The sequence below is a fragment of the Nodosilinea sp. FACHB-131 genome, assembly GCF_014695395.1.
Lineage (GTDB): Bacteria > Cyanobacteriota > Cyanobacteriia > Phormidesmidales > Phormidesmidaceae > Nodosilinea.
In genome coordinates this window covers 1-115,343 of sequence record NZ_JACJOF010000005.1, presented here as the reverse complement: position 1 = coordinate 115,343, position 115,343 = coordinate 1, and the positions used below count along the sequence as shown (strand labels likewise).

General features: G+C 57.0%; 100 protein-coding genes and 1 riboswitch (1 of these 101 running past the window's edge). Of the genes, 45 read left to right on the top strand and 55 right to left on the bottom strand.

Annotated features, from left to right (window positions below):
- Together thiL and H6F75_RS02585 are read right to left on the bottom strand one after the other, a co-directional pair.
- On the bottom strand, positions 1 to 204 hold the beginning of the coding sequence (gene thiL, locus H6F75_RS02590; protein ID WP_190748937.1) for a thiamine-phosphate kinase. 807 nt of this gene lie to the left of the window's left edge; 204 of the gene's 1,011 nt are visible here — the first part of the coding sequence; its start codon is at positions 202 to 204; its stop codon lies off the left edge, out of view.
- Positions 205 to 314: 110 nt separating this feature from the next.
- Complete coding sequence (locus H6F75_RS02585; protein WP_242019611.1) at positions 315 to 1,523, bottom strand: peptidylprolyl isomerase; 1,209 nt, start codon at positions 1,521 to 1,523, stop codon at positions 315 to 317.
- Between the two features lie 163 nt (positions 1,524 to 1,686).
- Here H6F75_RS02585 and efp point away from each other — a divergent pair, with 163 nt between their 5' ends.
- The 4 genes from efp (at position 1,687) to H6F75_RS02565 (ending at position 4,229) form a co-directional block, all read left to right on the top strand.
- On the top strand, positions 1,687 to 2,244 hold the full coding sequence (gene efp / locus H6F75_RS02580) for an elongation factor P (RefSeq protein WP_190748933.1): 558 nt from the start codon (positions 1,687 to 1,689) through the stop codon (positions 2,242 to 2,244).
- A 92-nt stretch (positions 2,245 to 2,336) separates the two neighbouring features.
- Positions 2,337 to 2,825 carry an acetyl-CoA carboxylase biotin carboxyl carrier protein gene (gene accB / locus H6F75_RS02575; protein WP_190748931.1) on the top strand — a complete coding sequence of 163 codons (489 nt, stop codon included), beginning with the start codon at positions 2,337 to 2,339 and terminating at the stop codon, positions 2,823 to 2,825.
- Positions 2,826 to 2,856: 31 nt separating this feature from the next.
- Positions 2,857 to 3,582, top strand: coding sequence for an orotidine-5'-phosphate decarboxylase (gene pyrF, locus H6F75_RS02570; RefSeq protein ID WP_190748929.1), 726 nt, complete (start codon positions 2,857 to 2,859; stop codon positions 3,580 to 3,582).
- Positions 3,558 to 4,229, top strand: a complete 672-nt coding sequence (locus H6F75_RS02565; RefSeq protein WP_190748927.1) for a hypothetical protein — start codon at positions 3,558 to 3,560, stop codon at positions 4,227 to 4,229. The genes pyrF and H6F75_RS02565 overlap by 25 nt, the downstream gene beginning before the upstream one ends.
- Here the strand turns inward: H6F75_RS02565 and cofH are convergent.
- The 3 genes from cofH to H6F75_RS02550 all read right to left on the bottom strand — a co-directional run bounded on the left by cofH (position 4,127) and on the right by H6F75_RS02550 (position 7,598).
- Complete coding sequence (gene cofH / locus H6F75_RS02560; protein ID WP_190748925.1) at positions 4,127 to 5,338, bottom strand: 7,8-didemethyl-8-hydroxy-5-deazariboflavin synthase subunit CofH; 1,212 nt, start codon at positions 5,336 to 5,338, stop codon at positions 4,127 to 4,129. The two genes, H6F75_RS02565 and cofH, sit on opposite strands and share 103 nt — an antisense overlap.
- 146 nt (positions 5,339 to 5,484) lie before the next feature.
- Positions 5,485 to 6,543, bottom strand: coding sequence for an NAD(P)-dependent oxidoreductase (locus tag H6F75_RS02555; protein ID WP_190748923.1), 1,059 nt, complete (start codon positions 6,541 to 6,543; stop codon positions 5,485 to 5,487).
- A complete protein-coding gene (locus H6F75_RS02550; RefSeq protein WP_190748921.1) occupies positions 6,540 to 7,598 on the bottom strand; it encodes a Gfo/Idh/MocA family oxidoreductase in 1,059 nt (352 codons plus the stop codon). The genes H6F75_RS02555 and H6F75_RS02550 overlap by 4 nt, the downstream gene beginning before the upstream one ends.
- 385 nt (positions 7,599 to 7,983) lie before the next feature.
- Between H6F75_RS02550 and H6F75_RS02545 the strand changes: the two genes are divergently transcribed.
- The 5 genes from H6F75_RS02545 to H6F75_RS02525 all read left to right on the top strand — a co-directional run bounded on the left by H6F75_RS02545 (position 7,984) and on the right by H6F75_RS02525 (position 13,510).
- Positions 7,984 to 9,132, top strand: coding sequence for a polysaccharide biosynthesis/export family protein (locus H6F75_RS02545; RefSeq protein WP_242019610.1), 1,149 nt, complete (start codon positions 7,984 to 7,986; stop codon positions 9,130 to 9,132).
- 23 nt (positions 9,133 to 9,155) lie between these two features.
- Complete coding sequence (locus H6F75_RS02540) at positions 9,156 to 11,333, top strand: AAA family ATPase (RefSeq protein ID WP_190748919.1); 2,178 nt, start codon at positions 9,156 to 9,158, stop codon at positions 11,331 to 11,333.
- A gap of 76 nt (positions 11,334 to 11,409) precedes the next feature.
- On the top strand, positions 11,410 to 12,120 hold the full coding sequence (locus tag H6F75_RS02535; protein WP_190748916.1) for a pyridoxine 5'-phosphate synthase: 711 nt from the start codon (positions 11,410 to 11,412) through the stop codon (positions 12,118 to 12,120).
- Between the two features lie 166 nt (positions 12,121 to 12,286).
- Positions 12,287 to 12,619: an MgPME-cyclase complex family protein gene (locus tag H6F75_RS02530; RefSeq protein WP_190748914.1), complete on the top strand. Its 333-nt coding sequence runs from the start codon at positions 12,287 to 12,289 to the stop codon at positions 12,617 to 12,619.
- A 147-nt stretch (positions 12,620 to 12,766) separates the two neighbouring features.
- Positions 12,767 to 13,510, top strand: a complete 744-nt coding sequence (locus tag H6F75_RS02525; protein WP_190748906.1) for a hypothetical protein — start codon at positions 12,767 to 12,769, stop codon at positions 13,508 to 13,510.
- Between the two features lie 200 nt (positions 13,511 to 13,710).
- On the opposite strand, the gene H6F75_RS02520 is transcribed toward H6F75_RS02525, so the two are convergent.
- From H6F75_RS02520 to folD, 3 genes are read right to left on the bottom strand one after another with little or no spacing between them, the layout of a single operon-like run.
- On the bottom strand, positions 13,711 to 14,166 hold the full coding sequence (locus H6F75_RS02520; protein WP_190748905.1) for a divergent PAP2 family protein: 456 nt from the start codon (positions 14,164 to 14,166) through the stop codon (positions 13,711 to 13,713).
- Positions 14,167 to 14,180: 14 nt separating this feature from the next.
- Positions 14,181 to 15,110, bottom strand: coding sequence for a geranylgeranyl diphosphate synthase CrtE (gene crtE, locus H6F75_RS02515; protein WP_190748903.1), 930 nt, complete (start codon positions 15,108 to 15,110; stop codon positions 14,181 to 14,183).
- Between the two features lie 58 nt (positions 15,111 to 15,168).
- Positions 15,169 to 16,029: a bifunctional methylenetetrahydrofolate dehydrogenase/methenyltetrahydrofolate cyclohydrolase FolD gene (gene folD, locus H6F75_RS02510; protein ID WP_190748901.1), complete on the bottom strand. Its 861-nt coding sequence runs from the start codon at positions 16,027 to 16,029 to the stop codon at positions 15,169 to 15,171.
- Positions 16,030 to 16,181: 152 nt separating this feature from the next.
- On the opposite strand from folD, the gene H6F75_RS02505 reads away from it, so the two are divergent.
- From H6F75_RS02505 to nadB, 3 genes are all read left to right on the top strand, one after another.
- Positions 16,182 to 16,598 carry a hypothetical protein gene (locus tag H6F75_RS02505; protein WP_190748899.1) on the top strand — a complete coding sequence of 139 codons (417 nt, stop codon included), beginning with the start codon at positions 16,182 to 16,184 and terminating at the stop codon, positions 16,596 to 16,598.
- Positions 16,599 to 16,728: 130 nt separating this feature from the next.
- Positions 16,729 to 17,169, top strand: coding sequence for a photosystem II complex extrinsic protein PsbU (psbU, locus tag H6F75_RS02500; RefSeq protein WP_190748897.1), 441 nt, complete (start codon positions 16,729 to 16,731; stop codon positions 17,167 to 17,169).
- Positions 17,170 to 17,302: 133 nt separating this feature from the next.
- Positions 17,303 to 19,009 carry an L-aspartate oxidase gene (gene nadB / locus H6F75_RS02495; RefSeq protein ID WP_242019609.1) on the top strand — a complete coding sequence of 569 codons (1,707 nt, stop codon included), beginning with the start codon at positions 17,303 to 17,305 and terminating at the stop codon, positions 19,007 to 19,009.
- Positions 19,010 to 19,138: 129 nt separating this feature from the next.
- Here the strand turns inward: nadB and H6F75_RS02490 are convergent, their stop codons facing one another.
- From H6F75_RS02490 to H6F75_RS02435, 12 genes are all read right to left on the bottom strand, one after another.
- The gene (locus H6F75_RS02490) at positions 19,139 to 19,666 is read right to left on the bottom strand and encodes a metal-binding protein (RefSeq protein ID WP_190748895.1); all 528 of its coding nucleotides are present in this window, start codon (positions 19,664 to 19,666) and stop codon (positions 19,139 to 19,141) included.
- Positions 19,667 to 19,724: 58 nt separating this feature from the next.
- Positions 19,725 to 21,797 carry a response regulator gene (locus H6F75_RS02485; protein ID WP_190748893.1) on the bottom strand — a complete coding sequence of 691 codons (2,073 nt, stop codon included), beginning with the start codon at positions 21,795 to 21,797 and terminating at the stop codon, positions 19,725 to 19,727.
- Positions 21,798 to 21,799: 2 nt separating this feature from the next.
- On the bottom strand, positions 21,800 to 22,372 hold the full coding sequence (locus H6F75_RS02480; protein ID WP_190748891.1) for a chemotaxis protein CheB: 573 nt from the start codon (positions 22,370 to 22,372) through the stop codon (positions 21,800 to 21,802).
- The gene (locus tag H6F75_RS02475) at positions 22,372 to 23,187 is read right to left on the bottom strand and encodes a protein-glutamate O-methyltransferase CheR (RefSeq protein WP_190748889.1); all 816 of its coding nucleotides are present in this window, start codon (positions 23,185 to 23,187) and stop codon (positions 22,372 to 22,374) included. The genes H6F75_RS02480 and H6F75_RS02475 overlap by 1 nt, the downstream gene beginning before the upstream one ends.
- Before the next feature lie 161 nt (positions 23,188 to 23,348).
- Complete coding sequence (locus H6F75_RS02470; protein WP_190748887.1) at positions 23,349 to 27,008, bottom strand: response regulator; 3,660 nt, start codon at positions 27,006 to 27,008, stop codon at positions 23,349 to 23,351.
- Positions 27,009 to 27,294: 286 nt separating this feature from the next.
- Entirely contained in the window at positions 27,295 to 29,301 is a 2,007-nt protein-coding gene (tkt, locus tag H6F75_RS02465) for a transketolase (protein WP_190748885.1), read from the bottom strand.
- 237 nt (positions 29,302 to 29,538) lie between these two features.
- A complete protein-coding gene (fabF, locus tag H6F75_RS02460; RefSeq protein WP_190748883.1) occupies positions 29,539 to 30,792 on the bottom strand; it encodes a beta-ketoacyl-ACP synthase II in 1,254 nt (417 codons plus the stop codon).
- Positions 30,793 to 30,945: 153 nt separating this feature from the next.
- The gene (locus tag H6F75_RS02455; RefSeq protein ID WP_190748881.1) at positions 30,946 to 31,185 is read right to left on the bottom strand and encodes an acyl carrier protein; all 240 of its coding nucleotides are present in this window, start codon (positions 31,183 to 31,185) and stop codon (positions 30,946 to 30,948) included.
- A gap of 240 nt (positions 31,186 to 31,425) precedes the next feature.
- Entirely contained in the window at positions 31,426 to 32,022 is a 597-nt protein-coding gene (locus H6F75_RS02450) for a nucleoside triphosphate pyrophosphatase (RefSeq protein WP_190748879.1), read from the bottom strand.
- Positions 32,023 to 32,429: 407 nt separating this feature from the next.
- Positions 32,430 to 32,972, bottom strand: coding sequence for a photosystem II reaction center PsbP (psbP, locus tag H6F75_RS02445; RefSeq protein ID WP_190748877.1), 543 nt, complete (start codon positions 32,970 to 32,972; stop codon positions 32,430 to 32,432).
- A 58-nt stretch (positions 32,973 to 33,030) separates the two neighbouring features.
- Positions 33,031 to 33,804 carry a methyltransferase gene (locus tag H6F75_RS02440; protein ID WP_242019608.1) on the bottom strand — a complete coding sequence of 258 codons (774 nt, stop codon included), beginning with the start codon at positions 33,802 to 33,804 and terminating at the stop codon, positions 33,031 to 33,033.
- A 186-nt stretch (positions 33,805 to 33,990) separates the two neighbouring features.
- Positions 33,991 to 34,578: a DUF2854 domain-containing protein gene (locus tag H6F75_RS02435; RefSeq protein WP_190749070.1), complete on the bottom strand. Its 588-nt coding sequence runs from the start codon at positions 34,576 to 34,578 to the stop codon at positions 33,991 to 33,993.
- Positions 34,579 to 34,687: 109 nt separating this feature from the next.
- On the opposite strand from H6F75_RS02435, the gene H6F75_RS02430 reads away from it, so the two are divergent.
- From H6F75_RS02430 to purD, 7 genes are all read left to right on the top strand, one after another.
- Complete coding sequence (locus H6F75_RS02430; protein ID WP_190749084.1) at positions 34,688 to 35,044, top strand: hypothetical protein; 357 nt, start codon at positions 34,688 to 34,690, stop codon at positions 35,042 to 35,044.
- A 137-nt stretch (positions 35,045 to 35,181) separates the two neighbouring features.
- A complete protein-coding gene (locus H6F75_RS02425) occupies positions 35,182 to 35,499 on the top strand; it encodes a 2Fe-2S iron-sulfur cluster-binding protein (protein ID WP_190748875.1) in 318 nt (105 codons plus the stop codon).
- 153 nt (positions 35,500 to 35,652) lie between these two features.
- Positions 35,653 to 35,844, top strand: coding sequence for a hypothetical protein (locus tag H6F75_RS02420; protein WP_190749068.1), 192 nt, complete (start codon positions 35,653 to 35,655; stop codon positions 35,842 to 35,844).
- Complete coding sequence (locus tag H6F75_RS02415) at positions 35,841 to 36,995, top strand: DUF3326 domain-containing protein (protein ID WP_190748873.1); 1,155 nt, start codon at positions 35,841 to 35,843, stop codon at positions 36,993 to 36,995. Before H6F75_RS02420 ends, H6F75_RS02415 begins: the two co-directional genes overlap by 4 nt.
- A 136-nt stretch (positions 36,996 to 37,131) precedes the next feature.
- Entirely contained in the window at positions 37,132 to 37,563 is a 432-nt protein-coding gene (locus H6F75_RS02410) for a response regulator (RefSeq protein ID WP_190748871.1), read from the top strand.
- Entirely contained in the window at positions 37,550 to 38,887 is a 1,338-nt protein-coding gene (locus tag H6F75_RS02405) for an ATP-binding protein (protein WP_347710600.1), read from the top strand. The genes H6F75_RS02410 and H6F75_RS02405 overlap by 14 nt, the downstream gene beginning before the upstream one ends.
- A gap of 160 nt (positions 38,888 to 39,047) precedes the next feature.
- Entirely contained in the window at positions 39,048 to 40,331 is a 1,284-nt protein-coding gene (purD, locus tag H6F75_RS02400; RefSeq protein ID WP_190748869.1) for a phosphoribosylamine--glycine ligase, read from the top strand.
- Between the two features lie 198 nt (positions 40,332 to 40,529).
- Here purD and H6F75_RS02395 read toward each other — a convergent pair whose 3' ends face one another.
- The 4 genes from H6F75_RS02395 to H6F75_RS02380 all read right to left on the bottom strand — a co-directional run bounded on the left by H6F75_RS02395 (position 40,530) and on the right by H6F75_RS02380 (position 43,334).
- Complete coding sequence (locus tag H6F75_RS02395) at positions 40,530 to 41,387, bottom strand: DUF3598 family protein (RefSeq protein ID WP_190748867.1); 858 nt, start codon at positions 41,385 to 41,387, stop codon at positions 40,530 to 40,532.
- A 297-nt stretch (positions 41,388 to 41,684) separates the two neighbouring features.
- Positions 41,685 to 42,173, bottom strand: a complete 489-nt coding sequence (locus H6F75_RS02390; RefSeq protein ID WP_190748865.1) for a molybdenum cofactor biosynthesis protein B — start codon at positions 42,171 to 42,173, stop codon at positions 41,685 to 41,687.
- 14 nt (positions 42,174 to 42,187) lie between these two features.
- On the bottom strand, positions 42,188 to 42,523 hold the full coding sequence (psb28, locus tag H6F75_RS02385; protein WP_190748863.1) for a photosystem II reaction center protein Psb28: 336 nt from the start codon (positions 42,521 to 42,523) through the stop codon (positions 42,188 to 42,190).
- Between the two features lie 124 nt (positions 42,524 to 42,647).
- Positions 42,648 to 43,334, bottom strand: a complete 687-nt coding sequence (locus tag H6F75_RS02380) for a hypothetical protein (protein WP_190748861.1) — start codon at positions 43,332 to 43,334, stop codon at positions 42,648 to 42,650.
- A 133-nt stretch (positions 43,335 to 43,467) separates the two neighbouring features.
- Between H6F75_RS02380 and H6F75_RS02375 the strand changes: the two genes are divergently transcribed.
- Positions 43,468 to 44,895, top strand: coding sequence for an MFS transporter (locus H6F75_RS02375; RefSeq protein ID WP_242019604.1), 1,428 nt, complete (start codon positions 43,468 to 43,470; stop codon positions 44,893 to 44,895).
- A gap of 230 nt (positions 44,896 to 45,125) precedes the next feature.
- On the top strand, positions 45,126 to 45,743 hold the full coding sequence (locus tag H6F75_RS02370; protein ID WP_190748859.1) for a fasciclin domain-containing protein: 618 nt from the start codon (positions 45,126 to 45,128) through the stop codon (positions 45,741 to 45,743).
- Between the two features lie 125 nt (positions 45,744 to 45,868).
- Here the strand turns inward: H6F75_RS02370 and plsY are convergent, their stop codons facing one another.
- A complete protein-coding gene (gene plsY / locus H6F75_RS02365; RefSeq protein ID WP_190748857.1) occupies positions 45,869 to 46,519 on the bottom strand; it encodes a glycerol-3-phosphate 1-O-acyltransferase PlsY in 651 nt (216 codons plus the stop codon).
- A 186-nt stretch (positions 46,520 to 46,705) separates the two neighbouring features.
- The gene (locus tag H6F75_RS02360) at positions 46,706 to 47,008 is read right to left on the bottom strand and encodes a hypothetical protein (RefSeq protein WP_190748855.1); all 303 of its coding nucleotides are present in this window, start codon (positions 47,006 to 47,008) and stop codon (positions 46,706 to 46,708) included.
- A gap of 109 nt (positions 47,009 to 47,117) precedes the next feature.
- Between H6F75_RS02360 and H6F75_RS02355 the strand changes: the two genes are divergently transcribed.
- Both H6F75_RS02355 and H6F75_RS02350 read left to right on the top strand, forming a co-directional pair.
- Positions 47,118 to 47,504 carry a VOC family protein gene (locus H6F75_RS02355; RefSeq protein ID WP_190749061.1) on the top strand — a complete coding sequence of 129 codons (387 nt, stop codon included), beginning with the start codon at positions 47,118 to 47,120 and terminating at the stop codon, positions 47,502 to 47,504.
- Between the two features lie 233 nt (positions 47,505 to 47,737).
- Entirely contained in the window at positions 47,738 to 48,820 is a 1,083-nt protein-coding gene (locus tag H6F75_RS02350; protein ID WP_190748853.1) for a D-alanine--D-alanine ligase family protein, read from the top strand.
- A 241-nt stretch (positions 48,821 to 49,061) separates the two neighbouring features.
- Here the strand turns inward: H6F75_RS02350 and cbiB are convergent, their stop codons facing one another.
- Positions 49,062 to 50,063 carry an adenosylcobinamide-phosphate synthase CbiB gene (gene cbiB / locus H6F75_RS02345; protein WP_190748852.1) on the bottom strand — a complete coding sequence of 334 codons (1,002 nt, stop codon included), beginning with the start codon at positions 50,061 to 50,063 and terminating at the stop codon, positions 49,062 to 49,064.
- A complete protein-coding gene (locus H6F75_RS02340; protein WP_190748850.1) occupies positions 50,041 to 50,484 on the bottom strand; it encodes an Rrf2 family transcriptional regulator in 444 nt (147 codons plus the stop codon). The genes cbiB and H6F75_RS02340 overlap by 23 nt, the downstream gene beginning before the upstream one ends.
- 235 nt (positions 50,485 to 50,719) lie before the next feature.
- On the opposite strand from H6F75_RS02340, the gene H6F75_RS02335 reads away from it, so the two are divergent.
- The 10 genes from H6F75_RS02335 to H6F75_RS02290 all read left to right on the top strand — a co-directional run bounded on the left by H6F75_RS02335 (position 50,720) and on the right by H6F75_RS02290 (position 62,586).
- Positions 50,720 to 51,124, top strand: a complete 405-nt coding sequence (locus H6F75_RS02335; RefSeq protein ID WP_190748848.1) for an AbrB family transcriptional regulator — start codon at positions 50,720 to 50,722, stop codon at positions 51,122 to 51,124.
- A gap of 269 nt (positions 51,125 to 51,393) precedes the next feature.
- A complete protein-coding gene (locus H6F75_RS02330) occupies positions 51,394 to 52,863 on the top strand; it encodes a hypothetical protein (RefSeq protein WP_190748846.1) in 1,470 nt (489 codons plus the stop codon).
- A 55-nt stretch (positions 52,864 to 52,918) separates the two neighbouring features.
- On the top strand, positions 52,919 to 53,635 hold the full coding sequence (locus H6F75_RS02325; protein ID WP_190748844.1) for a C40 family peptidase: 717 nt from the start codon (positions 52,919 to 52,921) through the stop codon (positions 53,633 to 53,635).
- 33 nt (positions 53,636 to 53,668) lie between these two features.
- Positions 53,669 to 54,634 (top strand): UPF0104 family protein, encoded by a 966-nt coding sequence (locus tag H6F75_RS02320; RefSeq protein WP_199303714.1) that lies wholly within the window; start codon positions 53,669 to 53,671, stop codon positions 54,632 to 54,634.
- Between the two features lie 65 nt (positions 54,635 to 54,699).
- The gene (locus tag H6F75_RS02315; protein ID WP_190748842.1) at positions 54,700 to 55,731 is read left to right on the top strand and encodes a glycosyltransferase family 2 protein; all 1,032 of its coding nucleotides are present in this window, start codon (positions 54,700 to 54,702) and stop codon (positions 55,729 to 55,731) included.
- A gap of 53 nt (positions 55,732 to 55,784) precedes the next feature.
- Positions 55,785 to 55,938, top strand: a riboswitch (cyclic di-AMP (ydaO/yuaA leader).
- A gap of 105 nt (positions 55,939 to 56,043) precedes the next feature.
- Complete coding sequence (locus H6F75_RS02310) at positions 56,044 to 57,381, top strand: SLC13 family permease (RefSeq protein ID WP_190748840.1); 1,338 nt, start codon at positions 56,044 to 56,046, stop codon at positions 57,379 to 57,381.
- A 743-nt stretch (positions 57,382 to 58,124) separates the two neighbouring features.
- Entirely contained in the window at positions 58,125 to 59,003 is an 879-nt protein-coding gene (locus H6F75_RS02305; RefSeq protein WP_190748838.1) for a hypothetical protein, read from the top strand.
- 332 nt (positions 59,004 to 59,335) lie between these two features.
- A complete protein-coding gene (locus tag H6F75_RS02300) occupies positions 59,336 to 60,955 on the top strand; it encodes a 2-isopropylmalate synthase (protein ID WP_190748835.1) in 1,620 nt (539 codons plus the stop codon).
- Positions 60,956 to 61,407: 452 nt separating this feature from the next.
- The gene (locus H6F75_RS27670) at positions 61,408 to 62,133 is read left to right on the top strand and encodes a tetratricopeptide repeat protein (protein ID WP_199303713.1); all 726 of its coding nucleotides are present in this window, start codon (positions 61,408 to 61,410) and stop codon (positions 62,131 to 62,133) included.
- Positions 62,134 to 62,136: 3 nt separating this feature from the next.
- Positions 62,137 to 62,586 carry a hypothetical protein gene (locus tag H6F75_RS02290; protein ID WP_190748833.1) on the top strand — a complete coding sequence of 150 codons (450 nt, stop codon included), beginning with the start codon at positions 62,137 to 62,139 and terminating at the stop codon, positions 62,584 to 62,586.
- A 346-nt stretch (positions 62,587 to 62,932) separates the two neighbouring features.
- On the opposite strand, the gene H6F75_RS02285 is transcribed toward H6F75_RS02290, so the two are convergent.
- The 8 genes from H6F75_RS02285 to H6F75_RS28385 all read right to left on the bottom strand — a co-directional run bounded on the left by H6F75_RS02285 (position 62,933) and on the right by H6F75_RS28385 (position 71,223).
- Positions 62,933 to 63,703 (bottom strand): carbonic anhydrase, encoded by a 771-nt coding sequence (locus tag H6F75_RS02285; RefSeq protein WP_190748832.1) that lies wholly within the window; start codon positions 63,701 to 63,703, stop codon positions 62,933 to 62,935.
- Positions 63,704 to 64,172: 469 nt separating this feature from the next.
- Positions 64,173 to 66,185, bottom strand: a complete 2,013-nt coding sequence (locus H6F75_RS02280) for a response regulator (protein ID WP_190748830.1) — start codon at positions 66,183 to 66,185, stop codon at positions 64,173 to 64,175.
- A gap of 8 nt (positions 66,186 to 66,193) precedes the next feature.
- Complete coding sequence (locus H6F75_RS02275) at positions 66,194 to 68,323, bottom strand: ATP-binding protein (protein ID WP_190748829.1); 2,130 nt, start codon at positions 68,321 to 68,323, stop codon at positions 66,194 to 66,196.
- Entirely contained in the window at positions 68,320 to 69,327 is a 1,008-nt protein-coding gene (locus tag H6F75_RS02270) for an ATP-binding SpoIIE family protein phosphatase (protein ID WP_190748827.1), read from the bottom strand. The genes H6F75_RS02275 and H6F75_RS02270 overlap by 4 nt, the downstream gene beginning before the upstream one ends.
- Before the next feature lie 14 nt (positions 69,328 to 69,341).
- The gene (locus tag H6F75_RS02265; RefSeq protein WP_190748825.1) at positions 69,342 to 69,740 is read right to left on the bottom strand and encodes an anti-sigma regulatory factor; all 399 of its coding nucleotides are present in this window, start codon (positions 69,738 to 69,740) and stop codon (positions 69,342 to 69,344) included.
- A complete protein-coding gene (locus tag H6F75_RS02260) occupies positions 69,727 to 70,143 on the bottom strand; it encodes an STAS domain-containing protein (RefSeq protein ID WP_190748823.1) in 417 nt (138 codons plus the stop codon). Before H6F75_RS02260 ends, H6F75_RS02265 begins: the two co-directional genes overlap by 14 nt.
- 16 nt (positions 70,144 to 70,159) lie before the next feature.
- On the bottom strand, positions 70,160 to 71,011 hold the full coding sequence (locus H6F75_RS02255) for an STAS domain-containing protein (protein ID WP_190748821.1): 852 nt from the start codon (positions 71,009 to 71,011) through the stop codon (positions 70,160 to 70,162).
- 77 nt (positions 71,012 to 71,088) lie between these two features.
- Entirely contained in the window at positions 71,089 to 71,223 is a 135-nt protein-coding gene (locus tag H6F75_RS28385; RefSeq protein ID WP_277874219.1) for a hypothetical protein, read from the bottom strand.
- Positions 71,224 to 71,691: 468 nt separating this feature from the next.
- Here H6F75_RS28385 and H6F75_RS02250 point away from each other — a divergent pair, with 468 nt between their 5' ends.
- Positions 71,692 to 75,039 carry a non-ribosomal peptide synthetase gene (locus tag H6F75_RS02250; protein WP_190748819.1) on the top strand — a complete coding sequence of 1,116 codons (3,348 nt, stop codon included), beginning with the start codon at positions 71,692 to 71,694 and terminating at the stop codon, positions 75,037 to 75,039.
- A complete protein-coding gene (locus tag H6F75_RS02245) occupies positions 75,036 to 80,834 on the top strand; it encodes a non-ribosomal peptide synthetase (protein ID WP_190748817.1) in 5,799 nt (1,932 codons plus the stop codon). The genes H6F75_RS02250 and H6F75_RS02245 overlap by 4 nt, the downstream gene beginning before the upstream one ends.
- Positions 80,835 to 80,854: 20 nt before the next feature.
- Here H6F75_RS02245 and H6F75_RS02240 read toward each other — a convergent pair whose 3' ends face one another.
- Positions 80,855 to 81,175, bottom strand: coding sequence for a hypothetical protein (locus tag H6F75_RS02240; protein ID WP_190748815.1), 321 nt, complete (start codon positions 81,173 to 81,175; stop codon positions 80,855 to 80,857).
- 316 nt (positions 81,176 to 81,491) lie between these two features.
- On the opposite strand from H6F75_RS02240, the gene H6F75_RS02235 reads away from it, so the two are divergent.
- Entirely contained in the window at positions 81,492 to 82,067 is a 576-nt protein-coding gene (locus H6F75_RS02235) for a Uma2 family endonuclease (RefSeq protein WP_190748813.1), read from the top strand.
- 210 nt (positions 82,068 to 82,277) lie between these two features.
- Positions 82,278 to 85,919 carry a CAAX protease gene (locus tag H6F75_RS02230; RefSeq protein WP_190748812.1) on the top strand — a complete coding sequence of 1,214 codons (3,642 nt, stop codon included), beginning with the start codon at positions 82,278 to 82,280 and terminating at the stop codon, positions 85,917 to 85,919.
- Positions 85,920 to 85,955: 36 nt separating this feature from the next.
- Here H6F75_RS02230 and H6F75_RS02225 read toward each other — a convergent pair whose 3' ends face one another.
- Complete coding sequence (locus tag H6F75_RS02225; RefSeq protein WP_190748810.1) at positions 85,956 to 87,371, bottom strand: hypothetical protein; 1,416 nt, start codon at positions 87,369 to 87,371, stop codon at positions 85,956 to 85,958.
- Positions 87,372 to 87,482: 111 nt separating this feature from the next.
- The gene (locus H6F75_RS02220) at positions 87,483 to 88,340 is read right to left on the bottom strand and encodes a hypothetical protein (RefSeq protein ID WP_190748808.1); all 858 of its coding nucleotides are present in this window, start codon (positions 88,338 to 88,340) and stop codon (positions 87,483 to 87,485) included.
- 156 nt (positions 88,341 to 88,496) lie between these two features.
- Here H6F75_RS02220 and H6F75_RS02215 point away from each other — a divergent pair, with 156 nt between their 5' ends.
- Entirely contained in the window at positions 88,497 to 89,312 is an 816-nt protein-coding gene (locus H6F75_RS02215) for an FkbM family methyltransferase (RefSeq protein WP_190748806.1), read from the top strand.
- A 35-nt stretch (positions 89,313 to 89,347) separates the two neighbouring features.
- On the opposite strand, the gene H6F75_RS02210 is transcribed toward H6F75_RS02215, so the two are convergent.
- A complete protein-coding gene (locus H6F75_RS02210) occupies positions 89,348 to 90,001 on the bottom strand; it encodes a hypothetical protein (protein WP_190748804.1) in 654 nt (217 codons plus the stop codon).
- A gap of 256 nt (positions 90,002 to 90,257) precedes the next feature.
- On the opposite strand from H6F75_RS02210, the gene H6F75_RS02205 reads away from it, so the two are divergent.
- Both H6F75_RS02205 and H6F75_RS02200 read left to right on the top strand, forming a co-directional pair.
- Positions 90,258 to 90,668 (top strand): hypothetical protein, encoded by a 411-nt coding sequence (locus tag H6F75_RS02205; RefSeq protein WP_190748802.1) that lies wholly within the window; start codon positions 90,258 to 90,260, stop codon positions 90,666 to 90,668.
- Positions 90,669 to 90,672: 4 nt separating this feature from the next.
- A complete protein-coding gene (locus H6F75_RS02200; protein ID WP_190748799.1) occupies positions 90,673 to 91,929 on the top strand; it encodes an aldehyde dehydrogenase family protein in 1,257 nt (418 codons plus the stop codon).
- Positions 91,930 to 92,165: 236 nt separating this feature from the next.
- On the opposite strand, the gene H6F75_RS02195 is transcribed toward H6F75_RS02200, so the two are convergent.
- The 8 genes from H6F75_RS02195 to H6F75_RS02160 all read right to left on the bottom strand — a co-directional run bounded on the left by H6F75_RS02195 (position 92,166) and on the right by H6F75_RS02160 (position 100,310).
- Positions 92,166 to 93,221: a glycosyltransferase family 61 protein gene (locus tag H6F75_RS02195; protein WP_190748797.1), complete on the bottom strand. Its 1,056-nt coding sequence runs from the start codon at positions 93,219 to 93,221 to the stop codon at positions 92,166 to 92,168.
- A gap of 604 nt (positions 93,222 to 93,825) precedes the next feature.
- Positions 93,826 to 94,317, bottom strand: a complete 492-nt coding sequence (locus H6F75_RS02190; protein WP_190748795.1) for a hypothetical protein — start codon at positions 94,315 to 94,317, stop codon at positions 93,826 to 93,828.
- A gap of 128 nt (positions 94,318 to 94,445) precedes the next feature.
- Positions 94,446 to 95,228, bottom strand: coding sequence for a DevA family ABC transporter ATP-binding protein (locus H6F75_RS02185; protein ID WP_190748793.1), 783 nt, complete (start codon positions 95,226 to 95,228; stop codon positions 94,446 to 94,448).
- Positions 95,225 to 96,397, bottom strand: coding sequence for an ABC transporter permease DevC (devC, locus tag H6F75_RS02180; protein WP_190748791.1), 1,173 nt, complete (start codon positions 96,395 to 96,397; stop codon positions 95,225 to 95,227). The genes H6F75_RS02185 and devC (H6F75_RS02180) overlap by 4 nt, the downstream gene beginning before the upstream one ends.
- A 59-nt stretch (positions 96,398 to 96,456) precedes the next feature.
- The gene (locus H6F75_RS02175) at positions 96,457 to 96,642 is read right to left on the bottom strand and encodes a hypothetical protein (RefSeq protein ID WP_190748789.1); all 186 of its coding nucleotides are present in this window, start codon (positions 96,640 to 96,642) and stop codon (positions 96,457 to 96,459) included.
- Positions 96,643 to 96,782: 140 nt separating this feature from the next.
- Complete coding sequence (gene devC / locus H6F75_RS02170) at positions 96,783 to 97,946, bottom strand: ABC transporter permease DevC (RefSeq protein ID WP_190748787.1); 1,164 nt, start codon at positions 97,944 to 97,946, stop codon at positions 96,783 to 96,785.
- A 9-nt stretch (positions 97,947 to 97,955) separates the two neighbouring features.
- Positions 97,956 to 99,128 (bottom strand): efflux RND transporter periplasmic adaptor subunit, encoded by a 1,173-nt coding sequence (locus H6F75_RS02165; RefSeq protein ID WP_242019601.1) that lies wholly within the window; start codon positions 99,126 to 99,128, stop codon positions 97,956 to 97,958.
- Positions 99,129 to 99,284: 156 nt separating this feature from the next.
- Positions 99,285 to 100,310: a FecR domain-containing protein gene (locus H6F75_RS02160; RefSeq protein ID WP_190748785.1), complete on the bottom strand. Its 1,026-nt coding sequence runs from the start codon at positions 100,308 to 100,310 to the stop codon at positions 99,285 to 99,287.
- Between the two features lie 770 nt (positions 100,311 to 101,080).
- On the opposite strand from H6F75_RS02160, the gene H6F75_RS02155 reads away from it, so the two are divergent.
- A complete protein-coding gene (locus H6F75_RS02155; protein ID WP_190748783.1) occupies positions 101,081 to 101,980 on the top strand; it encodes a hypothetical protein in 900 nt (299 codons plus the stop codon).
- 256 nt (positions 101,981 to 102,236) lie between these two features.
- On the opposite strand, the gene H6F75_RS02150 is transcribed toward H6F75_RS02155, so the two are convergent.
- Complete coding sequence (locus tag H6F75_RS02150; RefSeq protein WP_190748781.1) at positions 102,237 to 102,812, bottom strand: glyoxalase-like domain protein; 576 nt, start codon at positions 102,810 to 102,812, stop codon at positions 102,237 to 102,239.
- Between the two features lie 287 nt (positions 102,813 to 103,099).
- Between H6F75_RS02150 and H6F75_RS02145 the strand changes: the two genes are divergently transcribed.
- Positions 103,100 to 103,876, top strand: a complete 777-nt coding sequence (locus tag H6F75_RS02145; protein ID WP_190748779.1) for a sigma-70 family RNA polymerase sigma factor — start codon at positions 103,100 to 103,102, stop codon at positions 103,874 to 103,876.
- Between the two features lie 34 nt (positions 103,877 to 103,910).
- A complete protein-coding gene (locus H6F75_RS02140; RefSeq protein ID WP_190748776.1) occupies positions 103,911 to 104,927 on the top strand; it encodes a tetratricopeptide repeat protein in 1,017 nt (338 codons plus the stop codon).
- A gap of 98 nt (positions 104,928 to 105,025) precedes the next feature.
- Here H6F75_RS02140 and cphA read toward each other — a convergent pair whose 3' ends face one another.
- The 6 genes from cphA to H6F75_RS02110 all read right to left on the bottom strand — a co-directional run bounded on the left by cphA (position 105,026) and on the right by H6F75_RS02110 (position 112,983).
- Entirely contained in the window at positions 105,026 to 107,716 is a 2,691-nt protein-coding gene (cphA, locus tag H6F75_RS02135; RefSeq protein WP_190748774.1) for a cyanophycin synthetase, read from the bottom strand.
- Between the two features lie 184 nt (positions 107,717 to 107,900).
- Positions 107,901 to 108,650 carry a DUF1995 family protein gene (locus H6F75_RS02130; protein ID WP_242019600.1) on the bottom strand — a complete coding sequence of 250 codons (750 nt, stop codon included), beginning with the start codon at positions 108,648 to 108,650 and terminating at the stop codon, positions 107,901 to 107,903.
- A 20-nt stretch (positions 108,651 to 108,670) separates the two neighbouring features.
- Positions 108,671 to 109,837 carry a cysteine desulfurase family protein gene (locus tag H6F75_RS02125; protein WP_190748772.1) on the bottom strand — a complete coding sequence of 389 codons (1,167 nt, stop codon included), beginning with the start codon at positions 109,835 to 109,837 and terminating at the stop codon, positions 108,671 to 108,673.
- A gap of 129 nt (positions 109,838 to 109,966) precedes the next feature.
- Positions 109,967 to 110,872, bottom strand: a complete 906-nt coding sequence (locus H6F75_RS02120) for a glycosyltransferase family A protein (RefSeq protein ID WP_190748770.1) — start codon at positions 110,870 to 110,872, stop codon at positions 109,967 to 109,969.
- 421 nt (positions 110,873 to 111,293) lie between these two features.
- Entirely contained in the window at positions 111,294 to 112,145 is an 852-nt protein-coding gene (locus H6F75_RS02115) for a glycosyltransferase family A protein (protein ID WP_190748768.1), read from the bottom strand.
- A 373-nt stretch (positions 112,146 to 112,518) separates the two neighbouring features.
- Positions 112,519 to 112,983: a DUF309 domain-containing protein gene (locus H6F75_RS02110; protein WP_190748766.1), complete on the bottom strand. Its 465-nt coding sequence runs from the start codon at positions 112,981 to 112,983 to the stop codon at positions 112,519 to 112,521.
- Between the two features lie 91 nt (positions 112,984 to 113,074).
- Between H6F75_RS02110 and glmM the strand changes: the two genes are divergently transcribed.
- Together glmM and H6F75_RS02100 are read left to right on the top strand one after the other, a co-directional pair.
- The gene (glmM, locus tag H6F75_RS02105; protein ID WP_190748764.1) at positions 113,075 to 114,547 is read left to right on the top strand and encodes a phosphoglucosamine mutase; all 1,473 of its coding nucleotides are present in this window, start codon (positions 113,075 to 113,077) and stop codon (positions 114,545 to 114,547) included.
- A 269-nt stretch (positions 114,548 to 114,816) separates the two neighbouring features.
- Positions 114,817 to 115,254: a hypothetical protein gene (locus H6F75_RS02100; protein WP_190748762.1), complete on the top strand. Its 438-nt coding sequence runs from the start codon at positions 114,817 to 114,819 to the stop codon at positions 115,252 to 115,254.
- Positions 115,255 to 115,343: the final 89 nt, after the last annotated feature.

Genomic DNA, 115,343 nt, shown 5'->3' with positions numbered 1-115,343 from the left:
CCAGCCTACGGCAGCGGCAGGGGTGGTGCGATCGCTAAAGTGCACCCCCTCCACCAGCACATCGGTAGTCACCACCAGATGCCGTCCCGCCGGCAGGGCCACCACGGCCCCGTCATCGCCAATCACGTCCCCCGGGCAGTAGCGAAACAGCCGCTTCAGCAGCCCCAACTCCCCCAATTCAGCAATGGTTTGCGGATTTTCCATGGTGAGCCCAGCCTATCGCCACAGGGATTAAAGTTGGGGTTTAAGGTTCTGGGCTCAAGGTCTAAGGCCAAACCCTAAACCCTAGACCCTAAACCTTGAACCACACCCCCCTAGGAAGGCTGTACTAGATTTTCAGCCCCAGACACCACCCGAATCGACTCAATGCGATCGCCCTGGGTCATCTGGTCGAGCGCCTCTTTGTTCTCCACCACGTAGCCAAATACCGAGTAGCGGCCGTCGAGCAGGTTGAGGCCCGCTGGGGTCATCTCCGGCTCGAACAAAAAGAAGAAAAACTGCGATGACGCGCCGTTGGGGTCAGTGTTGGGGCGGGCCATGCCCAAGGTGCCAAAGGCCGAGAAGGGCAGCACTGGCGCGTCTAAAAAGCGGCCCAGTTCCTCTAAGGTGTTGCCATAGACCGGCGCGTCATCCCCCTTCACCAAAATTTCTAGCGGGATCGCCCGGTAGGTCTTGGTTTTGGGGTCAACAAAGCCCTCCTCAGGGCCATCGGGATCGCCGGTTTGTAGCACGTAGTTGTCTTCGGCACGGGTAAACTCCATGCCGTCGTAAAAGCCTCGCTGCACCAGATCGACAAAATTGCCGCCGGTGACCGGAGCGCTGTAGCCGTCGATCACCGCCTGCATAGTGCCTTTGTTGGTGGTAATTTCTACCGTGGCACGCCCCTTGAGCTGGGGCAGATTGCTGTACTTCTCCGGCACCTCAAAGGGAAAGGCCTTCACCATCAGCTCTTCAATGCGGCTGACGTCGTCGAGCATGGCCGATCGCTTGTCCTGCACGGTAGAGCGATCGCGCTGCTCCACCGCCTCTTTGAGGGGCACTAGCTGAGCCTGAATATCGTCGAGGTAAGAAATGGCGGCCGCCCGCTTGCCGTCGGGCACTGCCGCCAGCATCGCTTCGCGGCCGCGCATCAACACCCGCTCCAGCTTGGTCAGGTCTTTGGCCATCGGCCCCCAGCGCTTGCTCCGCAGCCACTCCGACAGACCCTCTAGATTAGCCTGCACTGTGCGAATGTCGGCGTTGTCAATGGGTAGCGAGTAGCGCAGCAGGGCACGACCGTCGGTAATGGCATTGCCCGGTGGCAGGTAGGCCACTAGCGGCCCGGCGGGCAACGCCAGGGCCGGGGACAGGGAGCCCAGCCACACCCCTGCCGCTATCGCTAACCCCCATCCCAGCCGCACCAGGGTGGCCCAGCCCAAACTCTGCCGTTGATTCATCGCACGCATATCCTTGGCCATAACTCCTTGCTCCGCCCCAGGCGGCCGTTCACCATAGGCGCACTGCGCCCTTAACAATCTTGTCATACTCTGGCGGCCCCTAGGCTGTCACTCAAGCCCGCGATCCCCAGTTCAGGCGACAGCGGCAGCAACACTGAGTCTTTGCTGGTTAGGGTAAATCCTGCGGGAAATGGCCGCAGGGGGGTAAAATGAATTGCCAAACTTAACGACTGTCCCCGTAGCCAGCGCCATGATTTCCAGCAACGATTTTCGCACCGGTACCTCCATTGAGCTAGACGGCTCCGTCTGGCGCGTAGTCGAGTTTCTCCACGTCAAACCCGGCAAGGGGTCTGCCTTCGTGCGCACCAAGCTTAAGAATGTCAAAGGCGGTAACACCGTTGAAAAAACCTTTCGGGCTGGTGAAACTGTGCCCCAGGCGGTGATCGAAAAGAGAGACATGCAGCACACCTACCGCGATGGCGAAGACCTGGTGTTTATGGACATGGAAACCTACGAGGAAGTTCGCCTCACCACCAGCGAAATTGGCCCTCAGGTGAAGTATCTCAAGGAAGAGATGAGCGTCAGCGTCGTCAGCTGGAATGGTCAAATCTTGGAGGTTGAGCTGCCCAACTCCATCGTGCTTGAGGTTACCCAAACCGACCCCGGCGTGAAGGGCGACACCGCCACCGGGGGCACCAAGCCCGCTATTCTCGAAACCGGCGCTCAGGTGATGGTGCCGCTGTTTATTTCGATTGGCGAGCGCATTAAAGTAGATACCCGCACTGACGCCTACCTAGGTCGCGAGTAGGATTTTTACTGGCTCTTTGACTCCGGTGGCCCATGCCGCTGACTAAGCCTGGCCCATTACCCCCTTAATTAAGACCGTATGAGACTCACGCCGTGGAACTAAGCGTCACCGATCTAAGAGAGTTAGTTACCGCCTTAAGCCAGAGCGACATTGTGGAGCTCACCCTCAAGAGCGCAGACTTTGAGCTCACCCTGCGCAAGCCAGGGGCCATGGTGTCGGTGGCTGCACCGGCCCCTGTCGCTCCTCGGGTAGACGTGGCCCCTAGCCCCTCCCCGATAGCCGAGCCGGGGCCGGCCTTGCCCGCCGTCCCTCCTGTCGTTCCACCGGGCAAGGGCAGCGATCTGCTATCGATCAATTCCCCAATGGTGGGTACCTTCTACCGATCGCCTGCCCCAGAGGAACCAGCCTTTGTGGGGGTGGGCGATCGCATCAGCAGCGGGCAGACCGTTTGTATCATCGAAGCCATGAAGCTGATGAATGAGCTAGAGGCCGAGATCAGCGGCGAAATTGTCGAGATTTTGGTAGAAAATGCCCAGCCTGTGGAGTTTGGCCAAACCTTAATGCTGGTGCGCCCCGTCTAGCTTTTGCCCCCGTACATCTGGTCCCTTGCCCATGACCGTTGACCAGCGCATCATTGTGCCCCTAGACCTGCCCTCGGCCTCGGCCGCCCTGGCCCTGGTGGATGCCTTGCCCCAGGTAAGCTTTTGGAAGGTGGGTCTGGAGCTGTTTGTCAGCAGCGGGCCGGCCCTGATCGAGGAACTGAAGGCGCGGCAAAAGCGCATTTTTCTCGACCTCAAGTTTCACGATATTCCCAACACCATGGCCGGAGCCTGTGCAGCGGCGGGGCGCTATGGAGCCGACCTGCTGACCATCCATGCAGCGGCGGGCCAGGAGGCGATGGAGGCCGCTCAGCAAGCCGCGATCGCTGGAGCCGAGGCCGTTGGCCTAAAGCCGCCCCTGGTGCTGGCTGTTACCCTACTGACTAGCATTGATCCTCAAACCCTGGCCGTTGAGCTAAAAATTCCCCTTGACTCGAATAGCTACGCGCTGCAAATGGCTCTACTCGCTAGAGACAGTGGCCTGGGAGGCGTAGTCTGCTCGCCCCAGGAAGCCAGCCAGCTGCGGCGGTTTTTGCCTGCCGACTTTGCCCTGGTATGCCCTGGTGTGCGCCCCACCTGGGCCAGCAGCCAAGATCAGCGCCGCACGATGACCCCCGTGCAAGCCCTCAATGCTGGGGCCACCTACCTGGTGATTGGTCGCCCGATTACCGCTGACCCCGACCCTGCCACCGCCTTTGCGCGCATCTGCGAAGAATGTTCTACTGCGATCGCCCCCTAGTCCGCCAAGCGGCGCTGGCCGCGGGCACCGTACTGCTGCTGGCGCTGGGTGGAGACCTTCAAGCTCAAGAGCTGCCTGAGCCTGAGGCCAACTATCTCCGACCCGCCGCACCCTGCCCGAGCGACCCCCAGGTGCTCGCCACTCAGCTCTTGGCCGACCTGCCCAGTTACGCCAACCGAGTGTCTAGCCGCAACCTAGATCTATCCACCAATCCCATCCAACCCGTAACCACTATCTTGGTGGCCAGCGCCCCTGACTTCACCCCCCTAGACCTGTCCCAGCTACTTCCCGACGGGGCTGCCAGCGATCGCGAACCCGACGCAGACTTGCAGCAGGTGTTTTTTACCACCCTAGAGCGGCAGTACTGGCAAGGGCGGCCGACATCCTTGCAACATCACCACTGGTTATTTCTCGCCCCTACCCAGGACGGTTGGCACATGGCCCTGCTGTTTTCTAGCCTGGCTCCTTACCCAAGCAGTGGCTCCTTAGGCTCCAGCAGTCGCCCCCCCACCCCACCCCAGGAGAGCAGCGACGGCATAGTGGGTCAGGCGGTGAGGCTTTGGCTGCGCGACTGTCGGGCTGAGGCGGTGTTTCCAGCCGATGCTGAGGTCGATAGCGTTTCCCCAGGCCCGTCGACAACTCCGTAGAGGGTGTCGCGCTGACGGGCCGGGCGGCCTAGGCTAGCGATCGCCCCCCGCAGCTCCGCCACCGTCATACAAGTTCCCCCCTGGGCCCCGGCCATGGTGGTGATGTGCTCCTCCATCAGGGTGCCGCCGATGTCGTTGCAGCCCCAGGTTAGCGCTTCGGTTGCGCCACTCAGCCCCAGTTTCACCCAGCTGGGCTGATGGTTGACAATCCAGTTGCCCAGATAAATGCGCGCTACTGCCATCAGCAGCAGCGCATCAGCTAGCACCGGCTGGTCACGTCCCACCCGACGGCGCAGGGGCTTGGGGGCCTCCTGCCCCACAAACGGCAGCACGATAAATTCAGTGATCGCCGCAGAGTAGCCTGCCTCTTGGGATTGGCGCTGGAGTTGACGCAGCTTTTCCAGGTGGGTAATTTGCTGAGCAGGGGTTTCAATGTGGCTCGAGAGCATGGTGCTGGTGGTGGGCAAGCCGATCTCGTGGGCCAGCCCCACAATCTCCAGCCAGGTGGCGCTGTCAATTTTCTCGGGGCACAGCACCCGCCGCACGTCGTCGTCAAGCACCTCCGCCGCCGTACCCGGCAGCGAACCCACCCCGGCATCTTTGAGGGCCAGCAGCACCTCGCGATAGCTCATCCCGTCCTGCCGAGCGATGAACTGCACCTCCTGGGGCGAGAACGCATGCAGATGCAGAGCGGGGAATGACCCCTTAATGGTGTCCACCAGCTTCAGGTAGTAGTTCAGGGAGCGGCCGTTGATTTTGGCGTCGGGGTTCAACCCGCCCTGCATACAAATCTCCGTGGCTCCCAAGGCGATCGCCTCGGTGGCTTTTTCGACCATGGGGGCAACATCGAGCCAGTAGGCCCCTGCCTCTTCAGCATCGCGACGAAAGGCGCAGAAGCTACAGTGCTGTTCACAGATATTGGTGAAGTTGATGTTGCGGTTGACCACGTAGGTGACGGTCTCCCCCACCTGCTGCTGGCGCAGGGTATCTGCGGTGCGGCGAATGGCCTCTCGGGCCGCTGGATCTTGCTGCTGCAAGAGCGCTACGCCCTCAGTCGGGGAAATATCGCCCCCGGCTAGGGCCTTCGCGAGAATGTGCTCAATTTCCATAGCGCCAGCTATCCACCGTTACAACATCACTTTCTTATTGTGGCGACGGACTGAGTTTTCTAACCGATAAATTTGTTTTTCCATCAAAAAGACCGTGCCGCCAGTTCCAGCGGCACCGTCTTTTGAGTCCTAACGCTTACTACCCTCTAGCCCTGGGCTACAGGCTCTAGGGTAGGATTGGCGGGGGCTTTGGCCAGCATATCGCTCAGCAGGCATTGGTCGCTGACGCTGCGATCGAGGGCGGTCTCCAGGGTATAGCGAGGGGTCCAGTTTAGCGTTGTCTTAGCCTTGGCGTTGGTGTAACGAAAGGGCTTTAGTCGCGCATCCAGGCTAGCGGGAATCAGCAGACCTGGCAGGCGCGCCTTGCCCTGGAGCAATTGCTGGTTCACAAACCAGGCCAAACTGGAAACGCCGCGCATCATGCCCCAGGGCAGCGGAATGACCTGGGGTGGGTTCTCGGTACGCTTCACCAGGGCTTTAGTGAACTGGCGGCGGGTGGGCAAATTGTCGTCTACTACGTTGATCACTTCGCCAGCGGCGGCAGCGCTGCCCACCGACAGCACAATGGCTTCGGCACAGTTTTCGACATAGGTGACCGGAATTAGGGCATTGGGGCCAATCAAGAGCCATTTGGAGCCAAAGTCCGCCCCGTGGCAGGCGTTCCACAGCGCTTCGCGGCCGTAGATCATGCCGGGGCGAATCAAGATGACGGTAGCGTCATTGGTGTCGCCCCACTCGCGCATCATGTCTTCTTGAATCAGCTTGGTTTGGGCGTAGGCGTCGCGATACTCGGGTTCAGACTCGATGGGAAAGGCTTCGTCGATTACCCGATTGGCCGGGGGGGTGAAGTAGTCGTACACCGAGAAGGTGCTAGTGGCCACCAGCTTTTTCACAGCGGCGGTGGTCATGGCTCCCAGCAGGTTTTCGGTGGTGAGCACGGTGCCGGCAAAGCGATCGTAGAAATCGCCGCCCTTTACGGCCGCCATGTGAATGACGCAATCTACGTTGCTGAGGGCTTCGGCAATGCCACGGCCCTGACGCAGGTCAAGGCGCACCAGCTCCACTGCAGGGTGGTTAGCCCAGGCCAGACTCGAGGCATCGGTGGCGGGACGCACCACCGCCTTAACGGCGTAGCCCTGCCGCACCGCCTCAGCCACCACATACTTGCCTAAAAATCCCGACGCTCCAGTAACTAACAGCTTCATACCCGATTCTCCTCTGCAAGTAGGGTCTCAATCAGCCGATTGGTCTTATCCATATCTTCAAAGCTCACCGGCATGGGCTGATTTTGAAGAATGGCGGCATAGGTCTGGTCGAGCAGGCGGTGTAGGCCTTCGTAGGGGGTGCGCTGCATGACTTTGTTGCGGAAGTTTTTGACGCTAGAACCCATCAGGTCCCACCCGTTGACAAAGTGGTTGATCAGCGGTGACAGTTGCTCACCCCCGGCCCGAGGAATTACGGTGCGCAGGTAGGGCTGAAATAGGTCGGTTTCAGCATAGCCTCGGCTACCTCTGACAAAGAGAGTAAAGCACTCAGGCTTGGTGTAGCAGGTAAACCGCAGCCGGGCGTGCTGCTGGCCGTTGAGCAAAATGGCATCAAGGTCGTCGTACTTAAACAGATCGCCGCCGCCATGGTTGCTCCAGGCAGCGGCGACCCGGTCTACCTCGGGCATAAACCGCAGCAGCAGATAGGCCATGTGGGTAATCACGTCGTGCACAACCCCAGCCGGTAGCTTGTGTACGGGGTTGGGCAGGTTGCGATCGGCAAAGCGCCCGCCGGCTTCGCGGTAGCCTAGGGCCACACGTACCTCAACCTCCTGCACCTCGCCTAGAGTGCCGTCCTTGACCATGTCTTCAATGTTGAGAATGGCTTCGTTAAACCGGTAGTTGTGGTTTTCAATCAGGTGCAGGTTTTTCTCCTGAGCCAGCTGCCAGAGGGTTTTAAAGTCCTCATAGGTGGGCGTAATCGGCTTTTCGCAGATGACGTGGGCCTGGGCATTGAGACAGTCGGTTACCAGCTTTTGATGCGTATTCGGCGGGGTGAGAATGTGAACCACGTCGGGCTTGGTTTCGGCCAGCATGGCCTGGTAATCGGTGAAGGCTTGGCCAGCATGAAATGTCTCAGCGGCGTACTTAGCGGCGGCGGCAGATAAATCGCACACCCCAACTAACTCACTGTGGTCAGAACTATCTAAAAAACTTAAATGTTGCTTAGAAATAACGCCGGTACCAATGACCGCAGCCTTTAGAGATTTACCCATTGAAGATACCTGTAGCAAACCAGCTAAAACTAATCATAGAGATGTATCTAGGCTGAAAAATTCAGCTGTGCAGGGCTAAGTGTACCCATTCCTAACTGCTGTACAGACTATACGGCTGAACTCAGTAGAGGGAGAAAATCTAACTATATTGCTGAAAAATTTCAAACCTCTGGCTGCACTGTAAAGCTGCTACAAACCACTAAAACTAAAACTTGAGCTTTGTCGCTGTACCCCTAGAGGGATATTGACTGCGATCGCCGCCCCCACCGCCAGTCATCGGCGCCCCTGCTCCTGGCCAAGCCGCGCTCAACCCTGTCCCACCGACAGAAAAATGGGGCAAGATTGAGTATTCACAAACTGCGATCGCGTCCCCACGGTTAAAGCTATGGTTTTTTGTGGTTTAGCTAGATGCTGCAGATCTGGGGCTGCCGCCGGTCGGCTAGGACGGTGGGGCGGCCTGACGGGGCTATGGCTGGCGATCGCGATCGCCCCAGCCATAGCCCAGACACCACCAGCGGCCCTACCGGATGTCCTTCCGGGTGCTGGTCTAAGGCTAGAATTCGAGAACCCGGACATCGCCTTTGACGACTATCGACTGGGGCCTGGAGACGGTATTTTTGTCGGAGTGCAGCGGTTTCCCGACCTGAGTTTTCCGGCCACCCTGGATATTCAGGGCAACGTGGTAGTGCCCCTGGCCGGCACCCTCAATCTCACTGGGCTCACCCTAGAAGAGGCTCGCGAAACAATTTTCGACCGTTACAACCAGTACGTGGTCAATCCCGATGTGTCGGTGATTCTCACCACCCAGCGCCCGGTAGAAGTGACGGTGGTGGGCGAGGTACCTCGTCCAGGGTTTTACCCCTTGCAGGCGCCACAGCTATCGGTGGCGCTGCTGACAGCCGGGGGCTCTACCACCCTGGCGGATCTGCGTCTGGTGCAGGTGGATCGGCCCCTAGAGAGCGGCGATACACTCTCGCGCACCATAGATTTGTTCACCCCACTCCTCCAGGGTGAACCCATTCCCCAGGTGAGGCTACAGGACGGCGATGTGGTCACAGTGCCCCGCCTATCCCCCGAGGATGTAGAGAGCTACGATCGCGCCCTGGTGGCTAGTTCAACCCTGGCTCGGCCCGAAATTACTATCCGTATCCTTAACCGAGCGGCCGGGGCGCGGGGCGGAGAAGCTCGCTTTGGAGCGATTAATCTGCGTAACGGCAGCCGCTTTTTAGATGCCCTGGCCGTGGCAGGGGTCAACCCCGATGTGGCCGCCTATAACCGCATTGCGGTGCTGCGATTTAACCCCGAAACCGGCTCGGCCGACACGATCACGGTGAATGCGACGGCGGCGGTAAACGGCGACTTGAGCCAGAACATTCCCCTTCAGGAGAACGACATTCTGGTGGTTGACCGCAACCTGCTGGCGCGGGTCAGCTATGCTCTCAATACCTTTACTCAGCCCTTTCGCGATGTGTTGGGCTTTTTGCTCTTTTTTGACTCCCTGACCGATTCAGCAGACTCGTTATTTAGACCCTAGGGTTTTAGACCCTGAGAACGGCGATGGTTTCTCCTTTTATTAAGCGCTATCTGCTGGCCCTAGACCGCTACAAGTGGCCTAGCTTGGCAACCCTGCTGGGCATTTTAGGCATTTCAGCGGTGGTGGCCGTGCAGCCCCCGCCGCCCCCGCAATACCGGGCCGAGGGGGTGCTGGTGCAAAATGCGCCAGTCGTTGCCCTGACCACCACCGGTACCGAGGTGCAGCAGCGGGGTCAGGGCATTATTTCAGAGGAGTTTCTGCTGGCTGACGTGCTGCTGCAGCAGGTGTCCCAGGAGCTAGAGCGGCGAGGGATTTCAATGGATCCCGAAACCCTGCGATACCGCACTACGGTCAAGCTAGAGGGGGAAGAAAATGTGGTGCAGCGGGTCACAGTCACCTTTCGCGGGGCCGACGAAGAGCAGACTCAGCTCACCCTCAGCCTGCTGTTTGAGGCCATGGTGGAGCTGAGCCGAGTCACCAACCGGGCCAGAATCGGGGCCATTGTGACTGCATTGGATAAGCGTCTGCCGGCCGTAGAAGCTGATCTGCGAGCCGCCGAGCAGGCCCTCGAAGTCTACGATCGCACCGAAGGTCCGGCCATTCAAGCTGCCCTTGACGGCAGCCTGCTAGGGGCGATCTCGGGTGGGCAGCAGCAGCAGCGCCAGAACCAAATCACGTTGGCGGGGCTAGATTCCCAAATTCAAAGCCTCCAGCAGCAGCTGGGGCTGACGCCGGGGCAGGCCTTCACCGCCTCGGCCCTGAGCGCTGACCCGATTATTGCCCAGCTGCGATCGCAGATTTTAGAGAGCGAAACCCAGCTCAAGCTGCTGTCGGCCACCCTGCGCGGGTCGCACCCCACCATTCAAGACCTGCGCCAAAACCTAGCCGCCTACAATGCCTTGCTGGCCGAGCGCGCCCAGGAGGTGATTGGGGGGCAAGACCTAGCCGCCCTGCCCAGCGTTAGCGAAGTGCGCCAAAACAGCACCCTCGACCCGGCCCGCGCTGCCCTGGCCAACCAGCTGGTCACCCTCAGCGCCCAGCGGGCCGCCTTGGCCAGCCAGCAGCAGGTGCTCCGCCAGAGCGATGGCCAACTGCGTCAGCAGTACTCCAGCCTGCCCAACAAGCAGCTGGAGCGCAACCGCCTCGCCCAGCAGGTGGCCCTCAACCAAGCTCTCTACGACCAAATTCAGGCCAAACGCATTGATGCCCAGGCCGCCGAGGCCGAGACCGCCAGCAGCCTCACCGTCGCCCAACCGCCCACCACTACCCTTCAGGCCGACCCACCCACCAGCCCCGTTGTGGTTATGGCCGTCGGCGGCCTACTGGGAATTGTTGCCGCCGGGGCCGTGGTCTTTCTGCTCGATCTGCTCGACAGTACCGCCCGCACCCCCGAAGATCTCCAGAACATTTTGAGCGATCAGGATGTGCCGGTGTTGGGGCTAGTCCCAGCTCTAGCCGCTACGTCTTCCCAGGGCTGGCCGATTCTCTACCAGCCCCACACTCCCGACCTCGAGATTTATGAACGACTGCGCAGCAGCCTGCGGCGGGCGGGCAGCTTGTCTGAGGCTGGGACACCCCCGCGGGTGGTGCTAGTCGTCAGCAGCCGGTTGGGGGAAGGTAAAACCACCAGCGCCTTTAACCTGGGCATTGCCGCCGCTCGCGCCGGACGCCGGACCCTAATTATCGAAGCCGACCTGCGCCAGCCCTCCTGCGGTCACCGGCTAGGGGTCAAGCTCAACCCAGCCGCCATCTCTGCACCGCTGCACTACTACGCCGGGCGGCAGCAGGAGCCGATTCAGCTCGCGCCCTGGGTCGAAAACCTGTACCTGACCCCCAGCCCCGGCCCCCAGCCCCACCCGGCCGCCATCCTGGAGTCGAGCGAGATGGGGCAATTTTTAACCGATGCCCGCGCTCGGTTTGACCTGGTGCTGATTGACGCGCCGCCCCTGGGCAACAGCAACGACGCCCTGCTCCTAGGGGCTGCCAGCGATGGGCTACTGCTGGTGACCCGCCCCGGCTACACCGACAAAGCGGTGCTAGAGGCTCTATTAGAACAGCTGTTAGAAAACGAAGACCTGCCGCTGCTGGGTGCGATCGTCAATGCCGCCGATCGCACCGCCGCCTCTGCCACCCCTCCTCCGGTCGATAGTGCTGCCGTCACCCCCGGCCCCCAGCCCATGGTTCGCTCCATTGACTTTTAGCGGCGACTTTTAGCAGGGTAAGCCAATAGGGTAGGATCGTAGGCTGTAGCGTCTAGGAACGTTAAGGAGCGATCGCTTGCCTACCCTGGGAGTCAACATCGACCACATTGCCACGATTCGCCAGGCCCGCCGCACCGTTGAGCCCGACCCTGTGGCCGCAGCCGTGCTGGCCGAGCTAGCCGGGGCCGACGGCATCACCGTGCACCTGCGCGAAGACCGTCGCCACATGCAAGACCGCGACGTGCGCCTGCTGCGGCAGACGGTGCGCACCCATCTGAATTTGGAGATGGCCGCCACCGACGAAATGGTAGCGATCGCCCTCGATGTCAAACCCGACTACGTCACCCTGGTGCCCGAGCGGCGCGAGGAAGTCACCACTGAAGGCGGGCTAGATGTTGCCGGTCAAACCGATCGGATGAAATCCGTAGTCAACACCCTTCAGAGCGCCGGCATTCCGGTCAGCCTGTTTATCGACGCCGCCACCGACCAAATTGAGGCTTCAGCCCAGGTCCGTGCCCAGTTCATCGAGCTGCACACTGGCCCCTACGCCGAGGCCAAGGCCGAAGCCGACTGCCACCGCGAACTCGACATTCTGGCCCAGGGCACCGCCCATGCGATCGCCCTGGGCCTGCGGGTCAACGCCGGCCACGGCCTCACCTACTGGAACACCACCCCAGTCGCCCGCATCCCCGGCATGGAAGAGCTCAATATCGGCCACAGCATCGTCAGCCGAGCCGTGCTCGTCGGCCTAGAGCGCGCCGTCCGCGAGATGAAAGCGCTGATTTAGGGTGGGAAAAAGGATGGAGGAAAATTTTGAGTGTTGAGTTTTGAATTCTGAGTTTATGCCTTCACCGTCAACTCAAAACTCAACATTAAACACTTAAAACTCTCCCCTACCCATCCACCCCCTACCCGCCCACCCCTTACCCACCTACTCACAAAGGAGATTCCCCATGACCACCTACTACTACGCCGTTGCCAGCCAAAAGTTTTTGCTCGAAGAAGAACCCCTGGATGAAGTTCTCAAGGAGCGCCGCCGCTACTATCAAGAGCAAGAGCAGGAGGTGAATTTTTGGCTGGTTAAGTCCCCTGCTTTTCTCGAGGCTCCTGAGCTGGCCAGCATTAAAGCCCGCTGCCCCCAGCCCTCTGTAGCTCTAGTTTCCACCAGCAAGCAGTTTATTACCTGGGTCAAGCTGCGGTTTGACTACGTAGGCATCGGTGAGTTTGAGGCTCCCTCTGCTGCTATCCCCGAGCCCCTCGCCTCTTTAGATGCCGTAGCGTCCTAAGCTGAGGCAGGCGCGATTGCGATCAAAACCTAGAATCTCTGCCCGCGATCGCCGCTTTAGGCTAGAATCGCTGGCAGATTACGGCGGTAACAAAGAGCAATGGTAAAGGGTTTGAAACGGAGCAGCGCACAGGTATCGCTTAGTTGGATGACACTGCCCCGAGCGGGAAGCATTGCACTGGGGCTATTGCTGGCACCGCTAGCTGGGCTGTGGACTGCTGCCCAGGCTCAGTTTCCGCCCTGCCCGCCCCCGTCCGCCAACGAGTATCTGCTGCTGGTGCGCAGCAACACTGAGGCCGAGCGCACGCGGGTACAAAACCTGCTGCCCTCCAACAGCACCGTCCTAGTTTGCGATTACCTCAACGACACGGTTGTGCGGGCCGGGGGGTTTACCAACCTGGAAAACGCCAATGCCTGGGCTCAGTACATGACTGAGGTAGAGGGCTTCCAGGCCTTTGTGGCCCGTCCAGCCACCACCGCGGCCCAGCCTGCGCCCCCCACGGGTGGCACAACTCCGCCAGCGAACAGTGAGACTCCCCCCGCCAACAATACCCCGCCCAGCGGTGGCCCTCCTGCCCCGGCTACCCCCCCGGCGACAACGCAGTCAGCGCCCACCGCCTATGCCCCCCAGCCGTTGGGCACAGGCTTTGCGGTGCTAGTGGACTACCAGTACCAGCCTGAGTCGGCGATCGCCATTCAGCGTCAGGTGGGCCAGGCTGTGGGTCTAGCGGTGCATCGCCAGCGCTCCTACCTACTCATTGCCCACAGCCCAGATGTAGCCGGGGCCGCCTCTACCCTGTCCGTGCTCACCAGTCTCAACATCGCCGGTTTTATCGTCGATAGCCAGGAAGTAGTAATGCTGACCCCAGCGGTGGCTCTCACCGCTCCCTAGGGTTTCCTTTTCAAAACAGTTGAAAAGTAGCCAGTAGCTGCGACTTCGCTACGCTACCGGCTGCTTTTTTAAAAGTTACCTAGTAAAGCATCAGCTCATACAAAATCTATGTTGAGGACCTTGATTCAAAACAGGAATCTTGTAGGGGCATTGCACTGCAACGTCCCTACAAACCGGGTGCATCCAAATGGGATTCGGTATCAGTAGGCAGGCGCGGCCAGGCAGGAGATCATCGCCCCTAAAATTGACCCGGCAATCACCTGAAAAGGCGTGTGTCCCAGCAGTTCCTTCAGCCGATCTTCTCTAATTTCGGGCTTTTCTTGAAACAGCTCATCAATAATTTGGTTGAGCACCTTGGCCTGTTTGCCAGCCGCCTGGCGCACTCCCGCCGCGTCATACATGACGATCACCGAAAACACAGCGGTGGCAGCAAATATTGGGCTTGCCCAGCCTAGGGTTTGGCCAACGCCGCCCGCTAGGGCCGTGACCAAGGCCGAGTGGGCGCTGGGCATACCACCGGTTTCTACCATCACCCGCAGATTGAGCTTGCGGTGGCGCACTAGCTCAATGACAGCCTTGAGCCCCTGGGCTGTAAAGCAGGCAATTAACGCCACCACGAGCACATGGTTGTTGAAGATGTCGCTGAAACTGTCCATCGGCGCAGGCAAACCTAGTAGGTACGGGCAACAATATAATCGGCGATCGCCAGCAGCGGTCGGTTCAGCTCCCCAAACCCAGCCAAACTCTCCTTTGCCGCCTCAATCAGCTGGTTGGCCTGGCGACGCGATTCTTCAATCCCCCAAAGGCTGGGGTAGGTCACCTTCTGGGCAGTTATGTCTTTACCTACTGATTTGCCCAAGGTTTCAGACGTCGAGGTGATATCGAGAATATCGTCCACAATCTGAAAGGCTAAGCCGATGCGCTGAGCGTACTGGCGCAGGTTTTCAATCGCCTCTTCGTCAGCCCCTGCCAGTATCGCTCCGGAGGTTACCGAAATTTCAAGCAGAGCCGCCGTTTTGTGGTTGTGAATGTAGTTGAGGGTTTCTAGCGTCACATTGGGGTTGCCCTCGCTAGCCAAATCTACAACTTGACCGCCCACTAAACCTTCGCCTCCTACCGCTTTACCCAGTCCGGCAACTACCCGCAGCACGCGTTCAGGCGATGCTCCCTGGGTCTGGGTCGCCACATGTTCAAAGGCATAGGTCAGCAGCGCATCGCCCGCCAGAATCGCCACGTCGTCGCCGTAGACCTTGTGGTTGGTGAGGCGGCCCCGACGGTAGTCATCGTTGTCCATCGACGGCAGGTCGTCGTGGATTAGCGACATGGTGTGGATCATCTCTAGGGCACAGGCCGTAGGCATAGCCATTGCCACGCTGCCGCCCACGAGTTCACAGGTGGCCAGGCAAAGAATGGGGCGCAGACGCTTGCCTCCAGCCAGCAGCGAATAGCGCATGGACTCATAGAGGGTTTCGGGATAGCGCAGGGCCAGGGCCTGGTCGAGGGCGGCTTCTACCTGGGGGCGGCGCTCTCTCAGGTAGGCTTCGAGGTCAAAGGGGCCAGCAGCAGCGGGTCTAGAATCGAGGGAGTTGGTTGGCACCATGGCGGCAGGCAGGTTGAAAGGCGACAAAGATGAGTTTGAAACTGGATAGATCCCGCGTTTATAGGCGGTTACGGTAGCTGGTTACGGTGTTCTCAAGCAGCATGGCTACCGTCATTGGGCCTATGCCCCCCGGCACCGGAGTAATCGCCGCAGCCACCGGCTCCACCGAGGCAAAATCGACATCCCCCACCAGCCGAGCTGAGCCGTCAGGCTGCTCGACTCGGTTAATGCCCACGTCGATGACAACGCCGCCGGGCTTAACATCAGCCGCTGTAATCATACCGGGACGGCCTACCGCCGCCACTAGAATATCAGCTTGCCGCATCACCGCGGCTAAATCGGGGGTGCGCGAATGAGCCATAGTTACGGTAGCGTTGGCCTCTAGCAGCATCAGGGCCATGGGCTTGCCGACGAGAATGCTGCGCCCCACCACCACGGCCGTGGCCCCAGCGGGGTCAATTTTAGCGGCCTCTAGTAGCCGCATCACGCCGTAGGGAGTGCAGCTGCGCAGGCCGGGTTCGCTGCGCACCAGTCGGCCCAAGTTGATGGGGTGCAGCCCGTCGGCATCTTTATCGGGGTCGATGGTGTGGAGCAGAGCCACGGCATCGAGGTGGTCGGGCAGGGGCAGCTGCACCAAAATACCGTCTACGTTGGGGTCGGTATTGAGTTGCTGAATCAGGTCCGCTACCTCCTGCTGGGAGACGGTAGCGGGTAGGTGCTTGCCGTAGGAGGCAATGCCTACTCGACTACAGGCTCGCTCTTTGTTGCGCACGTAGGCGGCGCTGGCGGGATTATCGCCCACCATGATCACGGCTAGCCCAGGGGGACGGCGGCCTTGGGCAACGAAGGCCTGGACAGCGGCGGCCAGGTCGGTTTGAATTTGGGCCGCTAGGGCTTTGCCGTCGAGCAGTTGGGTCATGGCCGGGTGCGCTAACCTGTATCTCGGAATCGATCGCAGTTGGAACCCCAGGGCAAGCTTTGCCCAGGTTAAGGATTCGACGCTTTCTCAGTGTCTCAGATTTTGATCCTCTAAACGCCTGCGATCGCCGCTCAGCGCCCTAAAAAGCTTTTATGGACTATCTAAAGCGTCAGTTTACCTACTATGGAGTGGTTGGGTTGGCCCTAGTGGCGGTCACCAGCTGCGGGGCCAGTATCGATGCCACGATGGGCTATTCATTGCGCGATCGCCTCAGTACCTGGCCCGGCCTCGCCTGGCTTGACCCGGTTACTCCCATCGGTGAAGCGAGCCAGAGCCCCCGCGATACGGTTTATCTGGCCGGCACCGTAGGCCGCCATCTGCCCCTGGTGGGCCAGGGACTGTACGAGCTGGTGGATGACTCAGGCTCCATTTGGGTGCTGAGCGCCGCCGCGCCGCCGCCGGTGGATGAGCAAGTCACCCTGCGGGCCGCGATTCGGTATGAGCAAGTTTTGCTGCGCGGACAGGACATTGGCGAGTATTACGCTGAAGAGTTAGAGCGCCTGCCCTAGGCATCCCCGTGAGAATAACGGCAAACGGCTCCGATAGCTTTCTTCTCAGTATGTTAGGGGCCTGGGAAATGGTAGTCTCTTAGAAATGCTGTGTATAGACATTCACACTGGTAGGAGAGGATTAGGGTAAATGAAACAACTGGTTGGCCTACTCGTTGCGCTGGCAGTGCTGTTTGGCTGGGTGAGTAGCCCCGCTGTGGCGCAGCCCATCTCTGGGCCTGTCTTTGGGGCAGACCTTCTGAGCGCCCCCATTGTGGCCACGGCCTGGCTGGCAGAATCGCCGCAGAACGCGGTAGACGCCAAGCTCAAAACAGAATACGGGGCTAAGTTGGACCTCAACAACGCCAACGTACAGGGCTTTAGAAAGTTTCCTGGACTGTACCCCACCCTGGCGCGCAAGATTCTGCTCAATGCTCCTTACGAGAGCGTTGACGACGTGCTTGATCTGCCGGGCCTAAGCGAGCCACAGCTTGAGATTCTGCGCAAGAACCTGGATAACTTCACGGTTACTGTGCCTGACTCCGCTTTCGTAGAAGGTGGCGATCGCTTCAACAACGGCGTTTACAAGTAGACAGCGGGTCGTCCCTCTGTTTGGCTTAGCCGCCGCCCTTAGTAGCCCTGGTTGGTCAGGTTGGCCCAAGGTCAACGCTGGTTAGCCAGGGTTTTTAGCACTTTACTATTTGAATCATTCTTGGGAGTCGTCTTTGACCCAGCCTGATTTGTCGCCGCTTGCACCGCCCCCCAATCACCCCGACAACCACCACTTCGATGTGCTGGTGATTGGGGGCGGCGCCGCCGGGCTTTACTCGGCACTATCGATTCCGTCCCAATGGCGCATTGGGCTGGTAACCAAAGATACGCTGTCAATTTCCGCCAGTGATTGGGCCCAGGGGGGCATTGCCGCCGCCATCGGCGTTGACGATGCTGTCTCGCTTCACGTGGCCGACACCTTGGTGGCCGGAGCCGGGCTGTGCGATCCCCAGGCCGTAGAGCACTTGGCCAGTAAGGCTGCTCCCTGTATTCAGCGCCTGGTGGATCTAGGGGTCGCCTTCGATCGCACCGAGGGTCAGCTGGCCATGACCCTAGAGGCTGCCCACTCGCGCCGCCGCGTGCTCCACGCCGCCGATACTACCGGAAGGGCGATCGTGTCGATTTTGGCGGAGGCGGTGCTCCAGCGGCCCAACATTGAGGTGTTTGAAAGCGCCTTTGCCCTCGACCTGTGGATGGTTGAGGGCCGCTGCCAGGGGGCGCTGGTGGCCCACAATCAGCAGCTTCAGTGGCTGTCGGCCCAGGCCACGGTGCTGGCCACGGGCGGCGGCGGCCAGGTCTATGCCCAGACCACTAACCCCGCCGCCAGCACGGGCGATGGCGTGGCCATGGCTTGGCGGGCCGGAGCCCAGCTGCGCGATTTAGAATTTGTGCAGTTTCACCCCACATCCCTAGCGGAGCCGGGGGCACCGCCCTTTTTAATTAGCGAAGCGGTGCGGGGAGAGGGCGCGCATTTGGTTGATCGCCAGGGCTATCGCTTTGCCTTCGACTACCATCCCGATGGTGAGCTAGCCCCGCGCGATGTGGTCAGTCGAGCGATCTTTCATCACCTGCAGAAGACGGGAGACAGCCGCGTCTGGCTCGACATGCGGCCAATTCCGCCCGATCGCTTGCAGTATCGCTTTCCCAATATTTTGCAGGTGTGTCGCACCTGGGGCATCGACCCCCTCACCGACCCGGTGCCGGTTTCCCCCGCCGCTCACTACTGGATGGGCGGCATCACGACGGATCTCAGCAGTCAAACCACGATTCCGGGTCTCTATGCCGTAGGCGAAAACGCTAGCACCGGGGTGCATGGGGCCAACCGTCTGGCCAGCAACTCCCTGTTGGAATGCCTGGTCTACGGCGCTGAACTGGCCAATCTGCCCCTGCAAGCGGAAAGCAATTTTGATCTTAAAGAAGCCGCCTCAACGGTCTCAGCCCTGGACGAGGCCGCCCTGGGGCCCCAGCACACCGCCGAAGACGCCCTGGCAACGCTTCATCGCCAGCGCGAGCAGCTGACCCAGCTGATGTGGGATGCGGCCGCCATCAGCCGCGAGCAGGCGCGGCTAGAGGGAGCGATCGCCGCCCTGAGCCAGTGGCGCACCGAGTGGCAACAGCACCCGTGGCGGTCCCTACACCAGCTGGCGCCCGGCCACACTTACCCCCTGCCCGACACCCTCGACTGGCCGTTGGTGCGAGCCTGGGGCGAACTGGGCAACCTCTACGACATCGCCTGGCTGATTCTCAACAGCGCTGCCTTTCGCACCGAGAGCCGGGGTGGCCACTTTCATCAAGACTATCCCCAACCCAACCCCCAATGGCAGGTGCATACAGTAGTCGAAGGCGATCGCTGGCACACCTCTTCCCCTATAGAGCAATAGATGGGTAAGTGGAGGAGCCAGTTTTGAGTGCTTAGTTTTGAGTTTTGAATTTTTGGTGTAGGGAAAGCATTCAAAACTCAAAATTCAAACCTCAAAACCAGCTGAGTATTCTGCTTACCCACCGCTCCACTACCGCCGCTTCCGCTTCTTAGATCGCTTCCGCTTGCCCTTAGCCGCTGAGGATATCCAGTCGGCGACATAGTGGCTCAGGGCCCCGAGTTCTAATCCCACCACCAGGGCCAGCCACCAGGGCCAGTAGGTGATTAACCCCCAGCTCAGCCCGTCGAGCAGATCTCCCCAGGAAAGGGCGGTGCGCTGGGCGCTGTTGAGCAGATTGACGAGCAGCAGCCCGACGACGCTCAGCCATAGTGACAGGTAGAGCACCCGCACCACGGTGCCAATAATCGGCCCGTGGGACCAGTGCGATCGGTGGCGAATGCGGCTCCGGTAGGGGAGCCAGATCCACCGCAGCCAGCCCCAGCGTTTGTATTGCACCGAGTGAATATCAAGATCGGGGCCCAGCATCCAGCCACCCAGCAAAAACCCCAGACAGACCACTGCGGTCAGCTGGCCGCTGAGGGTGACGCGAAAGGCAGCCAACACCACCAGGGGTAAGGCCCAAAGAGTAATGCGATCGTGAGTGCGGCCTGAGGACATGGCACAGATGTACCAAGATTTAGCCCTTCTGGCAAGGGGTAAGGGCTCAGCCAATCGGCTAAGACGCCACTGCCCCAGTCACCTGAAGAATGGTTTGAATGAGCACTTCCGCCTCCACCGGCTTGGGCAGGTGCTGCTGAAATCCGGTGGCCAGGGCTTGGGCCTGGTCAGAAATGCGGGCATGGGCAGTAATGGCGATCGCCGGAATTTGAGCCTGGGGTGCGGGCAGCTGCGTTCTAATCTTTTGTATCAGGGTGTAGCCGTCCATATCGGGCATGCTGATATCGCACAGCAGCAGCGCCGGCTGGGTTGTACTCAATAGGTGAAAGCCCTCCTGCGCAGTGGCTGCCGCTGTGACAACCGCCCCCTGGGAAACTAGCAAAAAGGTCAAATAGTCGCGGGTGTCGGTGTCATCGTCGATGATCAAGATAGATATATTCGCCAGGGCATGGGGACCGGCCTCGGCAAGCTTGTTTTCTGGCGGCGTGGGGGGCGTGGGGGTAAACGGGGAGGGCACCAGCGGCAGGGCCACAGTAAAGGTGGTGCCTTGATTGACACCCGGGCTTTCGGCCCAGACGTAGCCCTGGTGCTGCTCTACCAAGTAGTAAACGATCGCCAGCCCGAGGCCCAGCCCTCCCTGGGCGCGGGTGGTGCTGCTGTCGGCTTGACGAAACCGATCAAAAATATGGGGCAAAAAGTCGACGTCAATACCCATGCCCGTATCACTAATACGCAACTGAGCATAGCCCGGCGCGTAGGCGACTGGGGGACTCGCCAGACCGTCAGGCAGGTCGGTCACCACCGAGAGCTGAACGTCTACTCGCCCCTGCTGGGGGGTAAATTTGATCGCGTTGATGAGCAAATTCCAAACTACCTGCTGCAACCGCAGGGCATCCCCCACAATCTCTAGTCGGGCCGTGTCTTGAACGTTGTCAACCAGGGCGATCGCCTTGGCCTCTGCCGCCGGCCTCACTGTCTCTAACGCCGACTGGGCAAGCGACGCCAGATCCAGCGGCTGGCAGTGGAGCTGCAGCTTGCCCCGCACGATTTGGGATACGTCGAGAATGTCTTCAATGAGCTGCTTTTGGGCAACGGCATTGCGCTCAATGGTGGCGATCGCGTACGCCGTCTTTTGCGGGTCTAAGTTGCGCGATTGCAGGAGGTGCGACCAGCCCAAAATTGAATTCAGCGGCGTCCGCAGTTCGTGGGATAGTACCGCAATAAACTCGTCCTTCATGCGGTTGGCCGTCTCCGCTTCTTGGCGGGCTGCCTGCTCGCGAATGACTTGGGCGTTGGCGGCCTCGGCCCGCTTGCGCTCGGTGATGTCTTCAACGGTGCCCACGTAACCGAGAAACTGCTTTTGCTCCGACACCAGACGGGCAGAGCGAACCGAAACCCAGCGGGAGTCAGCATCTTTCGCCTGAACTCGAAACTCCTGGGAATATTCCTGCCCGTTGGCCATGAAGGCGTGCCAGGTTGATTGGGCGATCGCCGAGTCGTCAGGGTGCACGGAGCTCAGCCAGCTCTGCTCAGGGACGGCCTCGGCTGAGCCACAGATAGATTGATAGCGGGGATTGGTGTAGAGGCAGCGACCTTCTGTATCGGTGACAAACACCCCCAGCGGCGAACAGGTGCTGAGCAAGCGAAACCGCTCTTCACTCATTTGTAGCTCGGTATTAATCATCTCTAATTGAGTGGCCTGCCGCTGCAAAATTTCTGTTTTTTGCCGCAAGGCTTCGGTCTTTCTAAATAGCTCAATAAAAATGGTTACCTTGGACAGCAAAATATTGGGCGAAATTGGCTTGATTAAATAATCTACGGCCCCCAGAGCATAGCCTTTAAACATAAACTGTTCGTTGCTGCTAAAGGCAGTCAGAAAAATGATCGGTGTATCGCGCGATCGCTGGCGCTGGCGAATCAGTGTGGCCACCTCAAACCCATCCATCAGAGGCATTTGCACATCCAGCAAAATCACCGCAAAGTCGTCTTGCAGTAGACAGCGCAGCGCCTCTTCTCCCGAGGTTGATTTGACTAAATTGGCTCCCAAATCGCCTAAAATAGCCTCTAGAGCCACCAGGTTTTCGGGCTGATCATCGACGAGGAGAATGTTGACGGTTGCCTCGGTTTGCATCACTAACCTCCTGTCGCCGCGCAGAGGTGAATTAGGCGGGGCGCAATCTGCGAGAGCGGCAATATAGCATCGACGGCGATCGCCGCAATCGCCGCCCGCGGCAGCACTGGGCTCTCTGCCGTGTCTGGGTCTTGCACAATCGCGACCCCGCCCCGCGCCTTCAGGGTGGATAACCCTTTCACTCCATCCTGGTTGGCTCCGGTCAAAATTACACCAATCACGCGTTCGTTATAGCTGTCAGCGGCCGACTCTAGCAGCACATCAATTGACGGGCGCGCATAGGAAACCGGCTCATCAATAGATAGAGAAAAATATCCGTATTCTACCAGCAAATGATAGTCGGCAGGGGCAAGATAAACATGCCCGGCCTGGATGCATTCTTTATCTTCAACTTCGTGCACTGGCAGCACCGTAAACTGTTGTAAAAAGTTACCCAACCCCTGATCAGACTCGCGGTGGCGATGTTGCACAACGGCCAGTGCCGCAGAAAAATCTTGGGGAAGGGCGCCAAGCAGAGTTTTTAGAGCCGACAATCCGCCGAGGGAAGTGCCGATTACAATCAGTTCGTAGGCCACTAATTGCGTCTCCTATACAGCTTTTCAGCTTTTGCCAAATCATCGTAGGCAGTTTCATACTTTGTAAACCGAATGGTTTCCTGCTTGCCCAAACCTAGAATGCCAAACTTACAAAGGCTGTTATAAAACAGTCCATGAACCTGGTTTTGCAGGGTTGGATTAAAGTAAATCAGCACATTGCGACAGATGATCACATTAAACTCGTTGAATGAGCCATCGGTCACCAAATTGTGCTCGCCAAATACCACCCGTTCCCGTAGGGCAGGCCGCAAAATAACGTTGTTGTATTTGGCTGTGTAGTATTCCGAAAAAGTGCGCTGCCCCCCGGCCTTTAAATACAGCTGGGTGTAGTCCTGCATTTGCTTGTAGGGATAGATGCCCTGCCGCGCAATTTGCAGAACTCGGTCATTGGCATCGGTGGCATATATGCGGCAGCGGTGGTAAAGTCCCTCCTCCTGCAGCAAAATGGCCATTGAGTAGACCTCCTGCCCAGTGGAGCAGCCCGCATGCCAGATACGAAGAAAGGGGTAGGTACGCAGTAGCGGCACCACCTGCTGTCGAAAGGCCACGTAGAAACTGGGGTCTCGAAACATGGCCGTGGTGTTGACTGTTAACCCCAACAGCAGCCGCTCGGCACAGGCGCGATCGGTCAGTACCTGAGCCTGCAACTCGGCTACGGTGGCGATTTGTTCGGTTCTGAGAAAGCTTTGAATCCGACGCTTGAGGGAGGCGGGAGCATAGTTGCGAAAATCGTAGCCATACCGATGATATAGCCCTTCAATGAGTAAGTGAACGTCCAGATCGTCTGGTTTCAAAATCGTCGCCAGCACCCCATAACCCGTTCAAAGCTACTGTCAAAAGTGTGCCAATCTCCAGGTTAAACTACTCTCCTAGACTGGCCTCGAGCTGGCCCCATTGTCGCCCAATTTCAATTTCAAACAGTATGTCAAAGGGGGGATCTTAACGGCGATCGCCGCTACTGGTACAGCCACAGGCGCAGCAGCGTCAACAGCTGCTCAGTATCGACGGGCTTAGTAATGTAGTCGGAGGCCCCGGCTTCGATGCACTTCTCGCGATCGCCCTGCATAGCCTTGGCGGTCAGGGCAATGATCGGCAGCGATCGAAACTGCTCCTGTTTGCGAATCAGCCGGGTGGTTTCGTACCCGTCTAGCTCTGGCATCATCACGTCCATCAGCACGAGGCCGACATCGGGGTTGGCGCGCAACGTCTCAATGCCTTCGCGCCCATTTTCGGCAAACACCACTACCATCTCGTACTGCTCCAGCAGGCTAGTAAGGGCAAAAATATTGCGCACATCATCGTCGATGATCAGCACTTTTTTGCCGGCCAGGGCTGGGTCACTGTGCTGCAATCGCTCTAGCATCTGCTGCTGGGGCGGCGGCAGATTGGCCTGTACCCGGTGCAGAAACAGGGCTGTTTCATCCAGCAGTCGCTCGGGCGATCGCACGTCTTTGACAATGATAGTTTCGGCCAGGCGGCGCAGTTGGGTCTCCTCTGCCTCGGTCAGGTCTTTGCCGGTGTAGACAATAATCGGCAGCCTTACCAGGGCCGGGTCTTGCTTGATCTGCTCTAGCAAGTCAAAGCCGTTCATATCAGGCAAGCCCAAGTCGAGCACGATGCAGTCGCAGGGTTGGGTGCACAGGGTCTCTAGGGCGGCGGCACCGGTGTGCACGGCGGTGCTGGTGACATCGCCACCGCCAATCAGCTCAATAATGCTCTGGGCCTGCACCGGGTCATCCTCAATCACCAGCAGGTAGCGTACCCGGCGCTCCACAAACTGTTTGATATCGATCAGGGTCTGGGTCAAAATTTCTGGCGCTACAGGCTTTTGAATGTGGGCGATCGCCCCCATCTGAAATTCCTGCTGCTGCTCGTCATTCACTGTCAGAATATGGACCGGAATGTGGCGAGTAGTGGGGTTGTGCTTGAGCTGTTCGAGCACCGTCAGGCCGTCCATATCGGGCAGGTGCAGGTCGAGGGTAATGGCGTTGGGCACAAACTGCTGGGCCAAAGCCAGGCCGGTCTGCCCCTGGAGTGCAATTAACACCTTAAATCCCTGCCCCCGCGCCATATCCAACAGAATGCGGGCAAAGTTTGGATCATCTTCAATCACCAGCAGCACTCGCTCGGCCGCGTCTTGCCCCCCTGGTGACAACCGTGAGCGATCATCTTCCAGGTGAGCTGGCAGTGGAGGCAGCAAGTCCCCGCTTGGGAAAGGGGCGGCGGCTGGGGTGAGCTCAGGGACAGCCGGGCGGCGGTCTTGGGGAGCTGGTTTTGCCCCCTCGCGCTGTGCCCTGATTTGCAGCACCTCCCCCTCGGTTGAGGGGGCAACGTAGCGCAGGGGCAGATACAGGGTGAAAGTGCTGCCCTGGTCAGGCTCACTTTGCAGCTCTAGGGTCCCCCCTAGCAGCTGAGCCAGCTGTAGGCTGATCGATAGCCCCAGCCCAGTACCGCCGTAGCGGCGGCTGGTGGTGCCATCGGCCTGCTGAAACGCCCCAAAAACGGTGTACTGCTTTTGGGGCGCAATGCCAATGCCGGTATCGGTAACCGCAAAGGCCACTCGCTCCTCGGCTACCGGAAAGATATCCACCGTGACCCGGCCTTGCTCTGTGAACTTGATGGCATTAGAGATCAGGTTTTTGAGCACCTGCTGTAGCCGCCGAGGGTCGGTGGCCAGGGTAGTGGGCAAGCCCTCATCCACGACAACCTCAAACCGCAGCCCCTTGCTGGCGGCGGTGGGCTGAAACGTGCGCTCTAGCTCAAACTGAATCGCCGTAAAGGCCAGCGATTCGATCACTACCTCCATGGTCCCCGACTCGATTTTGGCCATGTCGAGAATGTCGTTGATCAGCGAGAGCAAATCTGCACCGGCAGAGTGGATCGTGCGGCTATAGTCAACCTGCTTCTCGGTCAGGTTGCCGTCGCTGTTGTCGCTGAGCATTTTGGCCAAAATCAGCAGGCTGTTTAGGGGTGTCCGCAGCTCGTGGGACATGTTGGCCAAAAATTCTGACTTATAGCGCGACGACTGGGCCAGCTGGCCAGCCTGATCTTCTAGCTCCTGGCGGGCTAGCTCAATTTCTTGGTTTTTGCGCTCTACCTGCTGCTTCTGGGTTTCCAGCAGCTCTGCTTTCTCCTCCAGCTCCTCGTTGAGCTGCTGCAGCTCTTCGTTCGACTGCTGCAATTCTTCCTGCTGCTGCTGCATCTCCAGCTCTGACTCCTGTAGCGACTGGGTGCGCTCTTCGAGCAGCTGATTGCTCTGCAACAGCTCCTGCTGCTGCTGGCGCAGTTCTTCGGTCAGCACCTGCGATCGCTCCAGCAGTCTCTGGGTTTGCATGTAGGCGGCGATCGCGTTGATCATCACCCCGGTCAAGTCGCTGGCCTCATCTAAAAAGGCTAGCTGTAGGTTGTCAAAGCGGTGGAAAGACGCCAGTTCTAGCACCCCCTTCACCGCATTCTCAAACATCAGGGGCAGCACTACAATCGTCAGGGGCGGCGCCGAGCCCAGCCCAGAGCGAATCTGAATGTAGTCTTCGGGCACCTGAGTTAGCACAATGCGCCGCTTTTCTAAGGCGCACTGCCCCACCAACCCCTCCCCCAGATCAAACGCGTTCGACAGGTGCTTGCGCTCCTGGTAGGCATAGCTGCTCAACAGCTTGAGTCGAGGTGGTTGGCTGGTAGAGTCCAACAGGTACAGCACCCCCTGCTGTGCGTCTACCAGGGGCGCCACATAGGTCAACATCAGCTCTGCTACGGTTTCGAGACTGCGCTGACCCTGCAACTGCTGAGACAAATCGGCCAGGTTAGACTTCAGCCAGCGCTGCTCTTCGTTCGCGCGAATCGTCTCCCGCAGGTTGGTCACCATCTGACTGAAGGTGCGGGTCAGAAGGCCGGTTTCATCCTGAGAGTTGCTGTCCGGTAGAGAGACGGACAAATCGCCGTCAGCCAGCCGTTCTGCGGTATTAGAGAGTCTGCGCAGGGGTTCAGAGATGTTGCGCGATAGCCACCATCCCACCAGCGACAGCACAACAAACGAGATTGGAATGCCAAAGGCGATCGTGTAGAGCGTCTGCTGCGAAGAGATCTGGGCCTGACTGGCCCGCGCCTCAAGCATTTTCTCCTCTAGCTCAATCAGCTCCGCAATTTGGGCGCGGATCTGATCCATGAGCAGCTTGCCGCGATCGGTCAAAACATAGGCCTGCGCCGCCGCAAACCCCCCCGTATTTCGCAGTTCAATGCCCTCCGCTAGCCGGGCTAGCCGGGCGTCAATTAGCGGTTGAAGGTCAGCTAGGCGACTCTGAAGGAGCGGGTCGTTGTCGGTGAGCAGCACCAGGGACTCGTACTGGTCGTCAATCTCTGTCAGCGCACTATTGTAGGGTTCTAAATACTGCGGTTGGCCGGTAATCAGATAGCCTCGCTGGCCAGTTTCGGCGTTGATCAGCTCAGTTTTTAACCCGTTGAGATAGCCCAAGATTTGGTATGACTGCTTTTCCCGCTCGGCACTGCGAATCAGGCTGGTGGTGGTGCGGTAAGCAATGGCACCTAGCACAGCCAAGAGCGTTAGCCCCAGGGCAAACCCTGCCCCAATGCGTGTGCCAATTTTGAACCGATTTGCCATAGCGTGTCATCACCAAGCTAATGCATCATTGCAAGGAATTGCCGAAGGCGCTTTGTTGCTCGGGCCTTAGCCTAAGCAGTCCTAGGGTTCAATTCACCATCCACACTGTAATCTTTGCACCTCTTACCCTGGCATCCGCTCTTTAGAGACCGGTTTCCCCGAATCTGACGAGCAGCCCTCACCTCACCCAGCTAAGCCATCAATAGTTAAAGGCTCCAGGGCTTTTAGAAAAGCCTGGAGCCTTGATTTAGGCGATCGCCTCATTCCAGAGGTAATTCTAGAACCCTTAGCCCAGCAGTGCCTTGGCCCGGCTGACTACGTTCTCGACCGTGAAGCCAAACTTCTCCATCACTAGGTCGCCAGGGGCAGAGGCCCCAAAGCGATCGACGCCAATCACGTCACCTTCGGCACCCACGTAGCGGCACCAGCCCATGGTGATGCCCGCTTCTACTGCCAGGCGCTTGGTCACTGCCTTAGGCAGCACTGACTCCTGGTAGGCGGCATCTTGGATGTCAAACAGTTCCCAGGAAGGCATAGAAACTACGCGCACCTTGGTACCAGCGGCCCGCAGTTCCTGAGCAGCATTGACGCAGAGGCTAACTTCGCTGCCCGTGCCAATCAGGATTAGGTCGGGGGTGCCGTCACAGTCGTCGACGGTGTAGGCCCCTTTGGCTACGCCTTCGATCGAAGAACCAGGCAGGTTAGGCAGGTTTTGACGGCTAAAGGCCATCAGCGTGGGGGTCTTGCGATGCTCCACGGCGATCTTGTAGGCCCCAGAGGTTTCGGTGCCGTCGGCAGGGCGAATCACGATCAGGTTGGGAATGGCCCGCAGGGAGGCAATGGTTTCTACCGGCTGGTGGGTGGGACCATCTTCGCCCAGACCAATGGAGTCGTGGGTCATGACGTAGATCACCCCGGCCTGGGAGAGGGCCGACAGGCGAATCGCCGCCCGCATGTAGTCGGCAAACACCAGGAAGGTGGCGCAGTAGGGAATCAGACCCGAGTTGTGCAGGGCAATGCCGTTGCAGATCGCGCCCATGCCGTGCTCGCGCACGCCAAAGCGCAGGTTGCGGTTTTCGTAGGCCCCTTTCTGGAAGCTGCCGGAGATTTTTAGCTCGGTCAGGTTCGAGTGGGTGAGGTCAGCGGAACCACCGATCAACTCGGGGATAGCCGGAGCCAGAGCGTTGAGGGTAACCTCAGAGTTCTTGCGGGTCGCTAGGGCCTTATCTTCGGGGGTGTAGGTGGGCAGTGCGTCGGCCCAGCCCTCGGGTAGTTTGCCTGCTAGCATACGCTCGAACTCAGCCGCTTCGGCAGCGTACTTGGTGCGGTAAGTAGCGAGGGTTTCTTCCCACTCGGCCTGAAGGCTAGCTCCGCGATCGACAGCCTTGCGCATGTGGCTGAGGGCGTCTTCGGGAATTTCAAATTCACCGTAGCTCCAGCCCAGGTTTTCGCGGGTGAGCTTGATCTCGTCGCCGCCTAGAGCTGCACCGTGAACGCCAGCGGTGTTTTGCTTGTTGGGGGAACCGTAGCCAATGGTGGTGGTGACTTTGATCATCGAGGGGCGATCGCTAACGGATTTAGCCTCTTCGATCGCTTTGGCAATGGCATCTAAATCTGTATTACCATTCTCCACGTGCAGCACGTGCCAGCCGTAGGCCTCAAAGCGCTTGCCCACATCTTCGGTGAAGGAGATATCGGTGGAACCGTCGATGGAGATGTGGTTGTCGTCGTAGAGGGCGATCAGCTTGCCCAGACCCAGGTGCCCTGCCAGGGAGCAGGCTTCGCCGGAAACCCCTTCCATATTGCAGCCGTCGCCCAAGATCACATAGGTGTAGTGGTCCACCAGGGTGGCGTCGGGCTTGTTGAATTTGGCGGCCAGGTGAGCTTCAGCCATAGCTAAGCCCACGGCGTTGGCAATGCCCTGACCCAGAGGGCCAGTCGTGACTTCAATGCCGGGGGTTTCAAAGTTCTCGGGGTGGCCGGGGGTGCGAGCGCCCCACTGGCGGAACTGCTTGATGTCATCCAGCGTCACGCTGTCAAAACCGCTCAGGTAGAGCAAGGCATATTGCAGCATGCAGCCGTGGCCCGCCGACAACACGAAGCGATCGCGGTTAAACCACTGGGGGTTCTTGGGGTTGACCCGCATGAACTTGTCCCACAGCACAAAGGCCATGGGCGCTGCGCCCATGGGCAGACCGGGGTGGCCTGATTTGGCCTTTTCCACCGCATCAATCGCTAAAAAGCGAATGGAATTAATACAGAGTTCTTCCAGGGATTGGGTTGCAACAGCCATAGGTTCAACAGCTTAACGACGGTTTTTTTAGCAGCAGCACGCAGCACTAGGACTAGCCCAGGGGCTAACAAAGTTATCGGCCTAAATCGATCAAGACCCCACACACAGCCTTGCCCTTCAGCAGACCCCGCAACCAGACGATTGTCAATACCCTCTGGCTAGGCAAGGCACAAAGCTCAAGTGCCAAACGGCACATTTTTAGGTCATTATACCTATCAATTGATTCAACCTGTAGCTCTAGCTACGGTATTTCTTAAACACTAGGGTAACGTTGTGGCCTCCAAAACCAAAGGAGTTGGAAATCGCCACCTCAATCGGCATGGGGCGACTTTGGTTAGGAATATAGTCGAGGTCGCAGTCGGGGTCAGGGTCGTGGAGGTTGATGGTGGGAGGGGCAATGTCGTTGGCGATCGCCAGACAGGTGGCCACCGCCTCAATGCCTCCAGATCCTCCCAGCAGGTGCCCGGTCATTGACTTGGTCGAACTCACCGCCACCTTATAGGCCACATCCCCTAAGGCGGTTTTAATCGCCTGGGTTTCAGTGGGGTCATTGGCTTCCGTACTGGTGCCGTGGGCGTTGATATAGCTAATGTCGCCCGGCAAAATCTCCGCATCCTTGAGCGCCAGCTGAATGCAGCGGGCTGCCCCGGCCCCACCGGGCACTGGTGCCGTCATGTGGTAGGCGTCGCAGGTCATGCCGTAGCCGACAATCTCGCCGTAGATCGTCGCTCCCCGGCTCAGGGCATGCTCTAGTTCTTCGAGGATCAAAATGCCGCAGCCTTCGCCAATCACAAAGCCATCGCGGGTTTTGTCAAAGGGGCGGCTGGCGGTGGCGGGGTCATCGTTGCGGGTGGAGAGGGCGCGGGCCGAGGCAAAACCCGCAACGGACAGGGGCGTGACCGCCGCTTCGGTGCCACCGCAGATCATTGCCTGGGCATAGCCGTTTTGAATCAACCGAAAAGCGTCGCCGATGGCGTTAGACCCAGCAGCACAGGCGGTGACAGCACAGGTGCTTGGCCCCTTGGCCCCCGTATGGATAGCCGTTAACCCCGCCGCCATGTTGGCAATCATCATCGGAATCATGAAGGGGCTGCAACGGCTAGGGCCCCGGTCGAGATAGATCTCCTGCTGGTCTTCTAAGACCTTGAGGCCGCCGATGCCAGAACCAATACAGGTGCCAATTTGCTCGGCGTTGAGATCGGTAATGGTCAGTCCCGAGTGCTGGAGGGCGCGCTGACCAGCAATCACCGCAAACTGGGAGAAGCGATCCATGCGCCTGACTTCTTTTTTGTCAAGAAAGTCGCTTGGGTCGAACCCTTTGACTTCCGCAGCAATTTGCGACGCGTGCTGAGAAGGGTCGAAATGGGTAATACGAGCTGTGCCGCTACGCCCAGCCACTAGCCCAGCCCAGTACTCCTCCAGGCTATTGCCAATGGGGGTAATGGCATCCATGCCAGTCACCACAACGCGCTTTGAGTCAGAGTTTGCCATAGCCAAATTTCAGGTGAACCAGGTCGAAGTTAGGGGGGCCGGGCGGGCCAGCTATAAAACCGATGGCATGGGGGGCACCCCTCGGCTTCCCCCCACGTCTGCTAATACAGGCGTTAACCTAATCCCAAGCCAAGTCCTGGGATTGGAGACGGCCTAGGCAGCTTTTTCTTCGATGAAGTTAACGGCATCCTGCACCGTGGCAATATTCTCTGCCGCTTCGTCAGGAATTTCGATACCAAATTCTTCTTCCAGAGCCATAACTAGCTCTACGGTATCGAGAGAATCGGCGCCCAGGTCGTTGGCAAAGCTAGCTTCGGGCTTAACGTCACCCTCTTCAACCCCTAGCTGCTCGCTGACAATCTTTTTGACCTTTTCAAAAGTCTCTGCGCTCATGGTTCTCCAACGCCTCTTTGTACAGATTAATCGACAACAAAAAACCTTATCACCCTGCGACCCCATCGAGACGAATATCTGACGTCAAGTCCCAGCATAAGGTCGCTCAATTTTGGCCATCGTCCCTCGAGCAAAGTCGGAGGGAAAATGTTAATGTTACGGAATTTTTGACTTCGACGGCGCTTAGCCAGCTACAGTCGCCAATTTTGAGCATCCCTTCATGATATCGGAAAAAGAACCCTACCAGAAATCTGTCGCTCGATAGCCGAGTTCATCTAGCATAGAGCGCAGCAGAGGCAGGCTGAGGCCAATGACGTTGGTGTGACAACCCTCGATTTTTTCGATTAGCAGGCCCCCCTTGCCGTCGATGGAAAAAGCCCCAGCGCAAGCCAGAGGCTCCCCCGAATTGACGTAGGCCACGATCGTGGCGTCGTCAACCTGAGAAAAGTAAACGCGGGTGACGGCACTGCGCACCAGCGTTCTCCCCTGGGGGGCAATCAGGGCATGGCCCGTGTGAATCTCGCAGACCTGGCCCCGCATGGCTTGCCATCGGGCGATCGCATCCTCTTTATCCTTAGGCTTGCCGTAGATTTTGCCCCGAAAGGCCATTACCGAGTCGCATCCCAGCACTAGGGCACTGGGAAACTGAGGCGCAACCGATTCAGCCTTGCAGCGGGCCAGAGTGGCGACATAGCTAGGCGGGTCGGTGATGGCAACTTGATCTTCGTCGAAGTTGCTGGGGTACACAAAGGGCTGAATGCCTGCTCCTACCAGCAGCAGGCGACGACCCTTTGAGGCTGAAGCGAGAACAAACTGGGGTCGAGGGGAAGTAGGCATGGCTAAACACGGCGGCGATTGAAAGGGGTGATTCCGGTATGGAGACTTAGTAGATCGAAAACAATTTCTGAGGAGATCTTGCCCGCTCCCTAAATCCCTCTCCCAAGATGGGAGAGGGACTTTGAAAGGTTCTCCGGCTCCCGTCTTCCCCTTAGAAGAAGGGCTGGGGATGTAGCTTGCTTCCCGCGGGGTGGGCTAGCAGGGACTTTGCGAGCTACTGAGACTACGCAGGGACTTTCATGCTAAGCGCGTTTGCCGTCAAAATTCCTCCTCTTCACCTAATTGGGAGAGAGGAGAGCGCTACTTCTACGGTTAGGCCGGGGGAGAGATTGAGATTACGAGGGTACGGCCCGGTTGAAGCATCCCTAGGGAGCGATCGCCGACGCCCTACCAGCCGGTGGATAGGCCTAGGAGACCTTAAACGAGGCCACCGACTGCTTCATCAAGTCTCGAACCTTGTCCCAGCGGCCTTCATCAGTCGAGGCGTTGAAGGTGTAGAGCTTGCCTCGGCGCACAATGGCGCTGGCCAGGTTGTGGCGCGGCCCGGCAGGCAAATCGGCTAGGTACTCCAAGATGTAATAGGTTTTGTCATCCACTGTGTCGATGCGCTGGGCGCTGAGCAAATCGACCCTGCTATCATCCCCTGCTAGGGCGCTGAAGCTTTTGGAGAGTTTGTAGCCCACTTCGGTGGGTGTACCGAGGGCATCGAGGTCTTTGCCCTCGGGCACGTCGCTGATCACCACGCTGATGTTCTCAGTTTCGTGAATGATGTCGTGAAAGACGATGTCGGCAGCGCCGGGTACTTTGACCTCAACCCAGCCGCTGGGGTACATAAACTCGTAGCCCGAATATTGGTCGGCGTAGGCCTGAAGACCACCACCGCCACCCACACAGCCCTGGAGGGTGACAGCAAAAACAATCAAAAGCACTGTGGCCAGCCGCTTCAGCATGGGTCAATATCCTTGGATCTCAATTATCAATAATAATTAATTGTCTCACACGGGCTGCTTAAGCCGGCTTTTGAAAAAACAGCAGATGCTGCTCGGGTAGGCGATCGTCGGTCTTGACCCAGTTCAGGCCTACGGCGGCCATTTCGCGGCGTACCTGGGCCACGCTCATCTTGTGCAGCCGCTTGATCATGACCCTGGGGTTTTCGGCTTTATACTCGGCCAGGACGACCCGCCCGCCAGGCTTGAGGGCCGCCACAACGCCCTCCATCACTTCGCGGGGGTTGGCAAACTCGTGGTACGCGTCGACCATGAGCGCTAAGTCAACAGAGTTGGGCGGCAGATTAGGACTGTCGGGCTGTCCCAGCACCGGCTCCACATTCTTGATGCCCTTAGCCTCTAGCTCGGCCTGGAGCATAGCCAGCATTTCAGGCTGAATATCCACCGCCAGCACCTTCCCTTGCGGAACAAGGGGAGCAATGCGACGGGCAAAGTAGCCAGTGCCAGCGCCCACATCGGCAACGATATCGGTGGGGGAAAGGTCGAGGGCGGCGATCGCCGCCTGGGGCCGTTCTTGCAGTACTCGACTGGGGCGATCGAGCCAGCCAGCGCCCCGGTGACCCATGGTCTGCGCAATTTCTCGGCCTAGGTAAACCCGGCCAATGCCGTCGGCACTGGGGGTCACCGTTTGATACTCGGTGGTGACCTGGAGCGTCGTCGTGCCGCAGGCAGTTAGACCCCACAGCACAGCGACCAACACCAGGCGGCGTAGGGTGAACACCATTTGGCTGAGAAGCTTGCGCCCGGTGGACTGGGCTAGAGAAGCGCGACCCATCGTAAAACAGCTGCTGAGTAACAAAACCTATCCACCGATAAAAGACTGGTACTTGGCTGAGCTGATTGCAGCAGGCTTTAACAGCTTGGGGTTCAGGGTTTAGGGTGTTGGGTCTAAGCCGGTCGTGAACCCGAGACCTTGAACCCTGAACCCCCACTCACCTGTCACCTTTGGCTTAGCAGACCACTAGGCCTCTACCGGAGTGGGAGCAGGCTCTAGCAGGGTCACCAACGCCAAGTTCACCTGGTCTTCAGTGGGCTGGCTGAGTTCGGCGCGCACGTTAGGGCCAAAGAACGACTCAATTTTGGCTTTCTTTTCCACCCAGGTAGAAAAGGGCACCATAGACGAGTCAAACTCCAGCACTAGGGCATAGTTGCCGTCGATTTCAGTCTCGTGCAAGCCGCTGAGTTCAGGGCACTCTTGCCCCGAGGGGCTGAGCCCTAGCTTTTGCAAGGCGACATCGAGGTGGGCTTCCTGGCCATAGCGGTAGCGGGTCACGTCAAGACGCACCTGGTTTTGGGTGGAGGTGGCCTGCTCTTCGCGCAGTTTAAGCACCTCAGGCGAGGTGGGCTGGGTGTAGGACACCGGCTCTAGCTCAGCGGCCCGCAGCGCTAACCCACCCAGCAACACAGGAATGCCGTAGAAGAAACCAACCAGATTGAGGGTGGAATTGTCTTGAAAGTAGGCCACGAATCCGACAATAGTGAGCACCCCACCCACTGCCAGCAGCACCAAACTCAGGTTGATTCGCCCTAACTTAATTCGCCCCAGCATACGACCCTCGGTGGAAAGATTACTTCTGACTATCATGCCGTCTTGTGGGTGAGAAAGGTAGGGAGGGGGTTAGATGGGTAGGCAAGTGGGCGGGTGGATGTGTGGATGAGTGGATGAGTTGGGCACCTACCCGCCTACCCATCACCCGCCTACCCATCTACCCATCCACCCGCCTACCCATTCACCCGCCTACCCATTCACCCGCCTACCCATTCACCCGCCTACCCATCCCGCCACAAAGTTGTTTATGCTGTCGAAGGACACTCTAGGCCACACTCTCCAGGGGGACGCTATGGAATTGCAAATGATTCGCGATCGCATTGCCACCATTCGCTCTAAGCGAGAGGCGCTGATTCAACTGCTGGAGCAGCCTGATCTGGGCACCCTGCGCATTGATGTCAACCAGGCGATCGAGGAAATGGACGATCTGCTAGAAGAATTTGACCGCACTTTTCCGGTGGGATGATAGGTTGAAATTTGGATTGCGATCGGCCAAGGCCCAGTCCAGAGGTTGAGTTTTGCTGGTAGGAAAGCTCAAGTCTCTAACCTGAATTGGCGACGGTCCTCTAAACAATTGCTCACCTAAATTCTCGTCAACTCGCTATGGCCACTAGCTACTCCGTCGAAATTCACCACCAGGGCACTACTCAAACCATCACCGTTCCGGAAGACCAGACTATTTTGGCGGCGGCTCATGCGGTGGGGTTAGACCTACCGACCTCCTGTGGGGCGGGGGTATGTACGACCTGCGCCGCCCTGGTGCTGGAGGGCGAGGTCGATCAGAGTGAAGGCATGGGGGTGAGTACCGAGCTGCAGGCCGAGGGCTACGCGCTGCTATGCGTCGCTTACCCGCGATCGGACATCAAGCTAGAGACCGAGAAGGAAGATATCGTCTACCAAAAGCAGTTTGGCCAAGGCTAGACCGTAGGGTGGGCACTGCCCACCATCAAACAATTTTTGGCGGACAGGTATCTTGTTCTAATTAGGGTTGTCCAGCCTTCGCAATCCTCCGGCGGTGGGCACTGCCCACCCTACGCAGGAAAGAATTGCTCTTTTTGTGGGTAGACGATGGCGCTGGCCACTCACTTTATTACTTTGGAGATCGGTCTGGGCGATGCTCAAGACGATCTGGTGGAGGCGATCGAATTGGCCCTGGCTGAGCGGGGTGAACCCCTGCGCTGGGCGATTACCCAGGTAGATTCTGCCACCCAAATTGCCACGGTCGAAGCTGTGGTGACGACGCACGTCAATTTTGAGCTGCCATGAATGCCAATCTGAGTCGTCGTCCCTACACTGCGGTGCTGGTGGTGCCCACGGGCATTGGAGCAGCAGTGGGGGGCTATGCGGGGGATGCGCTGCCGGTGGCGCGGGCGATCGCCTCGGTGGTCGACACCCTAATTACTCATCCCAACGTGATGAACGGGGCGCAGCTCTACTGGCCGCTGCCCAACGCCTGCTATGTAGAGGGCTATGGATTAGACCAGTTTGCTGCTGGACGCTGGGGGTTGTGCCCGGTGCATCGCAACCGCATTGGCCTGGTGCTAGATGCGGCGATTGAGGATGACCTGCGCTGGCGACACCTGCAAGCGGCGGATGCGGCTCGGGCCACCCTGGGCTTAGATTTAACCGACTACGTTGTCACCGATGCGCCCCTGGGGGTAGAGCTGCGGACGGCGGCCTCGGGCGCAACTTGGGGCACGATTCAGCGGCCCGATAGCCTGTTGCGGGCGGCGGAGCGGGCGATCGCTGCCGGAGCCAATGCGATCGCGGTAGTAGCCCGTTTTCCCGAAGACACCGATACTGAGACCCTGCAAGACTACCGCCAGGGCCACGGCGTAGACCCATTGGCAGGGGCCGAAGCGGTGATCAGCCACCTGGTGGTGCGCACTCTGCAAGTGCCCTGCGCCCACGCCCCAGCCCTGAGCCCGCTGCCGCTAGACCCGTCGATTTCGCCAAAGTCCGCCGCTGAGGAGCTGGGCCACACGTTTTTGCCCTGTGTGCTGGCGGGGTTGAGCCGAGCGCCGGGTTTTGTCACTAGTCCAACGCTCGGCTACCTGGGGGGACAATCTAGCCCTACCCTCTGGGCCGATCAGGTCGATGCCATTGTGGTGCCCGCCAGCGCCTGCGGGGGCAGTGCGCTGCTGAGCCTGGGGCGACGATCGCTGGCGATCGCCGTCGAAGCCAACTCCACCGCCCTCGATGTTAGCCCCGAAGTTCTCGGCATACCAGCGGTGCGGGTGTCATCTTACCTAGAGGCGGTGGGGCTGCTGGCGGCCCATCGGGCGGGTGTGCATCCCCAGGCGCTGACGTCCCAAGTGCCGCAGATTCAGGCGCTGAGGTCTCCCCAGGTGGGTTCTTCCTTTGGGCAGATAGAAAACATCTCGCCAGTTCCTAGAATGGCGGCTGGAGGAGGCTAATTGAGCCAACCTCCTACTGTCAACTTATTGTGGAAGAGCAAGGCCGCAGATCACCCATGGTATCAACCCATTAGGGGCACGCCCTGGTGTAACCGCTGATGCGATCGAGCCTCTGCTAGTGTCGCAGGAGCATGTTATGACAAAGCGTACCGTCAACGTTCTACTCGTCGAAGACGATGAGGTGGATGTAATGAACGTTCAGCGGGCCTTTAAGCGCAACCGCATCGAGAATCCCTTGTATATCGCCAACAACGGACTGGCAGCGCTCGACATGTTGCGCGGTAGCGACTCCAATCCACCGTCGGTGCCGGAACATCGTCGTCTGGTGCTGCTCGACATCAACATGCCCAAGATGAATGGGCTAGAGTTCCTTCAAGAGCTTCGCCAGGATGAATCGCTGAAATCTACGCCAGTCGTCGTATTGACGACCTCTGATGCCGACCAAGATCGGCTTGAGGCCTATCGATTAAACGTAGCAGGCTATATTCTAAAGCCAGTCACCTTTGCTACCTTTGCAGATGTAGTGGCGGCCCTCAACCAGTACTGGGCGCTGTGTGAGATTCCATAATCAGACCCACTGGACGCCGCTGTGGGTAGCAGAAGCAGGTACTGAGCGGATGGGCGAAGCGCTAGAAATTCTGTTAGTGGATGACGATGCTGTCGATCGCATGGCCATCTGCCGCGCTCTAGCTCGCGCCGACTTACCAGTTGAAGTCACTGAGGTCACCAGTGCCGAGCAGGCGATCGCCAACCTCAAAAGCCGCACCTACGACTGTGTATTTCTGGACTACCGCCTGCCCGAGCAAGACGGCCTGTCGCTGATTCGTCAGTGGCGGGCCGAGGGCGTGAGTATTCCGCTGGTGGTGCTGACTGGTCAAGGCGACGAGCAAATTGCCGTCGACCTGATGAAAGCTGGCGCTAGCGACTACCTCGTCAAAACCCGCGTGTCGCCCGATCGCCTAGCGCTGCTGTTGCGCAACGCCCTGCGCATGTACGAAGCCGAGCGACGAGAGGCCAAAGTCATGGCCCAGCTTCAGCAGACCAACAAGCTGCTCACCCAGCAAAACGAAGAGCTAGAGCGTCAGCGTCGTTATATTGAAGACCAAAACCTGAAGCTGCTGGAGGCTTACCGGGTCAAGTCTGAGTTTTTGGCCACGATGTCCCACGAGCTGCGCACACCGCTGAACGCGATTTTGGGGTTTTCGCAGATTCTCGATAGCCAGTCGAAGGGGCCGCTGACCTCCCACCAGGCTGAGATGATCAGGCGTATTTTCACCAACGGCAAGAACCTGCTCAACCTAGTGAACGACATTCTTGACCTATCTAAGCTAGAGGCCCAGCGGCTAACGCTGAACCTGACCCAGGTCAATCTCCACAATCTGGTGCAGACTACGCTGCTAGATTTGCGATCGCTGGCCGACGGTAAAGCCCTCGCCCTGAAGAGCACCCTCCAGCTCAACAACCCAGTGGTGGTGAATGACGAACACCGGCTGCGCCAGGTGCTCACCAATTTGGTATCCAACGCCATCAAGTTTACCGATCGAGGCCAGGTGCACATCACCGTCACGGAGACAGCTTCTGATCAGATTTCGCTCACCGTGGCCGACACCGGCATTGGCATTGCCGAAGAGCAACTGCCCCACATTTTTGAGGCCTTTCGCCAGGTTGACCAAACCATTCGGCGTCAGCGCCCCGGCACCGGGCTGGGGTTGGCCATCGTTCAGTCGCTAGTCAGCATCATGGGTGGCACCATTGCCGTCAGCAGCCAGCAGGGACAGGGGACGACCTTTGTGGTGACGCTGCCTCGGCAAATTTCGCCGTCGCCAGAAACCTTTAGCTTAGATGCGGATCTAGCGGCTCAACCGCTGACCCTGAGCCTGAACACGGAGTAGGATAGGGCCAGGGCTGCAAAGGAGGGGTTTATAGAACGGGGGACCCCCAGCGGCCTCGATCTGGGGCATCTCAGCACTGTCTATCCACCCTGAGTAAAGCCGCCATCCATTTACGGTGGCAACGTGGGAAAATAAGATTCGCATTTTTGGGAAATTGCCTGTGAAAGCTCTTGTGGTCGGCAGCGGTGGCCGTGAACATACCCTGGCCTGGTCGTTGCTGCGATCGCCCAAAATCACCGAGGTGGTCTGCGTGCCGGGCAACGGCGGCACCGCTACCCTGCCCCACTGCCGCAACCTGGCCATGGCCCCCACCGACTTTGAGGGCATCGCTCGTTTTGCCCTGGTCAATAACCTAGAGCTGGTCGTGGTTGGCCCCGAGCAGCCCCTGGCCGAGGGAATTACCGACTATCTGCAAGAGCAGGGGCTCAAGGTGTTTGGCCCTTGTCAGGCGGGGGCGCAGATCGAGGCCAGCAAGGCCTGGGCCAAGGCGCTGATGGTTGAGGCGGGCATTCCCACCGCCAAAGCCGCTGTTTTTGAGGAAGCAGCGGTCGCCCTGGCCTATCTGGAGCAGCAGGGCGCTCCCATCGTGGTAAAGGCCGATGGGCTAGCGGCGGGCAAGGGCGTCACCGTGGCCCACACCCTAGACGAGGCCATTCAAGCCGTCAAAGATGCGTTTAGCGGCAAGTTTGGGTCTGCCGGCCATCAGGTAGTGATTGAAGAATTTATGACCGGTCAGGAGGCCTCGGTGCTGGCCATCACCGATGGGCAAACCATTCGCCCCCTGGTGCCCGCCCAAGACCACAAGGCCATTGGCGAGGGCGACACCGGCCCCAACACGGGCGGCATGGGAGCCTACGCCCCCACCCCCGTGGTGACCCCTGCCATTATGGAGCGGGTGCAAAAAGAGGTGCTAGAGCCAGCGATCGCCACCCTGCGCCGCCGCGGCATCGACTATCGCGGCATTCTCTACGCTGGGCTGATGATTACCCCCGAGGGTGAGCCCAAAGTGGTGGAGTTTAACTGCCGTCTGGGCGACCCTGAGACCCAGGCCGTGCTGCCCCTGCTCGAAACCCCGCTAGAGGAGGTGATGCTCGCCTGCATTGAAGGGCGGCTCGACAATCTAGCGTTGAAATGGAAGCCGGAAGCTGCTGCCTGCGTAGTGGTAGCTGCTGAGGGCTACCCCGACAAATATCCCAAGGGCATGGAAATCGTTGGCCTTGAAGACGCCGCTGCCACCGGAGCGCTAGTGTTCCATGCGGGCACTCGCCGCCGGGGCAACAGCATTATTGCCGATGGTGGGCGTGTGCTGGGGGTGACGGGTCTGGGCGAAACCTTTGAGGCAGCGATCGCCAATGCCTACGAGGCGATCGATAAAATTTGCTTTGAGGGCATGTATTACCGCCGCGACATCGGCTACCGGGTCAAGGGGCTTTCTTCAGACTAGAAGCCGGGTTTGGCCATAGCAAAAGAGCGAAAATAGAAGAGCGAAAACTAAAAAATCTCGCCAGGCTTCAGTGCATGCATTTTGGGCTGTCCTGACCCGAGCTTTGGCCGTTGTAGGGTTTCGCCTGAGCAGGGCCGTTTCCATGCATCTATGGATAGAAAGCTACCAGGATCACTCCCTGTCGGAGAAGACTGAAGACTATACTTTTTGCTCCGTTACCAGAGTCAGGCTTTCCCAAGTACCCTGGGCGTTGTAGGTGCGAATCAGTCGCTGCCGCAGGGTGGGGTTAATTAGCCAACCGGCCTCTAAAAACAGCGGTTGCCCTGACTGAATCTCGGTGGGAAAGGTAGTCGAAGCTCCCCCCGGCAACAGTAGGACGGTAACGGGCTGGCTGCCCTGCTCAAACCTCAGAGTCGAGCCCACTAGCTGACCCTGAGATTTGATGCTGGGGCTATTGCCAAAGGTGAGGGTTTGAGTAATGGCGCGTTGGTTGTAAACCGGTCGAAGACCATCGCCCTCCCGCTGAATATCTAGCCGAGTCGTCAGCGATCGCTGGGGCTGCCAGTCAGGAAACACCGTGGTGGCCTCCCCTACCCAAGTGCCGATCAGCTGCTCCACCGTGAGCGCGGGGCGCGGAGTTGGCTCTGTCCCGGCCAAGTGCTCACGGATCAGCGTTAGGCTGCCGAGGGTGGGCTGCCGAGGAAAAATCTGGGCCACGCGCAGGCGATCGCTGCCATGGATCAGCCCCAGTTCGGCCCCAAACTCACTCACTGGGCTGCGCTGAATCGACCCTTGAGAAAAGGCCCCGGTCTCGCAAAATAGCACTCCTCGCCCGAGGGAACTGTATTCCAGCACCGTTTCGCTGGGGGGCTGGCCGGGAGGGCGCTTGCGAATCTCCTGGCGCATCGTGTTGCCCTCGTTAAGCGGAATCAGCGCCACCTCCGAGGGGGTATCTTGCAAAATTTCCCCGGTCGGAGACATCTGGGTAAACGATCCGACCCAGGTGCCCTGGTTTTTGAGTAAACGCGCCCACTGAGTCGAGGTTGCCGAGGTCATAGTGCGGGAAGAGACGGCGTGAAGGGTTTAGTTCAGAGGTTCAGTAGATCGCAAAGTCCCTGCTAGCCCTCACCCCCAGCCCCTCTCCTCCCTGGGGGAGGGGAGCCGGAAAAACCTTGCAAAGTCATCGCCTAAGCTAGAAGAGGACTTTAGGGTGTAGCTTGCTTCCCGCAGGGCGGGCTAGATCTCATTAAAGTTAGTAATTTGGCAGGTTACAAGGTTCGAACTCGCCGACTTGCTAACCTTTTACCTGCTCATTGGAACTGATCGCCCATATCAAAAGCTGGTTGGGCAAATTTAGCTCTGCATCAAGCTAACCAGGTGCGGCAGCTCCGGCAAAATTAGCGCCTCTGCAGCCAGGGTCACCGCTTTGCTCGACCCCGGCAGCGAGAAAATGAGCGTGGATTGATAGACCCCGGCTACAGCGCGGGAGGCGATGGCGCGGGAGCCAATTTCTTGAAAGCTGAGCTGGCGAAAGATTTCCCCAAACCCCGGTAGGGTTTTCTCTAGCAGGGCGGCGATCGCATCGTAGGTGGTGTCGCGGGGGGCAATCCCCGTTCCTCCGGTGAGAATGATGCAGTCAACCTGTGACGCCAAGGTCTGGCACAGCGGGCGAATCTGCTGCGGCTCGTCGGGGACGATGCGGTAGTCGCTTACCTGGTGACCGGCCTCGGTCAGCAGGGTTTGCAGGAGTTGCCCGCTGCGATCGCTCTCGACGGTGCGGGTGTCGCTCACGGTAACGACCGCGCAGCGCACCGGTCTGCCTAACGCCGGGGGATGGGCCATGGCCGGGGTAGCACCTAGCTCTTGGTAAAGCCCAGCCCGTTTTGCTCAGCGTAGCGGTTCATAAACCGCATAAAGCGATCCCACTCGGCTTCGCTTTTCATGATGTAGGTGGCTTCAATGCCGGCGGGTTCGCCGTTGACAAACCGGCCATTGACCTCGCGGCTGACCAGCTCGCCCTCTTCGTCGACTAGGTACATCCCGGTGATCTCCACCCCTTCCTGCTGAGAAAGTGCCTGGGGATGGTCAAAGTAGAAAGTGGCCGTACCGTCGGAGCCATCCTTGGCGCGGGTGAGCCGCACGTCGGGAATTACTGGTTCTGCAACGCCACGGGCAAATTGAATCTCGGCCATGCCAAACGTCCTAATCTAAGATTGCCATTTATAAAAATTCATTCTCGCACGATACCGGAACCGGATCTGACGCGGGTCGCAACTCTACCGTCGCCCTGGGATTAGGCCGCTCCACCCAGTGTCTTTAAGGCGTGCTGCTGGGGGGCTCAGCCATGGGATCGGCGGTCAGCACTGTGAATGATTCGGCCAAGGCTACGGCTTCCTCGGGGCTGACATCTTCGCAGGCCTGGAGCGACTCAAATAGATCGCCAATGTAGGCTGCCCCCACCAACCGGTAAGCGCCAGAAGACCCCAGCATCCAGTCGGTGAACAGGTTGGAGTCAGGAAACTCGGCCCGCAGATTGGCATCAGTAAAGGGGCCGTAGTTGAGGCCATAGCCCTGGTCACCAAACAGCGGCGGCTGAATGGGAATGCGGCTTTCGGTGGCGGGGGAGTCGCCAATGCCCTCGGCGGCAAACTCGACGGCAAAGCACTGGCTGCCTTGGCCAGCGGCTGCTCCTGCGGAGGCATTGCTTTGGTAGACCACCAGATAACCGGGGCCGGAATCGCTGGAGTCAACCCGCATTTCCACGATCGCAAAGGACAGCGGCACCTGCCCCGGCACCACCACCTCAACCCCTAGACTGGTGAGTTGACTGGTTTGGGTCGGCGACATTTGAGCTAAAAAAGCGCCTTCGGGGGGCGGCGGGGGCCCTTCGGCGACGGGAGTAGTGAGGAGGGCCGAGGTCGCGGTCGGGGGTTGGCGATCGCAGGCACTCACCAGCCCCACGACCAGCAGCAGCGCTGTCGCAACCTTTGTCTGGGTTGTCATGGTGGCTCTATCACCCGCTAAACAAGGTCGCCGCTATCTTATCGCGTTGCCCGATCGCCGCAACTGCCTAAAAACTGCCATCCCAGTTAAACCTATGGCATGATGATCCCCTATTGACCTGGAGCCCTGTTCGTTGGCTAAGCTATCGCCCCTGCCTTTTTCGGTAAAAGTGTTCTACGGCATGGGCGAATTAGCGGCAGCGGTGCCCGCTAGCCTGTCGGCGTTCTTTGTGCTGTACTTCTTTACCACCGTGGCCGGGCTCAGCCCGGCTCTGGCAGGCTCAGTGCTGCTGTTTGGCCGCGTGTGGGATGCCATCAATGACCCAATTATTGGCTGGATGAGTGATTGCACCCGGTCGCCCCTAGGCCGCCGTTTTCCTTGGATGCTCGGCGGCGTGATTCCCCTAGCGATCTGCTCGGTGCTGCTGTGGGTAGTGCCGCCCTTCCCGACTCAAATGGGGGTGTTTACGTACTACATTGTGCTGTCCATCTTTGCCTTTGCGGCCTTCACGGCGGTGCAGCTGCCCTACACAGCCCTAGCGGCGGAGCTGACCGACGACTACGACGAACGCACCGACCTGATTGGCATGAAGTCGGCGTTTAGCATTGGGGCCAGCATTTTAGCCTTGGTGACGGCCCAGATCGTGTTTGCGCGGGTGGCCGACCCGGCCCGTCAGTACGCGCTGTTGGGGATGCTGTCGGCCAGCTTGGCCCTAGGCGTGATCGGCATCTGCGTGGCGGGCACCTACCGGCGCTACTGGCAGGTGCAGCGGGGCCGCCCCTCGCTGGCGGGCGATGTGGCTCCCCCAGCGCTGCTCAACCAGCTGCGCACCGTATTTCGCAACAGTGCGTTTCGCCAAGTTTTGGGTCTCTACCTCTGCGGCTGGATGAGCGTGCAGGTGACTGCCGCCATGCTGCCCTACTTTGTCGGCGCCTGGATGGGGTTGCCAGCGACTCACTTCGCCCAGATGGCCCTAGCGGTGCAGGGCACCGCGATCGCCATGCTCTGGGGTTGGGACTGGGTGGCCAAGCGCACGGGCAAGCGGACAGTATTTTTGACGGGGGCGCCCCTGGCGGCGATCGCCCTCGGTGGTCTGGCCACGGTACAGCCTGGCCAGGTGGTGTGGATGTATACCCTGGGGGTGATTGCGGGCATAGGGGTGGCTACCCTCTACATGGTGCCCTTTGCGATGCTGCCCGACGTGATTGACCTAGATGAACTCAACACCGGCCTGCGTCGGGAAGGGCTGTACTTCAGCGCCCTGGTATTTTTGCAAAAGCTGGGGTTGGCCCTAGCGTTGTTCATCTCTGGTCAGTTGTTGAGCTTGACCGGTTACGCGGCCAACACCGACACCCAGCCAGCCGCTGCCCTCAACGCTATTCGCCTGCTGATTGGCCCTCTACCGGCGCTGCTACTGATGGTGGGGCTGTGGTTTTGCTACCGCTACCCCATCAATCGCGATCGCCATCAGCAAATCTTATTGGCCCTACAGGAGCAGCGCCAGCAGCGATTTGATAACGAAGCCACCTCGGGTCCAGACGTCCCTACTACAGGGGCTTAAGCGCATTAATCAGCCGTGGGTCTAACTATTTTGTCGCCTGGCATCATCTCCCCTGGGGTAGATTGTTGACCGCCGTGGCCAGGGTTCGTTTCTATCTATTGGGAGAGGGATCGCTTCAGGAGCACCGTTAAGGTGTGTTAAGTGCTTTAAGGCGCTATTAAAGGCGCTGCCTTCGCCCTAATAATTCCGCACGAACGTGCATGCAGTTTTGAGTGTAAGGATTGTTTTAAATGACTATTATGCGTTCCTCTAAGACAAAGCGGTGGATGATTGGTCTCGCTAGCGTGGGTGCTGCGGCTATGCTAGCTGCCTGTGGTGCTCCTGATACCGCAGAAGAAACAGGTGAAGTTGGGCAAGCCCCCACCACTACTGAAGAGCCCACTACTGCGACTGATCCCACGGCTGAGAGCACTGCTGCCGAAGGCGACACTGTGGTTGACGTGGCCGCTAGCGATGAAGATTTCAGCATTCTCGCAGAAGCCATTGAGGCCGCTGACCTTACCGAAACTCTCAGTGCCTCTGGCCCTGTGACCGTGTTTGCTCCAACCAACGAAGCCTTTGAAGCTCTACCTGAAGGCACTCTAGACAAACTGCTGCTGCCCGAAAACCAAGATCTGCTGCGTCAGGTTTTGACCTACCACGTGCTGGAAGATGAAGTTCCCGCTTCTGAAGTCACCACAGGTGAAGTACCCACCGCCGCTGGCACTCCCGTTTCCATTCAGGTGGACGATGCCACGGGTGAAGTCATGGTCAACGAAGCCATGGTGGTTACCCCCGACATTCAGGCCAGCAACGGCATCATTCACGGCATTGACCAGGTGATTCTGCCCCCCGGTCTGACTCTCTAGAGTCGGCTAACTGGCCAGGTGCTGATGCTAGTGTCTGACCCAACCTTGTCAACTCTCTGACTCCCTAAACAATCCCTAGAAGCAACTTCTAACCGAGTTAGCTCCTAGGGATTTTATTTATTGGGCTAGCCACCTTGGTCGGAGGACTGCTGCCCTAGCCGCGGTTCGGTGCCAGCCAGGAGGCGATCGATATTGCTGCGGTGGCGCAGAATCACGTAGAACGCTCCCAGCGCTCCTAGCACTGCGTAGGGTAAGGGCTGGCCAGTGACGACCATGAGAATGCTGGCAGCGATCGCCGCCACTATCGAACTCAGCGACACAATGCGACTGAGGGCCAGAGAGAGACCAAAGGCGATCGCTGCCCCCAGGGCCACTGGCCAAGCCAGGCCGATTAACACTCCCAACCCCGACGCCACCGATTTGCCGCCGGTAAAGTTGATCCACACCGACTTGCTGTGGCCCACCAGGGCCATCAGCCCGGCCCCAACCGCCACCCACGGCTGCCAGAGGGCATCTAGGGTGGCCAGAGCCGCCACCTGGGGCCAGACCAGCGCCACCAGCAGCACCGCCAGCAACCCCTTGAGCAGGTCGATCAACAGCACGGCGATCGCCGCGCCTTTGCCCACGGTTCGCAGCACGTTGGTTGCCCCCGTGCCCCCCGAGCCATACTGCCGAATATCGATCCCTTTAACCGCCTTGGCCACCAGGTAGCCAGTGGGAATCGAGCCCAAGAGATAAGCCGCTACTATCAGCAGCACAATTGCTAGAACCGCCAACGCCCTATGTCCTTAAATACGTGGTGTAACCCAAAACGGTGTGACTCGACGCATCCACCCTCGCGGCTGCCCCAAGAGCCGTAGATGCCGTTCACCAATTCCAGTCTAGGAGGATCGGGGCGCTACATTGGGGACGGCAAGAAAAGTCTAAGGACCAGTCAGACCGATCGCAATGGGGCCGGGCACTTAAGGCACATCTGGTGCTTGGCCAGCAGGAGCACACAGGCGCTCGATCACCTGCTCAGCCGTAATCAATCGCTTCAGCACCACCTGCCCAATTGGTTCGCTGGTGACGCCCTCGGGCTTAACCTCGATCATCAGCACTGTCTCTTCGACTTGATAAAGCCACAGGGTTTCCCCCTGTTCTTGAATTGACAGATTAAGGCGCCGTATATGGGGCTTGCGCTGCCAACCCAGCTCGTTCCACAGGCCACCAAACTCCCACACCCGGCCTGTTACCCAACCATCCGAAAGAAAAAAGTATTTCACCGCTCACTCTGCCACACCGTATATCAATGGCATTATGCACCGTGACGACCCACTGGCCGCAGGCTTCACCCATTTAAACGCCAATGATAGTTAAATCGACTAGCCCATGATACAAATTGCAGCGCTCGACCACCTGGTGCTCACCGTGGCCGATATTTCCCGCACCCGTGAGTTTTATCAAGCTGTGCTGGGCATGGCAGCGGTGACTTTTGGCAACGATCGCCAAGCCCTTTACTACGGTCAACAAAAAATCAACCTCCACCAGGCTGGCGCGGCCTTTGCCCCCCACGCCCTAGCCCCTACGCCCGGCTCGGCAGATCTGTGCTTTCTTATCACCACTTCCCTGGACGCGGCCCTAGCCCACCTCCAGACCTGCGGGGTGCCTGTTGTCGCCGGGCCAGTGCAGCGTACCGGGGCTACAGGGATGCTGCTGTCGATTTATATTCGCGACCCCGACGGCAACCTAATAGAGCTGAGCGTGCTGGCAGATGCCTAGGCTTACCCAGATAGACTGGGTGGACAGCTCGTCCGACTGGCCCAAACTTTTTGGCAATTTTCCGGACGAAAGCTACCCCATTCGTATTAGAGAAAGGTAGATGCACCCTGATTGTTAAGCCCTGGGATACCTGGAGGGATCCTGGGGCTTTTTTTTGCCTGAAATTATGGGCAAGTTATGGAGCCTCGCTGCTGTGATACCCTATCCGCAATTGGCGCGATGGTGAGGTTCACATGGCAATAACGGTAGGGCTGGTGTTTGGCGGCTGCTCGGGGGAGCACGAGGTATCGATTCGCTCGGCCCAGGCGATCGCCCGCGCCCTGGCCAGCGGTAGCAACGCCCAGAAATACACCGTGCTGCCGGTTTACATTCGCAAAGACGGCGTTTGGCTGGCTGATTCTACCGCTGAGTCGGTCTTGACCGCTGGTGTACCGCCCCAGGAGACCGCCAATGCGCCAGCCGCCACTGCCCGCGATCGCCTGCCTCAGTTTGATCAGATGGACGAGATTGACATTTGGTTCCCGGTGCTGCATGGCCCCAACGGCGAAGACGGCACGGTGCAGGGCCTCTTGACCCTAATGCAGCAGCCCTACGTCGGTGCTGGGGTGCTGGGCTCAGCGGTGGGGATGGATAAAATTGCCATGAAAACGGCCTTTGCCCAGGCCGGGCTGCCCCAGGTGAAGTACCTGGCGGTGAGCCGGGCGGAGGTGTGGTCTAATCCCTGCGTGTTTCCGAAGCTGTGCGATCGCATCGAAACCGAGCTGGGCTACCCCTGCTTTGTCAAACCGGCCAACCTGGGCTCGTCAGTGGGCATTGCCAAGGCCACCAGCCGCAAGGAGCTAGAGGCCGCCCTCGACAATGCCGCCAGCTACGATCGCCGCATCATTGTCGAAACCGGGGTGGTTGCCCGCGAGGTCGAGTGCGCCGTGTTGGGCAACGACAATCCCAGAGCCTCGGTGCTGGGCGAAATTACCTTCCAAAGTGATTTCTACGACTACGAAACCAAATACACCAGCGGCCAGTCACAGCACACCATTCCAGCCCAGGTGCCCGACGATGTAGCCCGCCGCATTCAGGAGATGGCCATTACGGCGTTTCAGGCGGTGGATGCCGCTGGCATCTCGCGGGTCGATTTTTTCTACGTAGAGGCGACTGGGGAAGTCCTGATCAACGAGATCAATACCCTACCTGGATTCACCGCTACCAGCATGTACCCGATGATGTGGGAAGCCAGCGGCGTAAATTTTGCAGAACTGGTAGATACCCTAATTCAGTTAGGGTTTGAGCGCACCGGCACCGTAGCTCCGAAAGCATAGCCAATGAGTTCACTGTGTTCTATCAGCAGGTTGGCCTGCGATCGCTCCTGTCTGAAATGTAGCGGTCTCAGTTTCCCAGCCTGCTGCTGAAACTCCGCCTGTCGCCGCGATGCTCTCCGCAGACTGACCCATAGAGTCGGCACCACAAACAGCCTAGAGTCAGTTCCACAATGGCCGAGTAGCGCCAGGAAGACTCAGGCAAAACATCCTTCAAGGCAGCATTCAGCCGTAGGGTATCTCATTAGCCTTGGCCGAGCCTCCCTAGGCCTGCTATGACGGCTACGCCCAGGCCAGTCCACAGCAGGAAGGCGTGGCGGGTAAGGGCAAGGGCAGCAAGAATGCGATCGCCTGTAATCGGCACCACCGCATCCCCCAGTAGCGGCTTTTCTTTCACCTGCCCTCGATATACGTTCCGTCCACCCAGCTGCACCCCTAGGGCGGCGGCGTAGGCGCACTCGCTCCACCCCGCATTGGGGCTGGGGTCTGCTGGGGCATCGCGGCGGCATAGTGCCCAAACTTGCCGGGGCCGACCCGAGAGCAAAGCGATGGTGAACACCGTCAGGCGGCAGGGTAGCCAGGTCAAAGCGTCCTCAAAACGAGCGCTAAACCAGCCCAGATCGGTGTAGGGTGCTTCTCTGTAGCCGATCATTGAGTCCAGCGTGCTGGCCCCTTTGTAGGCCAAAGCCACGGGCACGCTGCCCAGCGGCAGCAAGGCTCCCACCAGAGCGTAAAACAGCGGCGCCATCACCCCATCCGTGGCGTTCTCGCTCACGGTTTCTAGCACCGCCCGCAATATTTCAGGCTCGTCCAGGCTCTCAGTATCGCGGCCCACGTAGAGGGCCAGACACTCCCGCGCCAGGGGGATATCGCCGGACTCCAGCGGGGCCAGCACATCTTCCGCCGCCCGCCGCAGGCTGCGCCCGGCAAAGCAGCTGGCCAAGATCACCACTTCGCAGCCCATGCCGACGATGGGGTGAACCATGCCGCCCAGGCGTACCGTGCCCCACCCGACAACGCCACTGCCGAGAATGACGCTCAGACCAAGCATGACGCCCAGCGATCGCTCCCCCCAGGGCGGCAGCTTTAGGCGAAAAATGCTCTGCGAGCCCCAGCTGATCACCTGGCCGATCGCCTGCACTGGATGGGGCCAGCCCCAGGGGTCGCCGACAATGCGATCGAGCGCCGCCGCCAGCACCACCACCGCGGCCCGATTAGCCCAGTTAAACCATAAAACTGACATCATCCCCCTGGGCCGCCTGCCAACTGCGGGCATCAAAATACAAATCTTCCAGGGAAATACTATAGAGGGCTTCCTTCAGCTTTTGAGACAGCCGGTTCCACACGGCAAAGGTAACCCAGTCTTCGGCTTGGTCGGCCTGGGGGCTGTGGCGAGGTAACGGATCAACCTGTTCGCCTACGGCTACTAATATCTGGCCCAAAAAAATTTGGTCAGCGGGTTTGGCCAATCGATAACCCCCCTGGGGGCCGCGCACCGATTCCACAATGCCTGCTCGCCGCAGTTCAATCAAGAGTTTTTCTAAATAAGGCGGCGGCAGCCCCTGCCGGGTTGCAATAGTCTGCACTGAGACCGGATGGCGGGAGGGATGCAGCGTCAGATCGAGCAGTGCTTTAACACTGTAATGTCCGCGAGTTGTTAGTTTCATCTGAGTTAAATCACCCGTCGGTTATCACTATTCTACGGTGTTCATGGAGGACGAAAATACGGTTTTTTTGTGCTCTAGTGCTACACAATTAGGGGAACAAAAAAAGAGAATGCAAAAAACTATTTCGCTGTAGTATCATTTTTCGTGTTGTCATTAAAGTAGAGCCAGGTAGAACAGTTTTGCTGTTTCTGCCCAAATTGTTTGGAGCAAACCGTTGTGAACGAGAATAAAGTTAATGGCTAAAGCAACTCAGATAGAACCACTGGTTGGCAAAGAACTACTGCAAAAGGTCAAAGATCTTGACGAACTCAGTAAAGAAGAGAAGGCTAAAGCCTGCGGCTATTACACATTGACCAAGGCGGGTAACCCCCGGGTCAACATGATGAAATTTCTCAACGCCTTGATTGAGGCGGAGGGCATTCAGCTTGACAGCGCCCAGAATGGCAACGGGCGCGGTGGCCGGAGCGCCAGTTTTCGCATTACGGTGCAGTCTAACGGCAACCTGCTAATTGGCTCGACTTACACTAAGCAAATGGGGCTTAGACCCGGCGACGAGTTTGAAATTACCTTAGGACGCAAGCACATTCGCCTCAAGCAGTTGGGAGAAAACGGTCTTTTTATCGACGACGAGGACGAATAGAAACACAGGTGGTCAGTACTCCCCTCGGCTTTCGAGCAATTGTGATCCGTTTTTAGGTCGCTTGAGTACAATGGGCGAACCAAGTCTACGATAGGTTGGTTCGCTCTTTTTTAGTGATCTCTAGCCACCGAACAGATTTACTATTTGCACTCCTTTGCAGAGTTTAAATAGCCTGGGCGGCTATTTTTTGCTGTAGAGCTCTAGGACTTGGGTAGCTCGCTAGCATCGGGTAATTGGGGTTCAAAGATGCAGAATTGTACGGTTAGTCTATGAACTTTCCTATAGTTTTAGACATTGCCCTAGGGCTAGTCTTTATCTTTTTTGTGCTGAGCCTGCTGGCCAGCGAGGCTCAAGAAATTATTGGCACACTTTTGCAGTGGCGGGCTGAGCACCTAAAGCAATCAATTGAGGTGCTGCTAGCGGGTAATGACCGAGATCGAGAAGCGTCGGCCCAGGCCTTAGCCGATGCCCTCTACGAAAGCCCTTGGATTCGCAGTTTGAACCAGGAGGCGAAGGGATCGATCGCGCGATCGTTTCGGCGCATTTCGCACTTGATTGGCCGCGTTTACCGCACTCTCACGGGCCAGCGCAATGTGTTTGGGGTGGGCAAAACCAGCGGTCCGTCATATATTCCGCCCGAGGCGTTTGCCAACAGTTTGCTGGAGCGCATGCAGCTCGGCAATCTGTGGCAGGTGCTAGCCAACGATCGCCTCCACGGTTTTGCCCGCGATCGCGTGCTCGGCCCTGTAACCAATATTCTCAGCGACCTTAAGGCCAGCACCGGCAACGAGTTTTTGCTCAACACCGAGCTACAGCAGCTGGAGCAGGGTATTCATACGATAATCGACGACTTTCGGGCGGGCATCGTCTCGCTGCCCGAAAGCCTCGATCGCGTCGTCAACCGCCTAGATGAGTTTGGGCTGATGGCGGCGGATATATTACCTGACGGCCATCCCCTCACCGAGACCTTTTTGCGCCGCCTGGAGTATATTAAGCGCGGGCTGGCCAGCACCCCCACCGAGCGGGCGGCGATGCTCAGCAAGCTGCGCCCCAACGTGGCCCAGCTCCTCGATATTTTTGACGATAACAGCCCCGCCTATAGTGAGCTGAAACGTCTGGCCCAGGGCGGCAACCTCGATGCTCAGGCGCTGATCGATCGATTAGCCCAAGCCCCCATCACCCCGGCTTTGCGCAGCAGTCTAGCGGCGATCGCCCGCAAAGTCGAAGTCACCGCCGACGCCGCCCGTGATGACGTAAAGCTGTTTGGCCTCGAACTCGAAAAGTGGTTTGATCGCGGCATGGAGCGGGCTACTGGGGTCTACAAGCGCAATGCCAAGGCAGTCGCGCTGCTGATTGGCATTGCCACTGCGGTCTCCATTAACGCCGACTCGTTTCACATTGCCACTCGCCTGGCCGTGGACCCCATTCTGCGCAACTCGATTACCCAAACCGCTGACCAGCTCGCAGCCGAGTCGACCGGCAATTTTAACCAAGATATTGAGCAGGTGCAGACCGCTGTCAACCAGGCTCTCGACGAAATTCCCTTCCCGTTGGGCTACAACGATGTGGTGATACAGCAGCAGCTTGCCGCTGAGCAGTCGTGGCCGGTTCCCTTTGTGCCGCGCCGTTTGCTGGGCTGGCTGGTCAGTGGGTTCGCCATTTCTATGGGGTCGACTTTCTGGTTTAGCGTGCTGAAGAAGGTGGTGAATGTGCGGAATACGGGGGATAAGGGGGAGTAGGTGAGGGAGATAGGAAGATGGGGAAGGTGAGGGAGACGGGGAAGTGGGGGTGACTATGGATTCGAGTACGGCATCTTCTGGCCAAAAAGCACTATTGGCATCCTTGGGGCAGGAATATGTTTGCACTCGGGCGCTTGACCTCTATAAAACTGACGAGTTGCAGGGGTTGGTGACTCAGGCGGCGGTGGGAAGGCATTTGCGGTTGGCAGAAAAATCCTCCCAGGCCCATGCGGTGATCCTTTGCGAAGACGACTATCCCGGCTGGATTAGTGCTGCCGATGGGGATGCGCTCAAGCCCGCTGAGCAGCTCTATCAGCCTGTTTCTCTCGATCGCAGCGCCATTGAGCCTCGTCTGCCGGGGGCGATCGCCTTTACTCAGCAGGCAATGGCAGTACCGAATACTTACCTCTGGGGCGGCACCGTTGGCCCCAACTACGACTGCTCAGGGCTGATGCAGGCGGCCTTTGCCTCGGTGGGCATTCGCCTGCCCCGCGACTCGTACCAGCAGGAGGCCTTTACCCAGCCCATCGGCTGGGATGAGCTGCTGCCGGGTGACCTAATCTTTTTTGGTACTCCAGAACGCACTAAGCATGTGGCCCTTTACCTAGGTGAGGGCAACTACATTCACAGCTCTGGGGTTGATCAGGGCCGCAACGGCATTGGTATTGACTCGTTAACTGATCTGTCGCATCCCGTGAGCGCGGCTTACCACCAGCAGCTGCGCCGAGCGGGGCGGGTGATGACCAGCTACTGCTCAGGCGACACGCTATAGTCCAAGCAGCGTTTGCCTGTTTGAGGGTTGCCCTTGTCGTTTTTGAATGCTGCTGGGCTAACACGACTGAAGCCCCTGGCTCGCTGGGTGGTTCTGGGTGCGGCGATCGCCTTCCTACTCCGCACCCTGGTGCGCCACTGGGCTGACATTAGCGCCCTGCGCATTGGTGCCCAGGGCTGGAGCCTGCTGCTAGTGGCCCTCGGCATAACGCTGCTGGCCCACATCTGGGCCGGCTGGGTGTGGAGCTGGGCTCTGCAAGCCCTGCAACAGCCCGTCGTCGGCAGCTGGAGCGCCCCCGTTTACCTGCAAACCAACCTGCTGAAATATTTGCCCGGCAACGTCTGGCACTTTTTTGGCCGAGTGCGTGCTCTGCGTAATATAGGGATTGACAACGGCTCCGCCCTCGTCGGCGTCGCCCTAGAACCCCTCCTCATGGCCGCCGCCGCCCTGGTCGTCGGTATCGCCATCCCCACCCCCTACTGGCCCTTTCAGCTCCTGGGCTTAGTCGTAGTGCTCGCCGCCATGGCTCCCCGCTGGCTCAACCCCCTAGTCGATCGCCTCAGCCGCTCCAAAACCGCCAATCAACCCACCGAAGATTCTCCCCCATCTCCCCCATCTTCCTCACCCCCCTTACCTTCACCCGCTCCCGGCCTCCGCCACTACCCCCTCAAACCCCTCCTCGGCCAGCTCGGCTACATCGGCCTGCGCGGCCTGGGCTTTTGCTTGGTGCTCAGCGCTGTAACCCCCTTGGCGACGGGCGATTGGTCCAGCACCATCAGCGCCTTTAGCCTGGCCTGGCTGGGGGGGCTAGTGGTGCCGGGCGCACCGGGCGGGCTAGGGGTGTTTGAGGCGATCGCCCTCAGTCTGCTCCAGGGGCAATTCTCTGCCGCCGTGGTGCTCAGCGCAGTAGTGCTGTATCGGGTGGTCAGTACCCTAGCCGAGGCTCTAGGAGCGGCATTGGCCACATTTGATCGGGGCCTTTCCAGTACACTCAAGTAAATTGCCTACGCCCAAAGGGCATAAATCACAGTCTTTGCTGGTTTTCCTGTTGTGCTGAAGCTGCCATGACTACCCATTCCCCCTCGGTTGCTGCACTGCCAGCCCTCATAGCCCCCATCGACATTTCGGTGGTGGTGCCGGTGTACAACGAGTACGAGAGCCTGCCCACCCTGATTAAAGCGATCGCCAAAGTGCTCGATGGCCTAGGCTACACCTACGAAATTTTGGGGGTAGACGATGGTTCCACCGACGGTTCGAGCGATCGCCTGCGCGAGCTGGCCCAGCAATATCCCCAACTGCGAGCCGTGATTTTGCGCCGTAACTACGGCCAAACTGCTGCCATGGCTGCCGGGTTTGACCATTCCCGTGGCCAAATCGTGATCACCATGGATGGCGATCTGCAAAACGACCCCGCCGACATTCCCCGCCTGCTCAATCGCCTCAACGAGGGCTACGACCTGGTCAGCGGCTGGCGCAAAAACCGCCAAGACAACACCCTCACCCGGCTGATTCCCTCCAAAATTGCTAACTGGATAATTGCCGGAGTCACAGGGGTTGAGCTGCACGACTATGGCTGCTCCCTCAAGGCCTACCGGGCTGAGGTGATTCGCGATCTCAACCTCTACGGTGAGCTGCATCGCTTTTTGCCCGCCCTAGCCTTTATCGAAGGGGCCCGCATTACCGAAATGCCCGTCACCCACCATGCCCGCCGTTTTGGCACCAGTAAATATGGCCTGGGTCGTACCCTGCGCGTGGTGATGGACATGCTCACCGTCTATTTTATGAAGAAGTTTCTCACCCGGCCCATGCATGTCTTCGGCAGCTTGGGACTGGCATCGATGGCGCTGGGCATTGCCCTGGGGGTTTATCTCACCCTGGTAAAAATTTTGGCCGATCAGGATATCGGCGATCGCCCCCTGCTGATCCTGGTCGTTGTGCTGTTGCTGGCGGGCATTCAGCTGTTTAGCTTTGGCCTGTTGGCCGAACTGCTCATGCGTACTTATCATGAATCGCAGCAGCGCCCTATCTACCGGGTGCGTGAGGTGGTGGGCCCAATACTAGCCCTTCCAGCCAGCCCCGGATCCAGTAGCCCCTGAACGTTTGCAGATTGTCGATTCTAGGCAAATGTGCTAAATTCGCAGTCAATTCAACGGTTACGCGGCCTAATTCAGCGCTCGTTAAGGGCAATCTGATGCGGAGGAACCAAATTTTGGGGCTTGTCTCAGGGCGAAACGCATCGCCAGAGAAGGGGATCTCTCACCCCTCGCCCGTCAGCTAACTCCGTCGGCCTTGGGAGAGAACATCTGGAAGCTTTTTTAACGCTCTCCGTAGTTCTCCTACGATAGTTAACTCCTCGGTGAAGCTTTCACCGCAGAGTTTTCGCTTAGCACCACAATAGGAGACAGGCTATGGAAACCTGGTCTGAGATCACCGCGTCAGTGGTGTTTTTTGGGGTCTTGGCCCTGATCGCCACCGAGCGTATGCACCTCACCGTTGCAGCCTTCTTGGGCGCAATGCTGCTGATATTTTTCCATGTGTTAACGCTCGACCAAGCCATCGGCTACATCGGCAACAGCCACGCTACCCTGGCGCTGTTCTTTGGGGTGATGGTGATGGTGCGCGCCTTTGAGCCCACCAAAATCTTTGAATACTTGGCTACCCAAATGGTGATCATGGCTCGGGGTGAAGGCAAGCGGCTGCTGCTGGGTATTGTGGCCATCACCACCCCGGTCTGCGCCATGCTACCCAACGCCACCACCGTCATGCTGCTGGCACCGCTGATTCCGCCCATGGCGGCAGAACTCAACATCAACTTTGTCCCTCTGCTGATTTTGATGGTGTTTGTGGCCAACAGCGCTGGCCTGCTGACCCTAGTAGGCGACCCAGCCACCTTTATTGTGGGCGACGCGATCAACATGAGCTTTCTGGAGTATCTCACCAAGCTCAGCCTAGGGGGCGTCGTGGCGATCGCCACTATCGTCGTCTTGTTGCCCATCCTCTTCCCCAACACCTGGAACAAAAAGCTGGCTGACCTCGACCATCTACCCCATCCGGTGGTTAACCATCCCCGCATGCTGGCCCTAGGCGGGCTGATTGTTGGGCTAGTGCTGGTGCTATTTGTGGTGGGCGAAAGCCTACCGGTGCCAATTTCTCCGGCGGCGATCGCCCTGCTGGGGGCCGCTCTCTGCCTGCTGCTTACCCACCACAGCGGCATCGACACCGTGCACAACATTCTGCGCGACGTTGACTGGAGCACGCTGATTTTCTTTATGAGCGTGTTTGTGCTGATCGGCGGCTTGCAAGAAACCGGGGTGATTAGCTCGGCCTCGGGTCTGCTGGGGGTGGTGATTGGCCAAAACATCGCTTTGGGTTCGATGCTGCTGCTGTTTATCACCGGCATTCTCTCCAGCCTGATTCCCAACATTCCCCTGGTGGTGGCGATGGTGCCCCTGCTGAAGGAATACTTAGTAAACGTGAATTTGGCGGGGCCAGACCTGCTATCGCCCGATTTCGCTGGGCAAATTCCGCCCGAAATCCTGCCCCTATTTGCGGCCATGATGTTTGGCGCTACCCTAGGCGGCAATGGCACCCTGGTCGGTGCATCGTCAAATATTGTGGCGGCGGGGATTGCTGAGCAGCACGGTAAGCCAATTTCGTTCCGACAGTTTTTGAACTACGGCCTGCCAATGATGGCTTTACAGTTAATGACCATCAGTGCATACGTGGGCATTCGATTCTTGCTGTAGGTGGCGGCTGAAATCATCCCGGCTCAGGGGCAATTCCACTCGATGGCTAGAGTCGGTTAGGGCGATCGCTTACAGGTCGCCAACTATAATGATGGCGGTTACTCCACTAGGTAACGCACCCTTATGTTTAAAGCTTAGGAATTATCAAAGGGCAGACTCTCACTGAGAGAGTTGTGTGCACTTAGATGAAAAGTCTTTTTTTATGTAGGTAATAAATAAAGATAGGGAAAACCGAGACAAACACACCAGCTAGCAATTATCAAAAGGCACTACCGAGGGGTAGATATAGTAATCAACAGATCGGTACAGAGAATAATAAGTGCTCTAAATCGCGATAGAGCCAGTGTTCTATCCTAAATTTTGCTAGCGGTAGTCGCGAGTGTCTTCAGTACAGCGGTCATTACTGTACATTCTTAAAGCGATCCCCACAGATTTTTTAACAATCAAGTAATTTTATTTCGGATTTTCAGCCTGAATATAGATTTGCAAAGTTCCGGGGATCATCTCCTCCCTTAGAACGACATCACTTTGTGAAATTATTCTTAGGTTGGATTGAGAGCTTGTGAAGCTTAGAGTTTGATCTCTCGCTTTCTCGATCTGGTTTTCTAGGTTTAAACCTTCTCAGCCTAGAGAAAAACCATCGGAAAGTTGAGGGGCGCAGATTTCTGGGTCACAAGCCAAGATTCTTCTGCCGTCAAAAAGCCATCGCGAATCTTGTACAAGATCCAACTTTGAGGTCCGTTATGAAAAGACTATCCATAGGAACGATTTCAGCCCTTTTTCTAGCAGGGGCAGTTGCGCCTGCTGTTTTGGCCGATAACCACGGGACTTTGCAGTCCCAAACCCCCAGCCAGAGCCAAACTCCTGGGCAAACACAAACCCCTCGCCAAGGGCAAACCCCCAGCCAGAGCCAAACTCCTGGGCAGACACAAACTCCTCGTCAAGGGCAAACTCCTGGGCAGATGCAAACTCCCGGGCAGATGCAAACCCCTCGTCAAGGGCAAACTCCTGGGCAGATGCAAACTCCAGGCCAGGCTCCTACCCAAGCTCCTGAGCGGGTACCTGGGCAAAGCCCGGGCTCGTATCCTAACGAAACTCCAGGTAACGAAATCCCCAGGCAGCCTGATAACTCTGGGCAGATGCAAACTCCTCGCCAAGGGCAAACTCCTGGGCAGACACAAACCCCTCGCCAGGGCCAAACTCCTGGACAGGCTCCCAACCAAGCGCCTGAGCGAGTACCTGGGCAAAATCCAGAGGCCTATCCCAACGAAACTCCGGGCAACCAAGTCCCTAGACAGTCTCCGAACTCTGGGCAGCGGACTCCTGGACAAACCTCTTCGCCCAGTGCTGAGTTTGACAGCATGGGCATGGGTGCCGCTCTCCCCAGTGACGCAGTTAGTCCGTTCCAGCTGGCCTACATGGCCGTTAGGGGTGAGCTAGATGAAGGCAGCAACGAAGGCTACTCGGTTTACAAGGCACGCCGCGGTACTGCCGAGGGTCGCAACATTGTTGAAGCTGCTATCAACCAGGGCTACATCAGCAGCAGCCTTATGGAAGACCAGGGCTATATCAATAGCGTCAACCAGGTTCTGAGAATGCAGTCTGAAAACTGGAGGGACTAACGCGTTCCAACGAGCAGGGCTTTAGAGCCATTTGCTACCCGTAGACCTTCCCTGTCTGGTTCGATCGCGATCGAGCCGGCAGGGAAGGCCTGTTTCTAGGGGCGATAGGAGTTAACTGGGCAGCAACTCTATCTGGAGGCAACAGCTGTGTCACCGATCGCTCAAAATGTTTAGGGCTAAGTCGTAGCGATTCCGACTTTGTGCCGGTAGAATAGTTAGAACCGATACATTTGCCTGATCTGCTCCAGAGTCGAGTCGCCTGCTGGTGACTGTCTTTTGGAAAAGGATCTACTGTCGATCTAGCACCTGCCGTCTATTCCGTGGGAGTCACCATGAGCAACCCGCCTAGCCCCAATCGCATTCTTATCTTCGACACCACCCTGCGAGACGGCGAGCAGTCTCCTGGGGCCACCCTCAATGTTGAAGAGAAGCTAGTGATTGCGAAGCAGCTGGCGCGGCTGGGAGTTGACATTATCGAGGCGGGGTTCCCCTTTGCCAGCCCTGGCGACTTTGAGGCGGTGCAGAAAATTGCCCGAGAAGTCGGCACCGAAAATGGCCCTACCATCTGTGGTCTGGCCCGCGCTACCAAGGGCGACATCGAGCGAGCTGGAGAGGCAATTAAGCCCGCTGTGAAGGGACGCATTCACACGTTTCTTGCCACCTCCGACATTCATATGCAGTACAAGCTGCGCAAGAGTCGCGAAGAGGTGCTGGCGATCGCCCCTGAGATGGTTGCCTACGCCAAGACCTTCACCGACGATATCGAGTTTTCGCCCGAAGATGCGGGCCGCTCTGACCCAGAATTTCTCTATCAGGTGCTGGAGGCGGCGATCGCGGCTGGAGCCACCACCGTCAACATCCCCGACACCGTGGGCTATCTGACGCCGAGCGAGTTTGGCGACCTGATTCGCGGCATCAAGGCCAATGTGCCGAATATTGACCAGGCCGTGATTTCCGTCCACGGCCACAACGACCTGGGCCTGGCAGTGGCCAACTTTTTGGAAGCCGTCAAGGCTGGGGCGCGCCAGCTCGAATGCACCATCAACGGCATTGGCGAGCGAGCGGGCAACGCCGCCCTCGAAGAACTGGTGATGGCCATGCACGTGCGCCGCGCCTTCTACAATCCCTTCCTGGGGCGTCCCGCCGAGTCGGAGGAACCTCTGACCAACATCGACACCCGCCAAATCTACAAAACCTCGCGCCTGGTGTCGAACTTGACTGGCATGTTTGTGCAGCCTAATAAGGCGATCGTGGGGGCCAACGCCTTTGCCCACGAATCCGGCATCCACCAAGACGGTGTGCTCAAAAACAAGCTCACCTACGAAATTATGGACGCCCAGTCCATTGGTCTAACCGATAACCAGATCGTGCTGGGCAAGCACTCAGGCCGCAACGCCTTTCGCACCCGTCTGCAAGAGCTGGGCTACGAATTGGACGACCAAGCTCTCAATCGCGCCTTTTTGCGGTTCAAAGAGCTGGCCGACAAGAAAAAAGAAATCACCGACTGGGATATCGAGTCGATCGTCAATGACGAAACTCAACAGGCTCCGGAGCACTTTCACCTCGATCTGGTGCAGGTTTCCTGTGGCGATAGCGCCAAGCCCACCGCTACCGTCACCATTCGCACCCCCGATGGGCAAGAGCTGATGGATGCGGCGATCGGCACCGGTCCGGTGGATGCGGTTTACAAAGCCATTAACCGGGTGGTGGATATTCCCAACCAGCTGATCGAGTTCTCGGTGCAGTCGGTCACTGAGGGCATTGATGCCTTGGGCGAAGTCACCATTCGGATTCGCTACGAAGACCGGGTATTCTCAGGCCACGCGGCAAATACCGACATTGTGGTGGCCTCGGCTCACGCCTATCTGCACGCTCTCAACCGGCTGCACACGGCGTTGCAGACCGGGCAAGCCATTCACCCCCAGCGAGAAACGGTGACGGCTGCGTTGTAACACTCACAGAGCAAATAGGGAGCTGATTCGCTGTGGGGAGAAGCATCCTAATGGCGTTTCAGCTTCTCACACCCAATTTTGAGGGGCCGGGCGAAGGTTATAACGTCTATGGCTAGGCTGCTCAAATACCCCTAGGTTATGCCTTGTGAGCATTAGGGCAGTGTGTCTAGATTTGATAACGACTTGGGTCAGTGGTTGCCAGAGTCTTTGCGTCTTACCCAGGTGATTTCGGCCAATCCTCTGCACCCAAATTGTTAGACGGCTGTAAGCTCGCCTCTCATCAACGAAACTCTTCCAAATCATGAGGTTTTTCTTTCTAAAAACCGCACTGGAGCTGATCCAAGGGAGTATGCCTATTTCTGTATAAAAAACAACTAACAAACGGTAATGACGAGTCCCAAATAATAAATGTAAGATCCAGCTTGAGAACCAATTTGGGATAGATGATAGTTATGCGAGTACCCATTGGCAAACTCATCGTCAGCCTTGGCGTTGTCCTGGCAGTTGGAGCGCCACCAGCCCAGGCGCAAGTTTCAGAACGTCAAGTTGCAGCATTGGTCGAGGCGCTTCGTCAAGCAGCCCCCCAAACGGGACGTGCCGATGACGGGCTCTATAGTGACTGGCAGATTATGCCAGGCAATATCCCCCGGTGGTCAAGGTCATGCATTGGTCGAGAGCTTTCACCGACTGAGTTTGAGGCTAGCCCAGACGTTGCCCGTTCGGTTGTGACCTGTGTGATGCGGGATGTACTGAAAGAGGAGTACGGCGCTAGCGGTAACGATGAAATGCTAGCGGTACGGCGATCCGCTGCCTGGTGGATGCGGGGCGACCCGTCTCAGTACAACAGTTCTGAAATTGCAGAGTACGTTCAGAAGGTCGTGACTGCCTATGAGGGGCAGCAAGGGACAGCGGCAGCGGCGACTGCGCCCGCGTCTCAATCTTCGCCACCTTCGGCACAACGACCGCCCCAGTCATCCGAGTTTGATCGCTATATGGCGGCAGGATATGCGGCCACAGAGCAACGCGATTATGAGACCGCGCTGCTCTATTTCCAGCGGGCATTAGACGAACGCCCGAATGATTCCTTTGCTCAGCAAGCCATCCAAAATGTTGAGCGCTATCGCACGCGCCCTTCTGAAGATGCCTCTGGTAGTCAATCTCAGCCCACTCCCCAGTAACCTATGAAAATCTTGCTTGTTGGTTTGGCCGCGATTATTTCTGCCGTCGGTGCGGCTGGTGCGCTGGCTCAATCTACTCCAGTAGACTGGGTTGAGGTGACGCGCAATGCTGTGGGCGATCGCTTCTTGGTAGAGCGTAACTCCATTCAATTTAGGGATGGAGCGGTTTGGTACTGGGAACATCGCGACTTCCCTGAACCGAACAACGCTTTTGTCGGGGTTGAACTGGAGCAACCAGTCCATAGTGCCATGCTGTATCGCTCTGCCGATTGTGCAGGCGGTGTTTCTCGGCTCAGGCAAATCATTGCTCGTGACAAGGATGGGCAAGAGATTCAGCGCATTAACTATGGGGATGCTGGTCAGTTGACACAACCTCAGGCAGGCAGTAGCGCAGCAGCCGTCTTGCGCTTTGTCTGTGACCAACCCCAGGCAGCACCACCTGCATCCTCATGATGGCGCTACAGTACAGCCCAAAACGAAAGAACTTCGACTTAATAAATCTTCAAGTTCTACATACACTTTGAGGTTGTGCGATCGCAGATTCCAACAAACCTACATCTCGGGTACCTAAGGTGCCCACAGTGATCACTCTCTTAGCGTTTCTGCGTCAGGTTTAATATCACGCCTGACCGATAAACTCTTTGCATAATCTCAACTCAGACCTATTCAGCTAACGTTCCGCTTAACCCGCCGCAGATAGCTTGAACGCTTTATAGATCAACCCTCAACGGTCGGGTTCAAACGGGTTGTTAGCTACAACCGCAATTTGCAGCAATAGTAATAGTTGCCTTTGTGCGTCCTAGTTGACTAAACTGATTTCGCCTGTATTTAGGTCATAGTAGGCACCCACAATTTTAAGTTTACCTTCTTGTAGGGCTGAAGCAATTACAGAAGAGTTTTGTAGTCGCTGTACTTGTAAGCTCACATTTGACTTGATTGCATTTGTAAGGCGATCGCCCGATTTTCCCTCTGAGGCTTGAACTGCTGGTCGAATTGCAAATACCAGTGATTCAATGACACCTGGTAATTCTCCCCCTTCCAGAGCCGCTGCCACGGCACCACATCGTTCGTGTCCCAAAACCATCAGTAGGGGGGTTCCCAAGACACCAACCGCATACTCTTCACTAGCAATATCTTCAGTAATAGCAATATTACCAGCAACACGAACGACAAAGAGATCGCCAATTCCCTGGTCAAAGACAATCTCTGGCACTACTCGTGAGTCTGCACAACTCAAAATAGCAGCAAAGGGTGCTTGTCCTGACGCAACTTCAGCTAGACGGGCAGCATCTTGATTAGGATTGAGCCGCCTTCTTTCAACAAATCGCTGGTTTCCTTCCATAAGTTGCGCTAGCGCCTGATCAGGAGTCAAAGGACCCTGGGAATCGGCACTTCTAAGATCGGCATCAGCGGATTGGGTTTGCTTAGTACGGGATGACCGATGTTCAACAGCTTGGGCTAATGCGCCCGTTCCTAACCAAGCTGTTAGCGAACCTGTGCCAACCAGCCCTGCACCAAATTGAAGAAGGTTTCTTCTCGAAAACCCTTGTTGATCCGAGGATTGTTTCATAGTTGTGTCTTGAACAACGAAAGCATTTTTAGAAAAGCTACAGATGGGTTAAAGCCCATTCCTAGATTGAATCTTCTATGTACAGGTGACACAAAAACTGCTGTTGAAGCAAATCTTTAAACTTAAGCGCTTGCTCTGATGAGACAGGTGGGCCAACTATGTATTAAACGCTAGGTGTTGTATAGATAAGCCCCTAGCTTGGGAGCTTTATCTATTACTTTTGATGTCTAACTCCCTAGTGGAGGAGTATTGTTTGTAAATTATGATGGATATTTATTCTGAATAGGTGCTTATTCGGTAACTTTTGATCTTGCAACCTATAAAAGTTTGCATCGGTAAGTAAAGTGCTGTTACACGGTGAGCGGAGAGCGATCGCATCAACAACCCCTTCAGTAGTCGGTATCCGTAGGTTGAGCTCTGAAGCCACCCTACCTTTCACCTATTCCGGCGACACAGCCACCAAGCAACATTAACCCTCTTTCTGCACTAGCGTCCAAATCGTTTTCAGCAGTGTTTCTGGCTCAATTGGTTTAGTAATGTGCTGCTGAAACCCGGCTGCTAATACTTTCTGCTGGTTGCTTTCTCCAGCATAGGCAGTAATGGCGATCGCCAAAATGTCTTTGCTCTGCTCGGGCGATCGCTCCCTAACATGGCGAATCAAGCCGTAACCATCCATGTCGGGCATGCCGATATCACTGATGAGTAAATCAAACTCTGCTTGCTGCAACTGATTTAAAGCTTCATGGGCCGACTCTACTTGAGTAACCTTGGCGCCCTGCTGCTCCAACAAAAAAGTAACCAGCTCCCGTGAATCCCTTTCGTCATCAGCAAAAAGCACCCGCAACCCATTGAAACGCAACTCTGAGCGCTCGTGAGCCGAAGGATGATCTGGATGCGATTTTGAGACGGCAATAACGGGAAGCCTCACGGTAAACGTTGAGCCCTGCCCTTCTCCTAAACTCGCAGCCTGAACGGTGCCGCCATGCAGTTCAACTAGGTGGCTGACGATCGCTAACCCCAACCCCAACCCCCCAAAATTTCGAGTCGTGGTGCTGTCAGCCTGCCGAAAGTAGTCAAAGACAAAGGGCAAAAAGCTAGCGGTAATGCCTTTGCCGGTGTCACTGACCGTAATTTGAGCATAGCTAACAGAGCGGTGTGGAGATACGTGCTCCTCGACTTCCTCAATTTGCTCTAGCCGCACCTGCACCCTGCCACCCTGGGGCGTAAATTTAACGGCATTGGAGATTAGATTCCAAATCACCTGCTGGAGGCGACCAGAATCTCCTAAAACTTGCCCAACATTGGGTTCAAAGATGGTTTCAATTTGAATGGATTTTGCTTCAGCCGCGAGCTGCACAGTTTCAAGCGCAGATTTAATTGTGAACGGTAGACTGACTGGAACTGTGTTTAAACTTAGCTTGCCCTGGAGGATACGAGAAACATCGAGCAAGTCTTCAATTAGCTGCGCTTGTAATCTAGCATTTCGCTCAATCGTTGCCAGCGCATACTGCGTTTTTGCGGCGTCTTGCTGTTTGGTCTGCAGTATTTTTGCCCAGCCAAGAATGGGGTTTAAGGGCGATCGCAGCTCATGGGATAACACGGCTAAAAATTCGTCTTTGATGCGATTTGCTTGCCGCAGTTGATCCGCTTGCTCACGGGTGGTTTCATACAGTGAATCTAGGCGCAGATTGCGCTCTTGCAGAGTAATTTCTGCCTGCTTGCGTTCATCCTCGATCTGCTTGCGGTTGGTGATATCGACCAAAATTAGAACGGCGCCAGTAAAGGTGCCAAATTCATTGAGCACCGGGTCCATTGTTTTGGCAAACCAGCGTTCTTGACTGCGCACTTCTAATAGTTGACGCTGATGTGTTTCTTTGGCGAGGTGGAAGCAAGTGCCGTCTCCCACCCCTAAGGTGGCATTCATTAACTCATGGTGGACATGTCCCAAAATATCTTCAGCCGGCTTGCCAAAAAGCCGCATCATGGCCTGGTTGCAGCGCAGGATTTCACCCTGCTGATTGAGTAGGCAGACACTATCATTAATGGCGTCAAAGGTGGTTTGCCACTCCCGGGCTGAGATCAGCGCTAGCTCCTCTGCCTGGCGAACTCGGAGGAGCGATCGCACCGTTGCTAGGAGTTCAATCGGTTCAACCGGCTGGGCCAGGTAACTGTCAGCGCCGCTGTCTAAGCCTTCTGCCTTATCCTGACTTTTGACAAAGCTGGCGGAGAGATGCAGTACCGGCACGAAGCGCGTCTGCGGGTCGGCTTTGATCTGCCGACAGACTTCGAAGCCGTTTAGATCCGGCAATCTGACGTCTAGAATGACCAGCACCGGTTGATGTAGAGCGAGCGCCTCTAACCCTGCGAGTCCCGTGGCCGCTTCTACAACGGCAAACCCTGCATTCTGCAAAATCCGCCTTACGATGTAACGGTTAGCTTCGTTATCATCGATGTGCAGGATGGTTTCGCGGGGCTCAAACATATGCGTCCTCAAGCATCTAAAACGAGTCCGGCTTTAGCGAGTGCTTCTCGAAGATGAGAGGCGGCTTCTGCTTGAGATGTTTTCTCCTTAGAGAGGATAGCGACACCTTGTTGAGCTAAACGAGTCCGGGTTGCCAAATCTAACTGAGTCGATGAGTGGATGATAACAGGGATGGACTGAGTAACGGGGTTATGCCGCAGCTGCTCAAGCGCATCAAGCCCGCTCAGCTCTGGCATTTCCAGGTCAAGCAGAATTGCTGCGGGTTGTTCACTCTCGGCCACGGCCAACCCTTCCCGTCCACTTGCCGCTTCTAAAAGCTGTAGCGGAATATTGGTCAACAACTGTTTAATCACATATCGATAAGCTGGGTCATCATCAATAAGTAGGAGTTTCTGAGCTTTACCCTGACCGACCACCCTATTGAGCTTGGTGAGCAAGGGCAACTGGTCTACAGGCTTAATCAAGAAGCCATCAGCTCCCAGGGCAATGGCCTGTTTTTCGTTATCCACGACCGTAATCACTAACACGGGAATATTGCGAGTGGCTTCATCGCTTTTCAGCTCGCGCAGGAATGTCCAGCCGTTTTGCCCTTCTAGCAAGATGTCTAGCACGATAGCCGCTGGCTGAAGCTGCTCTAAGGCCTGTCTGGCTTGCGCCAGGGTGCGGGTGGCGATCAGCTGATACCGAGACGCTTGCAGGTGTTTCTCGTAGATAAAGAGCGTTTCAATATGATCTTCGATCGCCAGGATGGGCAGGCGGGCTGGGTTGAGGGAGGTGATCGGTTGCAGCGAGTCTGGCAGTTCTGTCACTTTGGGGTAGACAATCGGAATGCAGACTGAAAAGGTAGACCCTTTGCCTACTTCACTTTGCACGGCAACCCGGCCCCCCATCAGCTCGGCTAGCTTGGCCGATATGGGCAAGCCCAGCCCCGTCCCTTTCACCTGCTTTTGCAGGTCAGACTCAATCTGCACAAAATCCTCAAAGATGCGCTCCTGGTCGTCGGGGGCAATGCCAATGCCGGTATCAGATACCGAGAGCTGAATCATCTGACCGACTTGCTCGGCGGTGACGCGCACCTCTCCCTGCTCCGTAAACTTGAGCGCGTTCGAAATGAAGTTTCTGAGGATTTGAGCAATTTTTCCCTCATCGCTATAGAGCGAGGGCAGGCCATCGGGTTCTGCAAACACCAGCGACACCGAGGAACCCTGCACTAGCAGCGGGCGCAGCATGCCCCGCAGAGTGGCAAACAGGTCACTCACCTCAAAGGAACTGGGATTCACCTCGGTTTTGCCCGCTTCCACCTTGGCTAAGTCCAGTAGATCGTTCACCAGCTCTGACAACCCATCGGCCGCTTTGTGAATGAACGTCACCTGCTTTTCTTGCTCTAAGGATAGCTCCCCATCCAGCCGAGTTAGCAGCATGCGAGATAGGGACAAAATCGAGTTGAGCGGCGTGCGAAACTCGTGGCTCATGTTGGAAAGAAAGCGAGTTTTTAGCTCGTTGGCCTGTTGTAGAGAGCTGGCTTTCTCGTCCAATTCGGCGTAGAGGGCAATGACGCCGCGGTTGGTGTCTTCTAGCTCGCGGTTGAGGTAGGTGAGATCTTCCTCTCGCTTGCGCAGTTCGGCCATGGCTCGCAGCAATTCCTGGTTTTGCCGCTGGATTTCGTCGTAGGGGTTTTGGGGCGATCGCCCGACAATCGCCTCCCGAATCTGCTGCAACTGTAGGTCGGTGAAGGTGGGCGATCGCTTGGGGAGGGCTTTGCCGAGGCTCACGGTAGTCCCCTGCCCGGTCGATTCGATCTCAAAGACATCCATCAGCCGGCGCGTGCCCACAATGCCTAGCCCCATGCCGGTAGAAGACTGATAGCGTCCGTCTAAAACATCGCTCAGATGCGGAATGCCCCCGCCCTGATCTTGCACCTGAACTAAAAAGGTCTGGGGGTTGTCCTCCAGGTCAAACTTCACCGTTCCACCCTGCGCGTATTGAAACGCATTGCGGGCCATTTCTGAGACAGCCGTTGCCAGCCGCGCCTGATCTTGCCCGTCAAACCCCAGTTGTTCTGCCAGCTCGCGGGTTCGCTGCCGCGCCTGCACTACATCCTGTTCGTAGTGAATTTCCAGGGTGAAAAGGGTTGTCATACTCCCGTTCCTTTTGCCACCAACATGGTTACATCATCGCGCTCACGATGAAAATCACGGTGTAACACACCGGCAATCAAGCTGGGATGTTTTTGACTCAGGCCGGGGTAGCGATCGAGGTTCCACTGCGTACTGATGCCGTCGGAGTGCATCATCAGCAGCCCGTTGAGGTACCAGGGGTAGGTAAACTCCTTAATCTTACGAACTTCATGCCCCACGGTACCGTTGTAAGACATCAGGTTGTGATGTTCGGTGGCGGAAGAAATGCTGGCCGCAATATTGCCAACGCCCGCAAAGCAAACGGTCTGCTGCTCGAAATTGATTTCAGCGATCGCCAGGGCAGCCCCTCGGGTACTCCGCAACGCCGCATGAGCCGCTTCGACAATGCGCTGCGGCGACTGATGATGGTGATCGTGAAATACCCGGATAGCGGCTGAAGCCGCACTGGCCGCCGCCGGACCATGGCCCAACCCATCGACGACTAAAAACAGGCCGCGACGATCATCCCCGTTCCGAGCCCAGGCATCCCCAGAAACCTCCTCTCCCCGCTTGGGTAGAGCGACCACACCGATTTCAATGAGCTTGGGTGGCGAATGAGGGGACGTTTTTGCCCAGAGGTGGGCGAGCAGCGCCGTTCCCTTGTTGGGCTGCGAGTAAATCTCAAAAAAGTCAGAGAGGCGGCGAATGGCACCCAGCCCGTTGCCCGCTGTTCCGGCGGTAGAAAAGCCATCTTGCAGGCATTCTTCCACATCCACCATGCCAGAACCTTGATCTAGCGCCAAAACTTCGATGCCGAGCAGGTCATCTTGGGCGATCGCCCGCAGCACAATCACGCCCCGACCGGCGTGCAAAATCAGGTTGTTGGCCACCTCCGTCACCAAGAGGCCAACCTTGCCCCGTTCAGTTTCTTCAAAGCCAAGCCGGGTGGCCAAGGCTAGAGAGGCGCGCCGTGCCTCCCCAGTTTGACTCTGCTCGGTGATGGCGATCGCCGTAGATTCATTCAATTGACGTCCTCAAATTACTTCCAGCGTACGATGATTATTCGCGTTCCCTCTCCCACCACAGACTCAATTTCAAACTCGTTGGCCAGGCGTTTTGCCCCCCCTAAACCCATGCCCAGCCCGCCGCCGGTGGTAAAGCCATCCCGCAGCGCCATGTCAATGTCGGCAATGCCGGGCCCCTGATCTTCAAAGGTGAGCCTAAGACCGCGACGCCCGCCTTCCTGAAGCGTTTCTAACTTAACAATTCCGCCGCCGCCATAGTCTAGGGTGTTGCGAGCTAGCTCGCTGGCCGCAGTGACAATCTTGGTTTGGTCAACTAAACCAAAGCCAACCTCGATAGCAAACTGGCGCACGGCTTGCCGCACCAAAACCACGTCCGCAGAAGATTGAATTTTCAGCTCCTCAATCTTCTGCATCGTCCTCTAGGTCCCACTCCGTCGCAATGGCTTGCGCCTGTGCGGATTCACTAATTGACGCTCGCAACAGCGCCATCCCCTTTTCCACATTCAGTGCGGTGCGAATGCCAGTGAGGGACAGCCCTAGCTCCACCAACGTAATGGCGACGGCAGGCTGCATTCCCACAACCACCGTTTCAGCATCCATGACCCGCGACATTTTGGCAATGTTGCCCAAGATTCTGCCAATAAAAGAATCGACGATTTCTAGCGCAGAAATATCAATCAAAACCCCGTTGGCATTGGTTTGACTAATACGATTTGTGAGGTCATCTTGTAGCGTCATTGCCAGGCGATCGTGCATGTCAACCTGAATGGTGACAAGCAAAAATTCGCCCATTTGAAGGATGGGAATCCGTTCCATCAGTCTCTCCTCTAGGCTACTTGCGGGCGATCGTAGTTCCCATTCGCTTTAATGCCATCAGAAAGGCATCAGCTAGGGTGGCTTTTGTCGTCACATCCGTTAAATCGATGCCGAGATACACGATTGTTTGAGCAATTTGAGGTCGAATGCCGCTGATGATGCAGTCGGCACCCATCAAGCGAGCGGCGGTAACCGTCTTCAGCAAATGTTGGGCGGTTAGCGTATCGACGGTGGGCACCCCGGTGATGTCAATAATGGCCACTTCTGAGCCGGTTTCAACAATCTTTTGCAACAGCGACTCCATCACCACCTGAGTCCGGGCACTGTCGAGGGTGCCAATGATTGGCAAGGCCAAAATGCCTTCCCAGAGTTTGACCACTGGCGTAGACAGTTCCATCATTTCTTCCTGCTGCCGCAGAATCACCTCTTCTCGCGACTTCTGGTAGGCTTCTACCACCATCAGCCCTAGGCGATCGAGCAGGTCGGTGGCTTGCCAAATCTCGTCGCCTAGCTCAGCCGGGTCGTGCAACTGCTGCCGCAGACGATCAAACAGCGGCCGCTTGAACGAAAAGATAAATGTAGCCGTTTCAGTGGGGGTAAAGCCCTTGTGGGAGCGCGATCGCGAAATGCTCGTCAGCATCTCCCGCACCTCTCGCCATTCGACTGCCTGAATATTGCTCAAGTTACCGGATTGAGCCGCGATGCGCAGCAACTTGAGAAATTCGCGGCACTCTTCCTTTAGCTCTGCTTCTTTAATTAACCCTTTGCGGGTGTTCGTAGCGCTTAGCTCTTGATTCCACTCCGACAGCAGTTCTGCCTCATGAGTCTTCAGTATCTCCGGTATCTTGCTGCTGCGAGTCACATCCATGAGGCAGTTTCCTTCATCCATCGAAACCAGTGTCAATTTTGTCCTAAACCTGCAATGGGGGGCGATTAGCCTGCCTTTCAACTGCCGATTTGAAACATCACCATCAGTGTATGACTATTCCAGCCCAGTGGTTTCTCAGACCAGGAATTGTGCACCCAGGCGATCGCCCCAGTACATCCGTTGTCTTGGCCTCGCAGCCGTGCCAGCACCATCCCCTGCAAAACAAAAGGTCAGGGGAGATTGGCGATCGCCCTCTGAGGGCTGGCAGACTCACTGACCCCATGGGTAAGTGTCAGGTAGTGATGTTTGATGCGAAACCCGTTGATAGCCCGCCTGCCGGACACAGCAGCTTTTGTAGCTCAACGACAAATTACTGTTGTTTTAATGCGGTGCGATCGTTAGCCATAAGTATCTCGTCCTCACCGCAACCATAGACTTTAACGAATGCACTTTGAAGATTGAGTTTAATAGCTTCCCTAGCCCTGCCTAAAATCGCTGCAATTTTAATGGAAAAGTTGAAACTATTTTGTTTGAATAGGTGAATTTAGCGTTGCAAAGCCCTTTATTAGTGAGCGCGCAACAAAAAAACACAGAGATTTTCGTCGAAATCTACCTTAAAGCATAATTCTTAATCCTTCTTTTTCCCTACAACAGAGTGGGGTTTAACTGTGCAGGTGTGAATGATTGTAGACGAACCGACTCAGGCGCCCATTGAGGCAGATGTTTTTGTCTTTCCTGCTTCGTTTGCTCAGCAGCGTTTGTGGTTTATTGACCAGCTACTTCCAGGAGATGCTCTCTATACGAGTCCTCTGGTGTTTCGGCTTAGCGGTCATTTACAGCGATCGCATCTTCAGCACAGCATGCAGGCGATCGTGCAGCGGCACGAAATTTTGCGAACTTCATTTGATGTCGTTGATGGTCAGTTAATGCAGATCATCGCCGATCAGGTAGATGTGTCACTGCCGCTAATAGATTTGCGATCGCATCCTGCCCCTGAGCGCGAATCCATAGCATTACACGACATTTGGCAAACTCTTCAACATCCGTTTCACCTCAATCAACAACCACTCTTTCGGGTGCAACTGTGGCAATTGCAGAACGACGAACATCTGATGCTAATTGCGCTGCATCACATTATTTTTGACGAATGGTCGAGTGGTGTATTGATTCGGGAATTGGGTGAAGGTTATGCCGCTTCAATCGAAAGAAAACCTGTCGGACTAGCCGAATTGCCAATTCAATATGCAGATTTTGCTTATTGGCAGCGGCAATGGTTGCAGGGCGAGGTGCTGAACACTCAGTTGAGCTATTGGAAACAGCAGTTAAAAGACATCCCAGTGCTGCAATTGCCGGGTGCATTGTCGCCTACATCAGGGCAGCCCTTATCCCAAGGGTCTCAGGGTGCAAGTCAACTGCTGGAACTGCCCCAGCGATTGTTGGAGGCATTAGAAAACCTGAGCCAGCAGGCAGAGGTGACGCTGTTTATGACCCTGCTGGCAGCATTTCAAACCCTGCTGCACCGCTATACCGGACAAACCGACCTGGCGATTGGCACTCCCATCGCCAATCGGCATCAGAGTGAATTAGAGGGGTTGATCGGCTTTTTTGTGAATAGCCTGGTTTTGCGGACTAATGTGGAGGGTGACCCGACGTTTTTGGAGTTGTTGGAGCGAGTACGAGAGGTTACCCTAGCTGCCTACGATCATCAGGATTTGCCGTTTGAAAAGCTAGTCGAGGAACTACAGCCCGTTCGCAACCTTGGCCAGAACCCCCTATTTCAAGTGGTGTTTGCCCTGCAAAACTCGCCCATGGCGCAACTAGAATTGCCGGGGTTAATTCTCAGCCCGGTAGATCTAGAAACCAAGACATCCCGCTTTGACCTAGAGTTTTACGTTTGGACCTGCGGGGATAATTTTAGAAATTTGTGGGGTAAGGGTTGGCAGCAACCAGATGGGTTACGAGGCATGGTGATTTACAACATCGAGTTGTTTGAGGCCAGCGCGATCGCATCGCTGCTCAAGCACTTTGAAACCCTGCTAGAGGGAATTGTGGCTAACCCAAATACGCCTCTTTCTGCCCTGCCGTTGCTTGCAACTGAAGACCAACAGGAGCTGCTCCAACGGTGGAGCAACAATCAATTCAGCAATTCTAATGAATGTATCCATCATCTGTTTGAAGCGCAGGTAAGAGAACGACCCGATGTGATCGCCATCCAATTTGGCAACCAACAATTCACGTATCAGCAGTTGAATCAGGGCAGCAACCAATTGGCACGATATTTGCAACGGTTGGGCATTGGTGCGGAAATGCCCGTCGGCATCTGCTTGGAACGGGGGATAGAAGCGATCGCCGCCATGTTGGCAATCCTCAAAGCGGGAGGAGCCTACGTACCTCTTGACCCGAGTTATCCGGCGGAACGATTGCGTTTTATGGTGGAGGATGCGGGCATTAGCGTCATTCTCTCTGAGGCAAACTGGGCCGACGAGTTACAGACAGCAACCACCAACGTGATTTGCTTGGAGCAAGCATGGGACGCGATCGCTCAGGAATCAGAGCAGAATTTATCCACTCCCTGTACCGCTGATCAACTAGCCTACGTAATCTATACCTCCGGCTCTACGGGGACTCCTAAAGGTGTCATGGTGCCCCATCGAGCGGTCAGTCGGTTGGTGTGCAATACCGATTATGTGCAGATCAGCTCTGGCGATCGCATGGCGCAGGTAGCTAACCTCGCCTTTGATGCCGCCACTTTTGAAGTGTGGGGTGCGTTGTTAAACGGCGCACACCTGATCGGCATTGATCGAGAAACCACGCTGTCTCCTTCTGATTTTGCTACTACGTTGCAGCAGCAGAATATTAGTATTTTGTTTCTCACCACTGCTTTACTGAATCAAACCGTCAGTCAAATTCCCAATGCTTTTCGATCGCTCAAGTATCTGCTGTTTGGCGGTGAAATGGTGAATGTTGATCAGGTGCGATCGCTGGTGCAACAAGGCAAACCCCAACATTTGCTCCATGTGTATGGCCCTACAGAAAATACAACCTTTTCTACCTGGTATGAGATTCAAGAAATCCCCAAAAATGCTGCAACAATTCCCATTGGCAGGGCGATCGCTAATACTCAGGTGTATCTGCTGGATGACCATTTAAACCCAGTTCCCGCAGGGGTAGTTGGTGAAATCTATTTGGGTGGAAACGGTTTAGCAAAAGGATATTTGAATCGTTCAGATTTGACGGCTGAAAAGTTTGTTCGCTCAAGGTTGGCAGATCTGGGTTCTGCATGGGAGAAGCACAAAAATTCAAAATTCAAAATTCAAAACTTATCCCTATATAAGACGGGCGATCGCGCTTTTTATCACCCCGACGGCAACTTAGAATTTTTAGGCCGCGTAGATAATCAGATCAAAATTCGTGGATTTCGAGTAGAGCTAGGTGAAATTGAACTGGCGATCGCACAACACCCAGCGGTGCAAACCGTGGTCGTCGTGGTGCGGGAGATCGACCAAGACCGACAGCTGGTTGCTTATTTTGTCTCCAGTGAAGCGGCAGCCCCAACTGAACGAGAACTGCGATCGCTGTTAAAAAAACGGCTCCCTGCCTACATGGTTCCTGCGGCGTTTGTTGTGCTAGATGCGCTTCCTTTGACGGCTAACGGCAAAGTAAACCAAAAAGCATTACCACCCCCAGCGCTGCATAGGGCAGAACCTAGTTTGACGGCTGCTCCTACAACGTCTGTAGAAGCAGCTTTAGTGGAGATTTGGGGGAAATTACTTGGGCAACAAGTGGGCATTGACGACAACTTTTTTGAACTGGGAGGGCACTCCCTCTTAGCAACTCAGCTCGTTTCACGGGTTCGCGATCGCTTACACATCGAGTTGCCCCTGCGTAGCATCTTTGAAACCCCCACCATTGCTGAACTAGCGCAGCAAATCAACACCTTAAAGGTAACGGTTCAACCCGACTTCACCGCATCAATAAGCGATCAGAGCGCAGCCAGTTCTCAACGACGTGAGGAAATAGACCTATGACCAACTGGGCGATCGCTGACTTTATTTCTCACCTCAACCACCTAGATATCAAGCTCTTTCTCGAACCCGATTCTACCGTTGCAAATCACCAAACCCGACTCCGCTGCAACGCCCCCGAAGGAACCCTCACCCCCACCCTCCGCCAAGAATTAGCCGACCGCAAAGCCGAACTCATCACCTACTTACAAACAAACTCAGATGACAGAAAACCGCAGTTAGAAAATAGTCTCCCATCCACCCTCCCACCCTCCCACCCATCCACCCCCTCCCCCCTCTCCTTTGCCCAACAGCGCCTCTGGTTCCTCTACCAGCTCGCCCCTCACAATCCCTTCTACAACGTACCTGCCGCCATTCGCCTCACGGGAACGCTCAACCGCTCTGCATTAGAGCGATCGCTTCAAGAAATTGTGCGTCGTCATGCTGCCCTGCGTACCCGATTTACAACCGTGGATGGGCAACCCGCTCAAGTTGTTGAACCTAACGCCAATGTTGAACTTGCTGTCGTGAATTTGCAGTCGGTTGCGATTAGTGAACGCGATCGCATTCAACAACAATTAGCGACCGCCGAAGCCCAACGCCCCTTTAACCTGTCGACCGACTCTCTGTTGCGTGTGACACTGCTAGACTTTGATGCAGCGGAATCCGTGTTGCTGCTGACAATGCATCACATTGTTGCCGATGGGTGGTCTTTAGGAATATTGATCAAAGAATTGGGATATTTCTATGCGGCATTTGTGGAGGAGCGATCGCCGGCTCTACCTCCCTTACCAATTCAATACGCTGACTTTGCTCGATGGCAACACAACTGGTTGCAGGGAGAGGTTTTAGAAAAACAATTGAGCTATTGGCGGCAACAATTGCAAGATTTTCCTGTGCTCAAATTGCCGAGCGATCGCCCCCGTCCTGCCGTTCAAACCTATCAAGGCGCGACCTACCCCATACATATTTCCCCTACCCTTTCCCAGGCATTAGAAACGTTCAGCCAGCAGTCTGGAGCGTCTCTGTTTATGACGCTGCTGGCAGCATTTCAAACCTTGCTTTACCGATACACAGGGCAGGAGGATATCACCATTGGATCTCCCATTGCCAACCGCCACCGCAGCGAGGTGGAGGGGTTAATTGGCTTTTTTGTGAACAGTTTGGTGATGCGATCGGATCTGTCGGGCAATCCCACCTTTCGGGAATTGCTGGAGCAGGTGCGCCAGGTTGCCCTAGAAGCCTATGAGCATCAAGATTTACCCTTTGAAAAATTGGTTGAAGAACTCGACCCCGATCGCGACCTCAGCCGCAATCCCTTGTTTCAGGTTGCCTTTGCCCTGCAAAATGCTCCCATGCAGCCCTTAGAGCTACCCGCACTGACGTTAGAGCCCGCCCCTCTAGAGTCTGCCAGCACCCGCTTTGATCTAGAGGTGCACCTGTGGGAACCTGCCCACGGATTGAAGAGTTTTTGGCGATCGCAAGACGGTTTGGGCGGCTTCATTTCCTACAGCACTGATTTATTTGATCGCGACAGAATTGCGCGTTTGGTTGGTCATCTTCAAACGCTTTTAGAAGGAATTATCGCGAATCCAGATACCCGACTGTCAGACCTGCCGTTGCTTACATCTGAAGAACGTCAGCAAATTCTGCATGACTGGAGCGAATGTTCCGATGATGGGAAGACCGACAGTGAAGCCGAAGTTTCTCATCAGGAGCAAACCAGCGTAGAAACCTGCCTAAATAAGGAGCCAGTCTGCTTCCATCACATTGTTGAAGCCTATGCAAAACAGGCTCCAAATGCGATCGCCCTTGTCACCGAGTCCCAAACTCTTACCTACCAAGAACTCGATCACCGTGCCGATCATCTAGCAGAATTTCTCAGACAAATAGGAGTTCAACCCAATTCATTGGTAGGGTTATGTGTCGATCGCTCTGCCGACATGGTAGTTGGCATTCTCGGCATTCTCAAAGCGGGAGGAGCTTATGTGCCGCTTGACCCGACCTATCCGAGCGATCGCCTCCAATTCATTCTCGATGACACTCAAGTTTCTATTCTGCTAACGCAGTCTTGGCTCGCCGAATCCTTACCCAAAACTTCAGCAACCATTGTTTGGTTAGACCAGCCGTTGTGCCCTCATTCCCCAACCCCTTCTCCCTTGTTGAGGGAAGGGGAGCAAGAGCAAGAGGAAAGTCTGAAGCTAGAAGAAACTCTCTCAGTTCGGCCCCCCCTCTTCCGTCACTGGGAGAGGGGGCTGGGGGGTGAGGGCGCTGCTGACCTCGCCTACGTCATCTATACCTCTGGCTCCACGGGTACCCCCAAGGGGGTTCTACTCTCTCATCGGGGCTTGTGTAACGTTGTACGGGCTCAACAACAGGTCTTTCAGCCCAACTGCACCAGTCGAGTTTTGCAATTTAGCTCTCTCAGTTTTGATGCGTCCATTTTCGAGATTGCCCTTGCCCTTGGCTCTGGCGGCACACTATATATTCCTCCTCAGTCTGCCCAACTGCCGGGTATGGTACTGATGCAATTTCTGCACGAGAATGCCATCACTCACGCCCTACTCACGCCAGCCGTACTCGCCGTTCTGCCCTTTGAGGAACTGCCTGACCTTCAGGTGTTAATCACCGGGGGAGAAGCCTGCTCCAGCCAGGTGATCGATCGCTGGGCTGTCAACCGCCGCTTCTTCAACGCCTATGGACCTACCGAAACTACTATCTGGGCAACCGTTGCTGAACTCCATCCCGGTGACAATCCCCTCACGATTGGTCGCCCAATTCTCAATACTCAGGTCTATATTTTAGATGCCAACTTAAATCCTGTTCCGGCAGGAATTCCAGGAGAGTTATACATCGGCGGGACCGGAGTAGCGCAGGGGTATCTCAATCGCCCGGAGTTGACGGTAGAACGGTTCATTGGCGCTGAGTCAGAAAGTATCTTTCCAGTACTCAATAAACAGCATTCAACCCTCTACAAAACCGGCGATCGCGTTCTCTACAACCGTGACGGCAGCATTCAATTTCTAGGTCGCGTGGACCACCAGATCAAGATTCGGGGTTTTCGAGTTGAGTTAGGTGAAATTGAAACGACTCTACAGCGCCATCCCGCCATCCAAGATGCCGTTGTTATGCCCTCCGTCGCATCGTCTTTAATTGCCTACTTCAGCCTGGATACTCAATACCTGCAAGAAACCAGCGTGCGATCGCTGCAATCTCAACACCTACAACAGTGGCAAACCCTCTACAACCAAACCTACCAATCTACAGAAAACCCTCAGCACCCAGAACCCAACACTGAGTACTTCAACATTACCGGATGGAACAGCAGCTATACCGGAGAGCCCATTCCCCTTGAGCAGATGCAGGAATGGGTGAGCGATCGCGTTCAGCAAATTCTCGCGTTGAAACCCAAACGCGTTTTAGAAATTGGCTGCGGTACAGGATTATTGCTCTTTCAAATTGCACCGCACTGTCAGCAATATGTAGGCACAGACTTTTCGGCGGTTTCCCTCGCATCAGTTCAAACTCAGCTAGATATCCTCAATTTCCCTCAGGTTGAGCTTTTACAGCGCACGGCAATCGACTTTGAGGGGATCGATCCAGGGTCGTTTGATGTTGTGATTTTGAATTCGGTTGTGCAGTATTTTCCGAGTGAAGCTTACTTAATGCAGGTCTTAGAAAAAGCAATTGAAACCATAGCGGAGGGCGGTGTTCTATTTGTTGGAGATGTGCGAAACCTCGCTTTGTTACCGGCATTCCACAGCTGGATGAAATTTGTTCAAGCGGACGATGGTGTAGAGCGATCGCAACTCTGGCATCAAGTAGAGCGATCGCAGTTTGAAGAACCAGAATTAGCGATTGATCCAGCGTTCTTTTATGCGCTACAACAGAAATTTACCCAAATTCGACAAGTTGACATTCGGCTTACGCGGGGCCACAGTCAGAATGAAATGACTCAGTTCCGCTACAACGTTTTACTGCGAATGGGAAAATTCCGTGATGTTGAGTTTCGTACCTCAACCCAACCTAATCTGGCTATCAAAGGAAACAAGCGGGAGCAACTCAACTGGAAACATCAGCCGGTTACTGCCCAAGAAATACACCAGCAACTCCTAGCTACTGAGCCAGAGATTTTAATGATCACGAACGTTTCTAATAGCCGATTGAATGCCGCTGTCGCAACAGCAAACTGGCTTCAAAATAAGAAAGCGCCTAAAACCGTTGGACGAATGCGAGAGATATTGCAAGACTCTGAAAACTTAGCAATTGATCCGCAAGACTGGTGGAATTTAGAAACGACACTGCCCTATACAGTAGAGATTACCTGGTCTGCATCTACTGAGACTGGAGATTATGACGTGGTGTTGATTCGTCATGGGATTGATGCGGCGGATGCTGTATTGCAGCGCAGTGAGCGATCGCCCCAGCCGTTCACCAACCATCCCCTTCAGGCGAATGTAGCCCGGCAACTGATTCCTGAGCTTCGGCAATATGTCGGCCAGACGTTACCCGACTACATGGTTCCTGCTGCGTTTGTGCCATTAGCCACCCTGCCCTTAAATTCGAGTGGTAAGGTCGATCGGCGTGCCCTTCCCCCGCTTGACCACACGCCTAACAGCGACTCCCATTCAGCGATCGCACCCCAAACCTCAACCGAAACGGCTCTCATTGAGATTTGGCAAGAACTATTACAACTCAAGCATGTCAACCGTCACGACAACTTTTTTGAATTGGGCGGGCATTCCCTATTAGCCACCCAAATGACCTCTCGCATCCGCGACACCTTTAATTTAGAACTCCCGCTCAAGAATGTTTTTGCAGCGCCCACCATTGCCCAACTAGCGCCCATCCTGGACGCACTGCGCGATACCACCTCAAACACTCCTCCCCTCGTTCGGCTCGATCGCACCGCTTATCGACGCAAACAATCGACGTTACTGAGTCAGCCGTCTCAAGTTATTTCCGTTCCTTCCCAAGAGGAAGTTCCAGAACACAACACGCTCCCCCCTAATTCACCGCTAGTTCCCCTAACGTTGGGCGGTAGTGAGCCGCCCTTTTTCTGTGTGCATCCTATGTTTGGGGTCGTATTTCCCTATCTGGAATTAGCGCATCACCTGAACAGCGATCGCAGTTTTTACGGGTTGCAACCTCTAGGGTTAGATGGCAAATCTCGCCCGCTGAATCAAATGGAGGCGATCGCAGCCTATTACATTCAAGCCATTCAAACCCTTCAGCCCCACGGACCCTATTACCTAGGAGGCTGGTCTTTTGGGGGCTTGGTTGCCTTTGAGATGGCGCAGCAACTAACTCAAGCAGGCGAAAAAGTTGAACTGCTGGCCATTCTCGATACGACTGCTCCCTGCACCAAACCCTCTTTCTGTCAGAGTCTTAAGTTTTTAGTGAAAACTGCTCTTTGGTCTACCGTGCCATTCTTGCTAGATATCAGCGCACTGGCGACCCAGCGCCTGCAATCCCAAAATCCGTGGTTCTCTCGCTGGCAATGGTCGGCCATCACCCGACTCATTCCTGAAGAGTCTCGATTGCGCCTATTAGATGAATCTGCCATCAACGCTATGCTGCCCATTGTCTATGCGAACAGTCAGGCAACTCAAGATTATGTGCCTCAGCCTTACTCTCAAGCGATCGCCCTATTTAAGGCAGCAGAACAATCAGATGCAAATCGACAGGATGAAACATTGGGCTGGAGTGAATTAGTTGAACACATTCAACTGCACGAAGTTCCCGGCAATCATTTGTCGCTGCTAAAACAACCCCATGTGCAAGTTTTGGCGCAACAACTCAGACATTATTTGACATAGATACTGTGCTACAGCTACCGTCAGTCCGTACCAAAGAACCAAAGGAAAGCCACCCGGTTCGGTCCCACCAGCAATAACCCTTCGTCACACCAATGCGGTACAGACAGCAACGAAAACCCCGCACCGCTGCCGTTGGCTCGCCACGCAATATTGGTAAAGCCGACGACCGGGCTTCCAACCCAAGCAAATAACCGTTGCACAAACACGTTCGCCGCTTCCGGTTCGTCATCGAAGGCACCAATCTCTAGCGATTGCCCGTGGACGAGAAGCCGCAGGGCTGTTTCGGTCGCCTTTAGGTAGTCAAGCGGCACCCACGGGGCCAACTCAACTTCGCTCCGCATGCGATCGCGAAGTGGGGATCCAAGTTGGTGAAGTGAGGCTACCGCGACGCCGAGTGGCGATGTATCCGGGGGCCGCCCAGGTTCCTCGATCCAGAGCCGTAGGTTAGCGGTCAATAACCCGTCCGCATCAATGTCCATCGCTCGGTCGGCAAGTTCTCGGCAGAGTGTATCTGCTTCACCATCCGTTGCAGTAACGAATCGCATCTCCCCTCCTCGCCGCCAAACACCACTTACTCGTCTTCAGAAACCGAAGTGAAAACAATCGCCCAAAAGCACACCCGATAAAATAATGGCATCGAGCAGCAGGTGATCGCCCGTGGTACAAGCCCAACCCCAGCTCAAAACCTTTAGCGACTTTCTCGCCTACTCCCAGGAGGTCGAAGGCTACTACGAACTCACGAACGGAGAACTGGTTGAAATGCCGCCAGAGTCGTACGACAACTTGCGTCGCGCCCTAAAGCTCTACGACATATTAAAAACGCTGGTAGATGCTGCTCAAGTCTGTCCTCAGGGTTTGGCTCTAGCTGTGCCAGGTCAGCCCAGAAATCGGTATCCAGACCTGACGGTGCTGCGCCCCGAGCATCCCGAGCAGATGCGCGAGCTGGGGCAGGCCGCCATTACGCTGGAAATGGCTCCCCCTTTGTTGGTAGTCGAGGTGGTTAGCCCAGGAGCCGAGAATCGCCGCCGCGACTATCTAGAAAAGCGCAACCAGTACGAATGGCGCGGCATTGGTGAGTATTGGATTCTCGACCCAACGATGGGTCAGGTGACTGTTTTGAGCTTGACCCCACAGGGCTATAGCGAAGCCACATTTGACGGAGAAGCCATAGTTGAATCGCCTACTTTTCCCGATTGGGCCATGACCGCCGAGTCTATGCTGACAGTGGGCTAGCGGTGAGAAAAGCCCACATTGCCTGAGCTGTATTCGGCAACCTGCGTTACAAACCCTCTAGCTGCCACATTCGGGCCTAGTTTGAGCTAACGTTGCGATTCGGGGAGCGTCCGTTCCGGAATTGTCCCAAAATCCTTCATTTAACCTAACAGTGGCAGTTTTGCCTCTGACCTTGAAGTAAAATCTCGACACACCGTTGAGGCCGGATCAATGCTAGATCGCTTCTGGGAAGTGCTGGGCTACGTGTTTGCCCTCAACGATGAGGCCTTTCGCATTGCCACCACCGTACCGGCGGGAAGAGGCCTGGCGCTGTTAGTGGTTTTGCTGGCAGGTCTATCCCAGGGCATTGGGCAAAGCATCATTCTCTTCGTCAACCAGGTGCGGCCTGCCCGGTTTGTGCTCAGCCTGGGCATTAACGCGGTGCTATTTGCCTTTGGCTTTTTGGCCCTGGTGTTGAGTACCTGGCTAGTAACCCTGGCTCCCTGGTCGCAAAGCCTTCCCCTAGGGCAGCTAGTGACGGTGCTGGGGTTGGCCTATGCCCCGCTGTTGTTTAGCTTTTTAGGAGCATTGCCCTACTTGGGGGTGCCCATTCTCAACCTGCTGTCGGTGTGGCATTTGCTGGCTATGGTGGTGGGCTTTGGGGCGATCGCCAACCTGGGCATTAGCCATGCCTTTAGCTACGTTGCCCTAGGCTGGATTTTGCTGCAAGTTTTGCAAAACACCGTGGGTCAGCCCATTGCCAACTTGGGCAAGCGGATTGCCAACCGGGCGGCGGGAGTCGATCTCGTCACCAATCGCCGAGATTTGTCTGAGTCGTTTCAATCGGGGTTGGCCGAAACCTCTACCCGCTGGCACGAAGAGTTTACCCAGCGATTTAGCGCCCTCAGTCAGGGGGATGCGATCGCCGCTGTCACTGGTGAGCCTCCGACCCTGGCTCTGGCCGGAGCCGGGGGCTCGACCGTCTCGGTCAATGCCGGTTCAAACGGCGATCGCCTGGATAGCTTTAAGACACTGCTAGGCCTGGGCGCCATGGCGGTGCTAACGGTGGTAGTGCTGGCGCTGCTGCGGCCCATTCGAGCCTGGTGGTTTGGCTGGTTGAGCGGCCTGCCCAGCCTGGCGCTGCTGATGCTGAATTTTGTCTGGATTGGCATTGTCGCCCTGGTGGTGGCCGGGCTGTTGGCCCCGCTCGAAACCCTAGGCTGGTGGGCCGGCTGGTATGACGACGAGGTCAACACCACCGTCAACGCCGGAGAACTGGCTGAACCCGTGGTCGACCACAGCCAGGTCAGCCGCTACATGGTCTACCTCGACGGCATCGGCATCTCCAGCTTTGAGTACCTGCCCGATATTGAAGAATTTCTCGATACCCTGGCCCCCACCCTGCCCAAGGGCGTGGCGCTAATTCGCGGCATCATGCCCTACTCGGTGATGAATACGCCCCTAGATGAAGATCGGCCCCTGTCGTTTCTGTGGCGCTACGCCGACAAGCTGCGCTTTGCCAACCCCATGAGCGTACTGGGTCTGCTGGTCAACATTCGCAACATGCTGATTGTGGGCGTGTCGGCCGACAAGCGCTATGGGCCGCTCTACAACCAGGGCATTGCCCAAGTAGTGTTTAACGGTTTGATCAAAAATGGCTACCGGGTGGGCAGCGGCACTCCCGTTACGCTGATGGGTTACAGCGGCGGCGGGCAGATGTGCTGCGCCAGCGCCCCCTATCTCAAGCGGGCTCTGGGTGCTCCCATTGACGTCATTTCCTTGGGCGGGGTGATGAGCGCCAACATCAACCTGCTCCAGTTGGAGCATCTCTATCACCTGTCAGGCGAGAAGGATGTGGTGGAGAAGCTGGGGCCAAAGATTTTTCCGGGCCGCTGGCGGCTGTTTCCGCTGTCGTTCTGGAATCGGGCTAAGCGGCGGGGCAAGATCTCGTTCGTTTCCCTGGGGCCGGTGGGGCATCAGGTGCCGGGGGGCATTCTTGACCCTAAGCTGGTGCTGCCCGATGGCCGCAGTTCCCTCGGGCAGACCATCGACACTATCAACGCCATTCTGCGCGGTGAAATTTTAGAAACCGGGCTGGAGCGGGGCGGCAAGGCAAATAACTACGACATCTTTCGCGCCAACCCCCTGGTGCAGTACCAGAGCTATCCGCCCGATCAGTGCCCTAACCCAGCGCTTTACGTACCCATTGCCGACTGGATTGGGCGGCTGATTTTGCCTGCCAAGGCCGAGCGCTTTGGTGGTGTCTTCTACGAAATTCACCATGCGCCCGACGACCACCGCAAGCTGGTGGGGCGGGTGGTGAAGCTGCGCTGGTCTGACCACCCCCTCGCCCAAAAGCTGGTGCAGGCCGTCACCCACGATGTGCACTTTAGCGCCGATGCTGAGTATGCCAGCCGCTTTGGTGGGGTGATTAACCCGGTGCGGCTCAACCACTGGCTGCGGGTCGACCCGCTCGAATCCCTGGCCGGGTCGCTGCCGGAGGATGACCTGGTAGTGGTGGTCGAAAATCCCCAGGTAGTGCTGGACCGGGACGGGGTCACGCTCTTGATCGCGGCTCAGCCGATGGAGGTGACGGGGCGCTATTACGGCCTGGTGCAGTTTTTGGGGTCAACGGGCGACCAGTGGCGAGTACGGCATTTTAACAAGGTTAGCCGCGCCTTTGACGGCCCCGAGGAGGTGATAAGCCTGCCTCCGGTGGCCACGACGGCGATTTACGGCAGCCATCCCTCTACCACACAGCATTTGGAGCGATCGCCCTACAACGAGACCGGCTGGTACATCTACGGCGCACCCAATGCCAGCGGCACCTTTGTGGTGCAGGCGCTGGGACCGCGCGCCCTGTTTCGCCTACAGCCTCAGCGGGTGGTGTTTGGCGGCGCTAAGGCGGCCTACCGCTACATTCGCAAAGAGTCGTGGGCCGACGTGGTGGCCCAAAAGGGCAAGGTCGGCTCGGTGCTCTGCACGGTACGGGACAACGGACGGCCCGAGGCAATTCGCGAAGCGATCGATGAGTGGCAGGTGGGCGATCGCGCCCTCATCCTCCACACCTACGGCGGCATTGGCGGCAACCACAAAGAACCCTCCGCCGCCACCCCGATTTTCTTTGGCCACTTTGCCTACGGTCGGGCCGAGGTAGTGCACGACCCGCTAGCGGATGAACGGCGGTTTGAGATTCGCTACTACCAGGTCTACGCCCACAACATTGACGGGCTGATTGCCGGTACGATTCACTGGTCGCGCTATCAGGGCGATCGCCAGCGGGGTTGGCTGGGCACGCGCCCCACCTGCGATATTTTGGTCAAGCTCGATGCCTTTAACCGCTACTACTATTTTGACGACGAGCGACGGTCTCCCCTCACCCGCATGGAGGCCCACCTGCAAGCCATGACTGCCCGCTACCGCATCGGTGACGGCACTGGTGGCACCTTTGTCGGCCCGTCCAATAACTGCTCCCAAGACTCTAACCAAGCGCTGTTTGCCAGTTTGCAGGGCATCGGTACCAGCCTTTACCACCATGCCGACGCTTTAATCGACCAGCACCCCGACCAGGCCGAGCCTCTATACCAGCTCGCCCTCTTTGGCAAAGACCTCAAAGACACCCTGCAACCCCTAGGGGGCCTGCGTCCCACCTGGGAAAAGAACGAATTCAACTTGGGCAGCTCGATTGAAGACGAGCCCCTGCGTAACCTGCTGATGGGCCTAGGCAGCTGGCGCACGGTGTTTCCCCGTAAGGCCAGCGATGTGGTGGTGCACAAGTTCCTCAAGTACGGCGCGTCAGCCTGGGTGCTGCGCACCAGTCAGGTGGGCGGCCACGACCCCGGTATTGAACCGATCGCGCCGATGACGTTCTAATGCCCTTGCCGATGACAGTAAGGACACTAGTTTGCCTTAAAAGCCCAGGAATGGGACATGCATTCCTGCCGCTAGAGCACCGGCGATCGCGGCTGATCCCGCCGTGGTGAATGCCGTAATCGCAAGCCACCATGCCGCAGCGGTAGCCGCTTTGCGGGTCTTGGTCAAGCGTTCCTGGGCTTGGGCTTTAAGGGTATCCACTCTTGCCTGTAGCCCTTGCTCAAATTGCTCTACTTGCTGCACCACCAGATGTTTCAACCCTTGGGTTTGCGGTAGCAAGACCTCCTCAGTCCACTGCTGCGGTTGATGCATCAGCTCCTGAGCATTGGAGCGCAGGTTGCTAACACCTTGCCCAACGGAGTCAACCGTCAAGCGATCCAACGGCAGGCGATCGAGCAATGCATCCCAATTGATCCGATTAAGCTGATGCAAAACGACTAGTGTAGCCGCTGTAGAAAACGTCAGTCCCTCAGACAAATGCTGCTTCAGCCTGGTTTCTAGCTCAAGATCTGGGTCGGAAAGCTGATCATCTAGCTTACCTATAGCCTCAGTAATGTAGGCCGCGATTGGCTGGAAAGCATCTAGGCGCGATCGCGGAGACTCTTGCTGTCTATCTTCTGGAAAGGGTGGGTTCGCTTGGGCTGTCAGCTGCCGCCAGGCTGTTTCAACCGCCTGCAGAACTTGCCGGCGCTGCGGTTTGTCCCAACCTTGACGTTCTTTCAATACTGCCTTCAATTGAGTTCGATCCAAGGTCAGCTGATCGGCTGGATAGCTGGAATTTTCTAAAGCCTTATCGAGCAGCTCCTGTAGTTTTTGGTAGATGCGATCTGGCGTCAGGCGCTTCAAACGGGTGTGGCGCAGATACAGCGCTAACTCTTGCCCTAGGTGTAAATTTACGTCCTCTAAACTGAGGGGCAATGGCTCGGGGATGCCATCAGTTTCAGAAATTTCAGACTGGTTGATGCGATCGCCAGCGGGATGGCTAGGCCAGCGATCGAGGGCAGCAGAACCCAGGGCCAGCTGAATTTCCTGCTGAACTGCGGCCGCTATTTCCTCTTGGGACATCGAGGTATTGTCTTGGTTGCGAAAGACTGCCCTGAGGGCAGCTATCAACTGACGCAGCCCGCCCGTGGCTGCCCCCAAAACTGCACCCACTGCCGTACCGACCGCTGTTGAACTGGCCCAGGTCAGGCCTAAACAGTAGGCTGACCAGATCACCACCCCGGCGATCGCCCCCAGCACAGGGTCATTTAACTGGCTGAATTTTGTCGCCAAAAAACAAGCGCTAAAAATCACCCCGTTAGTGCTCAACAACAGCCCTAGTCCAACCCAAAAAACTACGTTAGTGGTTGAGCTGGCAAAACGGGTTTCGGCACTGATGTCCTGCTGGTCAGCACCGCTGACAGGCGTTGCATCGGCCCGTGAGGAAAACCGAGAGCCTAGGGCCGTCATACCAATAGCCAAGCCAAAAAAGGCGAGCAACAGATGGAATGCAAATGCTGTCAGCAAACCAATTAATAGGGCAGTTAGCAATGCAGTTCCCACAGTTTGTCTATCCCGTTACTACCCTTTCTTCTTCTTGGCCTTTTTCCCCTTCTTTTCTCGTTTTTCATTCCCTTGCAAAGAGTCTGAGTTAGTAGCAATAATTTCCTTTACCCGGTGGACGGCCTCATCAATAACTTGAGCTACAGCTTTTTGAGTAGCACTAGCGGTATCTTGGGTGGCGTCAATCCGATTGCCTAGAGCTCGTCGCGTTTTACCGGCTCTGCCCTGAGCTCCGGCGATCGCATTCTCGATCTGAGCAACTACAAACTCACGCGTCTGATCCGCTTTCTGTTTGGTGTCGTCGATCAGTTCGCTAGCCCGCTCTTGAGCAATACCTGCCGTCACGGCTGTCTTCTCTTTGGCATTCTCTACGCCCCGATCAACCCCGTCGGACACGGTCGATCGACCGTCAACTAGGGTGCTTTCGACCGTATCTGATACTTCTGAGGCCGGTGAAACAGCATCGGCGATCGCGTCTTTTACCCCTCCTACAACAGTCCTCACCGAGTGATTAATGGGGCTGAGCTGATCTTGAAGCGCCTTTTTAGGGTCTGATTGAGCTACTGCCTGAGAAATTCTATTGGCAGCAACTTGAGAAACTTCGGCAATCACAGCCGCTGCCACTACAGAGCCAAGCTCTCGCGGGCTGATCCCTAAAACTGTAGTATCGTTTTGGGGCTTCTTGCTCTCAGGTTGATTGCTCTTAGGTTGACTAAACTGAGTACTCTTTTTGCTGTTTTTCTTCTTAGCAGACTTGGCAGACATGGTGTAACTCTCCGTTCCCAATTCATAAAAGATGTCGCTAACTAACAGCAGGTTTGAGCAACTACGTTTGCCCCCATGAGTTGTTGTCTCACTACCGCTGCTTGAGCGCATAGACTAGAGCCTTTCACCTTAACGATGGCTTAATCGCAGTGCGTCTGCTCTGCGATGGATATGCGGTGCTGATGACAATCTTGATGAAACCTACAAACTCTCCCGCAACCGAGATGGTCTACGCTTAGAACATTATTTTTCTCTAGAGCCGATCTAATGCGCGTAGAAGCTTGCTGCCAGGTCCTACTTGAGCACCTGTTGCCCGACCTTGACCCGCAGCGCCAGGGGCTTTGTGTCGATGTCGGGGTGGGCACCTTTGCCTTTTACTGTGAGCTGTTTGCCCGCCTCGGGTTTACCACCGTCGCTGTGGAACCTTCTCCTACCGACAAACTACGAACGGTCTGTCGGCAGTACCCCATTCGGCTAATTGAGCAGTGCTTATCAGATCGGGTCGGTACCCAAACGCTACACATGGGTCAGTTTGCCAACCTGGCCAACAGCAACTTTAGCTCCTTGGCGGCCGATTGGTTCGGGGCTTCTAGCACCACTTGTCAGGTGCTTACCCTCGATCTGGCGACCCTGCTAGAACAGGTGGCCGCTACCCAAATCACCGCCTTTAAGCTAGATATCGAAGGGTGGGAGTCGGTCGTGATCCAGCAGTTTGCCGCACTGCCTGCCGAACGACTGCCCCAGATGGTGATGTTTGAGTACGGCGGTGGCAGCCGCCGCAACCAGGGTGAAAAGGGCTGGTCACCCAAATTTTTGACGGGCACCATGGATTGCTTGCAGACTCTGCAACAGCGAGGCTACGGCTTTAGCATCATGGTCGACTACGCTGCTGGCACCCAACCTAAGGTGTTTGATCTCCAGGCCCTAGATCTGGCCCGAGAGGCCCCCTTTTACCCCAACGGGGTCTACGGCAACATGCTGTGTTTTTACCAGCAGCAGTTCTCCGCCGAACGCATTCAATCGATCTGCGCGCCCTACGGCGGCGGTTTAGCCAACTGGCTGGTCAGCAAGCTGGTGTCTTAAGGAGTCTCTTGGGCCAGGCGTCTCAATTGGTTAGCCTAGGCCCTAAACCCCTTGGGCACCTGCTCGTTGGAGTAGTAGTGCCACAGAGAAGCCACCGGTTCTTCTGCCTCGATCGCGCTGCCAACGGGGGCATCAGCGGCAGCCACCAGGAAGGCATCGGGGTCAGACCGGTAGGCGGCCAGCAGGGCCTTCTCTTCGGCGGAAAGATCGGGCGAGCTATCCTGCTCAATCTCTTCGAAGGTAGTTTCGATCAGCTCCATCTGTGCCTCGGCGGCGCTGAGTTCGTGGTGGGTCTCAGCGTTGAGCAGTTGCTCGAGGGGTTGTAGTTCGGCCACGTGGCTGGCGAGGGCTTGCAGCCTCTCCTCGTAGGCGCTGGTCAACTGCTGGAGCTCTTGCCGGTGCTGGGCCTCTTGCTGATCGAGGGCAGCTTGCAGCCGCGCTTCCTGCTGCTCTAAGGTCGTTTGCATCGCTGCCTTTTCAAATTCAGCGGTGCGTAGTTTAGACTGATGAGTCTTCAGCGCTTTCAGCAGCGGCACCATTTGCCCCTTTAGGGTCATGTGCTCTACATCGAGCTGATTAAACCGCTCAGACAGCGTAATGTAGGCGCGACAGAGCCGGGTGTAGCGCTCTACCATCTGATTGACGTGCTGAAAGTTTCTCACTGCCGTCTCCAGGCGATCGGTAACCATAGCAACATCCTGCCCATAGGGGCGAGTGGGGGCGAGCGGAAACAGGGTTTGATTAGCCCTACTTACCACGTTTGTCCTCAAGAATTCAAGCCGCAGGAGATACAGTTTAAGGACAAATTTAGACTCTGCCGACCAGCCTTATTGCCGCCAGTTAGTTCTTAGTCTGCCGCAGGTTGTATTTCAGGGGAGGTTTTGGTTAATGTGTCAGAATGATGAGTAATTTCCAGCCCGTCTTCGCCCCCACCCCGGCAGTGCTGTGCGTACTTATAAAAGCCAAAAGATCGACCAGAACGCCGACTACCCCTGCCCCTGTCGTCGCAATGGATGTATTAAGCCCATTACCCTGACCGAGGCCTTTGGCTGCGATCGCTGTCAGCAAATCTTTGTTGTGCAAGACGATGGCTACGTGATCGAGCAGCTGTCTACCCACTATCCCTACAAACGACTCTGGCGTTGGACAGGGCAGCAGTGGCGACTCGATCGCTCCTCCCTCAACGTGAGCTACTTACCCTTGGTAGTGCTGGCTGCCTTTGGCCTGATGGTGTTCTTTTTGCTGCTGGCTACCCTGCAAACCCCCGACGGTGCCCAGTCGGTGGCGCGATTGCTGACTACCCTGGCTGTGTCGCTGGCGGTGGTGGGCATATTTTGGCTGGCCTCTCGGCGTTAGGCCCATGGTAAATCTAACCACCCAAGCAGACTTTAGCGCCGCGGTTGAGCAGGTGCGCCGGGCCGGTCGCGATCTGGTCGCCGCTGGGTTCGACACCCAGAGCCGGCTGCTCGAGGCGGTCGCCTCCGCCATTGAAGCCAGCTTTGACGATATTCTCGAAGCCAACACCCTCGATCTCGAGGCCAGTTTGGAAATGGCTGTGCCCGAACGGGTGCTCGACTGGCTAAAGCTCACCCCCGAACGACTGCAAACCACTGCTAAAATTCTGCGGCGACTGGCTTACCTAGGCGACCCTCGGGGGCTGCTGCACCCCGCCCCCAGCCGGCTGAGCAAGGCTGTGGCGGGCTATGGGCAGGTGGTGCCCCTGGGGGTCATCGCCATGATCTATGAGGCATTTCCGGAACTGGCGGCGATCGCCGCCGGGTTGAGCCTGCGCACGGGCAACGGTCTCATCCTCAAGGGCAGCAACGAAGCCAGTCAAACCAACCAGGCGATTTTGCAGGCTATCCACCAGGCCTTAGACTCCACAGGGCTATCTCCCTACTGCATTCTGTCGCTGACCGAGGAGCAGGGCGACGTCGCCCGGGGCTGGCTCTTGCAGGATCCTGGCATCGACTTAATTATTCCCTACGGTCGGCCAGGGCTGGTGCAGCAGGTGGTGCGTCAGGCCGGAGTGCCCGTGCTACCGACAGCGATGGGCAACTGCTATCTCTATTGGTCGCCCACGGGGCAGCTCGACAGCGTCACCCACATGGTGATCGACAGCCATCGCGGGGAGCCCGATGCGGTCAATGCTGTAGAAAAGGTGCTGTTCCACCGAGGCGGCAATCCTTCTGCCCTAGTGCAGCTGTGCCATACCTTGTGGGACCAGGATTTTGAGGTACTGGCCGACGAGGACCTCCTGCCCGATCTGCCCCATGTGAAACCGACAGTAGACGTTGATTGGAAGCGCCCGTTTCTAGGTAAAACGGTGGCTCTACGCTCGGTAGACAGCGTGCAAACAGCGGCCACGCTGATCAACCGCTACAGCAGTGGCCATGCCAATGCGATTGCCACTGAAAGCTACGCCGAAAGCAGCCGCTTTACTCAGCTTGCTACCAGCTCTGTAATCTATATCAATACCTCTCCTCGATTCGTGCGGAACCCAGCCCAAGCATCCTCTATTGCCCTGGGGATGACGGCCCAGCGCGGTCGCTGCAACGGCTTTGTGGGCCTTGGAGCCTTCGTCACTACGCAGCATATTTTGCAGGGCCTAGAGTAGGTCCGATCAATCGTGAGAGTGAGGATTGGTAGTTCGCTTAGAGCTGGTGCGATCGCACCACGTCAATACCACTCCATAGTCGATAGCTCCTCCAAATTTGGAGGAGCTATCGACTGTGGACTCGCAAATCTGCCACTCCTACCTGTTGGGAAGCCACAGGTGTTAAGTTATGGCGATTCAGGGTATGCAGAACGTCTTAACCTATCTGGTAGAGAATATTCCTAGAACAGTACTTTCTATTTGCCCATACCAAGATAATCAAGAGCCATTTGAATAGTTCCGCAATCCACCTTGAAGGGATCTTTAAAGGGAGATTTCCGGGCATCAGGAGTTATCTTGGCAAAATCTAGTGCCTCGAGCATTTTGGGGGTAATCTGACCTCGTACACAACACCACTTGCCATTTAAGGCGTTAGTCATGTACCGATTTTCGTAGAAGTTCCATGAGGGAGACATCAACTCAATTAACTTAAGTCCGCTACCTGGCTCAGCATTGTCTCTCATGCCGACACGGTTTAAAATAAAATTGCTGCTAGCAGCACCATGAACTACTACCACTTCCTTAGCATTGCGAGCAATTGACCATTCTTCATCAATCGCCAGGTCCTCAAAGTAAAGGGTTTTAAACCCTCGCTCCTCCATAAATTTAGTAACTTCGTCATTATTGATTAAGCTACGGCTTCCCCGGCGAGGGATAAAGATTCTTTCAGGAGTTTCTTCTTTGTATCCCGGAAAATCGAAGCCAAAAAATTGAGGCCTAATGCTGAAAACCCTGTGCTCTGGGCAGGTGACAATCTCACCACGAACATTGTCATCTGTAAAAATGAGAGGAAAGCCCAGCAATCGGTATACTTCCATGGTCATGCTGTATTTAGGCACCCTAGAGCCTAAAACAACATGAATTTCAATATCTTTTTGAAAATGTTCGCTTAAGAACTTTCTTGCTAAGAGAACTCGAGTTGCAACATTCTCAAGAATGTGACCGATGTTCGTAAATACATCGAAGCGAGCGTCAAAGATAAATTTCCCCGAATAGTCGAGCGTTTTCTCTCCTTTTATCGCCCTGGAGAGAAATAGTTGAGCTCTCCGCTTCCGGCTAAGGGCGGCTGATTTTGTTGTGGCTACACCAGAATTTACCCTAACTTCTCCTTCGAAAGGCTCAAGGTATTTTGCTGGCATGATCACTGGCTCAGGAGCTGGACGCCATACATCCATCGCACCGGTAGGGAAGCAGTACATCATTGAAGATGCGACTTCAAGTCCTGGGACTTTATGTTTCAGAGTTAAATCCATTTCAGACCCTTCAAAAAAGTTTTCAGTTAATTAATGAATTTAGAAAAATTACTAGCAACTACAAAACGAGCAGGGTTGCAAGATCGCAAAATCGAGTACTTATGATTACGAATAACGTCGCAGTTGAGAATGACAGACCTAATATAGAAGCAGAAGCCCAGAGTTGTATCCTGCCAAATTCGATCTCTCTTGTAACTTTACCGACCCTAGGCCTGAAACGCTTCAAGTGTTAAGGAAGAGTGAAGCCCATGCCAGGAAGCACTCACGCTCGTTACCTACATCAGCTTGAACGAGCGTAGATACCTGTCTTTGCACCCACCCTTTGAGTTTGCGGGTTCTGCCCAGTGAAGGCGTAGCTATGACCGGTTAGGCATGGAAAGACTCAGTCTATCTAGTCATGCCCGCCGTTCACAGCCGTGACCTGTGCGCCTTCTCATGGTCTTTAATGCCCTGGATACCCGAACGCTGTGGATAATACGTTCAGGAAGCTATCCTACTCGGCTTGTCTCGGGCAATGAGTGTTTGTCACTGCTGCCAAGTTTGGGGCACCTGGGACTATCACACCCTACGCAAAGATAAGAGTTTAGCTGGGTAGGATTATGGCTTAAGAGGCGATCGCATCCGCCAAGCGGTCAATAGCACGACGCCCCCCAAAGCGCTGAGCAATGATGTCGTCGTAGGTGTCAGCAATGGTCACCACTGAGAGAATGCAGGTCTGTAGCTCCATCAAATCCATGTTTTCGCCACCCAATACATTTTCGGCAAAGAGCACCTGATTAGCCTCATCGAGGTGAAAGGCTCCGAAGCGCATACGACGGTTTTCGGTGAGCAAAAAGTGCATCAGCTCATGGTCAATGGTGCTACCGACAGTCACACAGCTAGTAGCGCGCACCGTCGCCAGGTTAGCCTTCTCCCAAGGGTGTACCTCCCAAGGCATCACCTCAATCTCAACGAGGGTAGAGCCATAGAGGATGTCGAATTGGGGGATATCGGGGTAGACCCGCAGGCTGTCTTTAAACAGATCAGCCGTTTGCAGGTACTCGGCGACTTTGGTGTAGGTAAGCGCCTGAACGTTGCTGACAAAGGAGATAGCCATGGAGGGGTGGGGAGTAGGGAGTGAGGGTAGGGCGTTGCACCCTGCGCAGCGTACAAAAACCGAGTTTTTTGGGGGATGCACAGGCTAGCTATTCGGGTGGCAAAGAAACCTAGTCTTGTCCTGGCGTTCTACATGATGAACATTTTTTGATCGAGGGATTTGGGGATGTGGGAGTCGGCGAACTGCTGAGGGCTTTCATCGGACTCTAGGCGGCCGTCGACTAAGTTGATGATGCGATCGGCCACATCGAGAATGCGGTTGTCGTGGGTGACCATGAGAATGGTGCAGCCCTTTTCGCTAGCTAGGTGCTGCATCAAGGTCACCACGTCGCGGCCCGACTTTTTGTCGAGGGCGGCGGTGGGCTCGTCGGCCAAAATTAGCTTGGGCTGGTTGACCAAGGCGCGGGCGATCGCCACCCGTTGCTTTTGCCCCCCGCTCAGGGCCGCAGGTTTGTAGTCGGCCCGCTCCGCCAGCCCCACCTGGCTGAGAATATCCACCGCCAGCTGTCGCTTACCACGAAAATTGCCGGTTAGTTCCACCGCCATCTCCACGTTCTGGGCCGCCGTCAGCGACTCAAACAGGTTGTGCGCCTGAAAGATAAAGCCAATGTTGCGGCGAATTTCGACTAGCTGGCGATTGCCCATGCCTACCAGTTCCTGGTCGAGCACTTTAAGGCTGCCTTCGCTGGCCGATCGCAGCGCCCCAATCAGCGTCAGCAGCGTGGTTTTGCCCGAACCCGAAGGACCGGTCATAATCACAATCTGGCCAGGGTGCAGATCGAGGCTAATGTCAAAGAGCACCTGCTTGCGCAGATCGCCTCGGCCAAAGAAATAGTCGAGGTGACGCACCTGCACCGAGCTAGCGGTAACCTCGGGCGCTGGGGAAGACGTAGACAATGGCGTAGCACTCATAGGCCAAATACCTCTGCGGGGTCAGTACGCTGCACCTTACGCACGGCTACAGCGCCAGAAATTAAGCACATAATGAAAGTCGCTAGATACAGGTTAACCACCCGCTCTAGGGTCATCTTAAACAACAGGCCGGTGACGGTGGCCCCCAGGTTGTAGAACAGGGCGCTGATCAAAAAGCCCGGCACAAATCCCAGCACCGAGAGAATAATCGCTTCCTGAATCACTACCCCAAACAGATAGGCGTTGTCGTAGCCGATCGCCTTGAGGGTGGCGTACTCCGACCAGTGGTCGGCCACATCGGTATAGAGAATTTGGTAAACCAGAATGATGCCCACCACAAACCCCATCGCGGTCAGCAGCGAGAACACAAAACCAATGTTGGTATTGACCTCCCAGTAGGTGCGCTCGCGAGCGATGAACCCCTCAGGCCCTTGCATTGGCAGGACCAGCACGTCCTTGGGCAGCCCGTCGCTGAGGGCTTGCACCAGAGCCCCGATGTCGGTGCCGGGAGTAACCCGCAGCAGGCCAATGTCAGCGGTGGCAAAGCTGCGCTCCTCTTCCTCGGGGCCGCGATTGGCAAAAAACCGCAAAAAGTTTTGGTCGCTCATGATCAAGTTACCGTTGCCCGAGGCAAAGTCGGTGCCCAGACTAAAGGTGCCCACAATGCGAATCTCGCGGTCAGCCAATTCGGTAATCACCCCGGTTTCGCGGGGGCCGACCTCGTCACGCGATCGCTCGTCGATCATGGCGGTGTTGGGCAGCCGCAGCTCCTGCTGGCGGGCCAGCACCTCGGGCATGGGCAGCACCGGGTCGGAGGGGTTGTAGGCAATTACCCGCACCGGACGGGTTTTGCGGGTGTCGGGGTTTTTCCAGCGGGCGTCGCTGAGGTAGATAGCATAGGACCCCTCTACCCCATCAAAGGCCTGGGCCTGGTAGAGGCGGCGGCGGGCAAAGGAGCGGGGCACAAACATGTTCTCCTTTAGCCGGTTGACGATCACGATTTCGCCGTTGAGCTTCTCGAGCAGCTGGGTTTGGCTGTCGTAGAGGGCGTTTTTGAAACCGGTGAACAGAAACATCAGCAGCACCGCAAAGGCCACCCCAGCCATAGAGGTGAGAAATTTTTTGCGATCGTGAATCAGGTTGAGGAGGGCGAGGGGGGTACGCTGCATGGCGATGTTGAATTAACGCTCTAGGTGGCGGTAGGGTGGGCACTGCCCACCCTTGACCTTCAGGACTGAACGGATTTGCTGGGTTGTGCAGGCTGGTTAAGCAGAGATGGGTGGTGGGCAATGCCCACCTTACTAAGCGGCTGAGACCCCGCCAACCGAGGGCAATCAAGCAGCAGGTGGCTAGCAATCCTAGAGACTGGTTGATCTACGGCGGGAAACAGCAGCGGCAGAAAACGTTGAGTCATACGGGCGATCCTAAACGGCTGAGCGAATAGAGTGTCTTTTTGAGCAAGGCGATGCCTTAGACAGTGGTTGCAGGCCGGATAGCTGCACGCCAAATCGGTTGCATCCCAGCTCCAAGCTCTACGTTTTCGGGCGCTAGTGGTCATGCAAATACCTCCGCAGGGTCAGCGGTGACGGCCTTACGCACCGAAATCAACCCCGACAGGGCACACATCAGCACCGTTAGGGAAAACACAAAAATGACTCGAAACACCGTCATCTGCATGGGCAGGGTGCCCGCCGTGGCGTTGTAGGCCAGCTGGTAGAGCCCTAGCGCCAAAATTAACCCCGGCACGTAGCCCATTAGGGCCAGCAGTAGCGCTTCTTGAATTACGGTTTTGAACAGATAGCCGCCGCTGTAGCCGATCGCTTTGAGGGTGGCATATTCCCGTAGGTGGTCGCGAATATCGGTGTAGAGAATCTGATAGACAATCACGGTGCCCACCACAAAAGAGACCACTACCCCCAGGCCAAAAATAAAGCCAATTGAGGTGGTTTGAATCCAAAACCGACTCTCCTTAGCCACGATTTCGGGCTTGGTATAGACCTCCACATCGGCGGGTAGCTCTGCTTCTAAGGCGGTTTTCACCCGCTCGGCGTCAGCACCGGGCTCTAGCAGAATCAGCCCTAGATTGACTTGGTCCAGCGGGCGCGGGTCGAAGTAGCGGCGAAAGTTTTGGTCGCTCATAATTAGGGTGCCATCGGCAGCGAAGCCGCCCCCTAGGTCGTACTGGCCGGCGATGGTGATGCGGCGGCGATCGGCTTCGGTCTCGAGACCCAGGGTTTGAGGGCCAAACTCGGGGCGCGATCGCCGATCGATAAAGGCCGCATTAGGCTGCTGTAGCGCTCGAATGCCCTCAGTTGTGTTCAGCTCGGGCATGAGAAACACCGGGTCGCTGGGGTTGAAGGCATAGACAAACATTGCCCGGCTGAGGCTAGTTTCGGGGTTCTTCCAGAGAGCATATTCGGCATAGAGAGGCATCACCTGCTGCACTCCCTCAATACCTGCTGCCTGATACAACCGCTCCCGGGGAAACGCTTTGGTCGAGCTAATCTCTAGGGACTGGGGCGAGATCAGAAAAATATCGCCGTTGAACTGGTCGTAGAAGTTGACGGTGGTGCTAACCAGCGCCCCCAAAAATCCCAGATTCATAAACATCAGCAGCACCGCAAAGGTGACCCCAGCCACGGCCACCAGCAGGCGGGGGCGATCGTGCCGCAGGTTGTACCAGGCCAGGGGAATGCGGGGTAGGGAGGGAAATTTCATCGCCACCTCCTAGGGTTCAATGTCGATGGCGACGTCGACCTGGAGGTTGGTGAGGGCCGCCACCGCATCGCTTTGGTCGACTTGCACCCGCACCTCGACCACGCGAGCGTCGGCGTTGGCGGCGGGGTCGTCGTCGAGCACGTCATTTTTGGCAATTTGCAGGCCAATTTCGCTAACGGTACCGGTCAGGGTCTCGCTAAAGGCCCCATTACGGCTGGTAATGGTAGCCGGCTGCCCAACTTCAACCAGGCCAATATCAGTCTCGTAGACCTCGGCTACCACTACCATCTGACTGGTGTCGCCGAGGGCCAAAATGGGGCCGTCGGCTGGGGAAACAGCCTCCCCAGGGTAGGCAAAGATATCAAGCACCTGACCGGCCTGGGGCGATCGCACAATGGTGCGGGCCAGCTGGGCTTCAGCCAGAGCTAGGTTTTGAGCGGCCGAGTCAACCTTGCTGGCCACTTGGTCGCGGCTAGTGGTGGCCCGGGCCGAAACCACCTGGGCCTGGGCATTTCTGATGTCGCTGAGGCGGGCCTGCTCCAGCCGCTGCTTAGTCGCCTGAGCGTTGCCTAAATCGGCACGCAAACTATTGACGGTGGCCTGCTGGCGGTCTAGCTCCTGGCGCGAGATCGCCCCCGATTCGTTGAGGGCTTGAAATCGGGCCAAATCAATTTCAGCAACGCTCAGCTCGGCCTGGAGGCTCTCAACGGCGGATTGCTGAGCGGCGATCGCGGCCTGCTGCGGCTCGTCGATCTGACCAACCCGAGTGCTGGCCTCTTGCACCTGGGAATTGCCTAACGTCGTTTCGGCAGCGAGCTGGGCCCGAGCCTCGGCTAGCTCACTGGCGGCCACATCGCGCTCGGCCCGACGCACATCGTAGGTGTCCAGGTAGGCCAATACTTGGCCTGCTTGTACCTGGTCGCCCTTCTCCACCTCAAGGCGATCGATGCGACCGGCTTCGGCCGTGGCCACGTCAATGACGCGGCTGGCCGGCTCAATTCGCCCTAGAGCAACCACCTTCACCTGCTGCGGGGGCGGCAGCTCGGCCTGCTCGCGAGCGGCCTGGCGGCTTTGCATGACGTTGCGCACCGCTATGGTGGAACCGGCCCCGACTAACAGCAGGGCACCAATCAACAGCCAAAAACTCGGCTTTCTCCAGGGCTGAATCGGGTGGGTAGACATAGGCGCGTAGGACAACTGCACTGAATTTAACTGAACGGTGTAGTTTAGTCAATGGGCAAAGGCAGCCGAATTGAGGCGAGACCCGAGGCGATCGCCGGATATTTCCCGTCAAGCCCTTAGGCTAGCGAGGTTCAGAACTTAGTTGCCGCCAACGGCCTAAGGCGTCGGGCTAGATGCTGGGGTTCCGCCAGCGCTGGCAGGTGTTGCTCCTGAAGGTTCAACGGGTGTCGCCGCTGAACCTTCAGCAGGTGGAGCCTCAACGGTGAGAGGACTTGCAGTAGGTGGAGAAGCCGTAGCCGGGAGGGCTGGAAGCGGATTGACCACCCCAGGCGGCGTATCGTTGAGGCGCCTTAGCTCTTCCACTGGGGCAGCAGGAGTTGTGAGCAGCAAGTCTTCTACTCCCTGGGTGCTGACCTCAGAGGCAAAATCATTAATTAAGGCAGGATCTAAAATTGCGTTTTCGGTATTAAAGGGAGTCTGCTGCTCTAGGGTGCGTAGCAGATCGGGGCGCACAGCGGCCAGGGGGTCATTGCGGTCGGGGCGATAGGCGGGGTCGTCTAGGTGCAGACCTGCCATCAAAACGCTGGTCTGGTAAAACTCCAGCAGGTCAAACTCCACAACCTGCCAGCTACCGTCGCCAATAAAGGCCATTTGCCCTCCATAGAGCGCCAGCTCTTGGCCCGTTTCGGCCGCTGTCACCAGCACGGGAGCTGTGAGTAAGTCGGCCAGGGCCATTACTAGGGTCAGCTGCCGAGAGGGCACGTAACGCACTACCACGGCAGTGCTGTTGAGCCCCACCGTGGCGTTCGGGGTTTGGACCGTCGTCCGCCCCTGGCTGGGAGGTACAAACAGGGCCACCGTACCTTGGTTCAGCAGCAGCTTCCGGGTGTCGGGCCAAAATCGCAGGCTGGCCTGCTCGCCTACCCGAGTCAGCGATCCATCGTTGAAGAGCACCTCGGCCCTAGCCGCAGCGCCGGTGTTCAGAATCTCCCCTGGGCAAAAGCAGTCGGCCACGGCGGCCGAGCGGGTGTTGCCGCTGGCGGAAACCAGACTCACTTGATAGGTGCTAGTTCGTAAGTTAGCCCAGGCCCAGGACACCTCTGCCAGACCCGGAGACGCGATCGCAGTACTGCCTGCAATCGCCAGCAGCAGCGCCGAAAAACCATTGGTATGAAAAACCATAGCTCAGTGAAGAGTGACCACTAATTACAGCAGGCCCATAGCCCTAAGGTAGATGCGGCCAATGCCCTAGCCCCTGACGGCTGGGGATTGTGGGTAGAATACCCCAACAGTGGCAGTTTAGCGCCAGGGGTAACACCATCAACTCAAAACTGGAGCAGCGCTGTCGCCGTTTTGGCAAGGTATTAGCAGACTGGGCGCTATCGAAGCGGAGGCTTAGCTCTATGGTAGGGTTCAGGCAATTCAATTCGGGGCGGGTTCATAAATCTTGTGTCCCCTTCAAATTAAATCTTTAATGAATGTGAGCCCTTTTTTCGGGAATCAGCAGCAATATCAGTGATTCTGCTGGTGACAGGACAACACACGTTATATCCAGGCAGACTCCATTGGTTAAGCGGCACCCCTCCCTCCCCCTGGCGTTAGTTAGCTTTGGCCTGCTCTGTAGCGGTGTCCTGCCGGACCGCGCTAAGGCAGAGCAGTTGGGCCCTCCGGCGGTCCCTGCCGCCAATGTTGAGGTAACAACCTCGATCGCGGTTGAGGCAGCTGCGGCGCCCCTACAGCCTCGGTCATCAACACCCCCCTCGGAGTTGGGTGACCCAATTGTGACCCTGGTCCCATCTACCGAGGAGGAACCAGTCGAGGAGCCATTGGTTCAGCCACTGAGCCCTAACCCAGCTGTCTCTAGGCCTGCGGCCCCTGACCAAGCCCTTGTTACTGAGACCTATCTAACCACTGCGGCCGCGCTGGCTCCACCAACCCCGGTTGCCCAGTCTTTGACTCCGGCATCCCTGGCTCAGACTGACCCCGATGCTGACCCCACAGGGCAAGACCCCGAGCTGGGGGTCATTCAGGTGCGCAGCGTGCTGGAGGACAACGACCTGGGGATTTTGCGCATTCGCGATCAGCCTCCGATTCCGGTGGCAGCGCGACCCCCGGCAAAAATTGGATTTTTCTCGGCTCGCTTGGCGATCGCCAGCAGCGACAACATTTTGCTGGCCGTCAACGATGTAGGCGGGTTGACCGGCGACACCTTTTTTCGTCCCTCAATTGGCTTTGGCATCTACCCTTCCCTAGGGCCGCAAACCGCCTTGATTGCCACTGCTGACTACGGGCTACAGCGCTACGGTTCCCAATCGTCTCTCAACTACGACGATTTGCGCCTGCGGGTGGGGTTGCGTCAGGGGTTAACTCCCCGCAGCTATGGGCAGCTGGTTTTCACTTACCAAGAGCTGTATCGCCCCGGCGGCAACCGAGGAAGATTTTTCAAAAATACGGCTTTGGGCCTTACCCTAGGTCGCCGTGACCCCATTACGCCAAAGCTGGCCCTCGACACCTACTATCTGCTTCAGTTCAACGGTGCCCAGTCTACCAGCGGCGGCACCGCCACTGATTTTAGCCGCTTCTTTCAGTCGGCCGGAGGCTACCTGGGCTACGACATCACCCCTCGGCTACAAGCGGGCCTCAGCTACCAGCTCAATTTCATTGACTACACCGCCCAAGACCGCTACGACACCTTTCAGCAGGTGCTGGGGCAGGTGGTCTACCGCATTACCCCCAACCTGCGCTTCAACGTCTACGGCGGCGTTAGCTTTGGCCGCTCCTCTGAGCCCCGGGTGCGATTTAACGACACCTTCTTTGGCGCGGCGATCGACGCCACGATACCCTTGTTTTAGCCCGACGTTGTTGAGGTAGCCATATACCTGCGCTGGCTGTTAGCAGTGTCGTGGAAGGCCTGTGACACTGCTGACGGCAGCTAGTTGTCTCTAATGACGTGAGCAGTAGTTTGAGGCGATCGCAGCCCATGCCTAGGAGCAACACCCAGCCACATTTCATGAACTGAGGGTGCAGAATGCTGGTCAATGCAGCAAGATTTAGCGCAGTCGTGATTCAGCTCCTCTAGAACCACTATCAATCTGAATGAGCAACAAACTAATCGTTGATTTCGGCTAGCTCAATCACCTGGTTGTCGTAGTCTTTGACCAAAAAGTTGAGGGGTTTTTCGTTGCGAATTTTGTGCTGCACGCCGCCTAGCTGCACACGCATCAAAATGTACTCCAGACAATTGTGGTCAAAGCAGACGTGACGCTGCTGGTTGCGGTGGCCTAGACTGGCGCCGCCCACCACGTGGAGCTGAGTGTTTTTGCGCAGCTGGTACCACAGCCCTTCGGGGCTGTTCATCACGTTTTGGCTGGCCAGGCTGGTGGCACCACCCAAATACATGGGGTCGAGGCCAGCAGTGCCCAGGGTCTGCTCGTAGTTGTAGTAGTAGTGCAGGGGCACTTCAGCGGCGGGCAGGTTGAGCATGCCCTCATAGAAGTGACGGGCTACTTCCAGATCAGACACCATCACCGTGTAGACCTTGGGGGCACCCTTGAGAAACATCCACATGGCCCCAGCGTAGGCCACTAGCAGCAAGACCATAATTCCCTGGGTCGACATGATGCTGTCGAGGGGCAGCCCCAGCAGGGAAGCCAGGCGAAGGTTTAGGGAGCAGTCAAGCAGCATAGGCCTACTCACAGGGTAACGACAAGGGCAGTTGTGGCACTCGCCCCAATACTAATGGCTCGTAACCAGTGTATCAATTCTGCCATTAACTCCCCAGTCATGAGGTACTTGCTGAGGAGGTGGCGGCATCTTGCCCCTAGGCCTGGGAAAATCTGTGAGTTTCACAAAAAATACGTCGCCAAAATCCCCATGGTAGGTATATTAAAGGCTGATTTACCCGCAGCCTGGGTCAGTAGCGATCGCAGATCTGGGGGTGGCTTTGGTCAACGTTCTCCACGGCTCAACCTATGTCTAGCCCAGCGCCTATTCCTAACTTTCCTGAGTGTGACCACAGGCTGGTGCAGTCGCTGCACCATTTGAGCGATCGCGAACTGGTGCAGCTGTTTCAGCGCCACGGCGATGCAGGGCGTTACTTCACAGCAATTTTTTGTCGCTATAGCCCCATGGTCTATAGCCTGATTCGCCACTCGGCGCGATCGCCCGTGCAGGCCGAATACCTGTTTGCCCTGACCTGGCGGCACATTCTTCTCGAGCTGGGCGGTGTGGAATGCCCTGAGGCGGTGGCGGGCGAGGGGCCTGGAGCGTTTACCCTACAGAACTGGCTGATCAATATCACCGCCCTGTGCATCAACCAGGCGGTGGTGCCCGAGGTTGAGACCATCCACTATTCCCTCGATCAGGCTACGCCTCCCCTGTGGTGCTATGTCGAGCAGGCCCTCGATCGCCTGCCTGCGGTAGAGCGGCTGGTGGCGGTCATGGCCCTCACCTTTCGCTGGAGCGAGAACCGCATTGCCGCCTATCTTCAGGCCGAAGGTGAGGCCCTGACAGCGGCCGATGTGCGCCAGAAGCTGGGGTCGGCCTTTCAGCACCTGGAGTCGGCCCTGCCCGAGGATATTCGCCAGATCTATCTGGGCGATCAGTCGCTGCGCCCCGAGCCCCTACCCGATGACCTTGACGGCCTGCTGACCGTTCCCGACCTGGAGGGCGTTAGTCTAGGAGACGCCAACCTAGTGGGCACCGCTGGAGACTTTGGCGGAGACTTCGGCAACGAATGGGCCAACTAATTCTGACCCGCAACGGGAGTCCTGAGGAGGGGCAATGGCAATGAAGCACATCGGTAAACTGAGTCTGGCGCTGGGTCTAATGCTGCTGGTTGGGCAGGCTGCCCCAGCCGCTAACTTGGAAGAACAACTTGATCTGCGCCCTAACAGCGCGACCCAGGGAGAGTCGCGGGATGTGGCCGACGGCTGGATGCAGCTGGGCAACCAGCAGCTGGCCGAGGGCAATCTTACCCAGGCCGTAGATTCTTGGGCCGAGGCGGCCGAGATCTATCGCCTGCTGGGTGACGGCCTATCGGCGGGGCGGGCCTACGGTTCTATGGGAGCAGCCTTTGCCACCCTAGACCGCTACCCCGAAGCCGAGCGAGCGTTTGTGCTGCGCATTGGTACCGCCCGCGACAACGATGACCTGCTTGGGCAGGTTTATGGCCTCAACAACTTAGGCAATCTCTACATCAACCAGGGTCGACTGAACGAAGGGCAGGCTCACTTTCAGGAAGCTCTGCAAATTGCTCGCACCACAGGAGATTCACGGGCGATTGGCGTTTCCCTGAGCAATCTGGGTCAGGTAGCAACCCAGCGGGGCGACCTAGATGTGGCGGTGCAACTGCTCGAAGCCGCCACCAACTACCGCATTTTGGCCAGCGACTATGTGGGTGAGGCCCACTCGTCCAACAGCCTGGGGGATGTCTATGTGGCTCTAGGTCGCGACTCTAACGCCATTGGCGCCTACCGGGTAGGGCTCCGGGCGGGGGTCGATGCGGGCGATCGCAACCTGCAGATTCGCGCCCTCGATGGCCTGATCGACATTTACCTGGAGCGGGACGACCTGGTTCAGGCCAAAGGCTACCTTGACCAGCGCGCCGCCCTTACCTTGGGAACTGTGCCACCAGATCTCCAGACTGCCCTCAGCTATCGGTCGCTGGGTGACTATTACTTACTAGTTGACGACCGGGCTCGGGCCGAGCAGGCTTTTGCGTTGGGTCTAGAGATCGCGCGTGATCTCCAGCAAAAGTCCCTAGAAGCTGAGTTCATCAATCGACTGCTGGAGTTTTAGTCTGCTGCTACATCAGTTACTCGAAAGGGCTTCCCCAGATTTCCGAGGAAGCCCTTTTGTGTGAGAGGGGAATGTGGGAGAGACTAGCCGCCTGTCGCCTAGGGATGCACCTGGGCGTATTGGTCGAAGGGTGCAGTTTTTAGCTCAGCGGCACCCTCTAACCCTAGCTTCACAGGAGGCAATGGGTTGCGGGCTTTGATCAAGGCGATCGCCCGGGTCACGGTCTCGGGCAGAATCACCACCAGGCTGCCATCCTCAGCGCTGTCTAGAGCCGTGTTAATCGCCTCGGTTTCATCGAGAATGGTGCGGTAGCTGGCGTGGCCAACCCCCTCCTCAATGCCGTGAATAATCCACTTGGCGGCGTCACCCCGGCCCCGACCCCGGGTGTCGTCGTCCTCTTTAACCACGATGTCGTCAAACATTTGGGCCGCTAGCTTACCGAGGGTGATGAAGTCATCGTCGCGGCGATCGCCAGGGCCACCTACCACACCAATGCGCTTGCCCGGCCAGTTTTTCACAAAACCACCCAGGGCTTCGTAGCTAGCGGGGTTGTGGGCGTAGTCGACCAGGGCGTGGAACCGACCCAAATTGAACAGGTTCATGCGGCCTGGGGTCTGGTCAGTGGAGGCCTCAAAGGTGTGCAGGGCTTGACGAATGTAGCCAATGTCAACCCCCTGGGCAAAAGCCGCCAAACTGGCCGCTAGGGCGTTGGCAATTTGGAAGGGAGCCTTGCCGCCCATGGTCAGGGGCACCTTGTCGGCCTGCTCAATGCGCAGCAGCCAGTCGCCCTTGAGAATCGATAGATAGCCCTGCTCGTAGACGGCGGCCAACCCCCCCTGCTGAGAATGCTTGCGCACCAGCTCGTTGTGGGGATCCATTGAGAAGTAGGCTACCTGGCTCTTCACCTTTTGGGCCATCGCCGCCACTAGAGAATCGTCAGCGTTGAGCACTGCGTAGCCGCTGGGCCGCACGGTTTCGGCTACTACGCTCTTGAGGTGGGCCATATCTTCGAGGGTTTCGATATCGCCCAGGCCCATGTGGTCGGCGGCGACGTTGAGCACTACGCCAATGTCGCAGTCTTTGAAGGCCAGGCCCGATCGCAAAATGCCGCCCCGCGCCGTCTCCAGCACCGCTACCTCCACGGTGGGGTCTTGCAAGATTACCTGGGCGCTCTGGGGGCCGGTGGTGTCACCGGGCTCTACCATGTTGTCGCCGATATAGATGCCGTCGGTGGTGGTAAAGCCTACCATCTGCCCGGTTTGCTTAAAGATGTGGGCGGTGAGACGGGTGGTGGTGGTTTTGCCATTGGTGCCGGTAATTGCCACCACCGGAATGCGAGCGGGCTGACCCGGCGGGAACAGCATGGCCAAAATCGGCTCGGCCACGTTGCGAGCGATGCCGACGCTGGGGCACACGTGCATGCGCAGTCCGGGGGCAGCGTTGACTTCCACAATTACCCCATCCACTTCGCGCAGGGGCTTGGAGATGTCGGTGGTGACCACGTCGATGCCGGCGATGTCGAGGCCGATGGTCTTGGCGATGCGCTGGGCCACCCAGATGTTGTCTGGGTGAATATCGTCGGTGCGATCGATGGCGATGCCGCCGGTACTCAGGTTGGCGGTGGCCCTCAGGTAGCACATTTCGCCCGCAGGCAGCACGGTGTCAAGGGTGTAGCCCTTGCGATCGAGCAGCTGCCAGGTGGTGCGATCGACCTCAATGCGGGTCAACAGGTTGTCGTGGCCTACCCCACGGCGGGGGTCTTGGTTGGTGATGTCGATCAGCTGCTCAATAGTCGATTTGCCGTCGCCAACCACGTGGGCTGGCACTCGCTCAGCCACCGCAATCACCCGGCCATTGATCACCAGCACCCGGTGGTCGCGACCCCGATAGAAGCGTTCGACAATCACGCCCCGGGACACCTCTTTGGCCGCTTCGTAGGCTTCCTCGGCCGCCTCGAAGGTGTCGATGTCGATGGTAATGCCGCGCCCGTGGTTGCCGTCGAGGGGCTTAATCACGATGGGGTAGCCGCCCACATCCTCGATCGCATTCTCGAGTTCGTCTAAATAGTTAATGACGGTGCCCCGGGGCACGGGCACTCCGGCGTTGCGCAAGATCTGCTTGGTGCCCTCCTTGTCAGAGGCCAGCTCTACTGCCAGAATGCTAGTTTTGCTGCTCAGGGTAGCCTGCACCCGCTGCTGATAGCGACCGTAGCCGAGCTGAATCATCGCTCGGGTGGAGAGCTGCATCCAGGGAATGTCCTGAATTTCGGCGGCGCGCACAATGGCTTCGGTGCTGGGCCCCAGGGCGGCATCAAGGCGAAACTCGGTCAGGTCGGCCAGGTCTTGCTCCAGGTCTTCCTTGGAGTAGTGACCGGTTTCGACCAGACTGTTGCACAGGCGCACGGCCGCACGGCCCGCGTAGCGTCCGGCCTGCTCGTTCTGATACTCAAACACCACCTGATACACTCCGGCCTCGGCCACGCTACGGGTGCGGCCAAAGCCAACCGGCATGCCGGCCATGGTTTGCAGCTCGAGGGCGACATGTTCGACGATATGGCCCATGTAGGTGCCCTGGCGCACCCGACTCAAGAAGCCCCCCCGGTGCCCTGGAGAACAAAAGTGCTCAATCAGGCTAGGGAGCGTTTCTACCAGCGCTTCGTAAAACCCGGGAATCTGGTCAGAGGGGCGGTCGGCAAGGCCTTCTAAATCCAGCCGCATCAGAATCAGGTTGGGATAGCGGATGCTCCAGTAGTTTGGCCCTCGTAGAGTCTGGGTTTTGAGAATTCGCATGGGCTGTCGTTACTCACCAGTCATAGAACAGGGTTGGCCTGAGAGCAGCGCCGATCGGCAGGGGTGATCGGGCCGGGGTGTAGTGCAGTATAACCTCAGGTCAGGACCCAAGACAGTATCCCCGAGGCACGATCTTGCTAGCAGTAGCAGGAATAATCCAGCTAGGATGCTCGCTGAGGCTAATTTACTGAGTCAGGGCGCGAATGAACCCCTGGAGCTCGTTTAGGAAACCGCCTCGTTTGCCCTTAGAGGCCGCCGTGCTGGGCTCGCTAGAGTCGGCTGTATCGCCCATCAAAATGCGATCGATCGCTTCACCGGAGGGCTTTTCGGGTGATTCGGCCCGCAGCTCATAGCCACTGTCGGTCTCTTGCCACACCTGCCAGGGATTAGGGTAGCAGCGCAACAGCACGGCACCCTCCATGGGTCGCAGGTAGTAGACCGGCTCTAGGGTGCTGAGGAAGCGATCGCGCAGCTGCCGTCCAGCGTAGCCAATGCCAATGGTAGCCACGTCTTCGAGCTTGGGGTTGAGCATGATAACGAAGGCGTCGCCCGCTTGAGCACACATCTCCTCGACCTGATTGACCTCGATCGATGAGGGCTCCACAAACAGATAGGCCTGGTCGCCGGGCTCCATCTCGCTGTGGAGCTCCCCGATTGCCCGCACGACAAAGTCGGGGTTGCCCCAGTCGCGGCGGGCCAGAGCCGCCGCCCCCGCATCGGGAAAATAAACCTTGAAGACCAGGCCCAGCTCTTGCAGGGCGGGGTAAAACTGCTGGGCTACGGGCATGCCCTTCAGCTCGGAGTAGGCCAGCTCGACCACCATTCGGGGCACTCCCGCCTGGATGGCCGCTTGGGTAGCTCCCCGAGCCTGGGCGATCGCGTCTTCGAGACTGGCCGGAACGCCAGCTCCAGGGGACATCGTGACAGAATCCATAGCACTATCCATAGCAGGCTCTACACCGGAGATAAGGTCAAAGGGATGAGGGCGCGATGGAGCACCTGGCGCAACACCATCGCCGTCCAGTCGATATCGGCGGCAGTGGTGTGCCGCCCCAGGGTGAGGCGAATGCCGCAGCGGGCCGCGCGATCGCTGTAGCCCATGGCCAGCAGCACTGGGCTGGGGCTCACCTGGCCACTGTGGCAGGCCGATCCGGCGCTAATGCCAATGCCCGCCAGATTCATCTCGCGCACCAGGGTACGGCCGCTGACCCGATCGCCATCGGCAGCGGCAATGCAAAAGCTGGCGTGGTGGGGCAGCCGGTGGCGGCGATCGCCCGTGGGCACCAGCTCAGCGACATCGGCCAGCTGCTCAAAGAGGCGATCGCGCAGCCCAATCAACCGCAGGGTTTCACTGGGCATTTCCGCTGCCGCCAGGGCCGCTGCCACCCCAAACCCCGCTAACACCGGCACCGCCTGGGTGCCCGATCGCAGACCAAACTCCTGGCCGCCCCCGCCCAGCAGCGGCTCCAGCTCAACTCCGGGGCGCACATACAGCGCTCCAGCCCCTTGGGGGCCATAGATTTTGTGGCTAGAGAGCGACAGCAGATCGACCGGCAGGGTTTGCACGTCGATGGGCAGCCGCCCCGCCACCTGCACCGCATCGGTGTGAAACAGCGCTCCGTGGTCACGGGCGATCTGACCCAGCACCTCAATGGGCTGGAGGGTACCCACCTCGCTCTGGCCATAGATAATCGACACCAGCACGGTGTTGTCGCGCAGGGCCTGGCGCAGAGCGGCTGGGCTCACCTGCCCCTGGGCATCGACTGGCAGCCGAGTGACCTGCCAACCCAGCTGCTCAAGGTGCTGGGCCGGCTGCTCAACGGCAGAATGTTCTACCGATGAGATAACAATGTGCTGGGGCACTCGATAGCGCCGAGCTACCCCTAGCAGCGCTAGATTGTCGGCCTCGGTGCCCCCCGCCGTAAAGATTACCGAATTGTCGTCGGCATTGAGCAACGACGCCACCTGCAAGCGCGCCTGCTCCAAAACAGTGGCGGCCTGGCCACCCCAGTGGTGCAGGCTAGAGGGATTGCCCCACTGCTCAGCCATGGCGGCCTGCATAGCGGCGATCGCTTCTGGGCGTGGGGGCGTAGTAGCGCTGTAATCTAAATAAATCTGCATAGCGAGCTCGACAAGAGAACAGCACACCCCTGGGGCACAAAGTCCATCCTAGCAGGGAGCGCTATCCCTAACGGGCAAACAAAACCACGTTAGCTATGGCCCACTTTGCCCTGGGGTGCTGCCGCCCTACTACCTGGTTGCTAGCGCTGCCACCAGTGGGGCAGATACTGGTGGACTGGGTACCTCGGCAGTGCTAAGCAAGCGATCGACCACGCCCATGTGCCAGCCCAACCGCCAGAGGCTGCTGTGCGACTTAAACCCAGTCCCTAAAACCCGCAGCCCCCACAGCGGAATCAGCACGACGCGTGGTGCTAGCCCGTGCAGCTGCATGCCCTGGTCGCGGTAGCGTAGGTAGAGGGTAGCTAGCCCATAGCCCCAGTTGTAGGCTTTGTGGTAGGTTGCCTGGCGGGCCTCTACAAACGACTGTTTGGTGCCCGTACCGTGGCGGTAATGCACCACTGCATCGGGCACATAGGTCAGGGAGTGACCTGTCATCTGCACACGAATGCAGTAGTCGGCATCTTCTAAGTGGGAAATCGTTTCATCGAACCCACCCACCGACTCGTGAATATCTTTGCGGATGGCCAACGCGCAGCCCCCGGCAAAGGGATAAAAGGGCGTTCTGAAGTTTTGCAGCCCCTGGTTTTGTGGAGTGTTGACAGCGCCCGGATTGAGCATTTCGTTGTCCAGGCGGCAGGCTAGAAAACCGCAGCTGGTGAAAGCTTGTTCCAATGCCTCAAGCCACCCTTGATCGACGACATCATCAGCGTCACAAAAAGCTAGGTAGTTGCCGGTGGCGGCCTTGGCCCCGGCATTGCGAGCGTGGGAAGCACCCTTCACCCCTGCTGCATCGATCACCTTTAGGCGGGGTAGGCGATCGCGGTATTGCTCAACCACGGTGCGGCTGTTATCGGTGGAGCCGTTGTCGGCCACGATCACTTCGTAGGGGGCAACGGTCTGCTTCGTCAGTGCCTCTAGCTGCTGCCCAATGACGGCTGCTTCATTAAAACAAGGAACAATAACGCTTATTTTCATAGTTTTCGTTAGCGAACTTAGGTAAGCAGGCGACTCGCGATCACAGTGCTCCACATCTCTTGGTCACCCCTACCTATCGGCTTTGTGCAGGCATAACATCAGGCAAGTAAGTAACCGACTTAACTCGCAATCCTACTTTCGCGCGCCTGTGAACCCCATCTCCTAGAAGATAGAGATGGTCATCTAGCGGCTTTAGCGGCTGGTTAGACAGTTACCTGGGTAGGGATGGCCCAGAACGCCTAGACGTAGATATAGCGATCGCTGTGCCCAAGCCCTGGCTCACTACCGCTGGCGAAAACCGGGGCGGTGTACTGGCCTATGGTCATTGCGTTGAGGGTTGAGCAAACTATCCAGAGCCCTGGTCACGCTCACTAACGCGAAGCAATGCGCCCAGGGTAGTTAGAACAAACGCTGAGGCGGACTATGGCTTAGCAAGTAGCCGGTTGACCACGCCCATATGCCAGCCCAACCGCCAAACGCTGCTGTGGGACTTAAACCCAGACCCTAAAACTCGCAGCCCCCACAGTGGGATTAACACCAAACGCGGCGGTAGCCCGTGTAACTGCATACCCTGACTGTGGTAGCGCCGGTAGAGGGTGGCTAGCCCGTAGCCCCAGTTGTAGGCTTTGCGGTAGGTCGCCTGGCGGGCCTCAAAAAAGGACTGTTCGGTGTCCGTCGCGTAGCGATAGTGCACTACTGCGTCAGGTACAAACACTAGGGGGTGACCGGCAATCTGCACGCGAATGCAGTAGTCGGCATCTTCTAAATGGGAGATGGTTTCGTCGAACCCGCCTATCGATTCGTGAATGTCTTTGCGAATGGCTAACCCGCAACCCCCGGCAAAGGGGTAAAAGGGTGTTCTAAAGTTTTGTAGGCCGTCGGTTTGTGAGGTATTGGTTGTGTCGCTATTTAGTTTTTCGTAGTCGAGGCGGCAGGCTAAAAAGCTATGGCTAGCGAAGGCTTGGCTCAGGGCCTCAAGCCAGCCCTCACTGACGACGTCATCGGCATCGCAAAAGGCCAAGTAGTCGCTGGTGGCGGCCTTAGCCCCCATGTTGCGGGCATGGGAAGCACCTTGAACCCCCGCTGCATCAATTACCTTTAACCTCGGCAGGCGATCGCCGTATTGCTCAGCCACAGCGCGGCTGTTGTCGGTAGAGCCATTGTCGGCCACGATCACCTCATAGGGGGCAACGGTTTGCTTGGCCAAAGCCTCTAACTGCTGCCCAATAACCGGTGCGGCATTGAAGCAGGGGATGATAACGCTTATTTCCATTGTGACGATTCAGGGTGAATAAACAATCCGCGATCGCAGTGCTCCGTAGTTACATATCTAAGCCGTTTCGCTAAGTCTTCTAAACCTAGGGGCAACGGCTAACCGCCAGGGTGAGGTCGACTCGCATGACACGCTAGTGTATAGCCCCGTCTTCTCAAAGCAGAAGATTCCGTAAAGAGGTTCATGTAAACGGAGACATGGGGCTGCTACAGGCGAACACAGTCTTAAACTTGATAGAAACTCCATAGGAGACAGCGTGCTACCCCAAAATGCCTCAAGGGATCCTCTGGGGTTGCCTGAAAGCGAATTACTGTAAATTTCACTACAAAACTGCGTCCTTCAGGATGGTCCTGCTGTTTAGGCAGGCCTGGGGCTATACGGCTATGTGTAGTGCTGGCAAGGGGTGCTCGACTCCGGCGATCGCCACTACGGCCTTTGGGTCAGCCCCCGCCGCTGGCTCTCCCTGAGCCAGGGGCACCGCCGCTGCTACGTCAGCTACCTGCTCAGGGCCGCTCTGGTGCAGGGCGGTCAACCAGGCCCAACCGCAGTCAACTAAACGTTCTACATCGATGCCTCCATAGGTGGGCTCGAAGGGGCGCAGGCGGTTCACTCCTTCTCCAAGCAGAATGCTGGCACCTTGCCAGTTGTGGTTGCCCAGGTGATAAAGCCCCACCGCAATTTGCAAAATACCTTGGTAAAACGGCTTTTCAAGGGTGTTGGCCTCCATCCAGATGGCTTCGAGCACATCGTGGCAGGCATAGTACTCGCCTTGATTGAACAGAGCAATGCCTTCCCCTAGGCGGGGATCAACACTATCGCTAGGGATATCGACGGCCATAACTATGGGGGAACTGGCCTAAAGGGATAGTTCCATCCTAAGGCAGAGGTGTTATCCTCCACTGTGAGTGTGAGGTGTGAGGAAAATTAACATGGTAAGTTCTCCGGTAAGGCCGACGGGCACGGTACCTGTCAGTCAGCAACTCATTGATACTGAGGCCGCTGTTGAGCGATCGCTGAAGGGATTGGGTGGTCTACAACTTCCCGCCGGTCCTCTGTTTGGCACCGATGGTATTCGCGGCAAAGCAGGCGATCTGCTAAATGCTCCCCTAGCCATGGAAATCGGCTACTGGGCTGGGCAGATTATGCAGGCGCAGGGCTTGACCGACAGACCAATTATTTTAGGCCAAGACTCTCGCACCTCTGGACACATGCTGGCCAGCGCCCTCTCCGCTGGGTTGACCTCGGCGGGGCTAGATGTGTGGCACATTGGGCTCTGCCCAACCCCTGCTGTCGCTTACCTGGCTGAGTCGTGCCAGGCCTTAGGCGGCATTATGATTTCGGCCAGCCACAACCCGCCAGCGGACAACGGCATTAAGTTTTTTGGCGGAGACGGCACCAAGTTATCCAGCCCTGTGCAGGCCGCCATTGAAGCGGCCCTGCGGGGTCAGGCCACGGCGATCGCCCCTGGCTCCACCTGGGGACAGTGCTATTACCGCCCTGAGCTGGTCAACCGCTACGCCAGCTTTTTGCATGAGCCCCTGCTGCCCGGCCTTGATTTGACGGGCATGAAGGTGGTGCTCGATATGGCCTGGGGCTCGGCCACTCGCCTGGCCGAGCAGGTGTTTGTGGAGGCCGGAGCTGAGGTAATTGCCCTGCATGGTGCCCCCGACGGCGATCGCATTAACGTGGACTGTGGCTCGACTCACCTGGAGCCTTTAAAGGCCGCTATTCAAGCCCACGGGGCCGACCTGGGTTTTGCCTTCGACGGCGATGCCGACCGGGTGATGGCGGTGGATGCCCAGGGTCGCGTGGTTGATGGCGACTACATTCTCTACCTCTGGGGCAAGCGGCTGCAAGAGCAGGGACGGCTGCCCAACGACACCCTAATTTCTACCGTTATGGCCAACCTCGGCTTTGAGCGCGCCTGGGAAAAGCTGGGCGGCACCTTGGTGCGCACCCAAGTTGGCGATCAACATGTTTATAGCGAAATGGTTCGCCGAGGAGCAAAGCTTGGGGGTGAACAATCGGGTCATATTCTCTGCCACCACTACAGCCTGACCGGTGACGGCATTCTCACCGCCCTGCACCTAGCGACTCTAGTGCAGACACTGGGTGGTTCGCTGGCCGCCCTGGTGGATGACAGCTTCCAAACCTATCCGCAAAAGCTGCAAAACGTAATGGTGGTTGATCGCGATCGCCGTCTCAACTGGCAAGACTGCGCCCCCGTTTGCCAAGCCGTTGCCGCCGCTGAGCAAGCCATGGGTGACGCGGGTCGGGTGCTGGTGCGTCCCTCCGGCACCGAGCCGGTAATTCGAGTCATGGTCGAGGCCGCAGACGCAGGTCTCGTCGATCGCTGGACCCAGCACATTGTTCAGGCCGTCACCCAGCACCTAGCGGGGTAACTCCGCCCTGACCTGGGGTGTAGGGGCACAAGGTGACAGGTTCGTGGGGGTACAAGGTTTAAGGTCTTAGGTTCACGACCTGCCCTAAACCTAAGACCTTGAACCTTAGACCGGTAGAACTTGTCAAAATCAGCTTGGTCAAGTACTAGGAACACCTGAAAAACCGGTATAGCGGCCACGCTGAGCCAAACTACAGCGGCCACCATAGGGGCAGATAGACGGGGATTTCCTCGACCTATCTGCCCCTTAATTGCGTTTGGAGCCTAGCGATGGTGGCGAGCTTTTTCAGCCTGATGTTGGTGATAATTTTATTGGGCATTTTTGGCCTGGCCCAGTGGTGGCAAATCCCTGTAGGCAACTTCGCCGACTGGGTCGTGGGCTTAGCTAGCTTTGGCTGGCTGCTGACAATTACCACCGTGCCCTGGAATATCTACTTCGAGGCGAAGGGAGCGCTGAGCGAAGCGACCCTGTCGGTAGAAAACGGCATTGCGGTGGACGATCGCCAGGTTGACTACGTGCGATCGCTGGCCCGCTGGTCGCTGCGGCTCGTCCTCGGGCTGCACCTGCTCACCGCCCTGGGCCTGTATTTTCTAGCGAGTACAGGAATTAGCCAGCTCGGCTACTGGGGCTCGGCGGCCGCCCTGCTGCTCAGCGGCCTGCGCCCCGCCGCCCGTACCTACCAGTATAGCTGTGGTCATCTAGGTTAGGACGCGGCTTGCTTGAGCACGACTTCAATAGCGGCACGTAAGCCGTCGGCATGGGGGAGGTGTTTGCGAATCCGGCTCTTTAACCACCC

Bases quoted from the DNA above. Each gene is read 5' to 3' on its own strand.
- H6F75_RS02585 (WP_242019611.1), bottom strand. From the start codon at position 1,523: ATGACAAGATTGTTAAGGGCGCAGTGCGCCTATGGTGAACGGCCGCCT.
- efp (WP_190748933.1), top strand. From the start codon at position 1,687: ATGATTTCCAGCAACGATTTTCGCACCGGTACCTCCATTGAGCTAGAC.
- pyrF (WP_190748929.1), top strand. From the start codon at position 2,857: ATGACCGTTGACCAGCGCATCATTGTGCCCCTAGACCTGCCCTCGGCC.
- H6F75_RS02565 (WP_190748927.1), top strand. From the start codon at position 3,558: ATGTTCTACTGCGATCGCCCCCTAGTCCGCCAAGCGGCGCTGGCCGCG.
- cofH (WP_190748925.1), bottom strand. From the start codon at position 5,338: ATGGAAATTGAGCACATTCTCGCGAAGGCCCTAGCCGGGGGCGATATT.
- H6F75_RS02555 (WP_190748923.1), bottom strand. From the start codon at position 6,543: ATGAAGCTGTTAGTTACTGGAGCGTCGGGATTTTTAGGCAAGTATGTG.
- H6F75_RS02550 (WP_190748921.1), bottom strand. From the start codon at position 7,598: ATGGGTAAATCTCTAAAGGCTGCGGTCATTGGTACCGGCGTTATTTCT.
- H6F75_RS02545 (WP_242019610.1), top strand. From the start codon at position 7,984: ATGGTTTTTTGTGGTTTAGCTAGATGCTGCAGATCTGGGGCTGCCGCC.
- H6F75_RS02540 (WP_190748919.1), top strand. From the start codon at position 9,156: ATGGTTTCTCCTTTTATTAAGCGCTATCTGCTGGCCCTAGACCGCTAC.
- H6F75_RS02530 (WP_190748914.1), top strand. From the start codon at position 12,287: ATGACCACCTACTACTACGCCGTTGCCAGCCAAAAGTTTTTGCTCGAA.
- H6F75_RS02525 (WP_190748906.1), top strand. From the start codon at position 12,767: ATGACACTGCCCCGAGCGGGAAGCATTGCACTGGGGCTATTGCTGGCA.
- H6F75_RS02520 (WP_190748905.1), bottom strand. From the start codon at position 14,166: ATGGACAGTTTCAGCGACATCTTCAACAACCATGTGCTCGTGGTGGCG.
- crtE (WP_190748903.1), bottom strand. From the start codon at position 15,110: ATGGTGCCAACCAACTCCCTCGATTCTAGACCCGCTGCTGCTGGCCCC.
- folD (WP_190748901.1), bottom strand. From the start codon at position 16,029: ATGACCCAACTGCTCGACGGCAAAGCCCTAGCGGCCCAAATTCAAACC.
- H6F75_RS02505 (WP_190748899.1), top strand. From the start codon at position 16,182: ATGGACTATCTAAAGCGTCAGTTTACCTACTATGGAGTGGTTGGGTTG.
- psbU (WP_190748897.1), top strand. From the start codon at position 16,729: ATGAAACAACTGGTTGGCCTACTCGTTGCGCTGGCAGTGCTGTTTGGC.
- H6F75_RS02490 (WP_190748895.1), bottom strand. From the start codon at position 19,666: ATGTCCTCAGGCCGCACTCACGATCGCATTACTCTTTGGGCCTTACCC.
- H6F75_RS02485 (WP_190748893.1), bottom strand. From the start codon at position 21,797: ATGCAAACCGAGGCAACCGTCAACATTCTCCTCGTCGATGATCAGCCC.
- H6F75_RS02470 (WP_190748887.1), bottom strand. From the start codon at position 27,008: ATGGCAAATCGGTTCAAAATTGGCACACGCATTGGGGCAGGGTTTGCC.
- tkt (WP_190748885.1), bottom strand. From the start codon at position 29,301: ATGGCTGTTGCAACCCAATCCCTGGAAGAACTCTGTATTAATTCCATT.
- fabF (WP_190748883.1), bottom strand. From the start codon at position 30,792: ATGGCAAACTCTGACTCAAAGCGCGTTGTGGTGACTGGCATGGATGCC.
- H6F75_RS02455 (WP_190748881.1), bottom strand. From the start codon at position 31,185: ATGAGCGCAGAGACTTTTGAAAAGGTCAAAAAGATTGTCAGCGAGCAG.
- H6F75_RS02450 (WP_190748879.1), bottom strand. From the start codon at position 32,022: ATGCCTACTTCCCCTCGACCCCAGTTTGTTCTCGCTTCAGCCTCAAAG.
- psbP (WP_190748877.1), bottom strand. From the start codon at position 32,972: ATGCTGAAGCGGCTGGCCACAGTGCTTTTGATTGTTTTTGCTGTCACC.
- H6F75_RS02440 (WP_242019608.1), bottom strand. From the start codon at position 33,804: ATGGGTCGCGCTTCTCTAGCCCAGTCCACCGGGCGCAAGCTTCTCAGC.
- H6F75_RS02435 (WP_190749070.1), bottom strand. From the start codon at position 34,578: ATGCTGGGGCGAATTAAGTTAGGGCGAATCAACCTGAGTTTGGTGCTG.
- H6F75_RS02425 (WP_190748875.1), top strand. From the start codon at position 35,182: ATGGCCACTAGCTACTCCGTCGAAATTCACCACCAGGGCACTACTCAA.
- H6F75_RS02415 (WP_190748873.1), top strand. From the start codon at position 35,841: ATGAATGCCAATCTGAGTCGTCGTCCCTACACTGCGGTGCTGGTGGTG.
- H6F75_RS02410 (WP_190748871.1), top strand. From the start codon at position 37,132: ATGACAAAGCGTACCGTCAACGTTCTACTCGTCGAAGACGATGAGGTG.
- H6F75_RS02395 (WP_190748867.1), bottom strand. From the start codon at position 41,387: ATGACCTCGGCAACCTCGACTCAGTGGGCGCGTTTACTCAAAAACCAG.
- H6F75_RS02390 (WP_190748865.1), bottom strand. From the start codon at position 42,173: ATGGCCCATCCCCCGGCGTTAGGCAGACCGGTGCGCTGCGCGGTCGTT.
- psb28 (WP_190748863.1), bottom strand. From the start codon at position 42,523: ATGGCCGAGATTCAATTTGCCCGTGGCGTTGCAGAACCAGTAATTCCC.
- H6F75_RS02380 (WP_190748861.1), bottom strand. From the start codon at position 43,334: ATGACAACCCAGACAAAGGTTGCGACAGCGCTGCTGCTGGTCGTGGGG.
- H6F75_RS02370 (WP_190748859.1), top strand. From the start codon at position 45,126: ATGACTATTATGCGTTCCTCTAAGACAAAGCGGTGGATGATTGGTCTC.
- H6F75_RS02350 (WP_190748853.1), top strand. From the start codon at position 47,738: ATGGCAATAACGGTAGGGCTGGTGTTTGGCGGCTGCTCGGGGGAGCAC.
- cbiB (WP_190748852.1), bottom strand. From the start codon at position 50,063: ATGATGTCAGTTTTATGGTTTAACTGGGCTAATCGGGCCGCGGTGGTG.
- H6F75_RS02340 (WP_190748850.1), bottom strand. From the start codon at position 50,484: ATGAAACTAACAACTCGCGGACATTACAGTGTTAAAGCACTGCTCGAT.
- H6F75_RS02335 (WP_190748848.1), top strand. From the start codon at position 50,720: ATGGCTAAAGCAACTCAGATAGAACCACTGGTTGGCAAAGAACTACTG.
- H6F75_RS02330 (WP_190748846.1), top strand. From the start codon at position 51,394: ATGAACTTTCCTATAGTTTTAGACATTGCCCTAGGGCTAGTCTTTATC.
- H6F75_RS02325 (WP_190748844.1), top strand. From the start codon at position 52,919: ATGGATTCGAGTACGGCATCTTCTGGCCAAAAAGCACTATTGGCATCC.
- H6F75_RS02315 (WP_190748842.1), top strand. From the start codon at position 54,700: ATGACTACCCATTCCCCCTCGGTTGCTGCACTGCCAGCCCTCATAGCC.
- H6F75_RS02310 (WP_190748840.1), top strand. From the start codon at position 56,044: ATGGAAACCTGGTCTGAGATCACCGCGTCAGTGGTGTTTTTTGGGGTC.
- H6F75_RS02305 (WP_190748838.1), top strand. From the start codon at position 58,125: ATGAAAAGACTATCCATAGGAACGATTTCAGCCCTTTTTCTAGCAGGG.
- H6F75_RS02300 (WP_190748835.1), top strand. From the start codon at position 59,336: ATGAGCAACCCGCCTAGCCCCAATCGCATTCTTATCTTCGACACCACC.
- H6F75_RS27670 (WP_199303713.1), top strand. From the start codon at position 61,408: ATGCGAGTACCCATTGGCAAACTCATCGTCAGCCTTGGCGTTGTCCTG.
- H6F75_RS02290 (WP_190748833.1), top strand. From the start codon at position 62,137: ATGAAAATCTTGCTTGTTGGTTTGGCCGCGATTATTTCTGCCGTCGGT.
- H6F75_RS02285 (WP_190748832.1), bottom strand. From the start codon at position 63,703: ATGAAACAATCCTCGGATCAACAAGGGTTTTCGAGAAGAAACCTTCTT.
- H6F75_RS02280 (WP_190748830.1), bottom strand. From the start codon at position 66,185: ATGTTTGAGCCCCGCGAAACCATCCTGCACATCGATGATAACGAAGCT.
- H6F75_RS02275 (WP_190748829.1), bottom strand. From the start codon at position 68,323: ATGACAACCCTTTTCACCCTGGAAATTCACTACGAACAGGATGTAGTG.
- H6F75_RS02265 (WP_190748825.1), bottom strand. From the start codon at position 69,740: ATGCAGAAGATTGAGGAGCTGAAAATTCAATCTTCTGCGGACGTGGTT.
- H6F75_RS02260 (WP_190748823.1), bottom strand. From the start codon at position 70,143: ATGGAACGGATTCCCATCCTTCAAATGGGCGAATTTTTGCTTGTCACC.
- H6F75_RS02255 (WP_190748821.1), bottom strand. From the start codon at position 71,011: ATGGATGTGACTCGCAGCAGCAAGATACCGGAGATACTGAAGACTCAT.
- H6F75_RS28385 (WP_277874219.1), bottom strand. From the start codon at position 71,223: ATGGTGCTGGCACGGCTGCGAGGCCAAGACAACGGATGTACTGGGGCG.
- H6F75_RS02250 (WP_190748819.1), top strand. From the start codon at position 71,692: ATGATTGTAGACGAACCGACTCAGGCGCCCATTGAGGCAGATGTTTTT.
- H6F75_RS02245 (WP_190748817.1), top strand. From the start codon at position 75,036: ATGACCAACTGGGCGATCGCTGACTTTATTTCTCACCTCAACCACCTA.
- H6F75_RS02240 (WP_190748815.1), bottom strand. From the start codon at position 81,175: ATGCGGAGCGAAGTTGAGTTGGCCCCGTGGGTGCCGCTTGACTACCTA.
- H6F75_RS02230 (WP_190748812.1), top strand. From the start codon at position 82,278: ATGCTAGATCGCTTCTGGGAAGTGCTGGGCTACGTGTTTGCCCTCAAC.
- H6F75_RS02225 (WP_190748810.1), bottom strand. From the start codon at position 87,371: ATGACGGCCCTAGGCTCTCGGTTTTCCTCACGGGCCGATGCAACGCCT.
- H6F75_RS02220 (WP_190748808.1), bottom strand. From the start codon at position 88,340: ATGCGCTCAAGCAGCGGTAGTGAGACAACAACTCATGGGGGCAAACGT.
- H6F75_RS02215 (WP_190748806.1), top strand. From the start codon at position 88,497: ATGCGCGTAGAAGCTTGCTGCCAGGTCCTACTTGAGCACCTGTTGCCC.
- H6F75_RS02210 (WP_190748804.1), bottom strand. From the start codon at position 90,001: ATGGTTACCGATCGCCTGGAGACGGCAGTGAGAAACTTTCAGCACGTC.
- H6F75_RS02200 (WP_190748799.1), top strand. From the start codon at position 90,673: ATGGTAAATCTAACCACCCAAGCAGACTTTAGCGCCGCGGTTGAGCAG.
- H6F75_RS02195 (WP_190748797.1), bottom strand. From the start codon at position 93,221: ATGGATTTAACTCTGAAACATAAAGTCCCAGGACTTGAAGTCGCATCT.
- H6F75_RS02190 (WP_190748795.1), bottom strand. From the start codon at position 94,317: ATGGCTATCTCCTTTGTCAGCAACGTTCAGGCGCTTACCTACACCAAA.
- H6F75_RS02185 (WP_190748793.1), bottom strand. From the start codon at position 95,228: ATGAGTGCTACGCCATTGTCTACGTCTTCCCCAGCGCCCGAGGTTACC.
- devC (WP_190748791.1), bottom strand. From the start codon at position 96,397: ATGCAGCGTACCCCCCTCGCCCTCCTCAACCTGATTCACGATCGCAAA.
- H6F75_RS02175 (WP_190748789.1), bottom strand. From the start codon at position 96,642: ATGACTCAACGTTTTCTGCCGCTGCTGTTTCCCGCCGTAGATCAACCA.
- devC (WP_190748787.1), bottom strand. From the start codon at position 97,946: ATGAAATTTCCCTCCCTACCCCGCATTCCCCTGGCCTGGTACAACCTG.
- H6F75_RS02165 (WP_242019601.1), bottom strand. From the start codon at position 99,128: ATGTCTACCCACCCGATTCAGCCCTGGAGAAAGCCGAGTTTTTGGCTG.
- H6F75_RS02160 (WP_190748785.1), bottom strand. From the start codon at position 100,310: ATGGTTTTTCATACCAATGGTTTTTCGGCGCTGCTGCTGGCGATTGCA.
- H6F75_RS02150 (WP_190748781.1), bottom strand. From the start codon at position 102,812: ATGCTGCTTGACTGCTCCCTAAACCTTCGCCTGGCTTCCCTGCTGGGG.
- H6F75_RS02145 (WP_190748779.1), top strand. From the start codon at position 103,100: ATGTCTAGCCCAGCGCCTATTCCTAACTTTCCTGAGTGTGACCACAGG.
- H6F75_RS02140 (WP_190748776.1), top strand. From the start codon at position 103,911: ATGGCAATGAAGCACATCGGTAAACTGAGTCTGGCGCTGGGTCTAATG.
- cphA (WP_190748774.1), bottom strand. From the start codon at position 107,716: ATGCGAATTCTCAAAACCCAGACTCTACGAGGGCCAAACTACTGGAGC.
- H6F75_RS02130 (WP_242019600.1), bottom strand. From the start codon at position 108,650: ATGGATTCTGTCACGATGTCCCCTGGAGCTGGCGTTCCGGCCAGTCTC.
- H6F75_RS02125 (WP_190748772.1), bottom strand. From the start codon at position 109,837: ATGCAGATTTATTTAGATTACAGCGCTACTACGCCCCCACGCCCAGAA.
- H6F75_RS02120 (WP_190748770.1), bottom strand. From the start codon at position 110,872: ATGAAAATAAGCGTTATTGTTCCTTGTTTTAATGAAGCAGCCGTCATT.
- H6F75_RS02115 (WP_190748768.1), bottom strand. From the start codon at position 112,145: ATGGAAATAAGCGTTATCATCCCCTGCTTCAATGCCGCACCGGTTATT.
- H6F75_RS02110 (WP_190748766.1), bottom strand. From the start codon at position 112,983: ATGGCCGTCGATATCCCTAGCGATAGTGTTGATCCCCGCCTAGGGGAA.
- glmM (WP_190748764.1), top strand. From the start codon at position 113,075: ATGGTAAGTTCTCCGGTAAGGCCGACGGGCACGGTACCTGTCAGTCAG.
- H6F75_RS02100 (WP_190748762.1), top strand. From the start codon at position 114,817: ATGGTGGCGAGCTTTTTCAGCCTGATGTTGGTGATAATTTTATTGGGC.